At 41.4% G+C, this 115343-nt stretch carries 110 protein-coding genes, 1 tRNA gene, 3 pseudogenes and 1 riboswitch (2 of these 115 cut by a window edge); of the genes and pseudogenes, 43 read left to right on the top strand and 71 right to left on the bottom strand.

Translation table 11 applies throughout. The features are described 5' to 3' along the window. Positions 1-847, top strand: the 3' portion of a protein-coding gene (locus tag ACXAEO_RS08535) for an aldo/keto reductase (RefSeq protein ID WP_474880039.1). It extends 56 nt beyond the left edge of the window; only the last 847 of its 903 coding nucleotides appear in the window; its start codon lies beyond the left edge, outside the window; the stop codon is at positions 845-847. A 32-nt stretch (positions 848-879) separates the two neighbouring features. Here ACXAEO_RS08535 and ACXAEO_RS08530 read toward each other — a convergent pair. After that, positions 880-1188, bottom strand: a pseudogene (locus ACXAEO_RS08530) (methyl-accepting chemotaxis protein); the annotation flags it as partial. 126 nt (positions 1189-1314) lie between these two features. Beyond that, positions 1315-1620 (bottom strand): annotated as a pseudogene (locus tag ACXAEO_RS08525) (PAS domain-containing protein); the annotation flags it as partial. Positions 1621-1872: 252 nt separating this feature from the next. On the opposite strand from ACXAEO_RS08525, the gene ACXAEO_RS08520 reads away from it, so the two are divergent. Together ACXAEO_RS08520 and ACXAEO_RS08515 are read left to right on the top strand one after the other, a co-directional pair. Next, complete coding sequence (locus tag ACXAEO_RS08520) at positions 1873-2430, top strand: tyrosine-type recombinase/integrase (RefSeq protein ID WP_474880038.1); 558 nt, start codon at positions 1873-1875, stop codon at positions 2428-2430. A 16-nt stretch (positions 2431-2446) separates the two neighbouring features. Further along, a complete protein-coding gene (locus ACXAEO_RS08515; RefSeq protein WP_474880037.1) occupies positions 2447-3964 on the top strand; it encodes a potassium/proton antiporter in 1518 nt (505 codons plus the stop codon). 162 nt (positions 3965-4126) lie between these two features. Here the strand turns inward: ACXAEO_RS08515 and ACXAEO_RS08510 are convergent, their stop codons facing one another. From ACXAEO_RS08510 to ACXAEO_RS08500, 3 genes are read right to left on the bottom strand one after another with little or no spacing between them, the layout of a single operon-like run. Beyond that, positions 4127-6661: a cyanophycinase gene (locus ACXAEO_RS08510; protein ID WP_474880036.1), complete on the bottom strand. Its 2535-nt coding sequence runs from the start codon at positions 6659-6661 to the stop codon at positions 4127-4129. A 43-nt stretch (positions 6662-6704) separates the two neighbouring features. After that, positions 6705-7877, bottom strand: a complete 1173-nt coding sequence (gene iadA, locus ACXAEO_RS08505) for a beta-aspartyl-peptidase (protein ID WP_474880035.1) — start codon at positions 7875-7877, stop codon at positions 6705-6707. Positions 7878-7927: 50 nt separating this feature from the next. Continuing rightward, a complete protein-coding gene (locus ACXAEO_RS08500) occupies positions 7928-9352 on the bottom strand; it encodes a YfcC family protein (RefSeq protein WP_474880034.1) in 1425 nt (474 codons plus the stop codon). Positions 9353-9650: 298 nt separating this feature from the next. On the opposite strand from ACXAEO_RS08500, the gene ACXAEO_RS08495 reads away from it, so the two are divergent. The 6 genes from ACXAEO_RS08495 (at position 9651) to ACXAEO_RS08470 (ending at position 16068) form a co-directional block, all read left to right on the top strand. Next, complete coding sequence (locus ACXAEO_RS08495) at positions 9651-11672, top strand: sigma 54-interacting transcriptional regulator (RefSeq protein ID WP_474880033.1); 2022 nt, start codon at positions 9651-9653, stop codon at positions 11670-11672. A 112-nt stretch (positions 11673-11784) separates the two neighbouring features. Continuing rightward, the gene (locus ACXAEO_RS08490; protein ID WP_474880032.1) at positions 11785-12342 is read left to right on the top strand and encodes a DUF3231 family protein; all 558 of its coding nucleotides are present in this window, start codon (positions 11785-11787) and stop codon (positions 12340-12342) included. Between the two features lie 36 nt (positions 12343-12378). Next, positions 12379-12999, top strand: a complete 621-nt coding sequence (locus tag ACXAEO_RS08485; protein ID WP_474880031.1) for a DUF421 domain-containing protein — start codon at positions 12379-12381, stop codon at positions 12997-12999. Between the two features lie 227 nt (positions 13000-13226). Next, positions 13227-13661 (top strand): hypothetical protein, encoded by a 435-nt coding sequence (locus ACXAEO_RS08480; protein ID WP_474880030.1) that lies wholly within the window; start codon positions 13227-13229, stop codon positions 13659-13661. Between the two features lie 59 nt (positions 13662-13720). Continuing rightward, positions 13721-14578, top strand: a complete 858-nt coding sequence (locus ACXAEO_RS08475; RefSeq protein WP_474880029.1) for a TVP38/TMEM64 family protein — start codon at positions 13721-13723, stop codon at positions 14576-14578. Between the two features lie 122 nt (positions 14579-14700). Beyond that, positions 14701-16068: an S-layer homology domain-containing protein gene (locus tag ACXAEO_RS08470; RefSeq protein WP_474880028.1), complete on the top strand. Its 1368-nt coding sequence runs from the start codon at positions 14701-14703 to the stop codon at positions 16066-16068. A 61-nt stretch (positions 16069-16129) separates the two neighbouring features. Here ACXAEO_RS08470 and ACXAEO_RS08465 read toward each other — a convergent pair whose 3' ends face one another. From ACXAEO_RS08465 to folD, 7 genes and pseudogenes are all read right to left on the bottom strand, one after another. After that, positions 16130-17398, bottom strand: coding sequence for a dihydrolipoamide acetyltransferase family protein (locus ACXAEO_RS08465; protein WP_474880027.1), 1269 nt, complete (start codon positions 17396-17398; stop codon positions 16130-16132). Positions 17399-17410: 12 nt separating this feature from the next. Beyond that, positions 17411-18427, bottom strand: coding sequence for an alpha-ketoacid dehydrogenase subunit beta (locus tag ACXAEO_RS08460; protein ID WP_474880026.1), 1017 nt, complete (start codon positions 18425-18427; stop codon positions 17411-17413). Between the two features lie 5 nt (positions 18428-18432). Continuing rightward, entirely contained in the window at positions 18433-19500 is a 1068-nt protein-coding gene (gene pdhA / locus ACXAEO_RS08455; protein WP_474880025.1) for a pyruvate dehydrogenase (acetyl-transferring) E1 component subunit alpha, read from the bottom strand. 108 nt (positions 19501-19608) lie between these two features. Beyond that, the gene (locus ACXAEO_RS08450) at positions 19609-20748 is read right to left on the bottom strand and encodes a Leu/Phe/Val dehydrogenase (RefSeq protein WP_474880024.1); all 1140 of its coding nucleotides are present in this window, start codon (positions 20746-20748) and stop codon (positions 19609-19611) included. A 66-nt stretch (positions 20749-20814) separates the two neighbouring features. Continuing rightward, the gene (locus tag ACXAEO_RS08445; RefSeq protein ID WP_474880023.1) at positions 20815-21210 is read right to left on the bottom strand and encodes a thioesterase family protein; all 396 of its coding nucleotides are present in this window, start codon (positions 21208-21210) and stop codon (positions 20815-20817) included. 132 nt (positions 21211-21342) lie between these two features. Then, positions 21343-22719: a sodium-dependent transporter gene (locus tag ACXAEO_RS08440; protein ID WP_474880022.1), complete on the bottom strand. Its 1377-nt coding sequence runs from the start codon at positions 22717-22719 to the stop codon at positions 21343-21345. A gap of 310 nt (positions 22720-23029) precedes the next feature. Continuing rightward, positions 23030-23883 (bottom strand): annotated as a pseudogene (gene folD / locus ACXAEO_RS08435) (bifunctional methylenetetrahydrofolate dehydrogenase/methenyltetrahydrofolate cyclohydrolase FolD). Positions 23884-24176: 293 nt separating this feature from the next. On the opposite strand from folD, the gene safA reads away from it, so the two are divergent. Continuing rightward, positions 24177-24788, top strand: a complete 612-nt coding sequence (safA, locus tag ACXAEO_RS08430; RefSeq protein WP_474880021.1) for a SafA/ExsA family spore coat assembly protein — start codon at positions 24177-24179, stop codon at positions 24786-24788. Between the two features lie 25 nt (positions 24789-24813). On the opposite strand, the gene ACXAEO_RS08425 is transcribed toward safA, so the two are convergent. From ACXAEO_RS08425 to ACXAEO_RS08415, 3 genes are read right to left on the bottom strand one after another with little or no spacing between them, the layout of a single operon-like run. Then, entirely contained in the window at positions 24814-25998 is a 1185-nt protein-coding gene (locus ACXAEO_RS08425) for a Ger(x)C family spore germination protein (RefSeq protein WP_474880020.1), read from the bottom strand. Between the two features lie 6 nt (positions 25999-26004). After that, the gene (locus ACXAEO_RS08420; protein WP_474880019.1) at positions 26005-27522 is read right to left on the bottom strand and encodes a spore germination protein; all 1518 of its coding nucleotides are present in this window, start codon (positions 27520-27522) and stop codon (positions 26005-26007) included. Continuing rightward, the gene (locus tag ACXAEO_RS08415) at positions 27488-28597 is read right to left on the bottom strand and encodes a GerAB/ArcD/ProY family transporter (protein WP_474880018.1); all 1110 of its coding nucleotides are present in this window, start codon (positions 28595-28597) and stop codon (positions 27488-27490) included. Before ACXAEO_RS08415 ends, ACXAEO_RS08420 begins: the two co-directional genes overlap by 35 nt. A gap of 234 nt (positions 28598-28831) precedes the next feature. On the opposite strand from ACXAEO_RS08415, the gene ACXAEO_RS08410 reads away from it, so the two are divergent. Together ACXAEO_RS08410 and ACXAEO_RS08405 are read left to right on the top strand one after the other, a co-directional pair. After that, complete coding sequence (locus ACXAEO_RS08410; protein WP_474884048.1) at positions 28832-29347, top strand: DUF3231 family protein; 516 nt, start codon at positions 28832-28834, stop codon at positions 29345-29347. Between the two features lie 304 nt (positions 29348-29651). Further along, on the top strand, positions 29652-30551 hold the full coding sequence (locus tag ACXAEO_RS08405) for a YitT family protein (RefSeq protein ID WP_474880017.1): 900 nt from the start codon (positions 29652-29654) through the stop codon (positions 30549-30551). Positions 30552-30578: 27 nt separating this feature from the next. Here the strand turns inward: ACXAEO_RS08405 and pgmB are convergent, their stop codons facing one another. From pgmB to qoxA, 5 genes are all read right to left on the bottom strand, one after another. Next, on the bottom strand, positions 30579-31259 hold the full coding sequence (gene pgmB / locus ACXAEO_RS08400; protein ID WP_474880016.1) for a beta-phosphoglucomutase: 681 nt from the start codon (positions 31257-31259) through the stop codon (positions 30579-30581). A 720-nt stretch (positions 31260-31979) separates the two neighbouring features. Beyond that, the gene (gene qoxD / locus ACXAEO_RS08395; protein WP_474880015.1) at positions 31980-32279 is read right to left on the bottom strand and encodes a cytochrome aa3 quinol oxidase subunit IV; all 300 of its coding nucleotides are present in this window, start codon (positions 32277-32279) and stop codon (positions 31980-31982) included. Continuing rightward, on the bottom strand, positions 32280-32924 hold the full coding sequence (gene qoxC / locus ACXAEO_RS08390; RefSeq protein WP_474880014.1) for a cytochrome aa3 quinol oxidase subunit III: 645 nt from the start codon (positions 32922-32924) through the stop codon (positions 32280-32282). A gap of 3 nt (positions 32925-32927) precedes the next feature. Continuing rightward, positions 32928-34892 carry a cytochrome aa3 quinol oxidase subunit I gene (gene qoxB / locus ACXAEO_RS08385; protein WP_474880013.1) on the bottom strand — a complete coding sequence of 655 codons (1965 nt, stop codon included), beginning with the start codon at positions 34890-34892 and terminating at the stop codon, positions 32928-32930. 18 nt (positions 34893-34910) lie between these two features. Beyond that, positions 34911-35867 carry a cytochrome aa3 quinol oxidase subunit II gene (gene qoxA, locus ACXAEO_RS08380; protein WP_474880012.1) on the bottom strand — a complete coding sequence of 319 codons (957 nt, stop codon included), beginning with the start codon at positions 35865-35867 and terminating at the stop codon, positions 34911-34913. Between the two features lie 458 nt (positions 35868-36325). On the opposite strand from qoxA, the gene ACXAEO_RS08375 reads away from it, so the two are divergent. Next, positions 36326-36514 (top strand): hypothetical protein, encoded by a 189-nt coding sequence (locus ACXAEO_RS08375; protein WP_474880011.1) that lies wholly within the window; start codon positions 36326-36328, stop codon positions 36512-36514. Positions 36515-36573: 59 nt separating this feature from the next. Then, positions 36574-37218 (top strand): alpha/beta hydrolase, encoded by a 645-nt coding sequence (locus ACXAEO_RS08370; protein ID WP_474880010.1) that lies wholly within the window; start codon positions 36574-36576, stop codon positions 37216-37218. Between the two features lie 153 nt (positions 37219-37371). Here the strand turns inward: ACXAEO_RS08370 and ACXAEO_RS08365 are convergent, their stop codons facing one another. After that, a complete protein-coding gene (locus ACXAEO_RS08365; RefSeq protein WP_474880009.1) occupies positions 37372-37824 on the bottom strand; it encodes a DUF2269 family protein in 453 nt (150 codons plus the stop codon). Between the two features lie 229 nt (positions 37825-38053). Between ACXAEO_RS08365 and ACXAEO_RS08360 the strand changes: the two genes are divergently transcribed. Next, positions 38054-38353 (top strand): DUF6509 family protein, encoded by a 300-nt coding sequence (locus ACXAEO_RS08360; RefSeq protein WP_474880008.1) that lies wholly within the window; start codon positions 38054-38056, stop codon positions 38351-38353. Between the two features lie 85 nt (positions 38354-38438). Here the strand turns inward: ACXAEO_RS08360 and ACXAEO_RS08355 are convergent, their stop codons facing one another. Genes ACXAEO_RS08355 through ACXAEO_RS08345 form a run of 3 tightly spaced genes read right to left on the bottom strand, consistent with a single transcriptional unit; the run spans position 38439 to position 42149 of the window. Beyond that, on the bottom strand, positions 38439-39554 hold the full coding sequence (locus ACXAEO_RS08355; protein WP_474884046.1) for a Ger(x)C family spore germination protein: 1116 nt from the start codon (positions 39552-39554) through the stop codon (positions 38439-38441). 2 nt (positions 39555-39556) lie between these two features. Beyond that, positions 39557-40633 (bottom strand): GerAB/ArcD/ProY family transporter, encoded by a 1077-nt coding sequence (locus ACXAEO_RS08350; RefSeq protein WP_474880007.1) that lies wholly within the window; start codon positions 40631-40633, stop codon positions 39557-39559. A gap of 25 nt (positions 40634-40658) precedes the next feature. Beyond that, positions 40659-42149, bottom strand: coding sequence for a spore germination protein (locus tag ACXAEO_RS08345; RefSeq protein WP_474880006.1), 1491 nt, complete (start codon positions 42147-42149; stop codon positions 40659-40661). Between the two features lie 154 nt (positions 42150-42303). Here ACXAEO_RS08345 and ACXAEO_RS08340 point away from each other — a divergent pair, with 154 nt between their 5' ends. Beyond that, the gene (locus tag ACXAEO_RS08340; RefSeq protein WP_474880005.1) at positions 42304-42633 is read left to right on the top strand and encodes a hypothetical protein; all 330 of its coding nucleotides are present in this window, start codon (positions 42304-42306) and stop codon (positions 42631-42633) included. A gap of 836 nt (positions 42634-43469) precedes the next feature. Here ACXAEO_RS08340 and fdhD read toward each other — a convergent pair. After that, entirely contained in the window at positions 43470-44276 is an 807-nt protein-coding gene (gene fdhD, locus ACXAEO_RS08335) for a formate dehydrogenase accessory sulfurtransferase FdhD (RefSeq protein WP_474880004.1), read from the bottom strand. 310 nt (positions 44277-44586) lie between these two features. Here fdhD and fdhF point away from each other — a divergent pair, with 310 nt between their 5' ends. Next, positions 44587-47520, top strand: coding sequence for a formate dehydrogenase subunit alpha (gene fdhF / locus ACXAEO_RS08330; RefSeq protein WP_474880003.1), 2934 nt, complete (start codon positions 44587-44589; stop codon positions 47518-47520). Between the two features lie 20 nt (positions 47521-47540). After that, positions 47541-48017, top strand: a complete 477-nt coding sequence (locus tag ACXAEO_RS08325; protein WP_474880002.1) for a helical membrane plugin domain-containing protein — start codon at positions 47541-47543, stop codon at positions 48015-48017. Between the two features lie 71 nt (positions 48018-48088). Here ACXAEO_RS08325 and ACXAEO_RS08320 read toward each other — a convergent pair whose 3' ends face one another. The 6 genes from ACXAEO_RS08320 to ACXAEO_RS08295 form a co-directional block, all read right to left on the bottom strand. Next, complete coding sequence (locus ACXAEO_RS08320) at positions 48089-48499, bottom strand: GNAT family N-acetyltransferase (RefSeq protein ID WP_474880001.1); 411 nt, start codon at positions 48497-48499, stop codon at positions 48089-48091. A 44-nt stretch (positions 48500-48543) separates the two neighbouring features. Beyond that, positions 48544-49161 carry an HD-GYP domain-containing protein gene (locus ACXAEO_RS08315; protein ID WP_474880000.1) on the bottom strand — a complete coding sequence of 206 codons (618 nt, stop codon included), beginning with the start codon at positions 49159-49161 and terminating at the stop codon, positions 48544-48546. A gap of 92 nt (positions 49162-49253) precedes the next feature. Continuing rightward, positions 49254-50336 carry a Ger(x)C family spore germination protein gene (locus ACXAEO_RS08310; protein WP_474879999.1) on the bottom strand — a complete coding sequence of 361 codons (1083 nt, stop codon included), beginning with the start codon at positions 50334-50336 and terminating at the stop codon, positions 49254-49256. After that, the gene (locus ACXAEO_RS08305; protein ID WP_474879998.1) at positions 50323-51417 is read right to left on the bottom strand and encodes a GerAB/ArcD/ProY family transporter; all 1095 of its coding nucleotides are present in this window, start codon (positions 51415-51417) and stop codon (positions 50323-50325) included. The genes ACXAEO_RS08310 and ACXAEO_RS08305 overlap by 14 nt, the downstream gene beginning before the upstream one ends. A gap of 35 nt (positions 51418-51452) precedes the next feature. Beyond that, entirely contained in the window at positions 51453-52946 is a 1494-nt protein-coding gene (locus tag ACXAEO_RS08300; RefSeq protein ID WP_474879997.1) for a spore germination protein, read from the bottom strand. A 178-nt stretch (positions 52947-53124) separates the two neighbouring features. Beyond that, entirely contained in the window at positions 53125-53763 is a 639-nt protein-coding gene (locus ACXAEO_RS08295; protein ID WP_474879996.1) for a serine/threonine protein kinase, read from the bottom strand. 132 nt (positions 53764-53895) lie between these two features. Between ACXAEO_RS08295 and sda the strand changes: the two genes are divergently transcribed. Further along, the gene (sda, locus tag ACXAEO_RS08290) at positions 53896-54042 is read left to right on the top strand and encodes a sporulation histidine kinase inhibitor Sda (RefSeq protein ID WP_474879995.1); all 147 of its coding nucleotides are present in this window, start codon (positions 53896-53898) and stop codon (positions 54040-54042) included. A gap of 159 nt (positions 54043-54201) precedes the next feature. Here sda and ACXAEO_RS08285 read toward each other — a convergent pair whose 3' ends face one another. From ACXAEO_RS08285 to ACXAEO_RS08260, 6 genes are all read right to left on the bottom strand, one after another. Then, complete coding sequence (locus ACXAEO_RS08285) at positions 54202-54405, bottom strand: hypothetical protein (protein ID WP_474879994.1); 204 nt, start codon at positions 54403-54405, stop codon at positions 54202-54204. Positions 54406-54696: 291 nt separating this feature from the next. Further along, positions 54697-55320, bottom strand: a complete 624-nt coding sequence (locus tag ACXAEO_RS08280) for a DUF1541 domain-containing protein (RefSeq protein ID WP_474879993.1) — start codon at positions 55318-55320, stop codon at positions 54697-54699. A gap of 316 nt (positions 55321-55636) precedes the next feature. Then, entirely contained in the window at positions 55637-56317 is a 681-nt protein-coding gene (locus tag ACXAEO_RS08275; RefSeq protein ID WP_474879992.1) for a C40 family peptidase, read from the bottom strand. A 544-nt stretch (positions 56318-56861) separates the two neighbouring features. Continuing rightward, a complete protein-coding gene (locus ACXAEO_RS08270; protein WP_474879991.1) occupies positions 56862-57761 on the bottom strand; it encodes a plastocyanin/azurin family copper-binding protein in 900 nt (299 codons plus the stop codon). A 77-nt stretch (positions 57762-57838) separates the two neighbouring features. After that, a complete protein-coding gene (locus ACXAEO_RS08265) occupies positions 57839-58570 on the bottom strand; it encodes an urease accessory protein UreH domain-containing protein (protein WP_474879990.1) in 732 nt (243 codons plus the stop codon). Positions 58571-58608: 38 nt separating this feature from the next. Beyond that, complete coding sequence (locus ACXAEO_RS08260) at positions 58609-59544, bottom strand: F510_1955 family glycosylhydrolase (protein WP_474879989.1); 936 nt, start codon at positions 59542-59544, stop codon at positions 58609-58611. 451 nt (positions 59545-59995) lie between these two features. Between ACXAEO_RS08260 and asnB the strand changes: the two genes are divergently transcribed. Continuing rightward, a complete protein-coding gene (gene asnB, locus ACXAEO_RS08255; RefSeq protein ID WP_474879988.1) occupies positions 59996-61891 on the top strand; it encodes an asparagine synthase (glutamine-hydrolyzing) in 1896 nt (631 codons plus the stop codon). Positions 61892-61967: 76 nt separating this feature from the next. On the opposite strand, the gene ACXAEO_RS08250 is transcribed toward asnB, so the two are convergent. From ACXAEO_RS08250 to ACXAEO_RS08225, 6 genes are all read right to left on the bottom strand, one after another. Then, complete coding sequence (locus tag ACXAEO_RS08250) at positions 61968-62783, bottom strand: multicopper oxidase domain-containing protein (RefSeq protein ID WP_474879987.1); 816 nt, start codon at positions 62781-62783, stop codon at positions 61968-61970. 144 nt (positions 62784-62927) lie between these two features. After that, positions 62928-64352 (bottom strand): sensor histidine kinase, encoded by a 1425-nt coding sequence (locus ACXAEO_RS08245; protein WP_474879986.1) that lies wholly within the window; start codon positions 64350-64352, stop codon positions 62928-62930. Next, a complete protein-coding gene (locus ACXAEO_RS08240; RefSeq protein ID WP_474879985.1) occupies positions 64349-65053 on the bottom strand; it encodes a response regulator transcription factor in 705 nt (234 codons plus the stop codon). Before ACXAEO_RS08240 ends, ACXAEO_RS08245 begins: the two co-directional genes overlap by 4 nt. 67 nt (positions 65054-65120) lie before the next feature. Further along, positions 65121-65828, bottom strand: coding sequence for a YwmB family TATA-box binding protein (locus ACXAEO_RS08235; protein ID WP_474879984.1), 708 nt, complete (start codon positions 65826-65828; stop codon positions 65121-65123). 248 nt (positions 65829-66076) lie between these two features. Then, positions 66077-66754 (bottom strand): response regulator transcription factor, encoded by a 678-nt coding sequence (locus ACXAEO_RS08230; RefSeq protein ID WP_474879983.1) that lies wholly within the window; start codon positions 66752-66754, stop codon positions 66077-66079. Next, entirely contained in the window at positions 66747-68135 is a 1389-nt protein-coding gene (locus ACXAEO_RS08225) for a sensor histidine kinase (protein WP_474879982.1), read from the bottom strand. The genes ACXAEO_RS08230 and ACXAEO_RS08225 overlap by 8 nt, the downstream gene beginning before the upstream one ends. A 171-nt stretch (positions 68136-68306) precedes the next feature. Here ACXAEO_RS08225 and ACXAEO_RS08220 point away from each other — a divergent pair, with 171 nt between their 5' ends. After that, complete coding sequence (locus ACXAEO_RS08220) at positions 68307-69926, top strand: multicopper oxidase family protein (protein ID WP_474879981.1); 1620 nt, start codon at positions 68307-68309, stop codon at positions 69924-69926. Positions 69927-70131: 205 nt separating this feature from the next. On the opposite strand, the gene ACXAEO_RS08215 is transcribed toward ACXAEO_RS08220, so the two are convergent. Continuing rightward, a complete protein-coding gene (locus ACXAEO_RS08215; RefSeq protein WP_474879980.1) occupies positions 70132-70698 on the bottom strand; it encodes an undecaprenyl-diphosphatase in 567 nt (188 codons plus the stop codon). 143 nt (positions 70699-70841) lie between these two features. Between ACXAEO_RS08215 and ACXAEO_RS08210 the strand changes: the two genes are divergently transcribed. From ACXAEO_RS08210 to ACXAEO_RS08200, 3 genes are all read left to right on the top strand, one after another. Further along, positions 70842-71573 (top strand): ZIP family metal transporter, encoded by a 732-nt coding sequence (locus ACXAEO_RS08210; RefSeq protein ID WP_474879979.1) that lies wholly within the window; start codon positions 70842-70844, stop codon positions 71571-71573. A gap of 98 nt (positions 71574-71671) precedes the next feature. After that, positions 71672-72262, top strand: a complete 591-nt coding sequence (locus ACXAEO_RS08205) for an MOSC domain-containing protein (RefSeq protein WP_474879978.1) — start codon at positions 71672-71674, stop codon at positions 72260-72262. Between the two features lie 144 nt (positions 72263-72406). Continuing rightward, positions 72407-72541 (top strand): hypothetical protein, encoded by a 135-nt coding sequence (locus ACXAEO_RS08200; RefSeq protein ID WP_474879977.1) that lies wholly within the window; start codon positions 72407-72409, stop codon positions 72539-72541. A gap of 4 nt (positions 72542-72545) precedes the next feature. Here ACXAEO_RS08200 and ACXAEO_RS08195 read toward each other — a convergent pair whose 3' ends face one another. Further along, positions 72546-72788, bottom strand: a complete 243-nt coding sequence (locus tag ACXAEO_RS08195; protein ID WP_474879976.1) for an ATP-binding protein — start codon at positions 72786-72788, stop codon at positions 72546-72548. An 83-nt stretch (positions 72789-72871) separates the two neighbouring features. On the opposite strand from ACXAEO_RS08195, the gene ACXAEO_RS08190 reads away from it, so the two are divergent. After that, positions 72872-73456, top strand: coding sequence for a DNA-3-methyladenine glycosylase I (locus ACXAEO_RS08190; RefSeq protein ID WP_474879975.1), 585 nt, complete (start codon positions 72872-72874; stop codon positions 73454-73456). Positions 73457-73511: 55 nt separating this feature from the next. Here ACXAEO_RS08190 and ACXAEO_RS08185 read toward each other — a convergent pair whose 3' ends face one another. From ACXAEO_RS08185 to ACXAEO_RS08165, 5 genes are all read right to left on the bottom strand, one after another. Next, positions 73512-73916, bottom strand: a complete 405-nt coding sequence (locus ACXAEO_RS08185; protein ID WP_474879974.1) for a GNAT family N-acetyltransferase — start codon at positions 73914-73916, stop codon at positions 73512-73514. 13 nt (positions 73917-73929) lie between these two features. Beyond that, positions 73930-76680 carry a putative bifunctional diguanylate cyclase/phosphodiesterase gene (locus ACXAEO_RS08180; RefSeq protein ID WP_474879973.1) on the bottom strand — a complete coding sequence of 917 codons (2751 nt, stop codon included), beginning with the start codon at positions 76678-76680 and terminating at the stop codon, positions 73930-73932. A 305-nt stretch (positions 76681-76985) separates the two neighbouring features. Continuing rightward, positions 76986-77927 (bottom strand): hypothetical protein, encoded by a 942-nt coding sequence (locus tag ACXAEO_RS08175; protein WP_474879972.1) that lies wholly within the window; start codon positions 77925-77927, stop codon positions 76986-76988. Positions 77928-78119: 192 nt separating this feature from the next. Next, on the bottom strand, positions 78120-78347 hold the full coding sequence (locus tag ACXAEO_RS08170; RefSeq protein ID WP_474879971.1) for a hypothetical protein: 228 nt from the start codon (positions 78345-78347) through the stop codon (positions 78120-78122). 72 nt (positions 78348-78419) lie between these two features. Beyond that, complete coding sequence (locus tag ACXAEO_RS08165) at positions 78420-78557, bottom strand: hypothetical protein (protein WP_474879970.1); 138 nt, start codon at positions 78555-78557, stop codon at positions 78420-78422. Between the two features lie 151 nt (positions 78558-78708). On the opposite strand from ACXAEO_RS08165, the gene ACXAEO_RS08160 reads away from it, so the two are divergent. Further along, positions 78709-79314, top strand: a complete 606-nt coding sequence (locus tag ACXAEO_RS08160) for an exonuclease domain-containing protein (RefSeq protein ID WP_474879969.1) — start codon at positions 78709-78711, stop codon at positions 79312-79314. Between the two features lie 84 nt (positions 79315-79398). Here ACXAEO_RS08160 and ACXAEO_RS08155 read toward each other — a convergent pair whose 3' ends face one another. Next, positions 79399-80601: an iron-containing alcohol dehydrogenase gene (locus ACXAEO_RS08155; RefSeq protein ID WP_474879968.1), complete on the bottom strand. Its 1203-nt coding sequence runs from the start codon at positions 80599-80601 to the stop codon at positions 79399-79401. A 54-nt stretch (positions 80602-80655) separates the two neighbouring features. Then, entirely contained in the window at positions 80656-81408 is a 753-nt protein-coding gene (locus ACXAEO_RS08150; protein ID WP_474879967.1) for a Cof-type HAD-IIB family hydrolase, read from the bottom strand. Positions 81409-81655: 247 nt separating this feature from the next. Here ACXAEO_RS08150 and ACXAEO_RS08145 point away from each other — a divergent pair. Continuing rightward, positions 81656-81728 (top strand) — tRNA-Ala (locus ACXAEO_RS08145). A 67-nt stretch (positions 81729-81795) separates the two neighbouring features. On the opposite strand, the gene ACXAEO_RS08140 is transcribed toward ACXAEO_RS08145, so the two are convergent. Together ACXAEO_RS08140 and ACXAEO_RS08135 are read right to left on the bottom strand one after the other, a co-directional pair. Next, the gene (locus tag ACXAEO_RS08140; protein WP_474879966.1) at positions 81796-83760 is read right to left on the bottom strand and encodes a DUF2207 domain-containing protein; all 1965 of its coding nucleotides are present in this window, start codon (positions 83758-83760) and stop codon (positions 81796-81798) included. A 169-nt stretch (positions 83761-83929) separates the two neighbouring features. Beyond that, complete coding sequence (locus ACXAEO_RS08135; protein WP_474879965.1) at positions 83930-84283, bottom strand: hypothetical protein; 354 nt, start codon at positions 84281-84283, stop codon at positions 83930-83932. A gap of 132 nt (positions 84284-84415) precedes the next feature. On the opposite strand from ACXAEO_RS08135, the gene ACXAEO_RS08130 reads away from it, so the two are divergent. Next, positions 84416-84970 (top strand): YpiB family protein, encoded by a 555-nt coding sequence (locus ACXAEO_RS08130; protein ID WP_474879964.1) that lies wholly within the window; start codon positions 84416-84418, stop codon positions 84968-84970. A 152-nt stretch (positions 84971-85122) separates the two neighbouring features. Beyond that, a complete protein-coding gene (locus ACXAEO_RS08125; protein WP_474879963.1) occupies positions 85123-86151 on the top strand; it encodes an LLM class flavin-dependent oxidoreductase in 1029 nt (342 codons plus the stop codon). Between the two features lie 82 nt (positions 86152-86233). On the opposite strand, the gene ACXAEO_RS08120 is transcribed toward ACXAEO_RS08125, so the two are convergent. Continuing rightward, entirely contained in the window at positions 86234-86428 is a 195-nt protein-coding gene (locus tag ACXAEO_RS08120; protein WP_474879962.1) for a hypothetical protein, read from the bottom strand. A 214-nt stretch (positions 86429-86642) separates the two neighbouring features. On the opposite strand from ACXAEO_RS08120, the gene ACXAEO_RS08115 reads away from it, so the two are divergent. From ACXAEO_RS08115 to ACXAEO_RS08095, 5 genes are all read left to right on the top strand, one after another. After that, on the top strand, positions 86643-86798 hold the full coding sequence (locus ACXAEO_RS08115) for a hypothetical protein (protein ID WP_474879961.1): 156 nt from the start codon (positions 86643-86645) through the stop codon (positions 86796-86798). Positions 86799-86960: 162 nt separating this feature from the next. Next, complete coding sequence (locus tag ACXAEO_RS08110) at positions 86961-87134, top strand: hypothetical protein (RefSeq protein WP_474879960.1); 174 nt, start codon at positions 86961-86963, stop codon at positions 87132-87134. Positions 87135-87487: 353 nt separating this feature from the next. Continuing rightward, on the top strand, positions 87488-88033 hold the full coding sequence (locus ACXAEO_RS08105; RefSeq protein ID WP_474879959.1) for a glucosaminidase domain-containing protein: 546 nt from the start codon (positions 87488-87490) through the stop codon (positions 88031-88033). A 34-nt stretch (positions 88034-88067) separates the two neighbouring features. Beyond that, entirely contained in the window at positions 88068-88691 is a 624-nt protein-coding gene (locus ACXAEO_RS08100) for an S-layer homology domain-containing protein (protein ID WP_474879958.1), read from the top strand. 867 nt (positions 88692-89558) lie between these two features. Further along, the gene (locus tag ACXAEO_RS08095; RefSeq protein ID WP_474879957.1) at positions 89559-90824 is read left to right on the top strand and encodes a replication initiation protein; all 1266 of its coding nucleotides are present in this window, start codon (positions 89559-89561) and stop codon (positions 90822-90824) included. Positions 90825-90900: 76 nt separating this feature from the next. Here ACXAEO_RS08095 and ACXAEO_RS08090 read toward each other — a convergent pair whose 3' ends face one another. The 6 genes from ACXAEO_RS08090 to ACXAEO_RS08065 form a co-directional block, all read right to left on the bottom strand. Continuing rightward, positions 90901-91785 carry a LysR family transcriptional regulator gene (locus ACXAEO_RS08090; RefSeq protein ID WP_474879956.1) on the bottom strand — a complete coding sequence of 295 codons (885 nt, stop codon included), beginning with the start codon at positions 91783-91785 and terminating at the stop codon, positions 90901-90903. Positions 91786-91931: 146 nt separating this feature from the next. Next, positions 91932-92222 carry a putative quinol monooxygenase gene (locus ACXAEO_RS08085; protein ID WP_474879955.1) on the bottom strand — a complete coding sequence of 97 codons (291 nt, stop codon included), beginning with the start codon at positions 92220-92222 and terminating at the stop codon, positions 91932-91934. Positions 92223-92239: 17 nt separating this feature from the next. After that, positions 92240-93403 carry an iron-containing alcohol dehydrogenase gene (locus tag ACXAEO_RS08080; RefSeq protein ID WP_474879954.1) on the bottom strand — a complete coding sequence of 388 codons (1164 nt, stop codon included), beginning with the start codon at positions 93401-93403 and terminating at the stop codon, positions 92240-92242. Positions 93404-93480: 77 nt separating this feature from the next. Continuing rightward, positions 93481-94143: a type 1 glutamine amidotransferase domain-containing protein gene (locus ACXAEO_RS08075; protein WP_474879953.1), complete on the bottom strand. Its 663-nt coding sequence runs from the start codon at positions 94141-94143 to the stop codon at positions 93481-93483. Between the two features lie 177 nt (positions 94144-94320). Then, positions 94321-95559, bottom strand: a complete 1239-nt coding sequence (fabF, locus tag ACXAEO_RS08070) for a beta-ketoacyl-ACP synthase II (RefSeq protein WP_474879952.1) — start codon at positions 95557-95559, stop codon at positions 94321-94323. A 166-nt stretch (positions 95560-95725) separates the two neighbouring features. Continuing rightward, complete coding sequence (locus ACXAEO_RS08065; protein ID WP_474879951.1) at positions 95726-96547, bottom strand: squalene/phytoene synthase family protein; 822 nt, start codon at positions 96545-96547, stop codon at positions 95726-95728. Between the two features lie 207 nt (positions 96548-96754). Here ACXAEO_RS08065 and ACXAEO_RS08060 point away from each other — a divergent pair, with 207 nt between their 5' ends. Continuing rightward, the gene (locus tag ACXAEO_RS08060; RefSeq protein WP_474879950.1) at positions 96755-97180 is read left to right on the top strand and encodes a MarR family winged helix-turn-helix transcriptional regulator; all 426 of its coding nucleotides are present in this window, start codon (positions 96755-96757) and stop codon (positions 97178-97180) included. Positions 97181-97314: 134 nt separating this feature from the next. Continuing rightward, positions 97315-97941: an FMN-dependent NADH-azoreductase gene (locus ACXAEO_RS08055; protein ID WP_474879949.1), complete on the top strand. Its 627-nt coding sequence runs from the start codon at positions 97315-97317 to the stop codon at positions 97939-97941. Between the two features lie 57 nt (positions 97942-97998). Here ACXAEO_RS08055 and ACXAEO_RS08050 read toward each other — a convergent pair whose 3' ends face one another. The 3 genes from ACXAEO_RS08050 to proC all read right to left on the bottom strand — a co-directional run bounded on the left by ACXAEO_RS08050 (position 97999) and on the right by proC (position 101448). Beyond that, on the bottom strand, positions 97999-99255 hold the full coding sequence (locus ACXAEO_RS08050) for a glutamate-5-semialdehyde dehydrogenase (RefSeq protein ID WP_474884044.1): 1257 nt from the start codon (positions 99253-99255) through the stop codon (positions 97999-98001). Positions 99256-99316: 61 nt separating this feature from the next. Then, on the bottom strand, positions 99317-100441 hold the full coding sequence (proB, locus tag ACXAEO_RS08045; RefSeq protein ID WP_474879948.1) for a glutamate 5-kinase: 1125 nt from the start codon (positions 100439-100441) through the stop codon (positions 99317-99319). 164 nt (positions 100442-100605) lie between these two features. After that, complete coding sequence (proC, locus tag ACXAEO_RS08040) at positions 100606-101448, bottom strand: pyrroline-5-carboxylate reductase (RefSeq protein ID WP_474879947.1); 843 nt, start codon at positions 101446-101448, stop codon at positions 100606-100608. A 353-nt stretch (positions 101449-101801) separates the two neighbouring features. On the opposite strand from proC, the gene hxlR reads away from it, so the two are divergent. Next, positions 101802-102173: a transcriptional activator HxlR gene (gene hxlR / locus ACXAEO_RS08035; protein WP_474879946.1), complete on the top strand. Its 372-nt coding sequence runs from the start codon at positions 101802-101804 to the stop codon at positions 102171-102173. A 104-nt stretch (positions 102174-102277) separates the two neighbouring features. Here the strand turns inward: hxlR and hxlB are convergent, their stop codons facing one another. Together hxlB and hxlA are read right to left on the bottom strand one after the other, a co-directional pair. Beyond that, positions 102278-102835, bottom strand: coding sequence for a 6-phospho-3-hexuloisomerase (gene hxlB / locus ACXAEO_RS08030; RefSeq protein WP_474879945.1), 558 nt, complete (start codon positions 102833-102835; stop codon positions 102278-102280). Between the two features lie 5 nt (positions 102836-102840). Next, positions 102841-103473 (bottom strand): 3-hexulose-6-phosphate synthase, encoded by a 633-nt coding sequence (gene hxlA / locus ACXAEO_RS08025; protein WP_474879944.1) that lies wholly within the window; start codon positions 103471-103473, stop codon positions 102841-102843. 313 nt (positions 103474-103786) lie between these two features. Here hxlA and ACXAEO_RS08020 point away from each other — a divergent pair, with 313 nt between their 5' ends. The 4 genes from ACXAEO_RS08020 to ACXAEO_RS08005 all read left to right on the top strand — a co-directional run bounded on the left by ACXAEO_RS08020 (position 103787) and on the right by ACXAEO_RS08005 (position 106862). Next, positions 103787-104641, top strand: a complete 855-nt coding sequence (locus ACXAEO_RS08020) for a carbon-nitrogen hydrolase family protein (RefSeq protein ID WP_474879943.1) — start codon at positions 103787-103789, stop codon at positions 104639-104641. A gap of 23 nt (positions 104642-104664) precedes the next feature. Continuing rightward, complete coding sequence (locus ACXAEO_RS08015) at positions 104665-105333, top strand: GNAT family N-acetyltransferase (RefSeq protein ID WP_474879942.1); 669 nt, start codon at positions 104665-104667, stop codon at positions 105331-105333. A 46-nt stretch (positions 105334-105379) separates the two neighbouring features. Beyond that, complete coding sequence (locus ACXAEO_RS08010; RefSeq protein ID WP_474879941.1) at positions 105380-106051, top strand: GNAT family N-acetyltransferase; 672 nt, start codon at positions 105380-105382, stop codon at positions 106049-106051. 175 nt (positions 106052-106226) lie between these two features. Next, on the top strand, positions 106227-106862 hold the full coding sequence (locus ACXAEO_RS08005) for an FMN-dependent NADH-azoreductase (protein WP_474879940.1): 636 nt from the start codon (positions 106227-106229) through the stop codon (positions 106860-106862). A gap of 40 nt (positions 106863-106902) precedes the next feature. Here ACXAEO_RS08005 and ACXAEO_RS08000 read toward each other — a convergent pair whose 3' ends face one another. From ACXAEO_RS08000 to ACXAEO_RS07980, 5 genes are all read right to left on the bottom strand, one after another. Next, positions 106903-107670: an NRDE family protein gene (locus tag ACXAEO_RS08000; protein ID WP_474879939.1), complete on the bottom strand. Its 768-nt coding sequence runs from the start codon at positions 107668-107670 to the stop codon at positions 106903-106905. A gap of 116 nt (positions 107671-107786) precedes the next feature. Further along, the gene (locus tag ACXAEO_RS07995; RefSeq protein ID WP_474879938.1) at positions 107787-108860 is read right to left on the bottom strand and encodes a branched-chain amino acid aminotransferase; all 1074 of its coding nucleotides are present in this window, start codon (positions 108858-108860) and stop codon (positions 107787-107789) included. Positions 108861-109095: 235 nt separating this feature from the next. Further along, the gene (locus ACXAEO_RS07990; RefSeq protein WP_474879937.1) at positions 109096-109998 is read right to left on the bottom strand and encodes an amidase; all 903 of its coding nucleotides are present in this window, start codon (positions 109996-109998) and stop codon (positions 109096-109098) included. Between the two features lie 45 nt (positions 109999-110043). Beyond that, positions 110044-110129: riboswitch (cyclic di-GMP riboswitch) on the bottom strand. Between the two features lie 81 nt (positions 110130-110210). Further along, complete coding sequence (locus ACXAEO_RS07985) at positions 110211-112403, bottom strand: sensor domain-containing protein (protein WP_474884042.1); 2193 nt, start codon at positions 112401-112403, stop codon at positions 110211-110213. Positions 112404-112908: 505 nt separating this feature from the next. Continuing rightward, positions 112909-113196 (bottom strand): DUF3817 domain-containing protein, encoded by a 288-nt coding sequence (locus ACXAEO_RS07980; protein ID WP_474879936.1) that lies wholly within the window; start codon positions 113194-113196, stop codon positions 112909-112911. A 440-nt stretch (positions 113197-113636) separates the two neighbouring features. On the opposite strand from ACXAEO_RS07980, the gene ACXAEO_RS07975 reads away from it, so the two are divergent. Together ACXAEO_RS07975 and ACXAEO_RS07970 are read left to right on the top strand one after the other, a co-directional pair. After that, a complete protein-coding gene (locus tag ACXAEO_RS07975; RefSeq protein WP_474879935.1) occupies positions 113637-114326 on the top strand; it encodes a hypothetical protein in 690 nt (229 codons plus the stop codon). A 127-nt stretch (positions 114327-114453) separates the two neighbouring features. After that, positions 114454-115343, top strand: the 5' portion of a protein-coding gene (locus tag ACXAEO_RS07970) for a GerAB/ArcD/ProY family transporter (RefSeq protein ID WP_474879934.1). Its footprint extends 256 nt past the window's final position; the window shows 890 of its 1146 coding nt (coding positions 1-890); its start codon is at positions 114454-114456; its stop codon lies off the right edge, out of view.

Here is a 115343-nt window from a genome sequence, read left to right as displayed (position 1 = left end):
ATGGCGTTTATCTGATTGGAATCAAACAAAAGAGCAAACGCTTGCCTTAATTGAACATTGCTTAGAAAAAGGGATTACAACCTTTGACCATGCGGATATTTACGGTAGCTACACATGTGAAAAATTGTTCGGGGAAGCACTTGCATTAAAACCTGAGCTTCGCGAAAAAATGGAAATCGTTACAAAGTGCGGCATCGTGCTTAAATCGCCGAATCGCCCTGAACATCAATCCCATCACTACAACACAAGCAAAGAGCACATTTTAAAATCCGTTAACCAGTCACTAGAAAACTTGCAGACGGATTATATTGATGTGCTATTAATCCACCGTCCAGATCCGTTTATGGACCCTGCCCAAGTGGCGGAAGCGTTCACACAGTTAAAAGAAGAAGGAAAAGTACGCTACTTCGGTGTATCCAACTTCAAACAGCACCAATACAATATGCTGCAATCGTATTTGGACTTCCCGCTTGTGACGAACCAAATCGAGCTTTCTGCTTATCATTTAGAAAACTTCGAAGACGGTACGTTGAATTTATGCCTTGAAAAACGCATTGCTCCAATGGCTTGGTCTCCCCTTGCCGGCGGCGACATTTTCTCTGCTGACAACGAAAAAGCAGCTCGCCTTCGTACAACACTTGAAAAAGTAGCGGGTGAAATTGGCGCACCTGGCATTGACGCTGTTTTATATGCATGGCTGTTAAATCATCCAGCCAACATCATGCCCATCGTTGGTTCAGGTAAAACAGAACGCATCGACGCTGCCATTGATGCCTTGCAATATAAACTGTCGCTTGATCAATGGTTTGAAATTTTACAAAGCTCCATGGGTCACGACATTCCATAAGAAAAAGAGTCAGCTGCAGCTGACTCTTTTGTCTATTTGGCGGTGCGTTCAAGCTCCTGCATCGTTACATCAAATTTCGCTTGAGTATCCACGACAATGCTTTGCAGCGCCTCTGTTATACGGTTTACTCTTTCTACTTCTTCTGTAATATTTTCCACACTCACATTCACATTTTTAATTGCCTCATCTACACTTCCGGCTAATTTTCGCACTTCGTCCGCCACAACTTTGAAGCCTCGTCCTTGTTCGCCGACGCGGGCCGCTTCAATGGCTGCATTTAGTGCCAATACATTCGTTTGCGAAGAAATGTTGCGAATTGTTTTAGAAATATTCGTAATGATTTCCGTTTGTTTTTTTAACGATTCAACAGCTTCCATTTTTTCTTTCGAGTTCGCAAAAACTAAGTTGCCAAGTTCCACCGGCATTTCCTTCAATTTTGAAATGACCTCTGTTGTATGTGTTTCACGTTCTGTAATGTCTGTGGCAATTTTTAAGACGGACTGAACGTTTTTCTGTTCATCAAGAATCGGGATATAAGTCGCTTCAAGCAATAATAACTTCCCCATTTTATCAAGCCGTTGAATTTTCCCTTGAGATTGTTCTCCACTCCGAAGTTTTTCCCATAACTGCTCATACTCGCGACTATTTTTGAACTCTTCTGTGCAAAATTGTCTATGGATCATGTTTATCATTTCACTTGCGTCATATTTCAACGTACGGGCAAAATTCTCATTAACCCATATGACTCTCCCTGTCGTATCAAATTGGATCATCGCTAAATTGTAGTCGAGCGCAACTAAGATCGCTTTTTCATCTAATAAATGCTTTTGTTGAACAGTTGATGGCATTGTTCAGAAAACTCCCCTTTAATAGTCATGTCTACTTTTCTCTTTCTATTATATAGGATTTTTCTCCTAGCTGTGTATCTCTTTCTTCATTTTTCAAATTATTCAAGCATATCATTTCTAATGTGACATAACCATATGCTATAATCATTTTATGTTACATTAAAAGGAGTATGAATCATGAAAACTGTTGAAGCCATTAAAGACGAACAACAACTTTTGGCGATGAAAACCTTTTTACAGGCACGTTCACCGCGCGACTATTGTTTATTATTGCTTGGCATCAATACCGGCATCCGCGTCCATGATTTGCTGCATCTTCATGTTCAAGATGTGGCGGACGAATACGGGCAAATCCTCCACTACTTGCAATCCTCTACTTATACAGATCCACCCGTTTATTTAAATCATCCTGTTCGCGAATCGCTGCGCGCATGTATTGAAGAAGGAAAACTCAGTGGCAACGATTTTTTATTTAAATCTCGAAAAACAAAGGAACCGATTACGCGCCAGCAAGCATACCGCATTATTAATGAAGCGGCGAAGCAAGCCGGCATTAGCGAACCGATTGGTACTCATACGTTACGAAAAACATTCGGCTACCATGCATACGCAAAAGGAATTGCCATTTCCCTTATTCAAAAAAGGTTGCAGCACACGACCCCTTCGGAAACACGGCAATACATTGGGGCAGCCAATATAACATCGTCTCATATGAAGCTTGACGTACATTTATAGAAAGCGAGTTGATTACATGTTTACGAATATTTTGCACACAGATACATTTGTTTTACTAACAGCCATTTTGTTTATTGCGGGCGTATTAACAACGAAGTTTTCCGCCAGACTTGGCGTACCATCCCTCGTTCTGTTCATCATGGTCGGAATGGTCATGGGAAGCGATGTATTAGGGATTATTTATTTTGATAGTGCAAGCACGGCTCAAATGATTGGCGTATTCGCCCTTGTTGTCATTTTGTTTGAAGGTGGACTGCAAACGAAATGGAGTACACTGCGCCCAGTCATCCTTCCCTCCCTTTCACTTGCCACCATCGGGGTTTTATTTACATCCGGCATCGTCGCCATTGCCGCTAAGCTTATTCTCGATGTCGATTGGCTCACGGCCATGCTGTTTGGTGCGATTGTCGGCTCGACCGATGCGGCAGCTGTCTTTGCTGTATTAAAAGGGCAAAACATTCATGAACGCATTGGGACAACGCTCGAAGCTGAATCAGGGTCAAATGATCCGATGGCCGTCTTTTTGACGATTGCGATGATTGAACTCATTACGGTACCGAGTGCCAGCCTCGTAAAATTGATTGGGTCATTTTTCCTCCAAATGGGACTTGGACTGATTCTCGGGTTGCTTTTCGGGAAATTAGCCGTATGGGCATTGAACCGGATTAACCTTGACTCAAGTGGACTTTATCCAATTTTCGCCATCGCGTTTGCCCTTTTAACATACGGTTTGACGGCATTTATGCAAGGAAGCGGACTTCTTGCTGTATATGTGCTGGCTATCATTATCGGCAACGCAGAAATTGCTTATCGCCATTCGATTTTTCGCTTTTCCGAAGGATTTGCTTGGATGATGCAAATTTTAATGTTCGTCATTTTAGGTTTACTCGTTTTCCCATCCGACCTCTTTACGTGGGATGTTTTCTTGAAAGGCATTATTCTTTCTCTCATTTTAATATTCGTAGCCAGACCGGTAGCTGTGTATCTTTCAACGATTAAAACATGCTATACAAACAACGAAAAGCTGTTTCTTTCATGGGCTGGATTAAAAGGAGCTGTACCGATTGTCCTTGCTACCTTCCCGATGCTAGCAGGTATTGAAGACAGTCAGTTAATTTTTAATGTCGTCTTTTTCGTTGTCCTAACAAGCTGCCTTATTCAAGGGGCGACCATTACAAATTTAGCGGATAAACTCGGACTAACAGGACCTGTGAAAGCCGCTCCTATGCACTCGCTTGAGCTCGTTTCCCTCGGAAAAGCTCAAGCCGAAATGATTGAGTACGAAATGGAAGCAGACGCGGCTATTGTCGGACAGCCGCTGCTTCACATTCCATTTCCAGACGGTGCACTTGTGAATGCCATTATTCGAAACGACTCGCTCATCACACCAGATGGCAGTACCGTCATTGAACCAGGCGATTTTCTATACATTTTGACATCGAAGAAAAGCAAGCTGCAACTGACTCAACTATTAAAAGAGAAAAAAAGCACGATTGCACCAGAGATGAACGATTCGTCCTCTCAATCCGTTTAAAAAAGCGGCTAGTTAAAAAGGAGCCATTCCTCTTTAACTAGCCGCTTTTCACTATTTACTCACTTAGAAGAACTTTCTCGAAATCCATCATTGGACGACGCCCATTCAAGAAGCTGTAAAATCCCGGTAGAGTTATGACAACTCGTACCCGAATCTGACATGTTATTTAATGTGTACCGTAACAGGGGTAATATCTAAAAGAACTTTTTCCATTGAATAATCATCTTTTTGGCCATCTGTATACGCCCAGTAGCCATTCGTTTCAGCACCTTTGCGGAAAGTCAGCTCAAAGCCTTTTCCACTAGCGAAGCTGTAACTTTTCACCGCTTCTTCCCCGCTATTGTCCACCAAATCATACGCGATAAATTTGCTTAACAACCCGTGGGCATTCAACACACCCGCATGTGGGGCGACTTTTTGGTCACTGTATTCATAGCCCTTCGTCTCGATTTTTGCTTCAGCCACCGTCATTTCCTTCGTTGCCAAATCAACCGTATCACCAGGAGCCATCCATGAAAGGGCGATATTTCGATAGTTGCTGCTTGGTAGCTGCGGATCCGTTGACACATTCGACATGTCCACTAAAGTCACACCACCCCTTCCGACAACTTTAGCCGTCTGTTCGGCATTGTTCACAACAAGCGCCGTATCTTCATCGATACCGTAAGCAAGCTGTTGCTGATCACCTTTTTCATAAGCAGTGGCAATGAGGCGCCCCAATCTCGCTTTATTGTCAAAATGCTGATCAACGATGCCGTACCGGAAGAAGCCAAGTCCGCGCTCAAGGTAACCCGCTCCACCTTCTTGCTGGGTCATGCCGTCATACGTATCTGTAAAACCATTCAGCAGCGTGCCATAGCTGTCTCCGCCCGCAAGCATGACATCACTCATAATTGCCGCACCGGCACTTGTACCACCAATGACCGCACCATTTCTGTAAATGTTCCAAATGGCCTTCAACACACTTGAATTAGTCCCATCTTCGTTCAACAATGATCCTGTGATGAGCGTTTGATCACCTCCGACAAACCAAATGCCGGAAAGTTCTTCGACTTGTTGAACGATTTCTTCTTTGTTCATATTACCCTTCCATGCTGACTCATCTTCTTCCGTCTTTTTGAAATCATGATTGGAAATCGGCAAAATATGAATGTTTTCTTCTTTTACCCCATAGAAAGTCAAATCCTTCTTAAAACTTTCCGAAGAGGACAATCTTGAGCTAGCTGCCGGAATGATCCCGATTTTCGCGTTGTCTTTTCCACCGGCTGCTTCAATAAAGCTTTCGTAGACAGCACGGTTACTACTACCAAGGGCTCCTCCAACCATCACAAGACTTCCTTTAATCTCCTCGTTTCGGTCCACGTTCGGAAGTTCGAGCTTGGACGGTTCATATTCCGCAAACGGCTTAGATGCCTCCTTGAAAGAAACGGAAACAGGCTTAATGTCCATCACAACATGAACAACCGAATAGTCATCCTTTTGCCCATCCGCATATCCCCAATAGCCATTCGTTCGCTCCGTTTCACGGAAATTCAGTTCATATCCATCTCCGTTTTTGTCATACAAATAACTTGTTACTTCGTTGGTAGCTGCATTATCAACGAGCGAGTAGGCTAAATAATGCTTCAACCTGCCGTACGGTGTGAAAACCCCTGTTGCTGGAAGTGGTTGGAATTCGTAATATTCATAGCCTTTTGTCTCACTTTTCGTTGCTGGAAACTCAAAAGTACGCTCATCAAGATGAATGCGGTCCCCTGCTGATAAATAACTGATATCCACATTTTCTAAGTGAGTCTTCGGATTGGACTTCCGCTTCGTCTTGCTGACATCAACAACGGCTACACCGGAACGTCCGACCACTTCCGCTGTTTTTTCCTTATTATAAACAACGAGGGCAGTATCTTCATCGACTCCGTAAGCAAATCGCTCTTTTTTACGCTTCTCATATGCATGTGCCGTCAGTGCAAGCCTTCCTAATCTTCCTCTTTCATCAAAATGCTGATCGACGATGCCATATTCGAAAAAGCCGAGTCCTTTTTGAACATAAACAGGTGCATATTCTTTATCTGAATTAGACACGTCAGTAGGGGTGAACCCTTCTTTTAGCGCCCCTAAACTGTCCCCTCCTGTAATCATTACGTCGCTCATAATTGCCGCACCAGCACTTGTCCCGCCAACGACTGCTCCTTTTCGGTAAATGTCCCAAATAGCGTCAAGCACCTTTGAGTTCTTTCCTTTTTCCGTGCGAAGCGTGCTCGTAATACGAAGTTGGTCACCTCCGACAAACCAAATGGCCGTCAAGTCCTTCACTTTCTCCGCCATTTCGGGGTCGTTCACATTGTCTTTCCAGCTTGATTCATCCACTTGCTTCGTATCGGAAAAATCATGGTTGGACAATGGAAGGATCGTAATATCCGCTTCCTTCACTCCATACGCTACTAAATCACGTTTAAATTCTTCCGAAGATTTCAGTTTTCCGCTTGCAGCCGGAATAATCCCGATTTTGGCATTTGTTTTCCCTCCGGCAAGCTCAATAAACTTTTCATATACCTCTTTATTGCTGCTGCCGAGCGCTCCGCCGGCAATGACCAAGTTCCCCTCGATTTCTTCTTTCCCCTTTGCTTCGGTCACACTCGGATTGACCATCGCTGCCAGCATCGCCAAGCTGACAAACGATGAAACAATTTGCTTTTTCATCTACTCTCCCCTTCTTTCCCCTTTATTTTTCCAATCACTGCGCTTACTCGAATGTTCCTTTGACGACTGGAACCCCGTCATACATCATCAACACACCTTTTGCCAAGACACTCTGAATGTTCAGCATCTCCTTATCAAGCAGGACGACATCGGCATCTTTACCTGCCCCAATCATTCCTTTTTGGGTGAGTTTCAGCACTTGAGCCGGATTAGACGTAATGACACGGAGCGCCGTTTCCAATGGAATTCCTTCTTCCAACACCGCATCCTTCACTTCTTTATATAGAGACGATACTTTGCCAACTTGCAGTCCTGCATATTCTCCATCTTCATGAAAAAATGGCAAGCTCGCCTGGCCATCGGAGGAAAACGTGATGCTGCCAATGGCAACACCTCTGTCCAGCATCGTGCGCAATCCTTTGCTGCATTTCACTTCGCCTTCTTCTAAAAACTGCGGAATCGTACTTGTTGTAAGGTCTACATATCCTCCTTTCAAAGCATAGTGAATGCCTGCTTCAAATAGTTCTTCATTCCGATTAATATGAGTGGGATGAAAATGGCGAATCGGGATGTTCGTTTTTTCGGCAAGCTGTTCAAGCAAGGATAGCTTTTCCTTCCCGTCCCCAACATGAATTTCGAGAACGCCTGCCTTCCCTGATAAAATCCCCCCGTTTCGGGCAGCAGCCGCAATTTTCGCCATCTCCTCAAACGTCGGTTCAGAGGAACGGTGATCCGAAATGGCAATTTCCCCGACACCGATAATTTTATCAATCAAAATAATGTCATCTTCAATTTTCTCAAGCAGTGTTTTCACCGGTACTTGATAAGAGCCTGTATGGATGTAACATGTAATCCCTTCCTCCTCCAATGCACGGGCTTTGGCGAGTAAGCTTTCCATTCGTCTTGTTGTTCCATCTGTTCCAAGCAATCCGATTAGTGTAGTCACACCCGCTGTCGTCGCATCTGTCAGCATAAGTTCTGGTGTTCTCGTTTTAAAACCACCTTCACCTCCACCCCCAATGATATGGACATGGGAATCGATGAACCCAGGCACGACGAGCTGACCGGATGCATCTACCACATTTACAGGAACCGTATTGACAGGCAAATCGATTTCATCAGCGATATGAATAATTTTTCCCCCTGCAATTAAAATGTCTTTACGGCCCACATAGTTCGGGGTATACACTTCTCCATTTTTGATGACTGTCAGCATGGTTGTTTCCTCCTGTTTTTCCAAAGGTTGTATTTTTTGTTACCAAATTTTCAAAAAGGACCATAGCGAATCATATGCGCAATGACAACGGCAATCAATCCGATTAAATATTGGATAAATACGAGCGGGAAAATCCATTTCGCCCATTTCGTCCACGGAATGCCTGCAATTGCCAATCCTGCCATTAATGTTCCCGCCGTTGGGAAAATGATATTGCCAATGCCATCGGCGAAAGAAAAAGATAAAACGGCCGTTTGTCTTGTAATATCAAGCAAGTCCGCAAGCGGTGTCATAATTGGCATGGTAAGCATCGCATGGCCGCTTCCAGATGCTAAAATAAAGTGGATGAGCGCTTGAAAATTGTACATACCAATGACGCTTAAATATGAAGGAACATGCTTCAGCGCCTCTGACATTTCATGTAACATCGGGTCGACAATATGACCTTCATTTAAAACGACGAGCGTCGCACGAGACAAACCGATTACAAGTGCTCCCCCAATCAAGGCTGCAGAGCCGTCAGTGAACGATTTAACCGCTGCATCCACCGGAATTTTAGCAATAATGGCGATGACAATAGTCAAAATAATAAACAAAGCCGCGATTTCTGTAATGTACCATTGAAATTTAATAACGCCGAAAGCAAGGACAACATAGTTGATGAGAAACGCGCCAAGAATCCATTTATGCTTCTTCGTTAATGTCGCCGTTGAATTCAGTAAAGTATTCGCTTCCGCTTTGTCATATTTTCCGTAAAAGCCAATCGATGGATTTTTCTTTACTTTCATCGCATAGCGATAGACGAAAATGACAGACACTGCATACACGACAACAAATAATACGAGACGAAAACCCATGCCGGAAAACAACGGCAGTTCCGCAATTCCTTGTGCAATCCCCACCGTAAATGGGTTCATTACCGCTGTCGTAAAACCTGCCGAAGCACCAACAAGCACAATCGCTGTCCCTGTCAGCGCATCAAATCCTAACGCCATAGCAAGCGGAATAAGTAACGGAATATACGCAAGCGTTTCTTCTGCCATTCCCATTAGGGAGCCGCCAATGGCAAAAAACAGCATCATGATCGGAATTAATAATTTCTCCCGTTTTGCCAGCTTTTTAGCCATTGTGGTAATGAGTACATCGATTGTGCCAGTAGCACTTAAAACCCCAAAAAAGCCGCCAATAATGAGCACAAAGAAAATGATACCTGAAGCCTCTACCATTCCTGTATGAATAGCTTTCACCATATGAAACGGATCAACAGGCGAACGGTCAATCCATTGAAATGAATCCGGATCAACAACTGTTCGACCATCCACCTCTACTCGTTCATATTCCCCCGCAGGCATGATGTACGTCAACAACGTCGAAATCGCCAAAATACTTAAAAGCAGTGCAAACACATTTATTTTTTTCCCCTTTTTCGTTTCGTTTGGCTCTAAATACGAAACCTTCTTTTTTGCTTGATTCATCCAATCTCCTCCACCCACTATCATTTCGAAACGTTTCACTTTTCTATATTGCAAGATTTGTGCCAATCCATACTATCTAAATGGATCTAGAAAATTCGACATGACCAAAGAGTGATCATGTCGAATTTTCTAGACCTAAGCGGCTGTCACCCGCTTAAATGAACCACTTGTGAACGCCTTTTCATCAAATAAAGCGGGAACAATTTATGAAGTAGATATAGCTAGTCTTTTAATGGGTGAAAAAACATGGTAAATTGGGTGAATAGAAACCCTAAAATACCCAAAAAGGAGGCTATTTATGAAACGACCAAAGGAACTCATTTTGCTTGCGGGCACGAAACAAACAAGAAAAGCGCTAGCGGCCCAGCTTCACGAAATCTTGGGAACATTCATCAACATTCAGAGTTATTCGGTGGAAGAAGGACTTCCTTCTCTCATTGAAAATCGTTTAATCATTTTATCTTCCTATCTCATTAAAGAAGAGGTGCAGCATGTAATCGGCGAAAGATGTCAGTCCATCATCGCCAATCGAACGGTCAACTATGAATATATTGATCAGCTTTTCTTTATTGCCAAAGGCACAAAAGCGCTATATGTAAACGACGTTACACAAACCGCAGCAGATGCCGTTCACACACTGATCCGACTCGGCATTGACCATATCGACTATTATCCGTACTCACCAGGTGACCAGCTGCCGGCGATGACTAATATCGCCATTACCCCAGGGGAAGTGGCACTCGTTCCCCCAACTGTTTCCCGTACGGTAAACATCGGTGTTCGCCTCATCGACATTACTACCATCCATGACATATTGAACCGGCTGCACATGACAGAGCGCTTAGGAAAAACCGTTTCGGATCAATACATTCGTAAAATGATCGACTTAAGTCAAAAGCTTGCCCACACTAACCAAACGATGAACGAGCTGAACCATCATTTGAAAAAAGTCGTGGACGGAGTCAATGATGGGATTTTAGCTATCAATAAAGAAGGGAACGTATTCATTTTCAATGAAGTATTAGCGAATATGACCGGTATTTCTTCCCGCTACGCTATCGGGAAACATGTTCGGCATGTATTGAAGCACGAAGAAATCACTGCTTTTTTATTGAATGATACAGACACAAACGACCATGCCTTCACACTCGATGATACAGACGTGCTCATTCACCGTTTCCCTTTACGAAAAGAACAATCCATTGTGGCAACCTTTAAAAGTGTGAGCGACACGATGGCACTTGAAAAAGCAGCGAGAAGAGAACTGATGAAAAAAGGCTATATCGCCAAATACGCATTTGACGACATCATCGGTAAAAGTTCATCATTAGTGCAAACAAAAGAAATTGCCCGCAAGCTCGCCTCCTCTGATTTAGCTGTGCTCATTCAAGGAGAAAGCGGAACAGGAAAGGAATTGTTCGCAAGCGCCATGCACCGTACATCTCCGCGAAGCAACGGTCCTTTTTTAGCCGTCAATTTCAGCGCCCTTCCGGAAGATTTACTGGAAAGCGAGCTGTTCGGCTATGAAGAAGGTGCCTTTACCGGTGCACGGAAAGGCGGAAAAAAAGGAATTTTTGAACAAGCGGACGGCGGCACGATTTTCCTGGATGAAATTGGTGACATTAGCTCAAAGCTACAAGCACGACTTCTGCGTGTATTGCAAGAGAAAGAAATTCGGCGTGTAGGCGGTGCCAAAAACATTGCCATTGATGTGCGTGTCATCGCGGCGACCAATCGTGACTTACAGCACATGATTCAAGAAGGAACGTTTCGCCGCGACCTTTATCACCGATTAAAAGTATTATTTATAGCCCTTCCTCCCCTTCGTGAGCGCATTGGTGACATCCCGCTTTTGATAGAAGCCTTTATCGGGGAGCAAAACATTTTAGTCGATGCAGATGTCATAGAAAAACTCTCTCGCTATAAGTGGTACGGAAACGTAAGAGAGCTGAAAAACACGATTGAGTATATGCTCGCGGTTTGTGACGGCCAACGCCTGACATTGAGCGACATTCCACATGACCAATTTTTTGAAGAAAACGAGGAGAAGGATGTATTTACGAAAGAATACGAACTAGAGGATATGGAAGAGCAGCGACTTCTTCAATGGATTTATGATTTGCATGAACAAGGAATAACGGTGAGCCGCCAGCGTTTAACGAATCTTTCTGCCTCCAGTTCCCTTCGACTGACAGAGCAGCAAATTCGTACACGGCTTGACCGGCTTGCAAAAAAAGGGTATGTAACAAAAGGAAAAGGCCGCGGCGGCACAAGACTGACAGAGTTTGGATACGAGCAGGCGAAAAAGATCACACGATGAACCGACCTTCACTCTCCTTTTCACCCTTTGCTTATGGCACTTTTTCCCGTAAATACCTCCGTCTCCTTTGGAAACTATAATGGACAAAAGGCTAACGAAAGGAGGGTCCTTATTGACAAACGCATTTGAATCCATTGCCGCCCTCTTCAAAAACGTGATGGACCCCGAGCCAGAACCGCCTCTTCATGTCGGGGAGGTCATGAGCTTATGGACAGCTTTAACCGCCTTCCAAGAATCCCGGGCGTTATACCAAGCCGGGCTTAACACAACAACAGATCCTGAGTTAAAACACGCCTTAGAAAACGCTCTAGAATCGTCTACTAGAGATTACAACCGACTGAAGAAAATTTTGATTGATGAAGGGGTGCCGCTCCCCTCCATTAATGAAGACAAACCGAAATCCAATCCGGTCGATGTACCGGAAGGAGTGAAACTGACAGATGATGAAATCGCCAATTTAATCGGGGTAAAAGTTGCCGCCTCCATTACCTTTTGCGCCCAAGCCATGTCACAATCTGTTCGCACAGATGTCGGGCTTACTTTTTTCCAAATTCAAATTGAATTAATGAAATACGCGGCCGTTTTAAAAACGTTAATGAGAAAACGTGGATGGCTCAAATCTCCTCCTAACTATTTGCCGCCGGGCACGCCTCATAAGGGACGGGGATAGAACGGAGATGCAATACGAACAGCGAGGTGAATACATGTGGATTTAGATTGGATTTGGAAAGCCGTGTTAATTATCGGAGCAGGTGTGATGCTGTTACGAACGGCAGGGCGGCGTTCCATCTCACAAATGACGATTTCACAAACAGTCATTATGATTTCCATCGGAACGTTGCTCATTCAGCCAGTAAGCGGAAAAAATATTTGGATCACCCTCGCAACAGCTGCCTTGCTTATTTTAACCCTTCTTTTTTTGGAATACATCCAAATTAAATGGGATGTGGCTGAATCTTTTTTAACAGGACGAGCAAAAATTGTGATTGAAAATGGCGTCATTCACCAGCAAAATTTAAAAAAATTAAAGCTTTCCATCGATAAACTGGAAATGCGGTTGCGCCAAAGCGGCATTGAAAACATTCACGATGTGCGCTGGGCGACCATCGAGCCGAGCGGACAAATTGGCTATACATTAACAGAGTCAAAAAAGGCGGCGACAAAGGAAGATATCGAGCAATTAAGAAGAGCCATTCAAAGTATGGCGATGCAACTGAATCTTTCACTGCCTCCTTCTCCTCCAAAACAGCCGCCTGCAGGAACGAATCTCTTTTCTGAAGTACAGCAAGAACAAAATATTCCTACACCGCCAAACTATTTACAATGAAGGAAAATGCCTTGAGGGTGTCTGAAAAGAGGTGGTGTTTCTCTTTTCAGACACCCGACCATTTATTCACACATTTACAACTTCTCCTGCCTGCCAACCTCTTTCCTTCCCTTTCTTCACATATATCTACTATAATGGAACAATAAGACGGCTCTCACTCTATTCTTCCCCGTCCTCTTGACGGTTTTAGCATCGAATAGAGCCATCGGACTAAAGAAGGTGAAAACATGAAAGACATCATTTTATTTCTTGCAGAAGTAGTCAACAACATTCACGATGGACTGATCGCCGTCACCAACACATTGGGACTTGAACTGACCGATAAAGATTTGCATTTTTGGATTATCGGCATTGTGGGGATGTTGACGTTTTGGCCAGTTTATCTTCTCTTTAACCTATTATCAAAATGGCGTTGGAACATTACGGCCATGTCGTTTATCTACACCTTTACCGTAATGACCGTCTTAGTATTTGCCATCGAAATCCAACAAGCGATTACAGACAGAGGGCATATGGAATTTTCCGATGCAGTCATCGGACTGTGGGGTTTTCTTGTATTTTTCGCCGTCTATGCAGCTCTCGCTCTTGTGGCCATAGGCATACAGAAAGTATGGAAACGAAAAAAACAAAGCCGTGACGATGACCGTTACCGCTCCATGTAACCTCTCGACTTTAACGATGGTACATGAAATTACAGAGATTGAAAGGAAGACATCACTTCATGTACGGAAAACAGAAACTCACGTTTGATATATTGCTTCATCTACTGCTTGGAGGGGGGAGCACGTACTTGCTACTGACAGCTTTGCCGACTGTCCTCCCTGCTTATAAAATTGCCTATACATTAATCATTGCCGCTATTTTATTGTTTGATGGCTACTTAATTTGGTCGAAAAAAACAGAATATCTAAACATAACAAAAATGGTGTTGTTTTATTTATGCTTTTTTGTTTTTATTATTTTTTTCGTCTTTTATGCAACAAAATTTCTTGTATTAACAGATGTGTACGGAGTGGAACACATTTTGCTGGCCAATGAATCGGCAGCAAAATGGATCTTTTTTCTCATTTGCTTTGCTCAACCAATTGTCCTTCCCCTTCCTGAAGCCATCACGATTGCAGCTGGAAGCGCGGTATTCGGTCCTTTTACAGCGGCTGTTTTAGGGTTTCTCGGCACGATGTCAGGCATTTTGCTAATGTTTTTCATTACACGCTCAGGCGGGCAAAAATTTGTTTTAAAATTTGTGAAGAAAAAACATTTACAAAAATATCAGGCATATGTTGGTCAAAATGAAACAGCTATTCTTGCCCTTTTATTTATTATTCCGATTTTGCCTGATGAAATCATTTGTATCGGAGCGGGACTTGGAGGCGTGTCGTTCAAGCGATTTTTCATTATCGCTTCCATTTCTAAAGCGGTCACCTCCTCCCTTTTAGCGTATTCGGTTCAACTGGCGAAGCTGCTTCCTTTAACAAGCTCACAGCTCATCCTCGCTTGTTCAGCGACCGTAGTACTCGTTTGGATTGTGTCCTTATTCGTAAAAAAAGCACTACAAAAGAAAAAGAAACGGGCGGCTTAACTAATAAAGCTGCCCGTTTTTTCTTTTCCCACCCATTCCTCCTGTCCGCTTTTTTCCTGTATAACAAATCCCTATTTAACCAAACAATACAGATGTTAACTTGAAATAAGGGGGATGTGCCTATGCCACACTTTGTTCGTCATGAAGTAAAGCAATCTGGACATGACTGTACCATTTATTTATATATAAACAAATCAAATACCGAGTTTTCAGAAGAGTTGGGAACCAACAGCAAACAAAGTGAAGAACAGCTGAAAAAAAGCGCCTGCTCCTACGTATCCAAAAACTTTCCGCATTTAAAAAAAGGAACGATTAAAATTATGCTAGGGTCCATGCTTGTTGGTACAACCGCATTTGGCGCGAGCGGAGCGATGGCGAATACACCTGAAACGGAGACCACCAACCCAGATACAACGGTGCAAACGACTGAAGATACCGAAACGCCTCCAAACGAAACAACCGTGGACGATACGACGACAGACATAGGTGATGACACGACTGCCGGAACAGAGGAAGAGACTGTTCCCGATACGACCGAGGATGAGGTTGTGGTCAATCCAGAGGACGAAGCTGTGGCCGAAACCGAGGATGACACCGTTACTGACACGACAGATGAAGACGCTGTGGAAACCGAGGATGAGGCTGTTATGGATCCAGAAGATGAAGAGACTGACGATCTCGATGATGTTGTGACAGACGAGGACGAAGATGCTGTACCAGTGCTTGTCCCGAAAAATGTGGCAGATTTTAAAGACCTCGATGAAACTCATGAATTTTATCCATTTATTAAAAATTTGGCCGATCGCGGGATTATTAAAGGCATTGCCGAAGATCGCTTTGGGGTCAATAACACGATCACTCGTGCACAAGCGGCGAAAATTATCGCCTTAACAGCCGGGTTCGATGTGACAAACATCGCTGAAAATCCGCAATTTAAAGATGTCGTGAAAAACGGAACCGAAAAAGAATATGGCTGGGCTTACCCGTATGTCGCGGCATTAGAAAATGCAGGAGTCATTAAAGGCTATGAAAATGCGGATGGAACGAAAGAATTCCGTCCAAACGAACGAATTACACGTGAGCAAATGGCGAAAATGTTAGTCAATGCATTTGAACTAGCAGATATCACGGAAACGAATAATGCCGCTAATTGGTCAGATGGTTATATTCAAGTTTTAATTGACGAAGGTATTACAAGTAAAACCTCGATTGACACGTTCGGAAAAGCAAATAGCACAACGCGCGGTCATCTTGCGAAATTCGCTTATCAGTCCGAACAAGCAGCCTTAAATTTAGCAGAAGTCGATCCGACGGATACGGAAACCGTTCCGGCTGACGACACTACAACCGAGACCGAAACCGTTCCAGCTAATGAGACCACAACCGAGACTGAAACCGTTCCAGCTGACGAGACCACAACCGAGGCCGAAACCGTTCCAGCTAATGAGACGACAACTGATCCAGACGACGAAACAACTACAACTCCTTAAAACCGCTATAAGAAAAAGGTGCCCTCACCCATCCCGAGGACACCTTTTTCTATATAGACCGTTAAGCTAATTCAACTGGCCATAAATTTGGGTTTTCAATTAATTGTTTAAAGCGATTCGTAAACGCAACCGCTGTTGCCCCGTCTGCGACACGATGATCAAATGCCATAGAGATGTTCATCATTGAACGGATAACAATTTCATCTTCCTCTGTCACGACCGGCATTTTTTTCGTTTTATGAAACGCAATCAAGCCGGTTTCGGGGTGGTTAATAATCGGCGTTGCCCCGATGCTTCCTAGCGGCCCGACATTGCTAATGGTAAACGTTCCGCCTTTCATATCAGCTGGCGTGAGTTTACCTTCTTGCGCTTTTTTCGTCAACCCTTTCAATTTCTCATGAATGTCGCGCACCGATAGTTGATCGGCATGGTGAATAACCGGCACAATGAGACCCTCTTCCGTATCGGTCGCAATTCCGATGTTGTATTCTTTTTCAAGACGAATTACTTCATTCACTTCATCAAGTTTTGCATTAAATACTGGGAATTGCTTGAGTGAGGCGGTAATCGCCTTAATAAAGAAAGCGGCTACGGAAACATTCACACCCATTTCCTTTAAATCTTTTCGGTAAGCAAGCAAGTTCGTCATATCAATTTCTTCAAAATGCGTCACATGCGGAATCGTAAAAAGGGATTTCGTCATTTTATTCGCAATTTGTTTACGCCGGCCTCTGAATGGAAGAACGTCCGCCTCTCCTACCGGCTGAACCACTTCCCGTTTTGGAGCTTCTATTTCTTGTGACGCCCTCTGTGGAGAGCCTACTTTCGTCTCACTCGTTTCCTTCATTCCGTCACGCTGTTTTACAAATTTATAAATATCTTCAACTGTAATACGCCCCAACGTTCCTGTTCCAGTCACTTCATGAATATCGACTTGGAATTCACGGGCAATTTTGCGTGTATACGGGGCTGCGATGATGGCTTTCTTTTCTTTCGGACGTTCCATCGTTTGAACAGCGGCCGGCACAGACTCTGTCTTTACAGGTGCGGCCTCTGTTTTCGTTTCCACCGAACGTTCGATACGTTTGTTGCTGTTCCCTGCTTCTAGAACAAGAAGCGTAGTGCCAACCGACACCGTTGTTCCTCTATCAATGACGATGTCTTTTACCGTTCCAGCTGCCGGTGAAGGAAGTTCTGCTACCATCTTATCTGTTTGCACTTCCACAAGCGGCTGGTCGACTTTTACTGTATCCCCTACTTTGACGAAATAATGAATAATTTCTCCCTCGGTCATTCCTTCACCGATGTCATGAAGCTTTACTTCCACCACTTTCTTCCCCTCCTAGAAATGAATCACTTTTTCGATTGCTTTATAAACACGCTGCGGCGTTGGCAAATAATGCTCCTCCAGTGCAAACAGCGGAACTGGCACATCAAAGCCCGTTGCCCGCTCGATTGGCGATTTCAAATACAAAAAGGATGTATCATTAATGATCGATACGATGTCATTTCCAACTCCGCCTGTTTCATGTGCTTCATGAACAATGACGGCACGCCCTGTCTTTTGAACCGATTCGGCAATGATATCTTTATCAATTGGATATAATGTGCGCAAATCAATGACATCACATGTCACACCATTCTTCTCCGCTTGCTCCGCTGCCTTCATCGCAACAGGAACCATCGCTCCCCAAGCAATGATTGTCACATCATCTCCGTCTTTCAGCTTTTTCCCTTTTCCAATTTCAACTGTATATTTTCCTTCCGGCACTTCTTCACGATTCGCACGGTAAATGCGCATCGACTCTAAAAATAAGACCGGGTCTGGGTCTTCAATGGCCGCAATTAAAAGACCTTTCGCATCGTACGGCGAGGACGGACAAACGACTTTAATGCCAGGCATGTGCGTAAACAATGCTTCTACACTGTCAGAATGGACTTCCGGGGCACGAATGCCAGCCCCGTACGGCGCGCGAATGACCATCGGAACGGTAAAGTGCCCCATCGTGCGCATCCGAATTCGCGACACATGTGTCATAATTTGCTCATACGCTGGATAAATAAAGCCTAAAAACTGCATCTCAGCAATCGGCTTAAATCCATTGACGGCCATGCCAACAGAAGCCCCGATAATACCGGCTTCACTTAACGGTGTATCTATAACACGGTCTTCGCCGAATTGTTCCTGCAACCCGTCTGTCGCTCGGAACACTCCGCCGTTTTTCCCGATATCCTCTCCAAGCAGCAGCACCTTTTCATCTTCTTTTAGCATCGTTCGCAACCCGTCTGTCACCGCTTGTACAAGGGTTAGTTGATTCGTTCTCGTCTCTGTGCCTGTTTTCATTTGTTCTGCACTCATGACCATCACCCCTCACCTCCGATTAATTGAAGATAGTGCTCTTTTTGTTTCGCAATCGTCCATGTCGGCGTCTCAAACACATGGTCGAATAAATCATGAACATTCGGCTTCGGAAAGCTTTCCATATCACGAACGGCCTGTTCAACTTCTTTCAACGTTTCGTCCCTCACGCTTTCAGCCCACGCTTCGTCCCAAAAGCCGTTCAGCTTCATATAACGCTCGATGCGAAGAAGCGGATCGCGAATGCGGCGAATTTCATCACTGTCAGATTGGTCGCGATATTTCGTCGGATCGTCAGCCGTTGTATGGGCGCCGTATCGCCATGTTAGCGCCTCAATTAATGTCGGCCCTTCACCGCTTCGACCGCGCTCAAGCCCTTCTTTCGTTTGGAAATACACCGCAAACACATCATTGCCATCCACTCGAACACCTGGCATATCATAAGCCACCGATTTTTGGGCAATTGTTTCTGAATTCATTTGCTTTTCAATGGGAACAGAAATCGCAAAGCCATTATTTTGGTTAAAAAACACAACCGGTGCTTGAAACACACTCGCAAAGTTCAAGCCTTCATGAAAATCTCCTTCCGATGTCGCCCCGTCACCAAAATAGGCAATGGCTGCATTTTTCGTTCCTTTTCGTTTTTCCGCCATCGCCGCTCCCGCTGCATGCGGAATTTGAGTCGCAATCGGTACAGCCGGCGGGAAAATTTTCTTTCCGCCCTGCGGTACACAGCCTTCCACTCGTCCGTTCCAATATAAATATGTGCGAACCATATCAGCACCGAATGTTAATGTCGCCCCATGGTCGCGATATGTAGGAAATACCCAGTCGTCTTTCTCCAGTGCCAATGCACTCCCGACTTGGGAAGCTTCTTGACCTTCAAACGGCGCATATGTTCCAAGTCTTCCTTGGCGCTGCAGACTGATCGCTTTTCGGTCAAACGTCCGAATACGAACCATGTTGTAATAAAATGATTTCACTAAGTCTTCCGTAATTTTTTCTTTATACTCTTCTTTTATTAATTGTCCGTTCTCATCTACAATTTGAAAGATCGAAAAATCAGTTGTCATGTTCATCACCTCATCCAATAATGCCGCCTTATAAGACGGTTCATTCCTCAAGCAGCCAGCAAGATTTTGCTTATGGCTATTGTCAACATACGCCACGATTCGCTTTTTTTACTTCCTAATGTCCCATTTCGGGCGAGTCGTATGTGAGAAAAAGCTGTTGCGCTTTTGGCGGTCCTCCAGCCGTTTTTCGCAAAGGCGATTAGCCGCTTGAACCGTTGTGATGTCGTCTAAATCTGATTGTTCATACACTTCCAGCAAAGAGGTATAAATGGACTTTGTTTTCGTCAGCACACGCTCTTGATTGTAGCCGTAAAGCTCGTCGGCTACTTGAATGAGCCCGCCTCCGTTTACAATATAATCCGGTGCGTACACAATGCCTTTTTGTTTCACCCTTTCACCATGCTTTTCCGTTAGAAGCTGATTATTCGCTGAACCGACAATCGCTTTTACGTTCAAAAGCTCAAGGGTATCATCGTTAATAATTCCCCCAAATGCACATGGCACAAAGACATCCGCTTCTGTTGAATACACGTCATTTCCTTTCACTACCCGCACCATTCCGCCTAGTTGTCTCGCTCGTTCTTGAATGGAAGCAATGGCTTGTTCGTTAATGTCTGTGACATACAAATCGGCACCAGCCTCAAGCAGCTGTTCTGCTACTTTAAAGCCAACTTTCCCAAGACCTTGAATCGCATATGATTGACCTGCTAAGTCATCGGTCCCGAATACAACTTTGTTCGTCGCTTGAATGCCATATATGACACCTAATGCGGTCGGAACAGATGAATCTCCTCCACCTCCGTAAGCTTCTGGAATACCGACGATGCAATTCGTTTCTTTCGCTGCATGGATAAAATCATCCGTCGATGTTCCCATATCTGTTCCTGTGTAGAAACGTCCGCTTAATGAGTCGACGAATTGACCAAATGCTCTAAACATCGCCGGGGTTTTATCTTTTGCCGGGTCACCGATAATAACCGACTTTCCTCCGCCAAAATCCACATCCGCCGCTGCACACTTGTATGTCATACCTTTTGACAAACGAAGAACGTCTTCCAACGCCTCATCCATCGTGCGGTACGGGTGCATACGACAGCCCCCAAGAGCCGGGCCAAGCGTTGTATTATGAATGGCAATAATGGCTTTAAGCCCCGTTGCCGGATCATTACAAAAAACAATTTGCTCATGTTCGTGCATTTTATCTAAAACCGTTTCTTCTACTTGCGCTGATCGTTTCATCACATTCATCACTATACCCCCATTATGACGACATCCATGTTAGTAAACGCTTTCAAATCAGATAATAGTTAACGACTACTTTATGGACTGACTTATCTTTTGTTCAATTTCTTTTTTCGGTAAAATGACTTGTTTGACTTCCCCTATCCCTATCACTGTTTCTTCGTTCCACGCTTCTACTTTTGTTACAACCACATTGTTGGACAACGCTGTGACCGTCGCTGTGACTGTAACCGTAGAGCCTTCTGTTGTAGGGGCAATATGCTTTAAAGACACCGCTGCCCCCATCCCCTCTTCCTCATCCTCTAAATATGGCAAAATGATTTTTCGTGATGCCCACTCCATATGGTAAACCATCGCGACCGTTGAATAAACAGGATGAACAACTTCACCATCAAATTGAGCGAACATTTCTGGTATGACACGCGCTGTGACGGAAGCCGTATCTCCAATTTGTATGCCGTCTTTCATTTTCCTCCCCCTTTAGAAAATAAAATCGCAGCCACTTTAATATAACAATTATCAAACATTCCGATATTATAACGTTATATTATTACAATTCTCAAATACTGTCAACGAAATCACTAGATTTTCCCATTGTTGTTACTTTGTCGCAACGACTACTTGCTTAATCGCATCAAGCAAGCCAAGAACATCTAAAAACACAATGACGATGACAATTGGCGCGACATAGCGGATTAATAAAAACCAAGCAGCGAACAAACGCTGGCCGACGGAAGCACCGCGCATCATCTCTTCTTGCAGCTTCACTTTGGAAATTTTCATCGGAACAAAAATCGCAATCAGCAAAGAACCGAGCGGAAGCAAAATGTTGCTGACTAAAAAGTCTGCGGCATCAAAAATGGATTTATTAAAAAGGGTTACCTCGCCCCAAATCCCAAAAGAGAGTGCAGAAGGAATACCGACAACGAAAATAGCCGCTCCAACTAACCATGAATAATTTTTTCGTTTTATCGGATCGCCTTTCGCCACAACAGCGACTAAAATTTCCAGCATTGAAAATGCCGATGTAAGCGTCGCAAACAAAAACAAGATCAAAAATGCAATAAGGAAAAGTTGACCAAACGGCATTTGATCGAAAACCGTTGGCAAGACGTTAAAGAGCAACACAGGACCAGCATCCGGTTTTAAGCCGAACGCAAACACTGCCGGAAAAATAGCCAAACCAGCAAGCACTGTGACTAATAAGTTCATGCCGACAATGGAAAAAGCCGAGCGCGGCAAGCTTTCATCTTTCGGTAGATAAGAACTGTACGTTACCATGACAGAGACCCCAACACTTAAGGCAAAAAAAGACTGTCCCATCGCAAATAAAATCGTTTCAGACGTTACTTTGGAGAAATCCGGATTTAAAAAGAATTTAACCCCTTCCATCGCCCCATCCAATGTTAACGAACGGAAAATTAACGCGATAAAAATAATAAATAAGGCCGGCATCATAATTTGATTTGCCTTTTCGATTCCATTTTGTACCCCTTTGGCCACAACAAACACCGTTACAGTTAAAAAAACAAATTGAGCAAACACTGATAAAAATGGACTAGAAATCGTCGCCCCGAATACTTGTCCGTATTCTTCTTGGCTTAAGCCGCTCAGCCCGCCAGTAATCGCTTTAAATACATATAAAACAACCCAGCCGCCGACCACACTGTAGTAGGACAATAAAATGAAGCTTGTGAGCATCCCGATTCGACCCACCCAGTGCCACGTTGTATTCGGTGCTATTTCTTTATATGATTCAATCGCATCTTTTTGCGTGCTTCTTCCAATAACAAATTCAGCTAATAATAACGGCAGCCCAACAAGTAATGTAAACGCAAGGAAAATTAAAAAAAATACACCGCCGCCGCTCGTTCCGGCAACATAAGGAAACTTCCAGATCGCGCCAAGCCCAATAGCTGAACCTGCCGCCGCTAAAATAAAGCCTAATTTTGAAGACCATTGTTCCTGCTGTTTCATATGTTTTCCACCTCTACTCCTTTGTTTTTGATCCCGCTTTTTTCTCCCTTTTAAATTAGAAAGCGCTTACAAATTTTCAGAAAATTCCACCTCCTCGACTAACATATATATAACGGTTTACAAACGTAATTTTATCAATCTGTCATACTATTCGTCAATGCAATTATCAGAAATATAATTATTTTAAGAATAAAACACCATTTTAGTTTACCATAATTTAATTATGTAATACATTACATATTCCTTACTCTAAAAAAAGCCGGTTAGCATATTTAGAATGCTAACCGGCCAATCGCCCCTACATGATTTATTATTTTGAATGCAGTTGTTTTGCCGCTTCTACTGTATTATTCAACAGCATTGTAATCGTCATCGGTCCGACACCGCCTGGAACTGGTGTAATATAGCCCGCTACTTCTTTCGCCGCTTCATAATCTACGTCTCCGACGATTTTTCCGTTCTCATCTGCCCCGTTTCCAACATCGATCACGATAGCACCTGGCTTAATGTCTTCTGCTTTCAAGAAGCGAGGGTTCCCGACAGCTGATACTAAAATGTCCGCCTGTTTTGTTAATGAAGGCAAGTCTTGTGTGCGAGAATGAGCAATAGTAACTGTCGCATTTTCCTGTAGCAACAATAAAGCTACTGGTTTACCAACGATGTTGCTTCGCCCAATAACGACTGCATGCTTGCCAGCAATGTCCTCACCAGAACGTTTAATAAGTTCGATAATGCCATACGGGGTACAAGGAAGCAGACATTCGTCGCCAATCACTAAATTTCCGACACTTACAGGGTGGAAGCCGTCCACATCTTTCTGTACGGAAATCCGATTTAACACTTCTTTTTCATTAATATGTTTTGGAAGTGGAAGCTGAACGAGAATTCCGTGAACGTTCGGATTTTCATTCAAACGGTCGATTTCAGCAAGGACTCTTCTTCCGTAATCGATGCATCGCGCTTAATGACTTCAGAGACGATCCCAATTTCTTCACACGCTTTCGCTTTTGCTTTCACATACGATTGAGAAGCTGGATTATCCCCAATTAAAATAACTGAAAGCCCCGGAGAAATGCCTTTTTCTTTTAAAGATGCTACCTCTTCTTTTAATGCAGCCCGCATTTCAGCCGCTACTTCTTTTCCTTTAATAATAGTTGCACTCATGATAAATACCTCTCTTTCTACATCTAAAAAACGAACATTATTACCACTTTTATTATAAAGGTTCGGAAAAATAAAATAAACCATTAATTACGAAAATGATGATTTTTTTATTTTAACATACTGTGTGTGAATCCGCCTAGCAACAGGTGTGTCTCATACAAGAACAAATGGGATGGTCCTTCGCTTTTGAAAAAGAAAATAAAGGAAGATAAAGACCGACTTCATTAAAATCGAACAAGTCAGGGTAACATAACGGAGTAATGCTATTACACACTGCAAGGAGGGAACGTATCATGATAAAGAAAGGGCTTCTCTTATTATTTTTAGCACTGGCCATTCCCGCCAAGGGAGCGTGGGCTCAAGGAACGACGACACATACGGTCGCTCCTGGTGACACGATGTGGAAAATTGCGGTGAGATACCAAATTGGTGTCACCGAAATTATTGAGGCTAACCCGCAAATTAGCAACCCAAATCTCATTTACCCTGGACAGAAGCTACATGTTCCGCTCATGGATGCGGTTAAACATCTTGAACATGAAGTCATTCAGTTGACCAATCAAGAACGGGCGAAATACGGCTTACCTGCTTTAACTCCTCATTGGGAGCTATCACGGGTAGCACGCTATAAATCAAATGATATGAGAGACCGCAATTACTTCTCTCATACATCTCCGACATATGGTTCACCGTTTACGATGATGAAAAACTTCGGCATTTCTTATTCAACAGCCGCAGAAAACATTGCTGCTGGACAAAGAACACCGCGTGAAGTTGTGCAGTCATGGATGAATAGCGAAGGGCACCGTAAAAACATTTTAAGCCCAAATGTCACCCATATTGGTGTCGGCTATTCAAAAGGCGGATCATATGGTCATTACTGGACACAAATGTTTATTAAATAACATTTCATCAAAAACCGAAAGAGGGTTACTTTTCCTCTCTCGGTTTTTGGTCAATATGAAATTTGTATGTGTTTGTCGTACTCATATCAATGGAAACCTCCACCGACTTTAATGAATTTTCCTCTAAGTATGAATCAAGCGATGCCGTTTTCATAAACTTTTGGTAGTCCTGTTGATGATAGCGATACCACGGAATACCAAGCCTCAGCACGTCCACTTTCTTTTCAAGTCCATTGCGAAAGCTTTTTCTAATTTCTTCTTCAATTTCGGTTTTGATTTCCTTTTCAATAGTCGAATAAGATGTATCCCGTAATTCCTCCAATATCTCCACCTCTGCGGAAGCTTTTACTTCAAACGTTGGCTTCCCATCCTCATTGGTTTTAACCTTCACATCCATTTTAGACGCGATTACTCCAAGGACGGTATGGGGATTTTTTTCCCCACCTAACAAATACGTTCCTTGAATATCTTTTTCCTCAATCCATCTCATCGCTTCCACATCTTTCAGCTTAAAAAAACCTTTGTATGCTACATTTTGAAAAAAATAGCCGCCATCAATGTTCAACACCGGGTAATTCTCCTCCCCTGTTTTCCACGCTTTTTTGGCTATGTAGATTGAGGGAATAACCGCAGCGCCGACCGGTTCGTAATATTTTCCAACAAAATCTTTAATCCGCATCGGCTGAATCACATAATTATCACCGACCACATCAGCAGGTTTCATGAGTACCGAATACAACGGAGGATAATTGAAAAGCGCTTTTTGCTGAAAAATTTCCTCGATTGACTCGTTTGTTCCAAAAATGAAGATAGAATGCCGGACAGATCTGTTTCTCGGTAAATCTTTCATAATTTCCTTCAACTTATGCTTAATCGTCCCCTCTGAGAGCACTACCGTCTTCAAATGAGGAAAATATAGTGGTGGCTGACTTAATTCATATAGTTTAGAGACAGCGTGATTCAACGATTTTCCACTTGCTTTTGCCACCCAATTCGGGGCATCCGGCACCGAGCCAGTCCCTTCTTGTTTCGCAACATTCGTAAAATCAACCGCTTGCAAATGAACGATATATTCTTTTTCCTCGTCATCATAATCAATTCCGATGGCGACGACATACGTTAAATCTTCCATACTTTTTAAACCAAGACAGCCAGACAATAAACAAACGGCTACAATTATCATAACCATGAACCGCCAGCTCCGATTCATCCGCCATCACTCCTTTCGTGTATCGGAGTCTATCGGCTGATTGTTTGGATCGCGCTTCTTTCGATAAAAAAACGGAACTTTTAAAAATCCATTTATCCATTGACTAGCATTAAGAGAAACGATATTGCCCAAATACGGAATACCGAATGAAGTCATACCTGATAAATAGAGTACCGCCATTAAAAACCCGACAACGACCCCAAAGATTCCAAAAAACGTTGCTAAAAAAAGAATGACAAACCGCAAAATTGTAATACTGCTTGATAAAAGATGATTGACGAGCGTAAAGCCTGAAATGAACGTAATCGCCCCAATCACAAGCATCGACGGCGACGTCAAACCAGCCCGAATCGCCGCATCGCCGACAATTAATCCCCCAATCACCGCAATCGTTTGTCCCATTGCTTTTGGCAGACGGACGGCGGCTTCATTAAACAATTCAAATAAACCGAGCATAATAAACATTTCAAATGGCGTGGACAAAGGTAATCCTTTCCGCGAAACCGAAATTGTGGCAACGAGTAAAAAAGGAATTTGTTCAATGTTATTGGACGTCAGTGCCACCCATAATCCCGGAAGCAGCGTACTAATAAATAACGAACACATTCTGACGATTCGCTCAAAGGAAACGAAATAAAAGCTAAGCGTAGAGTCCTCTGGTGATTTTAAAAGAAGCGATAACGTCGACGGTGCGGCAGAGACCGTCGGATGCCCATCCAGCATTAACAGAAATCGGCCTTGATTTAAAGATTCAACCGCAAAATCCGGCCTCCCCGTATAATTATAAGTCGGAAACATCGACGTCGGCTGGTCCGCAAGCATCTCTTCTAATTGCTGCACGCTACTGACAATATCAATATCAAGCTTGGCAATACGAGCTTGCACTTCCTTTAAAATAGAAGGATTGATGACATCGTCTAAATATATAAGGACCATTTCTGTGTTGCTTCGCTTTCCAATCACATACTGCTCCACAATTAAAGTGGGCGTATTTAAGCGCTTTCGAATTAACCCTACGTTCGTACTTAAATCTTCCACAAATCCGTCGCGTGGTCCACGAACCGATGTTTCCGTTGCTGGTTCTTCTGGATTTCGCTGTGGCAGCTTTTGCAACTCAAACCCGAGCACATCCCCTGTATCGGTAAAAAACAGCATAAAACCGTTATATATGTAATAAGGCAGTTTTTCTTTCGGCTTCTCCGTAAAATCTTCTAAGCTTAAAATACTTGTCAACCGTTGCTTCATCGCACCAGATTCTTGCGACGAATCGTGCAGTCTTGCATATACCACCTCATCAATATAAGCGGTATCGACCACACTTTCACAATACACCAACACGAGCGGTGTTCCAGCAAATTCATGCTCCGCAATCATTATGTCGAAGTTTTTCTCCAATTTAGCAATCAAATAATCTAACTGTTCACCGTACTTCGATGGCAGTGTTTCCGTCGATGTTTCCTTTTCTTCAGCTTCTGAAACTGAAGCACGGTCAAGTACTAGCTTTTTGGGTCTCCTTGTTGTCATTTGGCCGGCTCCTTTTTTGATGAATCAAAGTTAAGAGAAATAAGGCAATAGTCATTACGACAATGAACAAAACAAAAAATGGAAAGAAAACGTCATATAACAGTATGTAAAATTGATTTGTATTAATTGGATACAAACTAAGAGCGAACAAAAGAAAATACAAAAGCGACAAACGCCATTTTTTATTGTCCCGGTTCACAAAATCATGAACAATAAACATGAACAAACTGACGCGGATAATAAACCCGCTCATCCATTGATACATCGCTAAAAAATCGATTTGCGAAATAAATTCGCCAATGCGAAGCAGTCGCCATTGCTCATAAGCAGGATAACGCAAATTCCCCGCTTCAACTGGGCCATACTCCATAATGGATGCCGTAAGAGGACCGCTCATTAAACCGATAAAAACAAAGCCAAGAAGTAGTACATGCCGATAGCGAATTTGATCGTGAACATGCTGTTGGATAAGCAAAATGACAAAAATCTCCACAAGTCCCGCTCCAGCATAAATCATTCCTTTCATAAACGGACGATAGCCATCGGAGAAGAGTGGAAAGAGCAGGTCTATATCTTTCTCTGCCGTATTGACAAGCATGATGAAAAAACCGAGCGCCACGACAATCGGTAAAATAACAGTCGTCATAACGGTCATCGCTTTAATTCCTTTTTTTGTCGTCCAAAAGCAAATGAGCGTAAGGACGAATGAAATCACAGACCCTGGCATATCGCTCAAAAAATAAGTAGAAAGCCACATGCTTGTATCTTTGAGCGATATGTAACTAATCGTAAACGCGATAAACACGAGTGGCACCATAATGAAAAGTGCCAAACCTTTGCCGAATGTGTTCAAGCACCAATCATATAAATTCTCTTGTCCGGTTTTTTTCACAATGAAAAAAACAATCGTCATATATAAAAAAAACAACGGTATAATGGCCACAATGCTAAACCAACTGTCGCGCCCGGCCGCTTGCAAAATTGTAGGAATAATCATGACATGGTTTAATAAGCCAGTCGAGAGGACGAGCATGAGAAACATTCGCTTCGTTTTAAGAATGGTCGGCTGAAGCATGGATATCACCTATTCTAATAATTAGCGAGGTTCAAATAGGCAATGCCCACTTTTAAACCATCGCATTGAGTTTATCATGCACTAAAATGTTAAAACTATGTACAATTGGAAAGAAAACAAAATGCGTCGCACACGGATAAAAAAGAGCGTTTGGCATACGATAAAACCGTTGTTTTGATTTACCTTTTTCAAAGGAGTACATGAATGAACATTTCTTCATTAGGGAGGATATTTATGGGCATTTTAAGCGGAAATCCACAACATGAACCGATGCATTATGGCGAAGTATCAAGCACATGGGCTTATTTAATGACGGCACAAGGAATGGTTGCCGGTTATCAAGTATTGATGAATCACACTGGAGATAGTGAATTAAAATCCTTTTTAGAAGATGTGATTAAAAATGGATTAAAACCGGAAGTACAAGCACTGCAAGAATTATTAAAAGCAAATGGGGTCGCACTGCCACCTGCGCCTCCGGAACGTCCGTCAGCAACCATTGAAAGCATCCCGCCAGGAGCTCGAATTAATGACCCTGAAGTAGCAGCTAAAGTATCTGCCGACATCGCTGCTGGACTTGTATCGTGCAGTACGATTATCGGTTCTTGCATTCGTGAAGATATCGCTACAATGTTTGGTCAATTTCATATGAAAAAAGCACAATTTGGAGCAACTTTACTACGGATGAATAAGGAAAAAGGCTGGCTCATTCCTCCACCGCTACACGTCCAGCAGTCCGAACAAGCCTAACACATTTCTCTAGTGTCTAAAGCAAGTGCCTGTACGGCTTGCTTTAGACCCCTTATCCCGCCTAAATAGGCAGAAACCCTCACATGCTTTTCAGTTATATGAAGTCCAATCAATAGACGAAAGCCCTCCCTTTTTGTATAATTATCCAAAAGACGTTTATTTATCACGATTCAACCTTTATGCCGATATTGTTCAATGGAACTGATTTTTGTGCAAATATCGAAAAGTTTGCGTGTTGAATTCCAAACATAAAGAGTGGATGCGCACCTTTTTAACAGATGGTTGATTATAAGAGAGCGGGGGAATGCGTTTGGAAGCGGTAGAACAACTACAGCAGCATCAAGTTGTCCATAAAAAATTATCTAAAAAACAAGTATTAAAACGTACATTGCTCATTACAATCGGAGCGGTACTAATGGCTATCGGACTGGAAATATTTTTAGTCCCGAATAACGTCATTGACGGCGGAGTTGTGGGCATTTCGATTATCCTCTCCCATTTAACAGGCTGGAAGCTCGGAGCCTTTATCTTCGTGTTAAACTTACCCTTCTTCTTTATCGGCTACAAGCAAATTGGTAAAACATTTGCCATCTCCACTTTATACGGCATTACGATTTTATCCATCGGAACGACCCTTCTTCATCCTGTACCTGAACTGACAGAAGACGTATTGTTGGCCACTGTCTTTGGCGGCATTGTTCTTGGCATTGGCGTAGGCATTGTCATTCGCTACGGCGGATCACTGGATGGAACAGAGATTTTAGCCATTTTAGTGAATAATAAAACTCCTTTTTCTGTCGGAGAAATTATTATGTTTTTTAATTTATTTATCTTAGGTAGTGCAGGGTTCGTCTTCGGCTGGGACCGGGCGATGTATTCGTTAATTGCCTATTTTATCGCCTTCAAAACGATTGATATTGTCATTGAAGGGGTTGAACAATCAAAATCAGCTTGGATTATTAGCGATAAACATACGCAAATCGGTGAAGCGATCCTTGCCCGCCTTGGTCGCGGAGTCACTTATTTTAATGGTGAAGGTGCCTACACAGGTGATGAGAAAAAAGTCATCTTTTGCGTCATTACTCGTCTGGAAGAAGCAAAGCTCAAATCCATCGTCGAAGAAATTGACCACGGAGCATTTCTTGCCGTTGCCGACATTGCTGAAGTACGTGGTGGAAGATTTAAAAAGAAAGGAATCCACTAACACAACAACAGAGCTGACCACCCACGGTCAGCTCTGTTGTTGTTCATACCACTCTTCATGTCGCTTTACAAGCTCTCGTAAGCGGAGCGATTCTGTCGACTGTATATGCCAGTCCGCTTTTTTCATCGCCTCATGTGGACCAACACCAACAGCAAACATCCCCGCTTTTTTAATTCCCATTAGCCCTGCTTCTCCGTCTTCAATTGCCGCGCACTGTTCATACGGAACACCAAGCTCAACCGCTGCTCTCATAAAAATTTCAGGGTCCGGTTTTCCCCGCTGAATCGTGTTCACATCAACAACAAAATCAAACAGCTCCGTCAGCTCCAGCTTGTTAAGTACAATCGCTGCATTCGAACTCGAAGAAGCGACAGCTGTTTGAACACGTTTCAACTTCAGCTCGTTCAACAGCTCACGAGTACCTGGCAGCACATCTTTCGGCGAAAGCTGCTGAATCAGCTGTTTATAATAATCATTTTTTTCCTCGGCTAGCTCGGCCAACGTTTCATCAGAAAACGAATGTGAACTTAGCTCTGCGATGCGTTGAACGGTTTTCAAACGACTAATCCCTTGAAGTTGCTGATTCAGCTCTCTCGTAAAAGGAGCCTCCAGCTTGTCTGCCACCTGTTTATTGGCCTGATAATAAAGCTCGACTGTGTCAGCCAGAACACCGTCCATATCAAAAATAACCGCTCGTAATTTCGACATATTCCCTTTCCTTTCTACATTTTGTTTTTCTATCAGATTGTTTCATGATAGAATAATAACGTATGTGATGGAGATTGCATATTGTATTAACAATACCCCTTTTCAATCATGTCATATGTTGTCAATCTAATTAGATAGAGAAAAAATTAAATTTATGGATGAAGGTGGTCATTTGGACAAACGAAAGCTTACTTCCTTTTTGATTGTATTGACTTTCGGCTACTCCGTACTTATGGGTCTCGCGGCCATTGGCAACTACATCAATTCGGAAAACACGATGTACTTTTATCTAGCTTGCTGTCTCATCTCCGGGTTTATCGGAATTACCAGCTTAGTAGAATACAAGAAAAATAATCATGAGAAGACTTAAACTCGCTTCCTATAGTTTAGGTCTTTTTTTATTAAATCGATCTAGAAAACTCGACATGACGAAAGAGTGGTCATGTCAAATTTTCTAGACTTTTGAAGGGTTATTCAGGAAGTTTAAAGGACCTTTTCTGAACACCTTTCCATTAGAGCGGTACCGAATAATTAAGTAATATAGAAAAGGGGGCTGACTAAAAAGGGTCAAAAAACAACCCTTTTTAGTCAGCCCCCTGAAAAGTCCCGACACGAAATCCTTGATTTTACTGGATTTACATGCCGGGACTTTTCAGTAAAAAATATTTTTTGTGATAAAAAAGAGACTTATTGGACAGCTCCCTTTTTAATTACACCGTTTTAGTGCATGTTTGCCATAACCCAAACCGTACCGTATACGATGACAATTCCGATAAAACCGGCAGATGCCATTTTACCAACTTGCCATGCACCTTCACCTTCTTTAATGTGCATGAACATAAATAACTGAATAATCGCTTGTAAAAATGCAAGACCGAAAATCAGAATAACAATGACTTGTAAAGATAGATTTGTATATAGAGCCAATCCAGCGGCTAACAGAGTTAGCGCGATGGAGAAAATTAACCCCATAATATGTCCCCACGGGAATCCATGATGAGTATTTGTTTTATTTGCCATTTATCCCACCATCCCTAATAGGTAAACACCAGTGTAAACGAAAATCCATACGAAGTCTAAGAAGTGCCAATATAAACTTGAAATAAACACTTTTTTAGCTGTATCTGGTGTTAAACCTCTTTTGAATACTTGGAAAAGAATTAAAATCATCCAACCGATACCAAGTGATACGTGAAGTCCATGCGTTCCAGTCAAGAAGTAGAAGGATGACCAGAAAGCGTTCGTTCCAAGAGTTGCCCCTTCATGAACAAGGTGAATGAACTCATTGATCTCAAGATAAAGGAAAGCTGCACCAAGCACTAACGTAATGACAAGCCATACGCTCATTGCTTTTACGTTTTGCTTTCTCATTTCATGAATGGCTAAACCACAAGTGAAACTACTTACTAAAAGGACAATTGTCATCACAAGCGTGTTGCCAAGCTCGAACAACTCACCAGGCATTGGAGCGCCATGACCAGCATGACCGGCATGACCTCCGCCCATCATTGCATTATAAATCGTAAAATATGTCGCAAAAATGGTAGCGAATAAAGCCACTTCCGCGCCCAAGAAAATCCAAAATCCAAAAATGTTCAGACGGCCTATTCCAGACTGATATTCTAAGGGCGTGTCAGGACTAATATGAGTATTTGTATCTGCCATAACTTACGCCTCCTTACGAAACGGTTGTTCCGTCTTAATGATTTCTTCTACGCTGACATAATAGCCTTCGTCTTCCTTATGTGAACGGAGAGAACGGAATACCATACATCCAAGTACACCTATACCGCCTAAAATAGCCATCCACCAGATTTTGAATACTAACGCAAACCCTACTACAAAGAAGAAAGCAGAAATAACGAACGGAGTGCCTGCATTGCTTGGCATATGAATCGGTTTGTATTCGATCTTCTCCGGTTTTTTCCCTTTTTGCTCTTCTTTCATTAACCAGAATGCGTCAATTCCTTTAACTTCAGGTACAACAGCGAAGTTGTAGTGAGGTGCAACAGCTGTTGTTGTCGCCCATTCAAGCGTACGGCCGTTGTTCCATACATCTCCTGTTGTTTCTCTTTCCGCATAACGGAAGCTGTAATACACGTTATATACAAGAACAAGGAATCCAATTCCCATTCCGATTGCTCCAATTGTAGACACAACGTTCAAACCAGTCCAACCAGATTCTGCACTGTACGTGTACACACGACGTGGCATACCGTCGAAACCTAAGAAGAACTGTGGCAAGAAGCAGACATTGAAACCGATCATGAATAACCAGAATGTCCATTTTCCAAGACGCTCGTTCATTTTATGTCCAAACATCTTCGGATACCAGAACACGAAACCTGCGAAACACGCAAATACTGTTCCAGCAATTAGCGTATAGTGGAAGTGAGCAACAAGGAAATAACCGTTATGGTATTGGAAATCGGCTGCTGCCATCCCTAACATAACACCTGTTACCCCACCAATTAAGAACGTTGGAATAAATCCAACAGACCAAAGCATTGGTACTGTAAATTCAATTTTCCCTTTATAAAGGGTAAGAAGCCAGTTAAAAATTTTCATTCCTGTTGGGATTGCGATGGCCATCGTTGTAATCGAGAACACCGAGTTAACCGCCGCACTTCCTCCCATTGTAAAGAAGTGATGCACCCAAACTAAGAAACTTAAGAATGAAATGGTTACGATTGAAATAACCATTGATTTGTAACCGAATAACGTTTTCTTAGCGAACGTTGAGATAATTTCAGAGAAAATACCGAACGCCGGTAAAATAACGATATATACTTCAGGATGTCCCCAAACCCAGAACAAGTTTGACCAAAGCATCGGCATCCCGCCATCAGCAAGCGTGAAGAAGTGAGTACCGAATAAACGGTCAAATGACATTAATGCAAGTGTAACTGTTAACACTGGGAACGCAAACACGATGATGAACGCCGTAATAAGCGATGTCCATGTGAACATTGGCATACGCATTAACGTCATACCAGGTGCACGCATTTTAATGATTGTAACGATAAAGTTGATACCTGTCATTAATGTCCCGATCCCTGAGATTTGCAGACCCCATAGATAGTAGTTAATTCCAGGGCCAGGGCTTCCCTCAATTGCTAGAGGAGCATAGTTCGTCCAACCTGCATCCGGTGATCCACCGAATACGAACGAGATGTTGAAAAGAATCGCTCCAAAGAAAAATGCCCAGAAGCTTAATGCATTCAAGTATGGGAACGCAACGTCTCTCGCTCCGATTTGAAGCGGAACCACCACGTTCATTAAACCCATAACAAACGGCATCGCCATAAAGATAATCATGACTGTACCGTGTGTTGTAAAGATTTCGTTATAGTGCTGTGATGTTAAAAAGTCATTATCTGGCACCGTAAGCTGTGCTCTCATCAAGAGCGCATCCACACCGCCACGGAAAAGCATTAAAATCGCAGCAATGATGTACATAACACCAATTTTTTTATGATCAACCGTTGTTAACCATTCTGTCCAAAGCCATTTCCACTTTTTGAAATAAGTAAGAACAAATACGATAGCAATCGTCGTTAATAAGATGGAAATGTTTGCTCCTAACAGTAATGGATCATTCAGGATCAAATTGTCCTTAATAAAATTAAACATTCAGGGTGCCTCCCTTCCTTAATGATGCGCGTGAGCATCGTCATGTGATTCTGACTCTGCCTCATGGCTATCTGATTCTAAGCCATGCGGATCAATTTTAACTCCATATTTTTCACGAATTTTCATCGCATACGTACCAGAATCTACTCCGTGATCCACAATGTCTAAATGAGTGTTTGAGAACGTCATTTCTTCTACTGTTTCAGGAAGCATTAATTTTTCATACGTTTCTTCCGTCAACTGTGGAGCTGTTTCTTGTGTTTCATTTACCCATGCGCTGTACTCTTCTTCCGTAACAGCAACAAAGTTAAATTCTTGGTGTGTCATGCCTCTACCAGTGAAGTTCGAGTTTCTTCCTTCATATTCACCTGGCTCATCTGCCTGAAGGTATAACTCATTCACCATACCAGGCATTCCGTACTCTTGACCACCAATTTGCGGTACCCAGAAAGAGCTCATGGAGTCCGCTGATGTAATTTTAAATAAAATTGGACGATCTTCCGGAACTTTTACGTAGTTTACTGTTTCAATGTTTTCTTCCGGATAGCTAAAAATCCATTTCCAGTCAGCTGAAGTCGCATGAATGACAACAGGCTCTTTATGCGCCGTCTCTTTCGGCGGCTCTTCCAATGCGTAAAGCACCTTAACCGTCGGAATGGACAAGGCGATAACGATGACTAAAGGAATAACGGTCCAAAGGATCTCCAGTTTTGTACTATGATGGAAACTTGGGTCATAGTCCTTCTCGTTAAAATCCTTGCGGTCGCGATATTTTACAATAACAAAGGTAAATAAGACATATACGACAACCATGATGAAAATCATGAAATAAATAGAATACATGATTAAATCACGCTGCGCTTCAGCCACAGGTCCTTTCGGATCTAAAATCGCAAGTTCACTGCACCCGCTTAGTAGAACCAAAAAAACAAGGCCTGCCATTAAACTCAAAAGTGGTTTAAACTTTTTCGTCACCTTTGTTCACCTTCCTTTCTGAATAACTGTTCATTAAGTAAGCTATTACTTTGTAAGATTAAGTGTTTATGTATCATATACTATCAAAAGCTGAAAAAAACGAAACACCTTCTCTGTGATTTTTGTCACATTTTGAACTTTTTTCGAAAAACCGACAAATTTTTTTCACATTTTCGTAACAAATTTGGAAATATTTTTATATATCGGGATAATAATAACTTTTTCTGTATCGATTCTAGGACAGCATTCATGACGAAGAACGGTCATGGATGATGTCCTAGCTCTAAGCATTTGGGCGATTATTCAAAATGAACTGATGGTGTATCAGATGGGCAGCTAGAAATATGTTCCCCTCACAAAATTTTTAAAACTAGGGATTTTTTTACTGTTTCTGTCCTAAGCCAAGTATAATAGAAGAAACAGCATTCACATCTATTAACTATATAGGGAATTAGTAAATGACAAAGCGTAAAGTGGAAAGACCAATTTGGCCATGGCTCGTGATCATTCCAGGGCTGCTACTTCCAATTATGCCGCTTTTTTTAGCTGACATCTCCACAAACTCCGGTACGACACCCCGTTATGTTCCAGCTCTTATAATTCAGGAGGTGTTAGAAACCTTTTATAAACACCCTTCCATTAACTAAATTAGAAAAAACTAGCCTAAATTATGATTCAAATACATGTACTCTAAGGAGAAGCAATTATGAAGGTAAATCGACGAACAATAGTTATTAATGAACAAGAAATTTCATACACACATATCGAAAATGATAATCCGTTTGTTTGTTTTATGCTTTCAGGGATGGGCTACACATACGAGAAGCCTTTATTTCATTATTCAACCATGACCATGCTTCAGAATCAGCATGATGTTGTTCACATTCATTACTCTTACGGAGCAGATATATTTCAGTTACCTCTAGAAGATATCACAACAATTATGTGCAACACGGTAAATCCCATCATTGCTGAGGTACTTCAAAATTACCACTATGAGAAAAAGGCTTTTTTAGGTAAATCACTCGGTACTATTCCTATTATCAATGGGTTTATGAAGAATCATATGTATACGAATTCTAAAATGATCTTGCTTACGCCATTATTAACATTTGATTCAATATTTGAGGCATTATTAACCAGCAATTATGCCACATTAATTGCTATTGGAGAGGCTGACACTCACTATGTCCCTAATAAAATTCAATTAATCGAAAATAAAACAAACATTAAAATTCAAAAAATCTCTAATGCGAATCATTCTTTAGATATAGAACCATTTGACACGTTAAAGTCAATTACCGCATTAGAAGCAGTAATGAAAAGATTAGATGAATTTTTAAATGAATAAGTCTTGCTGCTAGTAGACATTTTTATATTAAAGTTAATTACATTTTAAATATAAAAATAAAAATGACGTGCGAAAACTGATATCAGTTAGCACGTCATTTTTGCTTTTATTATTTAGTCACTTTGCGCCTTCCACTATTCATAGCGGTGCTTTTTACGGTTTCAAAATCATGAAGATAAATAAAACCGTTCCCATCCCTGTCGCCGCATATAACAGTCGGTTTATTTTCGTATAGTTCTCTTCTTGCTCGTGCGGTAAGGCTGTTACCATCACATTTTCCGGATTAAACAACCATGTGGTGAGCTTGGCGATTTGCGGATTGACGATTCCAATCATCACCACTTGGATGAATATGTATAATAGAAGCGACCCAATGAGCCATAGCTGGGTAAATGATCCGTAATCGCCGGCAAAATAAAGAATAAGACCACTAACGACCGCCAGCGTTCCCCCTACTTTCGGAAATATCTCCAGCTTTTTTCCAAGCAGCACCGCATATCGTAGTTCACTAATATCTTGATGCTTCCGAAACAGCACATGTAAAAAATACGTCGGACCGACTCCAATAATCGCTGATAATACATGTATCAGTATAAGGACTTTCATTAACTTCCCCCTTTTATCATCCACCTTCCTATCTATTCATTCATATGTCATCGCCTTCCCTTTTATCTCTGAAACTTCCCCCTCTTCACTCAAACGTCCTGCCAAAAGGAAAAAATGGCATGCATTCGACCTTAGATTATAGCGAGATGGAAAATTCTGTTTTTACATCCCACAAAATACGGCTATAATAGAACTTGTCGAAGCATGTAAGGAATGAAAGGATGAGCATATGTTAACCATTACAGGTCATACAGTCGAACTTTTGGAAGATCCATTCGGCATTTTATCGGGAGAACGTTACGAATTTATGCTGGAAGCTTCTGTTCCAGAAGATGATGAACTATATACAGAGCAAGGAATCGGCATTAAAGTCATTTACGTGGTAGAAGGCGAAGATGCTCGCATTAACCAATACCATGTTTTTGAAAAAGGCGAAAAAGGGGACATTAACGTCTTAGATATTTGGCTTGAAGAAGAAGAAGAAGCGCTCATTTCAGCATATTGCAAGGAAAACTTACCTGCATCTTAAATCGGAATAACAGGAGGATGGCGAAAAAGGGGAAACAGCCTTTTTTAGCCATCTTCTAAAATCGAAACATTTGTATCAAACATTCTCATTTAAAGTTATTAATAACTCCGAAATTATTAATCGTTACATTTGTTTTGATAGTTATTTCAGCTTGGGAGAATGCTTTCGGCCAAGCTTTTTCTATCTCTTTCCATTTTTCATATTCAAAGGCTCTTACATACTTGCCAAAACCAATTGGATCAAGTTCATTTTTTTGAAATTTTTTGACTAAATTTTCTATATTCTGATTCATTTCTTTTTCAATAAGCCTCTTTAGTTTTTTCGGATCTTCTCTTTTTTCATTTTTAGTATAAAATTCCTCTAAAGAAATATCCATGTCCATTTCTATTTTAAACGTTAGCTCATTATTATCATTGATAACGTCAAAATCATATTTCACCTTATCAATGTTCAATGAAGTTATATTTTTTGTTTCTGATTCATTAATTTCGAGCATAAAGGGAACTGGTTCATTCACTTGCTTTGTTAATAGCAATAATAATGCGCTATCATACTGATCTAAAGATGCAACATATTTTCCATCATTATCTAACAAAGCAATTCCTGATACTATTAATCCGTCTTTTTTCTTCTGGAGTTTTGCAATATATGGGGTGATGGTATTATCCCCTATTAACGTTTTAAAATTTAATAAAGAAGTGTTTGCGGTTGTTTCATTTTTAAAAGCGCTTTCCAATAAATTATTTAAAAATATTCCGAGCCTTGGCTTATCCTCTGTTTGTAATCGCATTAATTCATCTAAGGGTCCTTCATACATAGCGATTTTTGCATTTGAGCTACCTTTAGCATCTCGATAAAAAGAATCAATGATGGGCATTGGCGTTTCCTTCTCTAACATTTTTCTTGAAAATAAGATAACTTGAATTTTGCCAGTTACTACAGTGCCGTTACTCATTAAGTCAAAACCTTGCTTTGCTTCCCGAAAAGAATTCGCTTGAATCTCTAATATTTGATTTTTTTTCACTGCTTCAGCTGAAAAAACAGGGCTCGTTTGATAAAAGGTGTACTTCTTTTCTCCCTTACTTTCTTCAATTCCTACTACCACTGTTAAAGTAGTATCCTCGATCACTAACGTATCCCCACAACCATTTAAAAACGGAAAAAATAGGAACAAAAGAGAAATATAACATTTTTTCATCATCTTCACCTTTTCCAGCCCCTTCTTACATACATCAAAACCATTAATACCGGTGGAAAAATATATATTAACCCAAAACCTAAACCGGTCCATTTTTTTTCAATTGAAACCACTTCATAATAAGAAGGGCTAAAGAATATGGCCATGAAAATCAATAAGACAGCAAATATGTATAATATAATTCGATGATCTTTCCTTCCCAAAATGTTAGCAGCTCCGAATGTAGAAACGAATAAAAAAGGAATGGCTGTCGTTGAAATTTGAAACATATAGACCGATAAAAATATAATTTCCATTCTTTCTAAAAAAGGAAAAGAAATGGGTTTAAGCAGGCTAAGTGTAGGCCAAACCAACTGGCTTAAATCATTTATACTAAACACTAAAAAACTGGTCAGTGCTACTTGTAAAAGAACTATACAAGTGATGGTATTGGCTATAAAAGCTCCTAAGTAAGCACGTTCTTTATTTTTTAAAAAAGGATATAATATAAACGTAATTTCAAATCCTAAAAAAGAAAAAATAGTGGATTTAACACCATTAAAAATACCACTCCAATTATCTTGAACAATTGGTAGTAAGTTCAGCCATGAAGCATCTTTTAAAGGAATCAATAAAATGAATGGCATCCACAAAGTAATGAAAAAAACTAGCTGACAATACCTGCTAATTATTTTGATGCCATAACGAGTAATAAACACCCACGGAATCAGAATAAGCAGCACTAACAGGATATAAATGGTTTCAGGAAGTACCCAAACAAGTAAAATTTGAATCGTGTTAGTTAGGATAATAAAAAGCCCTATTGAAAAATAAATGACCCATATTAAAGAAATGGCCTTGCCTATCCATTTACCAAAATAACGAATTAAAATCTCAAAAATAGTATCCGTTGGATGTTTCTTCATAATGGAAATGATAACGAATGAACTAAAAATTGAAATTCCCCATCCTAAGAGGATAGAAATCCAGCCGGCTGTTCCTCCCGTGGAAGCAACGTTCCTTGGCAAAGTTAATATCCCTATTCCTACTTGAACACCATTTATAATAAGAATATATTGAAGAAGGGTAATCTGATTAAACACTAAGCGATTTATCCTGATCACCTACTTAATTTTTATTATTTTTCCTTACTATATGAGCAGCTGTTTTTGGCAAACGAAAAATAAAGTCCTTAAAGACATTAATCTTCGTTAAGTAAGTAGGGTTCCCATAAGGTTGTCCTAAAGATTCTAATGAAAGTAAATGTCCAAATAAAATCATCACACCGGCCATAACTCCAATCATTCCAAAGAATGAAGAGATCAGCATAAAAGGAAAGCGAAGAAGGCGTACTCCTGCTGCAAAATCTTGGTTTGGTAAAATAAAGGAAGAAATGGCAGTTAAGGCAACAACAATTACCATGATGTTACTTACTAATCCAGCTTCTACTGCCGCTTGTCCAATAACAATCCCCCCTACAATTCCCACTGTCTGTCCGATAGGTGCAGGGAGTCTAAGACCCGCTTCCCTTAATGTTTCTAATGTAATTTCCATGATCAGCGCTTCAAAAATTGGAGGTAAAGGCACCCTTTCTCTTGATTCAGCAACCGACAAATACAAATTAATAGGAATAACTTCATAATGAAATGACAATACAGCAATATAAACGGAGGGCAAGAGGAAAGAAAGAAAAAAAGCTCCATATCGTAATAGCCGAATGAATGATGCAATATTCCACCTGAGACTGTAGTCATCAATTGTATAAAAAAAGGAAGACAAATTCATAGGACCGACTAAAGCAGCTGAAGAATGATCGATCAATATAGCAACTCTCCCTTTTAATAAATGCAGGCCAACTGTATCAGGTCGTTCAGTTGTTAAAAATTGAGAAAAAAGTGAATAGGGATTATCCTCAATAAGTTCCTCAAGCCCGCCAAGGGTTAACAGTGTATCTACGTTGACTTTTTGCAGGCGATGTTCTAATTCTTTAATTACTTCTGGCTGAACAAGATCCTCTACATAAAGCATCGTCACAGTACATTTTTTTCTATGTCCGACTGTTGAGTCGCTAATTTTCAAACTAGGACCATCGACAAATTGCCGAATCATGGAAATGTTATCATTTCGAACTTCAATAAAACCTTGATGATTATTTTTCAACATAGATTCGGTATGTGGTTCTTCAATTGATCGTTTAAGAGCTACTGATGTATCAAATGAAAGTAATTTATTTATACCATTGATTAGTAACAGTGTATTGCCACTTAACAAAAGGTCATAAATTAAATCTGTGCTTATAACACTCATTTCATTTTGTGCATATAATTGTGCTAAAGGAGAAAATGATATTGAATTTCTCTTTTCTCCTTCACACATTAAAGGAGTCAAAATTTTGTCTTGAATTTGCAACTCATCTACTAGACCTTTAACATATAAAATTTCTGCCTCCACATTCTGTTGAATACTAAATCTTCTCTTCTCCATTAACGGTATTTTAAGGTTCTTTAGCAAAAACGAGAGATTATCATCTAATGAAAAAGTTAACTGAATAGGATTCATTTGTTGATTATTTTTTTGAAGGTGTAAATTAGGAGTTTTATTAAACCATTTTCTAAACATTTACAGTCCTCCCTCACTAACGACAACATATACTAATTATTTACAACCTGATTAATAATTATGAATTTAAATATATCGAATCATACTATCATAATCCCTACCTAACCAGTCTATATATAGTAGTAACAAGCAATTGTTTAGGAGGGAACACTGGATGATGCTGTATGATTTGCAAAACCGACTGTATTATAAAGTACTCAATACATCCGAACCAAAAATGGGAGGTTCCCATCAAGGGAGAACTTGGGGATACGTACAAAAACGACTAAACGGACAAGTTGTTAAATTTTGGCTTGATTATACATGGGGGCGCTACATGTATTTTCAATACGATAACAAATGGTACCGCGTTCAATATTTACAGTCCAACTATAAAAAAAGCAATCAGGATGTGTTTAACGGCGTGTTAATCAACCTCATCATCGACGGCCAAGATTTAAAGCTCATCCGCGGAAACCACGAAAAAAAGCGAATGCTTGCATAAATAGGAAAAGCGGAGGCGACTGGTTAGCTCGCGAAGGAAATAGGGATTGACCCATAAGGCGCTTTTTGCCTTATGAGGGCAAGCATCTTTTCCACAGCAAGCTAGGAGCCGGAGCTAGACAATAGGAAAAGCGGAGGCGACTGGTTAGCTCGCGAAGGAAATAGGGATTGACCCATAAGGCGCTTTTTGCCTTATGAGGGCAAGCATCTTTTCCACAGCAAGCTAGGAGCCGGAGCTAGACAATAGGAAAAGCGGAGGCGACTGGTTAGCTCGCGAAGGAAATAGGGATTGGCCCATAAGGCGCTTTTTGCCTTATGAGGGCAAGCATCTTTTCCACAGTGAGCTAGGAGGCGGAGTTAGACAATAAGAAAAGCGGAACAAGCCCGTTTAGCTCCATAGGGCATTGGAGCTCCTGACAAAGAAGCGTTCTTTGCTTCTGAAGGAAGGAGTGAAATGACCGTAGGAGCTGGCTTGTGAAGCTAGACAATGAAGGAACGAAGCCTAAGAGCGCAACGTCCTGTTGCAACGGCTTCATTTGCACATCCATGTACTTCAAGCGGCGGCGACTGTTGAACGGTTTGCACAAATATCACAAAAAAGCTGCGTAAAAAAACCAAAAATGGTATATACTATACTTGTCACCCTATCCTATCAATTCGCGATCGTTGCGGGACACTTAACCAGTACGGATTGGATGGGGTGGCACCTAAAAACATCGCAAATACATCTATCACTATTAAATCGAGACGTTCAAAACCGCTCTCTTACATAGAAAAACGCAGAGATTTTCATACTCTGCGTTTTTTTATCTTTTAGCAAATTCGTCTCGTTTTTCTCTATACATGCTCATGCAACGCCAAAATCCGCTCCGGTCGTGTATACACATTCAATGAGTCTCCACGAATAAATCCAACGGTCGTCATGCCTAACTGTTCGGCAAGCTCAAGAGCCAGTTCAGTCGGCGCTGATTTGGATAACACCATTTCACAGCCGATTTTTGCTACCTTTAATAAAATTTCCGACGACAGGCGGCCGCTGAATACTATTACTTTATCGTGAATGGAAATGTCATGCTTTACACAATGGCCATAAATTTTATCAAGCGCGTTATGACGACCAATATCCATTCGGCTCAGCACAATGCCCTCTTTATTACATAATGCCGCATTGTGCACCCCTCCTGTAGCCTGAAACGTCGCTGCCGCCTGCTGCATGTCATTCATAAGGCGAAAACAATCGTCCGGCGATAAGGTCACATGAATCGGTTCCATCGTTTTAACAGTCAGCGCATCATTCACAAATACAAAGCCTTGCCGGCTCATCCCGCAGCATGACGTAATGTAACGCTTGCTATGAAAATGGCGGTAATATGAATGATCGTTTTTCGTTTTTACATGAGCAAACCCGTTTTTATCGTCTATCCACAGTTCGTCAATCTGTTCATAATGGCGAATGATGCCTTCTGAGGCTAAAAAACCGATGACCATCTCTTCGATATATTCCGGTGTGCATATCATCGTCGCCAGCTCTTCCCCATTTAGTTTAATCGTTACTGGATATTCCGTGACAACAACATCTTCTACTACCCTCATGCATCCGCTTTCAAAACGATGCACCACTCTCTCTACTTTTACCGGCTTCATTCCCATCCCCCTCACATCATATTTACATGAAAACAGTCATCTCCATTTCTTGATAACTTCATGTTAAAGGAAAAAAACCAAAAAGAGTAGGAGAATTTTCCAGTCGCAACGAAAATAACGGATAAGCAGAGTTCATGTTGTACTACTTTCATGTAAGCGCTATAATAATAGATATATACTGAATGAATAGATAGGCAACACGCGCTAACGAACGATTCCACCATAAGAACAACAAGTCTTTCTACTGTTAGGTTTGTTTTTCTCATGGTGGTTTTTTTGTTACATATGGATTCAAAAGGAGGTTTCTCAATTGTCCTTCACATCTATTTATCTTAACGGCCAAGCCCTTACCGTAAAAAAAGGCGCTACCATTTTAGACGTGATTAACGAACAAACAATCCCTCATCCACAAGTGTGTTATGTCCCAGAGGTCGATCCACTTGAAACGTGTGACACATGCATAGTGGAAGTGGATGGAAAGCTCGTTCGGGCTTGTTCGACGAACGTACGAAACGGGATGAAAGTCGAATTGGCTTCTCCACGGGCAAAAGAAGCGCAAACAGAAGCGATGGACCGCCTTTTAGAAAATCACCTTTTGTACTGTACAGTCTGTGACAACAATAACGGAAACTGTACATTGCACAATACGGCAGACATGCTGAAGATTAAGCATCAAAAATATCCGTACAAGCCAAAAACGGCGGCAACCGACATCGACGCCTCCCACCCTTTCTACCGCTATGACCCAAACCAATGTATCACGTGCGGACAATGTGTGGAAGTGTGTCAAAACCTTCAAGTCAATGAAACGCTGTCGATTGACTGGGAGGCGGAGAGGCCGCGTGTAATATGGGATAACGGAGTAGCGATTAATGACTCCTCCTGTGTTGGTTGCGGACAATGTGTAACCGTCTGTCCGTGCAATGCTTTAATGGAAAAGTCCATGCTCGGGGAAGCCGGTTTTATGACGAGCTTAAAGCCGAACGTGCTTGAGCCTATGATTCAGTTTGTAAAAGAAGTCGAACCAGACTATGGCAGCATTTTCGCCCTTTCAGAAGTAGAAGCGGCTATGAGGGAAACGAGGACGAAAAAAACGAAAACCGTTTGTACCTTTTGCGGGGTTGGTTGTTCGTTTGAAGTATGGACAAAAGGCAGGCACATTTTAAAAGTACAGCCAACGTCGAAAGCCCCTGTCAATGCCATTTCCACTTGCATTAAAGGAAAATTTGGCTGGGATTTCGTCAACAGTGAAGAGCGACTAACAAAACCGTTAGTCCGTAAAGGGGATGCTTTTGTTGAAACATCATGGGAAGAGGCACTCCATTTGGTCGCAGAAAAGCTAGGCTCTATTCATAAACAATACGGAAAACATGCCGTCGGATTCATCTCTTCCTCTAAAATTACGAATGAAGAAAACTATGTAATTCAAAAACTGGCACGGCAAGTATTTAAAACGAATAACGTTGATAATTGCTCGCGCTACTGCCAATCACCGGCAACAGACGGCTTGTTCCGAACGGTCGGCATGGGCGGCGATGCCGGAACGATTCAAGATATCGCCAGCGCTGGCCTTGTTATAATTATTGGAGCAAATCCAACGGAAGGTCACCCCGTCTTGGCGACACGGGTGAAGCGCGCGCATAAGCTTCACGGCCAAAAACTCATTGTCGCAGATGTCCGCAAACATGAAATGGCGGAACGCGCCGACATTTTCATGAGCCCAAAACAAGGAACCGACCAAGTATGGCTCATGGCCGTGACGAAATATATGATTGACAAAGGATGGCACAATCAAGCGTTCATTGATGAAAATGTCCATTTCTTTGACGAATTTAAAGACGTTCTTGAAACATACACCCTTCAATATGCGGAAGAAACGACCGGCATTTCAAAAGAGACGCTTATCCGTACAGCGGAAATGATTCGTGATGCGGACGGCACGTGCATTCTTTGGGGCATGGGGGTAACGCAAAATACAGGTGGCTCTGATACGTCGGCGGCGATTTCGAACTTGCTGCTGGCGACTGGAAACTACCGACGTCCAGGAGCAGGTGCCTACCCCCTCCGCGGCCATAATAACGTACAAGGCGCTTGCGATATGGGCACACTGCCAGGCTGGCTTCCAGGCTATCAGCATGTGAGCGATGACAGCGCGCGTGCCAAATTCGAGCAAGCGTACGGCGTACCTATCGATGCTCAACCAGGGCTTGATCATATTGAAATGCTTCAAGCAATTGAAGACGGCACGATGAAGGCGATGTATCTCGTCGGCGAAGATATGGCACTTGTTGACGCAAACGCCAACCATGTACATGACGTATTATCCGCTCTCGATTTTTTCGTTGTTCAAGACATCTTTTTTTCGCGAACTGCTCAATATGCCGATGTCATTTTACCTGCCGCACCATCGCTTGAAAAAGAAGGAACCTTTACGAATACAGAGCGCCGCGTTCAACGCTTATATGAAGCATTGCCACCGCTCGGCGATTCCAAGCCCGATTGGTGGATTACGAAAGAAATCGCCAACCGTTTAGGAGCCGGCTGGGAGTATCAACATCCAAGCGACATTTTTGCCGAAATGACAAGCCTCTCCCCTTTATTTAAAGAAGCGAGTTATGATGAACTCAGCAATTGGAACAGCTTCTTTTGGGGCAGTTTGGACGGCGTGAGCACCCCGCTTCTTTATGCAGATGGTTTTAATTTTCCTGATAAAAAAGCTCGTTTTGCTTTATCACATTGGGTACGCCCAGTTGAATTTCCGGAACAATATGACCTGCACATGAATAATGGTCGAATGCTTGAACATTTTCACGAAGGAAACATGACCAATAAATCAAAAGGTCTACAAACGAAAGTACCGAACATTTTCGTTGAGGTATCACCAGAGCTCGCTAAAGCACGCGGTGTAAAAGATGGGTCGCTTGTCCGCCTCGTCTCTCCTTTCGGGGCTGTCAAATTGCCTGTGCTCATTACAGATCGCGTGAAAGCGAATGAGTTGTTCCTCCCGATGAATTCGACCGATAAAGAGTCTTCGATCAATTTTTTGACAGGTCCGGCGATGGATGACCGAACACATACACCTGCTTATAAGCAAACAAAAGTGTACATGCAAGTGCTAGAAACAGAGAACTGTGCCGTTCCACTTCCTGTCACAAATCCGCGGAACAAACAGCGGTACCCGCAAAACGGCGTTGAAGTCGAACGAAAATGGAACCGCCCTGGATACGTCCATTTGACCGATTAACTGTAAAAGGAGTTGAAAACATGGCAAAACCGATTTCTGCCATTCAAAAGCATGAACGGACAGAAGAGGAAGAGAAACAACGCAAATTAGACGAACTAACGTCTCTCCTCACCGACAATGATGCTGCTTTAAACGAAACACTCTCCATCGTTCGCGAGCTTCATGAAAGCGGAATGCTGGAAGCGGCAAGCTCAGCGTTGAAAGCAAGGGAGAAGATGACCGAGGTCGCTGTCGGTCAACTGTCTCGCGAACCTGTCACACAATTGATTAACCATGTAACAAGCACCGCCGAAGCTTTAGCCTCCATCGAGCCAGACACATCGAAAAAACTCGTTCACAGTATCATCGCTGGCTTGAATGAAGCGAATACACATGCTCAGCATGAAAAAAAGCTCAAGATGCTTGACCTCGTCAAAGCATTAAAAGACCCTGATATTAACCGTGCTGTTCAATTTGGATTACACGTTTTAAAAGGCATGGGAAAAGAGCTAAAATAGTAAAAAGAGGGGGGGGAAACAAACCATTGTCTGTTCACCCCCCTTCCACATATTCTTTTAGACCGTTTCTCTTAATACTTTCGATACATCCCAACAGACCGTGGTTCCGTATAGTCGAAGCCGAACTGTTTGTATAACTTATCTGCCGGAACGTCCGCGAGCAGACTGACATAGGCTCCCTCAAGGGTATGCTTCTCTAAATAAGCGGTCAATTCGGACATGATTATTTTCCCCAGTCCTTTCCCTTGATAAGCTGGGTTGACGGCAATATCCACAATTTGATAAAAACAGCCGCCGTCCCCGATAATTCTTCCCATTCCAATCAGTCTACCACCCTCTCGAAGCGTCACCGCAAAAAGCGAGTTTTTCAACCCTTTTTCAGCAGCCTCGAAACTTTTCGGACTCAGTCCCGCCTCTAGCCGCAGTTCAGCATACTCTTCTGCTGACGGTGCTATATAGACCATATCATACGATGATTCCATTTTTACGATTCTCCCTTCCATACAAAGAACCCTTACTTTTTCAATTAAATAGCCGCAATCCGTTCGTAAAGAAGACCCGCATTCGTTTCAATCGGGAGCTCATGTGTCCGCATCCATTGCAAAAACGCCGCTGCCAACTGGGGATCAAACTGGGTTCCAGCTGCTTTTTGGATTTCCTCATAGCCCTCTTCCCACGTAAGCGAAGAACGGTAAGGGCGAATTCCAGTCACCGCTTCTAATGTGTCCGCGAGTGCGAGCAAACGGCCGTTGAATGGGATGTCTTCTCCCTTCAAGCCAAGCGGATACCCCGCTCCGTCCCATCTTTCATGATGAAACAGCGCCATCTCTTTGACGACTTCTCCGAGCGCATAGTCTGCTAATACATCTGCTCCGTACAAAGGATGCTTTTTAATCTCCTCGTACTCTGCCTCTGAAAGCTTACTCGTTTTATTTAAAATGTCATCTGAAATTTGAATTTTTCCGATATCATGCAAAAGCCCTCCGAGTTCAATGAACTTGATTTGTTCTGGAGGGAGACGAAGAAACTTGGCAAACGAGACGGCAATTTCGGTTACACGATTCGAATGAAGAAAGGTGAGTTCATCCTTTAACCAAAGGTTCCGCATCAATAAACATAGCTCCATATTTATATGTATCGACATGTAGACACCTTCTATACCGATAATGATTTTCACTCTCATTAAATTATAAGCTCTTTCCTCCACTTCGTAAAGCCATTCATTCGAAAATGCCGCTATTCAATCACACCAGATTCCGTTACGTTCATTTTTATGTCCACCTTGATAGGAAGATCTGGGTACATTTCTTCCCACTTCTCTTTATCCCATTTTCTCGTGCGCGTTCGAATCTGTTCTCCGATACCGAGTGGGTCAATTTCGTGCTGCTGGAATTTTTGAATAATGTCATTCGCTGTTTTTTCTATCTTTTCTTTCATCGTATTTTCAATCGTTGTAATGACTTGTTTATTAACCCGATCACCAGAAAATTCTCGTAAAATGGCGTCAATTTCGACATGAATTAGAATATCCGGACGGGTGGATGCCTTGGAAATGTCGTACTTTCGTTTAGTGGAAATATTGTACACGGACGCATACTCTTTCTGATTTTGATTAAGACTCACATTAAAAGATGCCTCACTTGAATATTTTTCCAACATAGTCTTAAACACGAACGATTCGTTTTCTCCTAAATAATCAACATATTGATCCTGATCAAACAACGCAATACCTTTTATATTCACCTTTCCTTCTTTTTCTTCTAACAGCGGTAAAATAGGGTCTGCCCCTTCTGAATAATAAGCATGGAAAAACTCATGCAAATTCGTTTCTGGCAGCAATCCTTGTTGAATGTTTTGCTCAATCAAATTAGATAAATAAATACCATTATCTAAGTTTCCATATTGTTTTGTAAGCAATTGTTTCGTGCTTCCCTCTACTAACGCTAAATGAAGGTTAGAACCGATGGCAGGGTCGCGCTGTAATGTATCTAAAATGTCGACAAGTCCACGTTTAGCCAGCTCTTTGCTGTAGAGCGTTATTTCCAGCTTTCCGCTCACAAAAGGTTTGTTAGATTGGCGGTCGATTTTCTCCCTCACTTCTTTACTAAGCTCTGACACAGCCTGAAAGGTTTCATTTTTAACTGTTTTATCAGGCTGGTAGTTCGGGAAAACCACCGTCGCTTCAACAGCATTCTCGCCTATTGTATCATAGCCCATAGCTGTCGAAATTTGCACATCGTCCAATATTCTTTTTTCAGCATTCATACATCCTGTCAGCAACAAACTGAGCAGCACCCCAACGTACTTAACGATTTTCATGACGTTTCTTCCTTATCAAAGTTACTATACTCCATACAGCGTAAAGAAACGGGATATAAAAGAAGTTCAACATTAAACCAATTTTCCCCATCCCATCGGTTACAAAATTGACTTGATCTCTTCCTTCAATGATGACACAAATTGCGTAGGCAACAGCGAGAAGAACGATGAGCACCTTATTTTGTTTCACAGCCACTAAGCTTGTCACTCCTTTGGCAGCTGCCCAAATGAATAAGCAAATGTTCGGAAGAATGACCAGAATCCAGGATGTAATGCCAATATATTCGAATCGTTCCACAAACGGCATTTCAACAATTTTCCACATACCTAACGTTGCCCACACTTGCCTGCTTAGCTGATGCTCACTGTAATAAGCCGTTGTAATGATCATTAATAGTGTATAAAGCAGCACGGTAATCCAATGACCCGCTTGCGCCCATTTTTTCGACGTTCGCGGATGTTTAATAAACGGATAATACATGAGTAAAGTTGAAAAGCCTAAATAACTAAACATCATATCTCTAGAGGCAACTCCGATTTCTTTAACAGAGTGATTCCAAATGGGCAGCAAATTCCGAAATTCTGTATGCTCAAGCGGAAAGAAAAAGGTCAAAACCAAATAAAACGGGATGACAACACCAAGGAAGCAAATGCCCGCCACCACTCGAAAACCAGCCGATACGCCGTAATAGACGAGAAACAGAAAAATGAGACTAAAAACATAAACATTAATTTTTGGAAACATCCATACTTGAACGATTTCAATGTAGTTTCGTAAGACAACGGCTCCCATCACCGTCCAATACGTAATCCAAACGAAGCTCATCATCCCGCCCGCCCATTTGCCGAAGAGGTCTTGATGAATGCCCATTAAATCTTTTCCTGTACTATCTAGAAGGTGATACATCAACAAAATAATGAGACTAACCGCTATCCCCGCTGCTAAAGCGGCAATCCATCCATCGTTTCCCGCTGTTTTGGCGATAATACGCTGATACCCGAGCACCCCCACGCCAATTTGGATTGAATGAATTAAAAAGAACACGAGAAACGGAGAAATTTGGACATTTTTATTTTCCACTTCACGAACTCCTTTCTTCTATCCATCCTCGATGCTTATTTCTTATTATCATGCGTTTCTTTCGCTTTTTGTGCATCAAACCGCATCGTATCCTCTGTCTGAAGCTGAATGGGACGCTTTGACTGAAAGGAAATCGGCATTCTAATGATGGCATCCTTCAAATCGGTTAAACGCGGAGGATATAAAGGTTCTAAAAATGGCCGGCCTAATGATGTTAAACGTAATAAATGAATGAGCAGGAAGCTAAAACAGATGGCTACCCCTAATAATCCAATATAATGCGCCAACAGCAAAAACGGAAAGCGGATTAAACGAATCGTATTGCCCATTTGATAAACAGGTGTCGTAAAGGAGGCTAAAGCGGCAAGAGCGACGATGATAAGCAAAACATTACTTGTCAGTCCCGCTTCGACCGATGCCGTTCCAATTACAATTCCTCCTACAATCCCGATTGTTTGTCCGACCTTCGTTGGCAGCCTCGCCCCTGCTTCCCGCAGCAACTCAATCGCCAACTCCAGCACAAGCGCCTCCAAAATAGGCGGAAGCGGAATCGCACTTCGTGACGTAACAAGAGCACTTACCAAATCTTTCGGAATCAATTCATAATGATAAGTGAGAACCGCCACATAAATCGGCGTAATTAATATGGAAAACAAAACGGCAAAAAAACGGATAATCCGGAAAAAGGACGCCACAAGCCAATTTAAAAAATAGTCTTCAAATGCCGAGAAAAATTCAACAAGATTCGTAGGACCAATCAAACCGTGCGGGGCTCCGTCAACAAGCACCGCCACCTTCCCTTCCACTAATGCCGCCGCAATGCGGTCCGGCCTTTCCGTATCGATAAGTTGAGGAAAGGGAGAATTATGGTTATCTTGAACTAACTGGGTAATCGTAGAACTGTCATTCACTTGGTCAATCTCCAAATCTTTCAGCCTTTGGGTTAACGTATTGACGTTTTCCATGTTTGTAATGCCTTCGATATAGAGAATCGATACTTTCGTTTTAGAAAGCTTTCCTACTGTCACATCGTCCACCATTAATTCTGGAAGCGGAAGTCTTCGGCGAATGAGATTAATATTAATATCAATTGATTCCACAAAAGATTCTTTCGGTCCGACAACACTGAACTCCACTTCCGGAGGCGAAACTTGCCTCGTTCTTTCAACACCCGCTTTTAAAAGAAGCGTTTTCTCTTCATCTGGTTCGTTGAAAATGACAACCGAACCTGTCAATAGCTGATCTTGTATCGACACCGGATCATTCGTTATCATAACCTCCTCTAGAGGCAAAACAGATGGAAGCTCCGAAATCGTTTTGACATTGGCTCGATGAATGTATGGAAACACATCTCGATGTAAAATTTCAGTATCAATTAACGATGTATAGTAGCCAACAGAAAATTTTTTCTTGCCAGCCCACATATCAAATGTAATAAAATCGCTTGATTGTTTCAGCTGTGCCAACAGCTCACGAAACGTTTCCTCCTTCTCTACACGGGCACTCGCTGTTTTCTGCCGCTTTCTCATATGAAACCACCTTATGAAATAAAATCATACATGTTTCTTATTATGGACAGATAAAAAGGAACGCAAACCATCACCGACGGAAAACGTTGGTTTTTGTCGATTTTTGTTGTAATAAATAATTATAAACACACCAAAAAGGACATAAATCTCTTCATGTCCTAATCAGGCTCCTCGACTTCTATCGCTTGAACCTGCGGTAAAGTCTATACATATGTCTTGTTGCATCAAGAAGCCAATACGGAATTCGCACTTTATATTTATAGATGAACGGGATGTACACACGGTGATAGGCCTTCACTAAGTCGCTCCATTTCCGGTCTTTTCCTTTCTTATAAAAATCGGAAACATCGACAACATAGCCTCTCCCCTTCTCCATCATAATGTTTTTTCCATGTACGTCCATCGGATTCAGCCCTCGTTTTCGGGCGTAATCAAGTGCTCTATGAATATCTTTCATGACGCTTTCATGAATGGGCTCTCCTTTATGAACTGCTTCATATAACGTCATGCCTCGAAGTCGTTTTAAAATCAAATACGTCGAACCGCTCGCCAACAGCTCTGAATAGGCGGGATGACGACCAAGCTTTCGATACACGTCTACTTCCTTCTCTACACTTTCATAGTCATGAGCGTACACTTTCACGACCCATTCTTCATAATCCTCATGTATAAATACAGCCGCATAGTTCCCTCTCCCAATACATATCCACCCATCCGGGACATTTTCAACAACAACTGGATTATGCATCATGGGGGTATGCAGACGTACATGCGGCAATAATTGTTGTTCCACCAGCTGCATTAATCGTTCTCGCATGTGACCATCCTTACCATTGTGATGCTTTTAGTTTAATAGATAACGAGCCATTTGGTAAGCATTACTTTTATGTTTTACGACAGTGGGAGACGGGTATAGACTTTTAAAGAAGTTTCAAAGGAGAGCCTGTATATGCAGCACTTAACAGACAAAACATTAATTGAATCATACTATAGAGCATTGCAACTAGACTTGAACGAAGAATTTCTTCAAATCTTATTAAAAGAAATTCAAACTCGAAAACTCGATTACTCATACTTTCCCGCATCTATTCGCTAGTCATCGCATCATCTCTCCTTGAACAAAACCGCCTTCCAAAGGGCGGTTTTGTGGTTAGCAGTCTATGTGTACGCCTCATGCTTTTGCCGTTTTTCGACAAATTCACAAATCCTTATCATTACAGTCAACATCCCTTGGCAGCATTCCGGCACGAAAAAATTATATGTTAGCAAATTTTCTTAACGTATTCATTACCGCTTCATTTTCATTTGTACGATGAAACCCTTCCTGTCTTGTTCTTGTCGACATATCTTCAATGACAATCCGAAACCCATTTTTATAAATAATATCAACCATATATTTATTGCTTCCATATTCAATGTAGCGGCGCTCGACATTCCAATATGCAGGGTTTCTCTGCATCTTAACACCTCCTTTTGTCTTATTTCGACAAAAGGAGACTTTTTCCTTCTTTTTCAGAAAATTCTTTATTTAACTTTTGATAAAAAGCTGTTAATGACATCCCTATGGAGAGACAAACTAGCATTGAAATCCATAGAAGTTGTCCAATAAGTTGACAACTTCTATTAGCTACTGAAGACAAAAAGAAACATGAACTCATGTTACCAGTTCATGTTTCTTTTTGTCTAAGCACCATTTTTTTAAGATAATTGAAAAATCAAGTTTATTTTATTAGTAATGATTGTTCGAGTATTATTTAGGGGAAAGTTCACTTTCTGTTACCCATTTATGATTAGTCACTTTTTCCCCACCGGTTGTTGGAGTGTAGTCAACCATATAAACAGTCGTTGGCTCGGCTGATTCAATTTCAGCAGTTGCCCCCTCCATTCCCTTCATATGGTCTGCCTGTACGATAACTTCCTCCCCTGATTCATAAGTTTTGTCACCAGCATCTTTAATCTCTTCGTGAATGACCCATTTATGATTGGTCACTCTTTCTCCACCCATTGTTGGATTATACGAGATCACATATGCTGTTGTATCATAAGCACCCACAATCGTTGCCTCAGCCCCATTCATGCCTTCCATGTGGTCTGCTTTCAAAATCGTTTTATCTCCAACTTTGTATGTAGGATTCTCGGCTTCTTTTAAACCTTCAGGAACTTCACCTGAACCGGAATGATCCATGCCTTCATGGCTCATCTCTTCGTCGTCCATGTTTTCATGGTTCTCGTTGCTTTCATTGTTTCCTTGTTCTGTTTTTGCTTCTCCATTCATATTTGCCTGTTCGCTCTCCTGGCTATCATTGGAACACGCTCCCAAAAATAAAGCCGTAATCATCGTAAGCAGAAATAGAGCCATACGTTTCATTTTCATAACCTTCTCCTCCTATAAACTTCATTTCCTCTTAATGGTATAACAAAAATATGCAGAAATTATGCAGGACAATCGCGAGTGACAAAAACAACCGAAACATCACAGGGCAATATCCGGCATTTTTGATTAATTTCCCCACTTTTTTGTCGACTAACCTTCAATTTTTGTGTTATTTAATTGGACTGCCCGTTGGAGATAAAAATCAATCACATTCTTTAACAGAGCTTAGTTCACTAATAGAGTCAGCCAATCTTTTTCCATGCAGGAAAAAGATTAGAGAGGAAAAAAAGGAAAGGAGTTGGTCACTCCTTTCCTTTTATAGCATGTTTTTTGCCCCTATGTAACGCTTAGACCAATAGCTATTATTCATCGAACTGATAGCTACGCCTTGAGAAGAAGAGCTATGGATGAATTTCCCCTCACCTATGTAAATACCAGCATGTGAAGCTCCTGGTTGATACGTTTCGAAAAAGACAAGATCTCCTACAGCTGGTTTTGCTACTTTCTCGCCTTTTTTGTAGATACCCGATACCGTCCTAGGCAATTGAACATCCGCACTTTCCTTGAATACATAATTTAAAAAGCCACTACAGTCGAACCCACTTGGAGTCGAGCCGCCCCACACATATTTTACTCCCTGATATTTCTGGGCTGCTTTAACGAGTCCTGTCGGGTCGTAAGCACTAATCCCTTTCACTTGGGTACTTTGAGTCATGATTCCTAACGCCTTAAATGTGCCTGGACCTGCAATCCCGTCTGCTGTTAGTCCGTTCTTTTTCTGAAAATTCATCACCGCTTGTTTGGTGTAAGAACCAAAGTAAGTAGTGGTGGTATGAGAAGTGAAGTAACCTTTTTTCTTTAATACTTCCTGCAATTCTTTTACATCGCCATGATTCATTCCCGGCTTCAACGTTTGATTTCCGAGTGCTGCGTTACTTACAATGGGGCTGCTTAATAAGGCGCCTGCCATTGCAAAGGTTGCGACTAATTTTTTCATAAAATTGAAACCTCCAGTGATTATTTCCTTATCGCTATGGTTAATTTTATCACCTTTCGACAACATTTTTATTTAAGAGTACGTTACAAAAGTGTGGAGAAAATATGGAGATTTCAAATTTTTGTAAAAACGGATTTCCTTAAAACTTAATGTTGATTCTCTTTACTCCACTACCTTCAGAATCAACTTTTATAAGAAAATCTACATTACTAATTCTAATAACGATTTAAACTGGTTTAATTGTTGTATTTTTGCATCTATTTCTTTGTATTTTTCTATGGAAAATTCACTCATTTTTCCTACATTAGAAATAATTACTCTCCATTATACAGAGATAATAGCTGTTTAATTTCCCAAAAGTCCTCTATAAATTGTGTAACCGTTCCACTAAAATCCGCCATGCCACTGATGTAGCACCAAAGATAATGGAATAACTACGTTTGCCCATAGAAGTTGAACAAGAAAAGAAATGGACACAATGATTGAACAAAGGCGCATCAAAAAGAACAAACCGATGTAGTGGTTTGTTCCTCCAGTTCGCACATTAAGATGTAACAAAGATTTTCCCTTCCATCCCCAACTCCTGATGCTTCGGTAAAGTGCAAATAAAACGATATTCACCACTTTCCTCAAATATCAATGAAATGGCATTCTCGCTTCCCGGCATGGCATGTAAATGGATAGTCCCCTGCATAGAATGGTGGTGCATCTGTGCATTTTCCACCTTGACTCCTTCTTGATTTAGAAACTCTATGTCATGCTCTACTTGTCCCTTGTTCATTAATTGTATATTGACCGACTCTCCTTTTTTTACCACGATTTTTTCAGGAGTATAGCGGTATTCTTCCGCCGTAATAGTCAGCGTTTTAGAGCTTTGAGTAGAGTTTTCATCTGAATGGTGGAGAGAACCCTGTTGATCATTCACTTGCATGACAGGACCGAGCTGATGAAAAAAATAAAAGAATGAGAACAAGGTGACAAACGAAAGCATTGGGTTTTTAAAGAGTGGGATTCCTTCAATTTTGTGCTTCCATATATACATTAAGATGATCGTATTCATGACAATATAAAAGGTAAAGATGATTTTAATTAAGATATCGACCTGGAATCCTGTCACCATTACACCTAACATTGCTCCCATCATCCCGCCCATTACTGCTGCCATAACCCCTTCTAAAACGGCTAATGTTCCAAAAGGAAAAGCTACGAGATATCCAGCAAACAATGCGATCCCCATACTTAAAATAGTGGAAAGGAACAGGTTTTCTTGAAAATACACTCCTAACGCTATTCCAGACAAGAGACCGAATAGCATGGCTACGCTCATGGCGATGGTCATTCCAGCCATCTTGTTTAATTGTCCTCTACATACATAATTGGAGATAACGGTAAAAGCAAAAAAACCTGCCACTACCACGGTCATCACAAGAAGGGAAATGGTCAATGTATTCACTCCTAAAAAATAAGTTTGTACATCTATATGTGTACAAACTTATTTTTAGTCTCTACCGATATATGCCTTTAGAACCAATACGTGAAAGTATCAAACAGTCCAATAAGAAAGGTAATGCCTCCTGCTAATCGCTGCACCAATAATCCCATTTGCCGACCCTTTTTATAGATTTTCCCCGCTAATCCTAAATAAAATAAGAGAAAAACACCAATAAGAACAGGCATCGACGTTCCAAACGCAAAGACGGTCGGCAACACAACTCCATAAGAACTGCTTAAAACAATGGGCATTAATGAAATGAAAAACAGGACAAACATGGTGGGACAGAATGCCAAAGATGTACTTAATCCCAGAAAGAAAGAACCTATGAAAGGCTCGTCTTTCCATTTATCCGGAATTCGCACAATGGTCATAGTTCGACGCATCTTAATGACTCCCCATAAATATAAACCAATCAATACATACATGGGACCGATTAATTTACGTATGTACGGAAAGTACAATGTAAGGAACCGTTGAAACTCCTGTCCAAGCAGCCACACTAAAAAACCTAAAAAGGAAAAAGCAATGATTTTGCCTGCCAAGTAGAAGCTGACGTCCTTCCATACGTTTCGCCCCTTTAGCGTCTCATTCGTATAGATGGTTAGCGCACCAAGGTTACCTGTGAATTGACAAGGTGCCATCCCCCCTACAACGCCTAGAAAAAAGGCTGCTAAAAAAGGAATATTCTCCGTTTCATAAGCCAGATTTCGGAAAGGTTGTCCCAATAAATAACTGATTGGCACCAACAATTCGTACAATAACATCTCCCTCTCTATTTACCGTTACTCTTTTCTATCTATTTCTTCACGGTCTTACCTTTTTCTACAATAGAACCCCAGCTTTGTCCTCCATCCCGTGTTAAAAAGATATCATTATGAATCGTAACCATTGTTATCTCTTTTTCATTGTGTGGATTCACACTAACATACACGATAAAGTTATCCTCGCTTATATCCGGAATGTTTATATCCTGCGTCTCTTTATTATTCAGTTCTTGTCTTTTCAACCTCATCTTTTGTCCATCAGCGATGGTGTAAAGCATATAGTCCTTTTGAATAGACAAAGAAGTCACATTTTCTTTGTCAGAAATGAGATGAAACGTATTTCCATAATCCTTGGATAGATAAATTCCTTCAGGCGTTGCGATCCCCAATGTCTCCGGACTTGTTGGATGAGCCGTTATCTGATTGGCGGAGGATGCCCGCATGTTACGAAGCTGCGATTGTTTCCACGTTTCACCTTTGTCTAAAGAGTAATAGAGTCCTTGTTCCATTTCAGAGTTGGGATGTTCATTCACCACATATATAGCATCACTCTTATAACCGGCTGCAACATAGTGAAAGTCACTTTCTCTGTAAAACCCAAGCTTTTTGAGCGATTTACCCCCATCAGAACTTTGAACGAGCCCTAAAGGATTTTTCAAACCACTTCCTTCTTCAGGATGACCACTTGCATAGAATCCATCTTGAACCGCTTGAAATCCCATATAGTCATGATTATTCCTAGTGGTTTCATACCACTTTCCATTTCGGTAAATTTTCAACCCGGAGTGAGTGGCTAGGTATAACTCTTCACCATTTCCCGGATACCCCGCACCATGAATGTGCTCGATGGTTCCCTCTTCAATTTCTTTAAGGAATGCTTTATTTGGTGGCGTCTCCTTCTCTTTAGCAGAACACGCACTTAAAATGACGGTTGCCATCGTAATAATAGCCAGCATACGTTTCATCATATCTTGCTCCTTCCATTCCATAACTTGTCTTTTCTATTTTATGAAGAAAATGTGCAGTTTTTATCAAGAAATGAAAATAGCCGGGAAAATATGATAAATAAAAATAAGCCCTCTCACTATAAAGAAAGGACTCCTGTTACTGATTCAAAAGATAGTTTAATAAAAAAGCACCTACTACAATCAACAGCCAAATCGTCAGGTACATCATTCGACTTTTTTGACTGGTATGTTTATTTTTCTTACCTCCGTTGCAGCACCCCATTGTTTCTCTCCTTTCCCTGGTGATCTGTTCTCTCGTTTATACATTCTTCAACAAACTTTTTACAGATAAGTTTCAATATTTACACTTTTATTAACTCCATACATTTTACAAATTTAGCTGATATCTTTCAATCTAAGCTTGTATCGTTGCATTTCCGTCTTTGCAAAAATGAAGAAGTAGGTGGGAAAAATGTGTGGTTATGTTGGTTATATAAAAAATCCTTCAAAAAAACCGGCAAACAGTTTAGATATAAAAGAAATGAATTCCGTTATTTTTCATCGAGGACCTGATAGCGATGGCTATTATCAGGATGAACATGTTTCTCTTGCTTTTCGTCGTTTAAGCATCATCGATATCGAGCATGGACATCAACCTCTTTCGTATGATGATGAAAATTATTGGATGGTGTTTAATGGAGAAATCTACAATTATGTAGAGCTGAGAGAATTTCTTATTTCGAAAGGACACTCCTTTAAGAGCCATTCAGACACTGAGATATTACTCGCATTATATGTCGAAGAAAAAGAAAGAGCATTAACACGGCTAAGAGGAATGTTTTCCTTCATCATTTGGGATAAAAAAGAGCAAACGCTGTTTGGCGCCCGCGATTATTTCGGAATCAAGCCGCTTTACTATTTACAACAGAAAGATCAGACTCTTTTCGCTTCCGAAAAGAAAAGCCTGTTAGTAGCCCGAGAGGGAATTTCGTTGAATAAACAAGCATTACAGCATTATTTAAGCTATCAGTATGTTCCTGAACCAGAAACCATGGATCGGAATATCAAAAAACTGCCCCCCGGTCATTATTTCATAAAGAAACTAAATCAAAGTTTAAGAATCAAACCTTATTGGCAGCCAAGGTTCTCTTTAACTAGTAAAGCGGAAGAAGCATATGTTGACGAGATACGGAATGCCTTACGAGAGTCGGTCAACCTTCACATGAGAAGCGATGTTCCTGTCGGAGCCTTTCTGTCAGGTGGAATTGACTCTACTTTAATTACTTCCATTGCTAAAGAGGTTCACCCTAACCTCAAGACCTTTTCTGTAGGATTTGAAGCAGAAGGATACAGTGAATTAGACGTCGCAAAAGAAACAGCGGACAAACTGGGGATTGAAAACATTTCATATACAGTTAAAGCTGATGAATTTGTAGAGGAATTACCAAAGATTGTTTGGCATTTGGACGATCCTTTAGCGGATCCGGCAGCCATTCCTCTTTATTTCGTGGCACGTGAAGCAAGAAAACATGTGACCGTTGTGCTTTCAGGGGAAGGGGCAGACGAATTATTTGGCGGATACAATATCTATAGGGAACCCTCAGCTTTGCAGGTTTTTAATATTCTTCCTGAGCCCCTCCATACTGCATTAAGAAAAATAAGTTATCTGATTCCAAACGGAATAAAGGGCAAAAGCTTTATCGAGAGAGGAACTACTCCGCTACAACAACGCTATATTGGCAATGCAAGGATTTTTAATGAGAAAGAAAAGAAGCCTTTAATCCAATCTTATAAGGAATCCGTCAAATACACAGATATTACGGCTCCTTATTATAAGCAAGCTCAAGACTACGATCCAGTAAGCCAGATGCAGTTTATCGATATACACACATGGCTCCGAGGAGATATTTTACTGAAAGCAGATAAAATGACTATGGCGAATTCGTTAGAATTAAAGGTACCGTTTTTGGATAAAAAGGTGTTTGAAGTGGCATCCAGGATTCCTTCCGATATGAAAATCGCCAACAAAACAACGAAATATATTTTACGTAAAGCTGCTGAAGGAATCGTCCCGGATCATGTGCTTCAAAGAAGAAAGCTAGGCTTTCCTGTCCCTATTAGAAAATGGCTGAAGGACGAGCTTTATGACTGGGCATTAGATTTAATCCAGGACAGCAGTACAGATTATTTATTTCACAAACAAGAAATCTTAAACCTGCTTGAACAGCATGTGACAGGTAAAGTCGATAACAGCCGAAAAATTTGGACCGTATTAATGTTCTTACTATGGCATGAGGTGTTTATAGAAGAAGTATATGATTTGGCATCAGCATATTCCTCAGAAAATCGGAGGCTTGTATTGGTTTAACACTCCCTATTCTATAATAAACAATATTGTACTTACTCTGCCAATGTTAATCGATTCTTTAAAGAGCCGCCTTTTTTTAAAGGTGGCTCTTTCTCTTTTTATAAATAAGCCTAGTTACCATCCCTCCAGGAGTCTCCCCGTTATTCGTTTGATGAAAGGATTTTGTTCCATTTATCGGGAATGTCCCCGGATTATTCGCTATAAATTCAACAGAGATTCTTTTTCCAGATGCTATGTTCACGGTATCATCCATCAAACCATAACGTGGAAAACCATCAACCTCTACTATTTGAAAATCATGCCCGTGTATATGCATACTGTGAGATGAACTAGATTTATTAATAAAGCGGATTCTAACTCGTTCTCCATAACTTGTCTGAAGAGGTGATGTATGAGGAAAAGACTTTCCATTAATCGTAAAAAAATTAGGATGAATATCAAATTTATTGGGTTTAAAAATCCCTGGAGTAACCTCTCCCAGACTGGGCTGTTCTAACTGCCACTGCTGTAACACCAAAATATAATCTCGATGAGGCGGATTATAATAATTACTTGTCCCTTCATTAGGCAAAACAATGAACGCCCCTAATAACCCTTGCGCTACCTGGGAAGGGTTGGAAGAATGGTAAAAAAACGTTCCACTTTGCCATGCGGTAAAGCGATAAACATAGGATTGTCCTGGCTGTATTAAAGGGGTAGGTTCAATTTCAGGAATACCATCTTGGGTCACAGGCTTGGACAGTCCATGAACATGCAACGCGGTTGGGTCATCCAAACGGTTTTCTACTTCTAACTGAACAACCTCTCCCTGTTTAAACACAAGAGCCGGTCCAGGCGTTCCACCATTATATCGTAACGTTGGACAAAATATTATGTTTAATTGGCTCCGCAATTAATTTGTAATATCTTGTATTTTCCCCTCTTTTATAAGTGGCTATTTGTCCATCAGGCATTGATAAAACATTCTCCCACATAGTTATAGTTAATGCCTCCCTTGAAAATAAGTTCTGTCTATAAGTATTCAAAGAGAGTATATTTATTCTTCTACTTCCATTCCTAATGGTTGTCCTTCTTCTCCGACAGCAAAAGAAATGACAAAAGTTGTTCCTTTTCCAAGTTCGCTTTGCACAGATATATTCCCCTCTAACACTTTCACAATCTGTTGAACGATCGCCAGCCCTAAACCGGTTCCACCCATTTTTCTTGACCTTGATTTCTCCACTCGATGAAACCGATCAAAGATAAACGGCAACTCGTTCTCAGGTATCCCAAGTCCTGTATCTTCTACAGAAATAAAAATGCGACTCTTTTGTTCCCATGCCTTTATCTTGATGTGCCCTTCTTCAGTATAATGGATCGCATTTTCAATTAGATTAAATAATACCTGCTCCACCCTCGAGCCATCGGACCAGATTAATGGAAGGCTGTTCTCCGCTTTATATTCGAGCTTCAGCCCTTTTTGTTTCGCCTTCAATTTCCCTTTTTGAACGGCTTGTTCAATCATATCTTCCACATCAATCCATTGAGGAAATAGCTGTATTCTCCCTTCCTCCATCTTCGATAACTCAAACAAATCTTGAATTAATTTAGTAAGCCTGTTTCCCTCGCTTTCAATAATTCCTGAATACAGCTCAAGCTCCTTCCTATTCTGATATTGATGATTCTTTAACACCTGAGCATAACCAATCAAATAGGAGATAGGCGTTCGCAGTTCATGTGAAATGTTGGCTAAAAATTCACTTCGGTTTGTTCGATAATGATTCAGTTCGGATCTAAGGTCGTTAATCGCATTCGCTAACGATCCAATCTCATCTTTAGAGTTAATGGTTACTTTTGATTGTAAATTTCCTTTGGCAATCTCTCTTGTAGCCCTCTCCATCTGTAAGAGCGGTTTCGCCATTTTCTTGGCTACAAACCAAGTGAAGGCTAGCGCTAATAAGATAGAACTGCATACAGCCAATATAATTCCGTTTCGAACGTTATGAAGGGATTGGTGGATTTCATCAATCGAAGAAAATACCAAGACTCCTCCCTCGAATGTCTCTCCCGTTCTCAAAGGTCTCCCCACCATAAAGAAATATCGGCCTGTCCTCGAATCTAAATAATCTTGGTGAATGATTTGTCCTTTTTTTAGAGTCTGTACGATATCTGGCTCGATCGTATCTCCCTTTTGAAATTCCCGCAATCGACCTGGAGAAATGACCTTTCCTTTTTGATTAAAGAGAACAATTTCTTTTTCGGTCAAGTTCCCCAAATCATCCAAATGGATACCGTTCAAATGCTTTTCTTCCCATGTTTGTGCCAGTTTCAATGATAATTCATCTAAAGACTGTTGCACCTCATGGTAATAGACATTGGAAAAAATACGATCCACCGCAAACCCAAAGGGAAGCAGCACAATAAGAAACAGCGCCATGATGGTGGCGCCTAATTTAAGAACGATACTATTTAATCTCATCATTGGCTTTCCTGGTTATGAAATTTATAACCAATCCCCCATACTGTTTTAATGACATTCATATGACTGTCCAGTTTTTTTAATTTGGTTCGAATGTTTTTCACATGCGTATCAACAATCCTTAAATCCCGTGACGCATGAATATCCCAAATTTGGTCTAAAAGGATTTCCCTTGTAAACACACGATGGGGTTGAGAAGCTAACAACCAAATTAAATCAAACTCCTTGGCTGTAAAATCACCTTCACGCAGATTCACTCTAATTTGCCGACTTTCATTATCAATGGTCATCTTTCCTTTAAAATAGACAAGCACATGACTTGGCTGGGATAAACGACTTTTTAATGTATCGTATCTTCTTAACAGTGCCTTGATTCTTGCTTTCAGTTCATCAAACTCGAACGGTTTAACGAGATAGTCATCCGCTCCTATCTCTAACCCCTTAACGCGATCCTGCAGTTCACTTCGGGCTGTCAACATAATAATTGGTGTGTCGCTTTTCTCCCTAACCTTTTCGCAAATGGTCCAGCCATTCACATAAGGAAGCATGATATCTAAAATAATCAAGTCGAAATCCTGCTTCTGAATGACTTCCAATGCTGTTCCTCCATCTTTTATTTCCATAATCTCATATTCTGATGAAAGATGAATTCGCATCAAATTTAACATGTAATCTTCGTCTTCTATAATCAGTATTTTTCTCATTACTTCATTCCCCCGGATAACAATCATGGTCTTTATTTCTTAAACCCACTTTTTTAATACAAGCCCGTCAATATTCCGTAATAATAATGGGTGTCCCCACCGTTAAGGTCGTTTTATCCTGTGAACTACGAACTGCAATTTGCATGTTCATTTTACGTTTTTTTCCCATCGTAAGATCATTTTTAATTCTCTTTAAATAGGCGGAAACAGACATGAATTGCTCTTCTTCTAATCCTTCCAATTTCTTGGCTGAAAAACGTTCCATAACTTTGTTGGTTAAAGATTTTATTTGTTCATGACCATATCTTGCTTTTTTTGAAGCGGTGACAGTGTAAAAATTTTTGGAAATTTGTACACCGTTTAACGTTAACCAAGAATTGATTTCATAGTCTTTTTTACTGGTTCCTCTAATATCTTGATTCACTGAAATACTGATTTTACCGTTTTGATATATCCCTAAAATCGCAAGATTCATCCTCACTCCATCCCTCTCTAATCCGCCGGTGACTTTGTAGTGATGATTTTCTACTTCTTCAATTTGCCAGTCCTTGATGGGGACATTCTTTTCCAATTCTCGAATAAAATCATGAAACTCTTCCAAGCTATTCACTATTCCTGCGTTACCCTTGCGATAAACCTTCCATTCATCTATTTGAAAATGACTATTTTCAAATAACGCGAAAAAATCGGTTAATTCCTGATTGACGGTTGAAACAGCAAACATATTCGTATATAAAACAACGGACATGATCATGCCTGCAAAAAGTTTGCTCATCTTCCTTCCCTCCCACATCTCAATCTTTAACAATTTGAAAGATTTATATACACGTAGAGGAAAGGAATACTCTATGGATCTAGCAATCTAATTTTTTCGTCGAATAAACAAATAACGGGATTCCTTAATTAACAAGAACCTTCACGATAGGTAAGAAGCCCACTTTTTCTAATGACTGCCGCTCTATTTCTTAAGAATCAGGACCGGAATCAGAAGAGTGATGGATAACCTCAACAGTAAATCTCCCATCATTCTTCCACCCACTTATACCCTACACCCCAGACCGTCTGTAAATGATTCTCCACTGGAAATCCCTCTTTCCGTAATTTGTCCCTAAGATTACGCATATGTGAGTCAATAGTTCGATCTTCTATGTCTGCATCACTTCCCCACACCATAATAAGTAAATCTTCTCGAGTCAAAACGCGATTTACATTTTTTAAAAATAAACCAATCATTTCAAATTCTTTGCGTGTTAATGAGATGGTCCTATGATTATAGCTCAGAATGCGATGCTCACGGTTCCATGCTAATCCCTTATAACAAATTTCCGTTTTTTCCTCCTTCACCCTTCTAAGCACTGCTTGAATACGCGCCATCAACTCGACTTCGTTAAACGGTTTAATTACATAATCGTCAGCTCCTATATTCAACCCTTTAACGATATCTACAGGCTGATTGCGTGCAGTGAGCATGATAATCGGCAGATTAGAGAATTCACGAATTTCTTGACAGACTTCCCATCCATCTTTTTCAGGCATCATCAAGTCTAAAAGTATTAAGTCTGCCTTCTCTCCTCTTTGCAGATATTGAATGGCTTGTTCACCTGACTCGAATTTTAAGCATTGAAATCCATTCGGAACTAAATATAATTCAAGTAAATCTAACATTCTTATTTCATCGTCAATCAATATAATCTTAGGCATGCACACTCTCCTCTTTTAATACCACGGTAAATACAGTTCCCTTTCCAAGTTCACTCTCCACTTGAATGGTCCCACCATGAGTTTCTATAATTTCTTTCACAATAGCGAGCCCCAAACCGGTACCGCCACTTTTACGAGACCTTGATTTTTCCACTCGATATAATCGATCAAAGATAAACGGCAAATCTTTCGATGGAATCCCGATTCCTTCATCCATCACTTTGATTAAAATGTTGCCGCTATCTTTTTTTACTACTTCCAACCGTACCTTTGTATGTGGTTCAGAATAACTTAAGGCGTTATCTAATAAGTTCATGATTACCTGCTTAAACCTTATTGTATCGACCTTTATTACCAAATCTTTCGGACAAGAAAAGGTTAGCTGAATATGCTGTCGGTCAAACATAGGTTGTATCTGTTGAACGATACCTTCTAAAAACTCCCCCATACAAACAGACTGCTTTTTAATCAAAAAAGCATTTTGATCTAATTGTGCCAGTTCAAATAAATTTTGAACAAGAGAAAAAAGCCTTTCTGCTTCTTCTTGAATAATCCCTAAATACTTCTTACGGTCGGCAGCTTCAATGTTAGAACGTCCGGCAAAGTCCGTGTACCCCTTGATATAGGTCAACGGTGTTCGTAACTCATGAGAAATACTGGCTAAGAACTCGTTTCGTTCCCTCTTTAAATACTGAAGTTCTTCTGCCAAGGATTCAATAGCATTTCCTAACTGCCCAAGCTCATCATGGGAACGGACATCCAGCTTAACTGAAAAGTTCCCTTCACTTAATTTTTCTGTCGCTTTCTTCATTCGGACAAGTGGTCTCGTAATGATTTTAGACAGAAGGAAAATAGTGATAACCGAAAAGAGAACCGAAATGCCGCTCACTACATAAAAATGATGCTTCAACCTCGCAATCATAGACCGAATGGAATCCGTATGTTGAAACATGTACACCGTTCCAACCTCTTTATCATTAATATAAATGGGACTAGCAGTTGCAATATAATTTTGATGGCTCCAATCCCCTTGAATAATAACCCCTCTATAAGGATCTTTTTTTTGAACATGTTCTTGTATAAGTTGTCTCATTTCTTTCCAGATAGGATTAGAATGACTAATGATTTCTCCTTCTTGATTGACAATTACTACCTCTGTTTCAGCTTCTGATTCCATTAAGCTGACGTGATGCAAGGTAGTGACATCAAAATTTTTTTCCAAAACATCACGATGACTATTTCCTCGTAAACGTAAGCTTTCCAACTCTTCGGTGATTCGGCTGTTAGCCAATTCATGATACAGATACATGAATAGCCCCGCCTCTAGGACGAGGACGAAAATCAAAAAATACACACCTAATTTAATCGAAATTCGATTCACAGTTGTTCATCCTTTACGGTTGCTTTTTTTAATGTATCAAAAAAATTTGCAGATTTTATGCAGTTTTTTATAATCTTACTATCTTAAACACTTCAAAAATGTAACACTTTCTGCAAACTATCTGCACATTTTTATTTTAAATTAGATTTATAGCATGATGGAGGTGTTACGATGAAAAAGTTTTTAGCGGTTTCAGTCATTAGTTTACTCGCTGTCATTTCTACAGCTTGCTCCAATTCAAAAGATAGTATGAGTCAAGAAGACATGGTCAATATGGAGCATAATAATACACAACAAAAACACACCACTAGTTCAGCAACAACGTCCAATGATTCTTCCCTTCCCAGCACCATCAAGACTGAAGTGAAAAGTGGCAATGAGTTTACTATTACGGCAAAAGAAGCCATCCACCGATTTAATTCAAAGATCACTCTTCCCGTATGGACGTTTGATGGCTCCGTCCCCGGCTCTCACATTCGGGTAAAAGAAGGAGAGAAAGTAAAAGTCAATCTTAACAACGAGCTTTCAGAACCTGTTACGATTCACTGGCATGGTGTCCCCGTTCCTAACGATCAAGATGGAATTCCAGGTATCACGATGAATGCCGTTCAACCAGGAGAAACATTCACCTATGAGTTTGTAGCATCCGTCCCTGGAACCTACTGGTATCATTCCCATCAAGATAGTGTGAATCAAATTGATAAGGGATTATACGGAACCTTCATCGTAGAAGCAAAAGACGAAAAAGTCGATAGAGATTACACTTTGGTGTTGGATGAGTGGGTTTCCTCTTCTGAAGAATCAGAAGAAAAAACCGAAGGAACAATGGAAGGCATGGATCACAGTAACATGGACCATGGTGGTTCTGAAGCCAACAACATGAAGGATATGAATCACTCTAATATGAACAGGCAAGGGCATGATATGAGCATGTATGATTTGTATACGATAAATGGACAAAGCGGCGAATCGATTGAATCATTAAACGTTTCCAAAGGGGAGAAAGTAAAAATCCGCTTAGTGAACGCTGGATACATGTCCCACAAAATTCATTTACATGGTCATGACTTTACCATCACTTCGACAGACGGTCAGCCTCTCCAAAGCCCTACTGTAATGAAAGATCAGCTTGTGACAATTGCTCCAGGCGAACGTTACGATTTGGAATTTACAGCGGATAACCCGGGTACTTGGTTTATCGAATCACATGACGAAAATGAGGCAGCTGAGAATATGGTCGCCAACATTGTCTACGATGATAGCGAGAACAAAGACGATAAACAAAACTATCAGGCAACATTACCGGAAGTGGATATGACAACATACGGAAAAAATGGCGGAGGTGCTTTCTCCCTCAACCAAAAATATGACGTAGAATATACGATGGATTTAGGAACAGGGATGAACAACGAAGGAATGGTTTACACCATCAATGGAAAAGCGTTCCCTGATACGGAGCCCGTCAACGTTAAAAACGATGATTTAGTGAAAGTAACCTTGAAAAATACATCACCAATGGATGAGCATCCAATGCATTTGCACGGACACTTTTTCCAAGTCTTAAGCAAAAACGGTCAGCCTCTCCAAGGTTCGCCGTTAATGAAGGATACTCTGAACCTTAAACCAGGTGAAGAGTATGTGGTCGCCTTTAAAGCAGATAACCTAGGTAATTGGATGTTCCATTGCCATGATTTGCATCACGCAGCAGCTGGAATGGTAACGAAATTGAAATATACAGATTATAAGTCCAATTTCACTCCTGACCCTAATGCAAATAATATGGCGGAGTAAAAAGATCTTACATTTTTTCTTAGTATAATCGTGTATTCAGTGGCTAAGTAACGCATCCCTAGATGGAGTATGGTATAGAAACTTTGTTTCTATACCATATTTGCGTAGTTGTCTTTCTCCACCTTCATAACAATGGAAAGATTTCGAATAGAATTTACTCATTGTTAGATGTTGTTGGATAGTTTTTCCATGTTATCAGAATGACTTAATACGTATCCACCTTACTCTTTTTCAGCTTATCAGAAACAACGTCCACACAAAAAGATGAACACCTATTAAAAAGATGTTGATATTTCACGACGAAGATGCCAAAATTGCTGCCAAGAAAAGCACTGCCGAGAATGTCAGACGGGTAATGGTGCCCTGTCCAAATACGGGAAAATCCGGTTATAATAGCTATTCCCCATAATAAACCTCCAAAGGTCTGTTTGCACAGAAATAAAGGAGTCGACACAGCAAAAGCGAGCATCGTATGCTGACTCGGGAACGAAGAGTTCATTTTTGAAGGAATTAAAATACCGATACGCCGTTTCATAAATGGTCTCGGCTTGTAATAGACAAGCTTAATGAGACTATTCGCTACACAAGCCAGTCCCGCAGCCTGCATGGCATATATCACTGTTCGCCGAGATGAGCGGTTTTGAAATGCTAGCCATATTAGCACAAACAAATACAAATAGCGCGCTTTATTGGCAATCGCAATCATAAAAGCATCTGCCAAACTAGAACGCCCTGCGAGCCGATTAATTTTTTTAAACCATTGTTCATCCATCGCAACCGTCTCCTTATGTTGAGTTATCTTTACTATTTCCCCTTCCTTTTAAAACATGTACCTTGTCCAAAGTGTGTTCCATTGTTTTTTTCCTTCTAAAAAGGGAAATCTAGTCGTAAACGAAACGAAAGAAGGGAACATCGATGTGGAGTGCACTGCTATGGGGCGGGGTTTCAGGTTCAGCTGCCTTCATCGGGGCTGTCATGGCTCTTCTTTTTCCAATTCCGAAAAAAGTAGTTGCTTATATTATGTCTTTTGGAACCGGTGTACTAATCGGAGCTGCTGCGTATGAATTGCTCGGACATTCAGTTCAAGAAGCCGGCATTCAAGCTACTTCCATTGGGTTTATTGCAGGAGCTGGCCTTTTCACACTCTTTGATATTGTCATTTCTAAACAAGGGGGCGAGAAACGGAAACGGTCAGGAGAGCATTCCTCTCATCATGCCGGCTTAGCTATTTTTGCCGGAACGGTAATGGATGCGATTCCAGAGTCCATTATGATTGGGGCAAGTTTACTTGAAAAACAAGCGGTCAACTGGCTTCTTGTTATTGCGATTTTTATTAGCAATATCCCTGAAGGCATTTCAAGTACAATTGGACTAAAAAAAGGTGGCTATTCAACGAAGAAAGTGCTCATACTTTGGCTGTTCGTTTTGGCCATTTCTGCTTTCAGTTCATGGGGCGGCTTCACGTTTCTTGAACAAGCTTCCCCGAATACGACCGCCTTAATTGCTTCTTTTGCCGGCGGAGCGATTATTTCAATGGTGGCATCAACGATGATGCCTGAAGCGTTCCAAGAAGGCGGACCTGCTGTCGGGATTGTGACAGCGCTCGGCTTGCTTACTTCTTTAATTTTAGATTCCTTGTCAGGATGACGCGCGCCCTTTTTTTCTTCTCGATTGATACGGAAAGGAAGCGTTTGGTATAATTTTACTTACAAAAATGAACTTAACGATAAGGATGGGAAAAAATCATGTGGAAATCCTATAAAGCAAAGATGGAAAACATCTATATTGCTAGAGATCATCAAACGTTTGTCAAAGAGCCAATCGCAAAAGCGGACCTTGAATATGGGGGGATTCCAGGGGATTTACATTTTGGGCTGACAAAGCTTGCAGGTGAACGGGAACCGATGTACCCTCGCCATACAGAAATTTTCAATCGGCGGCAAATTACCATCGTTTCCATCGAAGAATGTGCGGAAATCGCCGAATTGCTTGGCATTGAAACGGTTCGCCCTGAATGGCTTGGTGCAAATATGGTCATCAGCGGTTTTTTAGGTTTAACAGCCTTATCAGAAGGAAGTCGGATTGTGTTTCCGAGCGGGGCAGGATTAGTATGTGAAGGTGAAAACTTGCCTTGTAGTCAGCCTGGAGAGGTCCTCCAATCGATGTATCCTTCTGAACAAAAGCTTGCTTCGAGATTTGTGAAAGCCGCTTACGGCCGGCGAGGAATTATTTGTACAGTGGAATGCCGAGGTTCCATTGTTGCCCATGACTCCATTGAAATCTTCGCATATGATCCTCCACAGCTAAAAGTTGATGTACCGCTCAATATTACGTAACCTCCCTCTTTGTAAAGAAAGCTCGAACGACTGCCACTTCGGGCTTTCCTATGCATGGTTTGCCAAAAATTTTGTTGGATACGCATATTTTCCTTTTCCCTGTACATACTAACGAAAACTAGACAGAGAATGGAAGATGTATGTATGCTTGCTTGGATGACGACTTATATGTTGCACCCTTCTTTTTTTATAAGTCTCGGGGTCTCTATTATCGTTATTGCGATGATGACAGTTATGTTTTACGCGTTAATGAAAGCAGGAGACGAAAATATAGACTAATTTCTTACAGCGGCAGGACAATTTTAAATGTCGTGCCTTCTCCTACTATGCTTTCTACTTCTATCTTCCCCGCATGCGCTTCAATAATTTTAGCACATATAGCCAGTCCAATGCCCGTTCCTGTTGCTTTTGTCGTAAAAAATGGGACGAACAATCTCGGAATGTCCTCGGCTTCAATGCCCTTTCCACGTTCCTCTTTCGATGCCTCAAAGTGCTTACATGCCGCACAACAGTGAAATGGATTCAATAGACTCTCTCCTTTTTATTTTATTGTACATATGAATCTATGATAACATAGTTAAATAGAAGCATTAGGACAGGAGGAAAAACATGAGCCGATGCGCATGGGTGAATGAAGATCCGCTTTATATAGATTATCATGATCATGAATGGGGTGTTCCGATTTATGACGATCAACGACTGTTTGAATGCCTGAATTTAGAAGGCGCCCAAGCAGGGCTTAGCTGGTACACCATTTTGAAAAAAAGAGAGCATTACCGCAAAGTATTTGATGACTTTAATCCCGCTGCCATTATCACCTACGATGAAACTAAAATAAATGAGTTGCTGGCGGACAAAGGCATCGTACGAAATCGATTAAAAATTCAAGCCGTTATTACAAATGCCCATATGTATTTCGACATTGTGGAGGAATTTGGTTCGTTCTCTTCCTACATATGGTCTTTCGTTGGGGGCCAACCGATTCAAAATCATTTTCAGGATATTCAAGACGTCCCCGCTTCGACAGACATTAGTGACCGATTAAGCAAAGACTTAAAAAAGCGCGGCTTCAAGTTTGTCGGGACGAAAATTTGCTATGCATTTATGCAAGCAGCAGGTCTTGTTAATGACCATGTAACGACATGCCGCTGCTATCCGCTTTTAGCAGAAAAACAACAAACCATCTCAGAGTAACAAACAAAAACTCAGAGTCATAAAAACTCTGAGTTCTTGAACGTGCTTATTCGATTTAAATAAGTTCGGACATAAACATTGGTGTTGTTCCATTCTCTGTCTTAAAGCCCATTTTCCCATAGAACTCGACTACATCTGGATAAGCGATGAGCACTTTCGTTTGGTAGTCTTTATAGCGCTCTAGCATCATATCCATCATCACTTTACCAATCCCTTTTCCTTGGTAATTCGGGTTAACTAGCATGTAGTGAAAATAAGCAGTGAATATACCATCAGATAAAGCATTGATTAATCCAATTAATTGTTCGCCATCCCATGCCGTAATAACAGAGTGTGAACCGTTTATGGCCTTTAATAGTTCACTGGGAAATTTCCCAGACTCCCATTCTACCGAAAAAAACAAGTTTTGAAGATTTTCCTCTGTAATCATTTCACTATTGGTTTTATACGAAATATTCATTAAAACTCCTCTTTTAAACACTATTTTTCAAAAGGTGGCTTATTTTCTCAGGCTCTAGCGGACGGCTGAAATAGTAGCCTTGAATTTCATCACATTCCATGTCGTGTAACATATCCCGCTCCGCTTTCGTTTCCACACCTTCGGCAATAACTTGCAAATTCAAGTTTTTCGCCATATCAATAATCGTTTTTACAATGGCTTTTCCAGCTTCATTCGTATTCATGTCCCGCACGAAGGAATGATCAATTTTCAAATGATTAATAGGAAAGTCCTTTAAATAGTGAAGAGACGAATAACCTGTCCCAAAATCGTCGATGGAAATATGCACCCCCATCCTTCTTAACTGCTGAAGCACTTCAAGTGTCCGAGAACTATCTTCCATCGATGTGCTTTCCGTAATTTCTAATGTTAAATAATCGGCATCCATTTCCGTTTCTTTCATGATTTCTTCAATATTTTTCATTAAATCCTCATGCTTAAACTGGCGAGGAGAAAGATTGACCGACATTCGGACAGAACCGATTCCTTCTTCCTTCCACTTTCCAAACTGAGTGCATGCCTCCCGAATGATCCAGTCTCCTAGCGAATCAATCAACCCTGACTCCTCGGCAATCGGGATAAATTCCGCCGGCGAGATTAATCCTTGTTGAGGATGATTCCAGCGCAGCAACGCTTCTACACCGACCACTTTATTTGTTTGAAGATGTAGTTGCGGCTGATACACTAAAAACAGCTGTCCACCCACTTGAAGGGCGTGACGAAGGTCTTTTTGCAACTCCATTTTCTTTAAGTTGTTTGTGTTCATAGAAGATTCATAAAAATGAAAACTATTTTTCCCCTTATGCTTAGACACATACATCGCCATATCCGCATTTTTCAATAATGTTTTTCCAACTAAGCCATCGTCTGGTGCAATGCTGATGCCAATACTTGCTGTTACTAGCATTTCTTGCCCTCTAATATAAAACGGCTGCTTTAGCTCTTCCAAAATACGGGTACATAGCTTGCTAATTTCGATACGGCAGCTGCAACGGGGAACTAAAATGGTAAATTCGTCCCCTCCCATCCGACCGAGCGTGTCTTTTGACTGGATACATGTTTTTAAAAGCTCTGTCACCTGCATAAGCAGTTCATCGCCCGCTTCATGGCCCAGCGTGTCATTTACTTGTTTAAAATTGTCCAAATCAATAAACAAGACCGCCGTTTCTCCATTTTTCTCCTGCCTCAAAGTCTGTTCCAATAATTCATTAAAATACATTCGGTTTGGAAGACCAGTTAAAGCATCATGAAGCGCTAAGTGACGAATTTGTTCATCTGCTTTTACCCGATCCGTAATATCGACAACGTAACCGGCCAATTCGAGCACCGCATCAGGCTCCTCCATATCCATTACTGCTTTAATAACATTGTGATATACACGGTCTTCGTAAGAGAATACATAATCAGCCTGACCTGTTTCATAGGCACGGTTTAACACTCGCAGCATCCGTTCCGCTTCATCCGGTAACAAAATGTCTGTAATACTCCGTCCTTGAACATGTTCAGTGGTTAAGTCTCGCTCCACCATAAGAGTACCTTCACTATATAAAGCTGTATATGTCCCGTTATTCTCCCGCTTGCATTTGTAAATAGCACTCGGTAAAATTTCGATTGTCTGTTTAAATTGTTCCGCAATCATCAGACGCTCTCGCTCCACCTTTAGCAGCTTCAGCGGTTTTTTCATCGCTGCCTTTGAAAAAATAAAAATGACGACGATGGTAATCATAAAAATAAAGAGAAACAACATCGACAGACGGTTCATGAACCATTCCTGACCGGTTTTATTCATGACGACAACGAGCGCTCGTTGATCTGGTAAGGAAATGTACGTTTTTTCGAGCCCCGTTTCCCCTTGTTGAAATTCAACTTTTTTCGTTTCAGGTTCATGTAATAGCTGTTGAAACATTTCGTTATCTTCTGCCAGTATGGTTTCATGAGCTCCGTACAATACTGGAGTATCTGTTACTAACTCGACTACTTTATTGTCCTCCCCCTTTAAATAAGCAGGTATATTAAGGACCGCAATTTCATTTATATTGGCATAGTTGGTCTTCATTTCTTCAATAAGCTGCGTTGGGCCGCTCGTTTGCATAAATTCATAAATGTAATCCGCTTCTATATATGGGTTAATCACAAATTCGGTTGTGCCATCATAATAGTAGGCATATTTATGATGCTTATTTTCTACCGCCGATAACGATAGTGGGCCAACCCAATAGTTCGGTTCGGCATATCCTTTCTCAACCGAAACCTCTTTCCCTTCTAACAATTGCTGAATGGCGGTATACCAATATCCCCAGCTCGCCGCATTCAGTCCGATTTCTTTCGGATCGGATGCTTGTTCGACAATGATATCTCCATTTTGCTTCGGAACTAAAAGAGAAATTCCTGACAGCTCCCATTTCTCCTTAAGCTGTTCCAATTCTTCCATACTCGTTTCCTCAATGGTTTTGCCTTCCAATTCAGACGCAATCGCTTTAGAAATTGAATAAAGTCGCAGATCAATCAGACGTTTAAGTTCCTCAGTCGAAGCATGTGTACTTTCAATCGACTGCTTAATCATTTCCGTAACAGAAACAACTTCCTCTTCCGCCCGTTTTGTCATTTCCTTTTTCGTCACCAAATACACGGAGACAAATGAAATAACAAGACATATAAAAAAAATAAAGCCCATTCGAAGTAACACTTGTAAAATAGTGGTTCTCTGCGTAAAAATTGTTTTCATGCTGCCTCCCTGCGTCTGTCATCAAACATACACGTCAAAATAAAACGAGCTAAAACTTATTATTAGTTTACTATTATCCATAAACAAACACCATAGACCGGAATCGGTTTTTTTCGACACTTCTATTGTGTTCCCTACTCTTTTTTCTAAAAATGGAATCTTTTACTTTTAAACTAGAACGAACCCTTCTAAATAAGTTTATCGGTGAATGGACACATATCTTTACTGTTTCTTGGACATACTGTTTGCTGAGGGCGTTACTCATCATGTTTGAACAGCTTTGCGTTATAGCGCTCTCCCCTCTTTTAAAAGGCGGGAATCGTTTTCTTATACTGTGACAGTTCTTCCATAAGCTTTCGTTTTTCTTCTTCAAAATTAGCCGAACTCTTCTCTTCTTCCTTCCCTTCGTTTCGATGAATAAGCCACTTTGGAACAAGATCTTTCTTTTTTGCTTTCGGACGACCGAATGTGTTCGTGCCAACAGTGCGACTACTGGCTGCTATGCGTTCCCGTTTTAAATAAGCTTTTCTGAATATATGTTCTTTCACGTACGAAAAAGACCGAATTCCATCACCGGCATACTTCGGTTGATAAGCATCAAACGCCTCATGCAGCCACTTAACCGCTTCTTCATACGACACCCCACTTTTCACCACCTCTTGAATACCTTGCAAATCATTTGCACTCGGATATAGACCTCGCCCTCTCCGTTGAATGAAAAGCTGTTCCAATGCATCCGCATACTGTTCTTGTTCGCTTCGTTCTTTTTTCGTTTCGGCTATTTGCTGACAAAGTGCGGGCTCTTCCTCCTTTTTTTTCTGTATCGTTTTCTCTGTTGTATTCTCTTGTATTGAATTGTTCAAGTTGGACATGCTGGCTGACCAAGTTGAACTCCCCATTTGTTCAGATTGGACAGTCATTCCAGACGAATGCTCCCATTTTGAATAATCAATCCGGTACCATTTTGTCTGATTGTTTTGGCTGCTGTTAAATTGAGCGGTATAAATATAGCCGCCCGCCTCTAATTTTCCAATAATTCGGCGAATCGTACTAATAGACCAAAACGGAAATTGCTCATGCCATTTCTCATATGTATTATAAATCCATCGATAACCGTCCCGCTCATGCTGGCTCCCTTGCAACCAGTAATGAAGCTGTTGCAAAAAAATCGCTTCGTTTAATCCAATTTCCGCCGCAAGCGACGGCAATACAATTAACGGTTTGTCTTCAATTAATAATCGGCTCATGTTTTTCACCTTTCCTTTTAGCAAAGTATTCCTACTTATTAAATAGAAGAAAAAAGGAGTTACGGGGAGTCAATTTATCAATCAAGCTAGAAAATTGGACATAACCAAAGCGATGTCGAATCATTAGGTGACTATACATAAAAACAAGCCGAGAGACATGTTTCTCTCGACTTGTTAATGGTTGAAAAGCTTTTATGCAGATGGGTAACAGCACTCATCGTGTTCATTTTGTATTTCTTCTGAAGCATGCAAGAAAGCTTCATAGGAGATGTCTCCAAGATTTTCTTTTTCCGAGCCGAACAAACGCTGAAACGTGCGTTCTTTTGCTTGTTCCGGTGAACAGTTCATTGCATTCATGAGAAGCTTCATATAAGAAACAAAGTAGGCTTTGCTTAATACCCCCGCATGGTTAATCGTCATCACAGCTTCCCCTTTCATATGATTAGTGTGTGCAGCACCCTTCTGCTTTTACTACAATATTCCATTTATCCATTAAAAATCTCCTCCTTGTACATGGTTATCATTATATAAATCAAAAAAAATTGATTTATATAATGCATCAAAACTTTCCAAACAGTAAGTCCATTGCTCTTCATTTTTTAAATCAAATTTTCTTGATATATTAATCATATACAACACCCCTCCAAGTTGCAACTAATAAATCAAAAAAAATTGATTAACTATAAAGAGAGGCATTCTCAATATTTGAGAGATGATGAATTTGAAGAAAGACGGTACAATAAATAAAAAGAAGCATTCAATAGAAAGAGAGGATTTTAACTTGCTTGAAAAAAAGAGACAACTAGCCGCCATCCTCGATGTGGAGACGACCGGTTTAAGTGCCCGCGACTGTGAAATTATTGAAGCAGTCGTTATTTTATTTTCATATGATGCCACTACAGGGGAACTATTGGAAATCGTGGAAGAATATGCAGGGTTTAATATGCCCTCCTCCCCCATTAACCCTTACATTACACGGTTAACGGGCATTACAAATAAAATGGTTCAACATGAAACGCTGAATGACCGAAAAATAATGGACATGCTAAACAAAGCCGACGGCATTATCGCTCATAACGCTTCTTTCGACCGAAGTTTTCTAATGGCCCGTTACCCAGAGCTCGCCGAAAAACGATGGCACTGCTCGATGCGCACTGTAAAATGGAAAGAGTACGGCTTTGTCAATAAAAAACTGGACACATTGCTCGACGGACACGGCATTCAGCGAGAAAATGCCCACCGCGCCATGGATGATGTGAAAGCAACCTTACAACTATTGCAATTGAAAAACCCTCATGGTGAGCATTACTTGCTTGAAGTCATGAAAAAAGCGATGAGTAAGCCGAAGAACATTGTAAGTTCACCCGTCAGAAAATCGTATATGTAGTTCACTAGCATAAGGCTTGGCTTGTTCGTACAACGTCTCTTTCTTTGTACAAACGAGCCAAGCTTTCTACTTGCCGCCCCTGCACTACATAGCATCTACACGTGTTTCGCCTGGTTCTCTTACGATTCCGTCAAAGGCAGACTGATAAATGATCCTTATGTCTTCTTCTAGTAATGGCAGGGGGCTTCTTGCGAGTATCCTTTTTTGTTGAATGCCATCTTTCGTTAAACTTTCCAACGCAGACTCCGGTATATGGAATTCAGCTAACGTTTGTGGAATCCCTACATCTTGAACGAGTCGCTTCAGCTCATCTATACATTTATAAGAAGCTTCTTCTTCTGATAAATAGTGAGAATTTCCTCCTAAAGCGTTCAAAATATCCGCTAATCGTTTCGGACAGCTTCTCCGAATGTACCCCATCACATACGGCAATAACACCGCATTCGACTCACCGTGCGAAAGATGGAACTGGCCACCTAGCGGATAAGCAAGGGCGTGAACACCCGCAACACCGGCATTGAAAAAAGCTAAACCAGCTAAATAACTTCCATAGCTCATATCAATGCGAGCTTGTTTGTCCTGGCCATTTTCCACTGCCGTTCGCAATGAACGAGCAATTAATCGAATCGCTTGAAGCGCTAATCCATCGGATGCTGGACTTGCATTTACTGAAATGTACGCTTCTACTGCGTGTGTTAGCGCATCAATTCCGGTTGCTGCTGTGACGCCCGGCGGTACAGAAACCGTCAATTCGGGGGCGACAATCGCGACATCTGCTAAAAGATAATCGTGAGTAATTACATCCTTCGTCGTTTCTAAAGAAAGGACCGAAATATTCGTCACCTCTGAACCCGTTCCTGAAGTAGTCGGAATTAAAATTTTCGGCAACCCTTTTTTCTCCACCTTTTTTGTTCCTGATAGATTCAAATAATCGGAGACAGTCCCTTCATGAACCGCTAAAACCGCCGCCAGCTTTGCTAAATCTAGCGCACTTCCTCCACCAATGCCAATCACCAATTCAAACTGTCCTTCACGCGTAAACGAAACGAGGTTTTCTCCTATTTCTAATGGCGGCTCCGGCACAACATCTGTATAGACCGTTACGTCATATCCTTGCTGTTGAAGCGGACGCGTGATCCGCTCTGCCATGCCTATTTGCTTTAAAAATGGATCTGTAATAACAAGAACTTTGGAAGGCGAGTACCGCTTCACTTCCGGAAGCAGCTGTTCTAACGCCCCCCATCCAGTATAGCTAAGCGGAGCAAACATTAACTTTGCGACACTCATGGCGTTTTCCTCCATTGAAGGTTGTTTTTGATTAAGGTATCATTCTTTTTTCTGTTATAGCACCCAATGACGAATCGCCTGTGCGACGCCGTCTTCCGCATTTGTTCCTGTCACCCAGTCAGCAGCCTCTTTCACAATTGGCTGGGCATTCCCCATCGCCACACCGCAACCTGCTTGTTCAATCATCGCAATGTCATTCAAGCTGTCGCCCATGGCCATGACTTCATCCATCGTAATGCCTAATTTATTGCAAATCGTCACAAGTCCTCGTGCTTTGTTAATCCCAATTGCATTTACCTCGATGTTTGTTGGGCTGGAATTGGTAATTTCAAGCATTCCACTTTTCGCAAGCTCTGTGAGAATCGTTTCTCTCACGTTATCTTCGTCTACATCAAATCCAAACTTCAGCCATTCGTGTGATAATACGTCCTCTGGAAATTCCTCTCGCCATATTTGCTCGCTCGTGACAGCCCAAAATCGGGTGTTATGCGTATTTTTCAGCTCCCACATTTTTTGGATATGCTCCGCATCCAGCACCGTTCTTTCAACTAAATTACCGGCGCTGTCCCATATCTCACTTCCGTTCACCGTAACAAGATAAGAAGATAGTTTCAACGATTCAGCAAACGGGCGGCAACTTATAATGGAACGTCCGGTACTAAGCACAACGTGAATCCCTTTTGCCTGTGCCTCTTCAATTGCTTGGCGATTTCCCTCTGACACTTCCCCTTTTTCATTCAAAAGCGTTCCATCCATATCCAATGCAATGAGCTTAAACTGCTTTTTCACTTGAGTTGAATCTGTCACGAAACTTCCTCTCCTTTAACCGTTTGTTTTTGTTTTCGTCTTCTCTTTTCTTTGTTCATGCTATAATGAAAACATTCTATCTTTTCTCCTTACTTGACAGGGATATTTTACCACATTCGCTTTATTGATTTAAACGAAAACGATTAAGTCCATGAGCTCCCAAATTTTTTAAAAATTAAGTATTGCCATCTCCTTATGAATATAGTATTATCTAATCAAGACGTTAACGAAAACAAACTTACATAATGGGGGCTTAGCTCAGCTGGGAGAGCGCTTGCATGGCATGCAAGAGGTCGTCGGTTCGATCCCGATAGTCTCCATCCGAAATTAAAAGAAACACCGTTGAAAATCAACGGTGTTTCTTTTATGCTTTTTTACAAATCCCCTTCAATCACCCCCGCCGCCGTCAGATCCACCTGAATCACCATCACTGCTAGAGCTCCAATCCCAGCCCCAGCCGCCGTCGCCATCCGAGCTTCCTTCTGATGATTGTTTCTTCTTTTCTTCTGGAATTTCTTTTAACGTATCCGTTGTGTAGTCAATGATGAATGCAGCATCCGGCGCAAACAGCGGCGATGGATGAAGCGGAACGCCTTCCGAAAATTTTTGACGAAAGTTCTCCGCAAACGATTTTCCTACACCAAGCAAAATGGCGTGATGTATCATGATGAGTAGTCTATTTGAGTCACCTTCTATAGAATATCCGCCCTTTTTCAATGTTCTCCGTCGGGCGCGAACGGCTTCACGATAGACGGTCGCCTCCATAGACAATGTTACTTTCGGCAACAATGCGACTAACAGAAGCGAGATCATAAGGCTATTCATATATGCATTTACAACCGTTTCATCTTGAATTTGGGCACCGATAAAAAAACAGGTCACGAAATATAAAACCGACCATTTTTTCTTTGTATGATGCCTCGCCGCTATAAAGACACCGCCTCCAAGAACAACAGCTGTTCCTGTCAAGGCTAGCCATGATTTCGCATCTGCAATGTATAAATACATAATGCAGAAAAAGTGAAGCAGCACTAAAGGAATTATGATATATGTCAACCATTTCCCTCTAATGAACCACTGTTCTCGGCCGTATTTCTTTTCAGCTTCTTCCCTCCATTCATGAAAACGCGCATGAAAATTCCCGACATGACGATGGTATTTTTTCATCGCTTTTTTTTGGCGCCGCTCAGACTTTAAAGGACCTGCCATAGAACTAAGGGAGAATGTCCGATTTCCGCTGCTCGTTTTACGAAACAACCAGTCAATGAACCGTTTTTCCACATTCGCTTCCTGCTTTCGATTCCCTGTATAAATGAAGGTAAATGTCTCATTCGGTGCCAGTTCTTCTTCTTGAAACCGCACGCTCGCCCGCCGGCGCTCAACGGTTACAGTCCCCGCTTGTTCAAGCGCAAACAGCCCTGCTACAAAATCTTGAACTTTCAATGAGCCTTTCCGATATAGCATAGAAAGCAAAACAGGATGAAGCTGTTCCATGTCTTTTAACGACAGGAGGCGGGCTTGCTGTTTCGCAAGCAATGTTTTAACTGGAAGGAGGATGATAAGAAGTAAAGCACTTAACATATACAAAACGACAGACAGAAGCTGTTCTCCAAAAGCAAGCCGGCTTTCTCGCTTCTCATAGCTTTGCTGGCGCTCTGTTTCTTGTTTTACTTTCTCCGTCTTGCTTACAAGCGTTCTCTCTATCTTCATTTCTCCTAAATGATCGGAGGGAAATAAATAGTGAAGCGCGAGCGTTTCATACTCGGATATAAAATCGCTTTTATACACAATGGATTGCTCTTTAATATCCGTGAATTTTCCGCTATTTCGGTTGTAAGCAAACATTGAAACATCTGTTTGTTCAAACACTCTCGGCCAAAATGTTTCAATTGTGACATTGTGCAAATCGCTGTTTTGAAATACAAAGAAGTTCCAATCGAATTCTCCTCTATCCTCGAAACGCGCTGCGACCTCTTCAAGGCGGTATCGGTAATAAACCCGCATTTTTTCATTATCGGCACCGATTGACGTAAAATATGCGCTGTGCTTTTTGCTGTACGTTACGTCAAGCCGTTTTGCCTCTTCATACGAAAACTCCCCAAGTACTTTTCCTTCTGGTGGAATGTACGCTTCAAAAAACGATACCCCCTCATGCCCAAGCAACTCAAGGCTTCGTTCCATTCCTCCGTATTCCCCTTGAATGTCATACGTAAAAAGCTCTTCGATATAAACATCCCCATCTGGAAATATGTATGCCCGCACATCCACTTGTTCAACGGTATACGACGAATGAGAACAGCCGGCAAGCCACACCGCAACACTCATGATTAAAATAAAAAATACGTGTCTCATCTCCCACCTCACTCATGTTCAAGCATGTTTTCCTACATAACGACGTATGCCAAAACCATGCTTGACCACACTCTCTACTCACCACATTCCAATATAAAGGATTTTATTTCCATCGAACAGAACCATTTTTCCTAAAAGGAAAGACTGCCTCATTCGGCAGCCTTTTTCGTTATTGCTTATAGCGAATATAGTGATAATTAGACGTTGGAATCGTTTTTGTGACGTTTCCGGCTTCATCTTTGTAGATTTCATATTCACGGTATGTTTCCACGACATATCCATCTACGTTTTCTTCATAAACGAGTCGCTCCTGTAATTCAAATTGCTTCGTTTGGATAAGAAACGGATCCGCTTCTTCCACTTCTGCCATAGCCGGTTCATCTTCTCCTTCTTCTGCTGCCATCACAAACGGATTCGTTTCATCAAGCAGCTCCCTTGAAGCAGCGTCCATATACAAGGCTACAGCCATTAGCGTAATAAGAAGAGCTGGCAGCATATACTTACGAAATGGTTTTATCATCATTTTCCCCTCTTGTCCTAATGGTTTTGTATCATTTTATGCAGAAACTGATCATTCATGTTTCATGGAAACTAATTCATCACAAGCTCGTCTCATGTTAAAATGGTAAAAAACTAAAGGAACGGGTGGGTGGATATGGGAAAATGGATATCAACATCGGAAAAACGAGGGTTTTTAACATGGTTTTTGCAGCATCATCGGCTTAAGCGAACAGATGCCAGGAAAGTGCTTGAAACCCTTTTAAATAATCCCCATATTTTAGAGAAGGTGTCGTTTACAGAGAAAATTAAACTAAACGAAAAAACAATTGTCGTCTCAAGCGTCAACTCTGACGAACCCGGATTTGAATTTTATTATAATAAACGAAAAACGTCAGACCCGGCTCGTGCCATCGGCGAATTGGCAGGAGACCCGTCCGGCAACGTTAACATCATTCTTCACTTTTACGGAAAAATGCTGAACCACCGCTATTTACAGCTCATCGAAACAACTGTGGCGGATAACATTAAACAATATGAACGATATGAACGTCAGTCGAAAGCAGCAGACGCGGTCATTGAAAAACTAACGAAGGAAAAAGAACGGGAGCTTCTCAAAAAACAAATCGATGAGGCGTTGGACCAAAAGGATGAACAATTATTTAAACAGCTTGCTACAAAGCTTGGAGAATTAGAGCGCGCCCTAAGCTAAGGAATGCTTGAAAGCGGAGAAAACGAATTTCCCCCTCCGTTTTCAAGCATTATATTTTTAATCATCAAAAAAAATTGATAAAATACGGTACATGGCACATTATAAAACTGCCGTTATTTTGATGATTCCTTTTAAAGAAAGAAGATGAATATATGTCAAACAATCGTAACGGAAAACAGCTGAAGGATATTCGCTTTTCAGTATTGGATCTTGCCCCTGTTATTGTCGGTGCAACACCGGCGGATGCTTTTCGCAACACCGTCGATTTAGCACAGCACGCAGAAAAATGGGGCTACCACCGCTATTGGCTTGCGGAGCACCATAACATGCCGGGAATTGCTAGTTCAGCAACTTCCATCGTCATCGGTCATGTGGCAGCAAGCACGTCAACCATTCGTGTCGGCTCAGGCGGGATTATGCTTCCAAACCATGCCCCGCTCATCATTGCTGAACAGTTCGGCACGCTCGAATCACTGTTCCCTGGCCGAATTGATCTTGGGCTTGGACGTGCACCTGGAACAGACCAAATAACCGCCCATGCATTGCGACGCGACCGTAGAAGCGATGGACATGACTTCCCAGACCAGCTTGCAGAGCTGCGTGCGTATTTAAACCCGCCTTCTGACTTAGGCAGTATGCCGGTTCGCGCGTTTCCAGGAGAAGGATTGGACATTCCGATTTGGCTTCTTGGCTCAAGCAACTTCAGTGCACAGCTTGCGGGGCAGCTTGGCTTACCGTTCGCGTTTGCGAGCCATTTTTCTCCTGAAAATACATTGCCAGCATTAAATGTGTACCGTCGCTATTTCCAACCTTCAGAAGTGCTTGATAAACCTTATGCTATGGTTGGACTAAACGTGGTGGCTGCTGATACAGATGAAGAAGCACAGCGACTCGCTACGTCCATGCAACAGCAATTTTTAAGTTTAATCCGCAACACACCAGGTCAGCTCAAGCCGCCAGTCGACAGCATGGAAGGACTCTGGACCGAATATGAAAAAGTCATTGTCGAACGTCAGTTAAGTTCTTCTATTGTTGGAAGTGCAAAAACGGTAAAAGAAAAGCTACAGCAATTTTTAGAGGAAACGGAAGCAGATGAAATGATGATTCATACGCAAGTTTATGACCATCAAGCACGCCTCCACTCTTTTGAAATTATTGCAGATATTACGTCACGCAGCTAACAGAAGCATGCTTTCGTTTTCAGAAGACTGAACTCTATAAAAAAGAGGCGATGCCAGTTCAAATACTAGCATCGCCTCTTTTTTACCAAACAGCAATCACATAGGAAACGAGCGCAATAAGTGAACCAAACAGAACAATGACATAAATAGCGGTTAAGTTGATCGTATTCCGCTTTGTTGATTTTCCGTAGTTCGCCTCCACATTTTTTGCTACCAATATTGTACCAAGAAGTGAAACGATGCCGATTGCAATAACGAACATAAGGGCTATTTTCATTTGTTTCCCCCTCCAAACAAACGCACTTTCAATTGCTTACTATTGCCATCCATTATAGCATAGCCCACTTAGTTATCCGCACAAAAAAAGAGGCTTTTCTTCCATGAATTCCTCATGAAAAGGTTTTTGACAACTATTTTTCCACCTCAACACCATTTTACATGTTAAACTGATAGGGATTTTTCCCTAAATAAACGTTGAAAGGAAGTGAACTATGAAAAAAGTCTTACAAAATCCACCTTATTATGACAGAAGTGGACAACTTTCTATAAAAAGCGAGATGAATGAAACAGCTGTACGAAGCGACGTAAACATTACGAAAGAAGTTCGAAAATGTTTAAAGAGTAACCCTTACGTCATTCAAACATGATAAAATGTTCCCGAGTTAGGAAAACCGGATAAAGTCGTAATATGCTTTTTCAACTCCATCCATTTATTGGATAAATATGGTTAGTTTAACCGTTGCATAAAAGGGGTATAATTGACTATAATGTTTTGTAGTTAATTCTACTTACTGCGAGGTGTTTCAACAATGTTAACTGAAGAAGAGATCGCGATTTTTATTAAAGAGCTCGGCTTCTTACTCGAAGAATACCGAGCATGCGAAGATGACGAAGTGAAAAAGGCGATTTATGAAGATATTGTATTACTAGGTTCTGTTATTTGTCCGGCCCCACCGAAAAATAAATCCGCTTTTGCAGTTTAACCATCTCTCGGCCTGCAACGTGGATTTTTTTCTTTTCCTCTCCCCGTATAATCTTTACCTTTTCTAACTCTTTCGTTCGATTACTCAAGTTATTTTTCAATTAATCATTTGCCCAGTTCTTTTAAACTACTTGAATAAACCTTCTTATTAGGCATGGCCGTTCTTTGGCCATGCCTAATTTTTTAGATTGATTTATATAGAGGAAAATATATGAAATTTGTAGAAAAAAAGAAAAATTTACTAAAAGTGTGCTATGATTCTATTTTGTGAGCCCCTATTTTAATAAATAAGGCATTTTACCGATTGATACATATATGAGTCTCAATCAAGAACGACAGAGAGGAGGTGCCTCATTGAAAAAAATAGGTTTCATATTGCTAGTTTCTTTCTTCGTTGGAAGTATTCTATTCCCAACCGAGGGGATGACTGCTGAAACAGTGAGTACTAATAAATCAATTATGGGTACGTCCAGTTTAACAGCTGAACAAATGGCTACTTTTGTACGAGAAAAAAATCCGCAAAGTATTCGACTGCAAGGAATTTCTGTTGATCGATTAGCAGAATTATATCTTCGAATTGGCGCAGAAGAAGGTGTGCGTGGCGATGTCGCATTTGCTCAAGCGATTAAGGAAACAGGTTATTTCAAATTCGGCGGAGATGTCCTCCCGGAACAACATAACTTTTCCGGTATCGGTGCGACAGGAGGCGGCGCAAGAGGAAATTACTTTGCGACAGCTGAAAAAGGCGTATATGCTCAAATTCAGCATTTAAAAGCATATGCGTCAACAGAACCGTTAAACACGCCTTTAGAGGACCCTCGTTTTAAGTATGTAACGAGAGGGGTTGCTCCGACATGGCCTGACTTACATAAGCGCTGGGCAATGCAGACCTACAGGTAATTACGGTGAAGAGATTTTATCTATTTATGAAGAAATGAGTCAGACACCCCTTTTCGTCTCTGCTCCATTAGAACAAGTAAAATCTTTTCCTGATTTGTATCCAGTTGATATAAAGACAGGTTATTGGGCAGAAAAAGAGATTTTAACATTTTTAGATTTAAAGATTATGAACGGTGTTCAAAACGAATTAGGACAAACGCTCGTTAAGCCGAATGATATGATTACACGTGCACAGTTTGTGAAAATGCTTGTGAATGCATTTGAACTGAAACAAAGTGGACAAGCCCCTTCTTTTACAGATGTTCAATCTTCTGACTGGTTTGCTCCTTATGTAGATATTGCAGCAAGCTTAGGGATTACAACAGGCAATAACGGTGCGTTTAAGCCAAATGCTTATATTAAGCGCGATCAAATGGCAGCGATGATTATTCGAACGTTTGCTTTGCAAAAGGATATAGAAGATGAGTTAGTCTCTACTAAATCATTTACAGATGTTCCTGCAACTTATTGGGCATACCCTTCGATTTCTAGCGCATCAGCTTATGGCATTATTTCTGGTTATGAAGACGGAACTTTTAAACCAAATGCATACGCGACACGCGCACAAGGTATTGTCATTATTTATCGGGCAATGCAGCAAGTAACAGAAGAAATGTAAGGATCTTTTAAAGCTAAGACAGGATATCGCTTCTGTTTTAGTTTTTTCTTTTGGTCTTAATACCTACTACTAACACTTTTAACATTATTAAGACTTGGTACTAGTACCTCTCCATTTTTCTTATGTTTTCCTCTTTTATCCCTTCTTTTGTGTGTTTTACATAATTGTTTTTATTGTTTTTCCTTGTTTTTATTGTTTTCGGTACTGTAGAAAGCTTGATAGTTATAGGTTTTAGAGGCTAAAAGATAACAAAATTGGTGTTAATTATAACGTTTTTGGTGTGAACGATAACAAAATTGGTGTTAATTATAACAGCTTTGGTGCGTTTAAAATAACAAAATTGGTGTGAAAAATAACGTTTTTGGTGCGAGATATAACAGTTTTGGTGCAAAATATAACGCTTTTGGTGTAGAAACGATAACGTTTTTGGTGTCAACTATAACAAAATTGGTGCTTCTATAACAAAATTGGTGTAAAATATAACATTTTTGGTGCCCAACCATAACAAAATTGGTGCGAATGATAACATTTTTGGTGTCTAACGATAACAAAAATGGTGCGAAAAATAACATTTTTGGTGCCTTAAAAGAGTGTTCATCATGTAAAAATAGGGAACTTACATTTAAAGAATAGTATAATTCCAAATGGCAAAGTTCTTGATACACATTTCGCTTAATCATTCGCCTTATTTTATTTCATGGAAGGACGTTCACCATCGATTCTTCAGACCACTTGAATTTGCCCTCAAATGTTCTAGGTTGATATATATTGTCGGACTAATTCGACTATTAATCTGTAACAACAAATTCCTTTCGCTATAGTTGGAATTTTGTCATAATAATGGTAGCCATTAAGGAGGAATTTTCGTTGTATAAGACAGAAATCGTAGAAGCAAATACGAATAACCTCGTCACGAAATCCAATCTATTGATTGAAGCCAATTACAAACTTGGGGTGACTGAGCAAAAAATTATTCTTTGCATTGCCAGTAAAATTCAGCCGGATGATTCGGACTTTAAGACATATACGTTACCGATTAAAGAATTCAATAAATTGCTTGGATTAAAAGGTACGCCGAAATATACGGAACTTCGAAAAATTACGAAAGATCTTATGCAAAAAGTATTCGAGGTACGAATCGAAAATAAAGTGATTCAAGTGGCTTGGCTCTCGTACGTTGCCTACAATGTAACCGAAGGAACAATTGATATTCGCTTTGATCCATTCCTTCGCCCTTACTTGCTGCAGCTAAAGAAAGAGTTTACGAGCTATAAGCTCGACAACGTCGTGAAATTAAAAAGCTCCTATGCGATTCGAATTTATGAGCTTTTAAAGCAATATGAGCGGGTTCAAGAGCGAACGTTTAGTTTGGAACATTTGCGCCGCTTGCTTGGTGTAGAAGATTTATATCCTGCTTACGGAAATTTTAAGCAGCGTGTCCTCCTTCCCGCTCAAAAAGAGCTGGAAAAAAAGACGGACATTACTTTTGAATTAGAAGAGATAAAAGTTGGACGCCGTGTTGATAAAGTGAAGTTTGTTATTCGCTCAAGAAGAAAAGCGGCGAAACAACTAAACCTTTTTGACGATACATTTGATGCGTCAAAACAGCCGGCTCCATCTTCTTCCTATGAAAAATTAAAGACCATTGCGCTCTCTCAAGGTGTCAACTTAACTATAGAGACGTATCAAAAGTGGGTGGAAGCATATGGCGAAGTTCGAGTTAGCCAAGTTATCGAGGAAACGATGAACAAGCCGAACGTAAAAAATCCGATTGGGTACATCACGTACATGCTTCGTGAGTCGGGAGATGGCACGCTGCAAGCAGCAGCCGGCGATGCGGATCATGCCGAACAAGACCTCCTTCTTTATTTAGTTTCACGGTATCGAAATGCGCGGGAGAAATTGCCTTATTGGCTCATTGAAGAAAAAGCGGTGCAAGATATTGCCGAAAAACTTGGAGCTACTTCGGATGATGCCCTGTACATTTTTACGAAAGTAAAAGAAAAGTTTTTTGAGGCGCTTGGTTTTAAAGCAGAAGACCGCCCTTCCCCTATGCAGGAGGAAGAGTTTTTAAAAATGAGAGATGAACTACAGCAACAGCTGAAGGAATATAAAGGGAATTTCCAAGAGTAGGATGTTCTTTCAAGGGACCGTTAATGCGGAATAAACACGAATTATAACATTTTTGGTTATAGAAAAGGGAGGGCTGTCAGCCGTCCCTTTTCTCATGTCTGCTTTGTTTCAAGGCGGTCACCACCGACTGAACGGCAGGGTTATCTTTATTTTCCACTTTGTATGCGGCATAAATGGTATTTTCCACAAACAGCTCAGGAAAGACGATATGGACACGCTGTAACGCAACAGAATCTTCAATTAAATACGTCGGTAAGATGCTAATGCCCATTCCTTGTTCAATAGCTTCTAAAATGGCCCGTAAATCTGGCATAATATGAAACGCTTGCATGCTCGGGCGCTTGCCGAAATGCTGCCGCCAATATCGGCGGACAATCGGCAATTCTGCTCCATAGCTTAACCATCGCTGTTCATTCAGCCATTCTTCCACTTCAGCCATCTCTTCTATTTGCGGATAGCAATCGACCGGAGCGGTCACAACAAACGTTTCATCTTCGATTTTCGTATAGTCAACCCCAGGGAGTGCTACCTTTTGCGTTGTAATAATTAAATCAACCGCATCTTTTTGCAGCTCGTCCATGACATCATCGGCTACACCGAAGTGAGCAGAAAATCGCACATCCATGTTTTTAAGCTTTTGTAAAGCATTTTTTGTAAAATATTCTCTCGGAGTGCCTATGCGAATGAGCGGAGCACTTGATGTAATATGGCGAATTTCTTGTGTCACGCTTTCTAAGTTTTCAATAAGGGGAACAATCTTCGTGTAAAGCTCTTTTCCCCGATCGGTCGGAATCATTTTACGGGGGGCTCGAATGAACAATGGCTCTCCAATTTCCGCTTCTAGTGCCGCTAAATGCTGGCTCATTGCCGGCTGTGTTAAAATCCTCGCCTTTGCCGCTGCGGATACGGAACGATGCTTATAAATACTAATGAAACTGCGGTACCATTCAAAATCAATCATATCAAACCGTTCCTTTCTTCAAACAACTACTATCATTATATAATGTTCGTCGTTTGAAGCGAAAAAAACGGCTTATTCGTTCATACGCAAAAACCCCCTTTCATCAATCCGGCTTGTAACGGGGATGTATGAAAGGGGGTGAATGATTAGTTCATTTTGCGCAAACGATGAACCTCTCTTTTCTCAATCAATGGAGCTGCTTTTTCACGATATGCTTGATAGTGCTCCGTTTCAAGGTGAGCATGAAGAGCTTCTTCATCTTTCCACGTTTCGTAAAAGACGAAAACACCGTTATCTTCAAGTGATTCATGCAGCGTGTAGATGAGACAACCAGCTTCTGCGCGGGAAGGCTCGACTACTTTTTCAAGTTCTTTGCGTAAAAACGGAGCTTGTCCCGGCTTTGCGGTTAAAATCGCTGTAATCGTAATGGCAGACATCGCTTTCCCTTCTTTCCTTATAAAGAGTTTTGTAAAATGACTTTTACATCTTCTTTCTTTAATGGAATGTAATTGCCGATTGTTTCAGCAACCATTGCTCGTTCAGCCATTAAGTCAAGTTTTTGATCATCAATGTCGTAGTCAGCCAGCGATGAAGGTGCTCCAATCGATGTCCAGAACTGTCTTAATGCTTCAATTGTTTGCGCCGCTAATTCAGCCTCTGTTTGCCCTTCAGGCTGAAGGTCGAATACGCGCACCCCTAATTGTGCAACACGCTCTGGTTTTTGCGCCGCGACATATTCCATCCAGCGCGGGAAAAGAATAGCCAACCCGCCGCCATGCGGGATATCGTACACGGCAGATACTGCGTGTTCAATCATATGTGTCGCCCAGTCTGATTTTACCCCCATCGATAATGTTCCGTTTAACGCAAATGTTCCGTTCAGCATCATCACTTCACGATACTCATAGTTCTCTAAATCGTTGATTAACTTCGGTGCCGTCTCAATCACTGTACGTAAAATAGACTCGCCGATGCGCTCTTGAAGTGGAGCGTTTGTAGATGCATGGAAATATTGCTCGAATACGTGTGACATAATATCAACAATGCCGTAAACAGTTTGGTCAAGCGGAACAGAAAACGTAAGCTCAGGGTCTAAAATGCTGAATTTCGGATACGTATGAATGGACCCGAACGAACGCTTATCATTTTCTTCCCAGTTCGTAATAACCGCACCGCCATTCATTTCAGAACCGGTTGCCGCTAGCGTCAGTACCGTACCGATTGGAACAGCAGATGTTGGTACGACTTTCTTTGTCACGATGTCCCACACGTTTCCATCATAATGAGCACCAGCCGCAATGGCTTTTGCACAGTCAATCACACTGCCGCCTCCGACTGCTAAAATAAGGTCAAGGTCGTGTTCCTTAATCAGGTTAATTCCTTTATTGACCGTTGACAAACGCGGATTTGGTTCTACTCCGCTCAACTCAACGACATGTGCTCCGATCTCTTGAAGCGATGCGGTAACGTGATCATACAGACCGTTTTTCTTAATGCTACCGCCTCCGTATAATAATAGAACACGCTTGCCGTACACAGGAATTTCAGTTTTCAGTGCTGCTAGCTGCCCTTTTCCGAAAATTAGTTTAGTTGGATTGTGAAATTGAAAGTTTTCCATGATGTTGTCTCCTCTCGTTCGTTAAAATAGAAGACCTGCAAGTAGCGGCAATAGTTGCATACTTGCAGGTAAATGTATTAACCTAACTGTTTAATAACTTCTTTCGCCGCGCTAATTGTTGATTGCGGGTTTTGGCCTGTAATTAAGTGACCGTCAACTTGAATGTGATCTGCCCAGTTTGCCGCTCCTTCAAATTGAGCACCAAGTTCGCGCAAACGTGTTTCTAATAAAAATGGCATGAAGCGATCAAGCGTTGTTTCTCGTTCTTCGTCATCTGTGAAAGCTGTAACCGTTTTGCCAGCTACTAATGGCGTGCCGTCAGATAATTTTACACCTACTAATCCAGCCGGACCGTGGCATACAGCCGCTACAACTTTGTTTGCTTCATATAAATCACGGATTATTGCTTGAAGTTTTTCATTGTCTGGTAAATCGAACATGGTCCCATGTCCACCAGGAAGGAAAATCGCATCGAACTTGGATGCGTCCGTGATTTCGTCAAGTTTCACTGTGTTTTCTAAATGTTTTGCTGTATCTAGCACTTCTTGAGGTGTTTCTCCTTGTAAGCTTCTTTCGTCAACTGGTGCTTTTCCACCAAGTGGACTTGCCACTGTAATGTCATAACCTTTTTCTGCGAACTCTACATATGCTTCCCCAAACTCTGAAAGCCATAATCCTGTTTCATGTTCTTCGTTCATTTTGTCAGCCGTTGTGACGACCATTAATATATGTTTTGTCATTGTTTTTTCCTCCTCATGTTTTCGTTCGAGATTACACTTTGAATCTTACTCTTGTCACCGCCATAATACAAATTAGAAAAAAGCAGCGAATCTATAAATATATTTATCCAAATGAAACGAAACAAAACGTCAATTAAAAAATCCCTCTGCTTGTTCGCAAAGGGACTTGTCCATCGATTATTCAAAACGTTTAAAAATAAGGGTCGCATTATGGCCGCCGAATCCGAGCGAGTTGCTTAATACGACATTGACTTTTTGAGCTCTTGCTTCGTTCGCTACATAGTCGAGGTCAAGCTCAGGGTCAGGAGTTTCATAATTGATGGTTGGCGGCACAATGTTGTCTCGAATCGCCATGAGAGAAAAAATCGCTTCAATCGCTCCGGCTGCTCCTAACAAATGGCCGGTCATTGATTTAGTGGATGAAACAGCCAATTTGTAGGCGTGATTGCCAAATACACCTTTAATGGCTTGTGTTTCATATAAATCATTGTAATGTGTACTTGTTCCGTGGGCATTAATATAATCCACATCCGTTGTTTGCAACCCTGCATCTTGCAAGGCGAGCATCATAGAACGCTGTCCACCCTCTCCGTTCGGAGCTGGTGTTGTAATATGATAAGCATCCCCTGTTGCGCCGTATCCGACAATCTCACCGTAAATAGTTGCTCCGCGCGCTAACGCGTGCTCCAGTTCTTCCAAAATGAGGACGCCTGCTCCTTCCCCAATAACAAAGCCGTCGCGATGTTGGTCAAACGGTCTTGAGGCGGTGTTTGGGTCCGGATTCGTTGAAAGAGCCGTCATGTTTTGGAAGCCCGCGACCGTCATCGGTGTAATGGAAGCTTCAGTTCCGCCTGTAATCATCACATCTGCTTCACCGCGCTGAATCACTTTAAACGCATCACCGATCGAGTTTGCTCCGCTCGCACAGGCGGTTACGGTACAGGAGTTGATTCCTTTTGCCCCTAGTTCAATTGATACACGTCCAGCTGCTAAATCAGGGATGAGCATTGGAATGATGAACGGGCTTACCCTTCTGACACCTTTATTTAAAAAGTTTTTGTGCTGTTCTTCAAATTCGCCAAGCCCGCCGATCCCAGAGCCAATCCACACGCCCACTCGGTGTGCATTGGAATCATCAATCACAAGATTGGCATGGTCGACAGCCATCTTACTGGCAGCGACAGCAAACTGCGTAAACCGACCCATTCTTCTTGCTTCTTTTGTATCCATATATTCTTCCGGCTTGAACTCTTTTACTTCTGCTCCAACTTTTACTTGATAGATGTTTGCATCAACTTGCGTGAGCGGACCAATTCCACTTTTTCCTGCCTTAATGCCTTCCCATGTGCTTTCAGCTGTTAAACCAAGCGGCGTAATGGCCCCTACTCCGGTAATCACCACTCGTTTGTTCATCATCTCTTGTCTCCCCTTTTTTTATATTTTGTTATCGTCCATATTTAGACACTGACTCATGTTAAAAAAATCTTATCATTGTGATGGAAATGTGTCCATCAAAAGTCCATGAAAACAGCCTCGGTTTAGTGAACCAAGGCTTGTCTCCTACTTTTTACATGGATGGAGATTATGATTCTGTCACGACTCGTCCAACTACTTTCAACACGTCGGTTCTGCTCATTTTTTCTTTTCCTTTCATGAGCGCCTCCAATGTTCCGTGGGCAAGGGCGAGCGGAATTTTACAAAAATGAAGAATCGGACCTGGCTTAATATCTTTCAAGTACGCATCAGCTAACGTTAAATTACGGCGAGCATATGCGAACATATCGTCAAGCTCCCAGCCGTCCGGAAAAAAGCTTACTCCGCGCTCCCGATCTTCGATGCGGTTTCGTAAAATATTAACCGACTGCAACCCGCGGCCAAACGCAATCGCAAGCGATTCATCTGGTTCTACTTGATCATGCCATTTCCAAATGTCTGTCAGCATGACGCCGACTAAACCAGCCACATAAAAGGTATAGTCATTCAAATCTTCTTCTGTCGTAATTTTCCATTCTTTTAACGTCCAGTCGCCCATTCCTTTCGCCATGATGGAGGTCGCGTCTAAAATGTTATCGACAATAGCTGGCGGACATACTTTAATCCAATCCGCCAAACGCAATGTTACCTCAGGCAAAAGAGAAGCATGCGGCTGTAAAATCTGGGCAATTTCCTCGTCCTTAAAAGGCGTCTTTAACAGTGCACTGATGGCATATAATAAATCCGCTTTCACTTTATTTGGGAGTTCAGGATGGTCTTCGATTTCATCAATGGCCCGCATGCATAAATACGCAGACATCACCGCTTCTTGCAGTCCCGGTGATAAATGGCTGATTGGAATGAAAAATGTGCGGCTAGTCGCCTTCAACATTGCTTTTGCTTCTTTATGTAAATTCATCATTTCACTCATTTCATCCGGTCCCCTTTTATTCACGTCTTGAAAATTCTTTATCTTTGAATTCTATCATTATCTTCGTAATTAATAAAGAGAACTTCTATCGGTAAAAGTTTGCTCTCATTCCTAACTTCCATTTTCCCGATTAGTTCAATGGTTGAAATTGACAATCGCTTATTTTTTCAATATAATGCGGACATCAACTATTGACGAGGTATTAAGATGAAATTATCTTTACAAGACTATATTAGCATTTTTATTCATCAGACAGACTTGACGTTAACAAATTACATTAAAACGAAGTTAGACCCCTTTAATATTGCACCCGAACAAAATTTAATTATGATGTTGCTTTGGGAAAAAGACGGCATGACACAAAATGAAATTGCTGAAAAGCTGTATAAAGATAAAACGAACATCGCCAGAATGGCTTCTAATCTTGAAAACAAAGGATTCATCCAACGAGTGCCAAATCAAGAAGATCGCCGTTCGTTAAAATTATATTTGACCGCTAAAGGAAAAGAGCTTGGTCAGAGTGTTATCCCGATGGCGGAAGAATTCAATCAACAAGTGTGCAAAGGGATTACCGACGATGAATTAAAAGAATTAAGAAGGATTTTGGGGAAAATGCGTGATAACATGCAATAAGTTTTTTGCATTATCACGATTTATAGTTGCTATAGCAACTATGTGTATGGTAAGATGAAGAAGATTTCATGATTTTATATACCAAAAAGGTTGCTATAGCAACATTTTTCATTAGAGAAAATGGGGGAATTCATATGGCAAATGTACTATTTATTAAAGCAAACTCGCGTCCAGTCGAACAAGCGGTGAGCGTCAAGCTTTATGAAGCGTTTCTTGACAGCTATAAACAATCGCATCCAGAAGACAACATTACGGAGCTTGATTTGTTTAAAGAAAACTTGCCTTATTACGATACAGATAAAATTAACGGCATGTTTAAATTAGCAAAAGGCATGGAGTTAACAGCAAGTGAAAAAGAAGCAACAGATTTAGTGAACCGCTATTTAAATCAATTTTTATCAGCGGATAAAGTCGTATTTGCGTTTCCACTTTGGAACTTGACCGTTCCAGCTGTGCTGCACACGTACTTAGACTATTTAGGTCAAGCAGGCAAAACATTCCGTTATACAGCAGAAGGCCCTGTTGGCTTGCTTCATGAGAAGAAAGTGGCGCTTTTAAATGCAAGAGGCGGCGTATACTCAGAAGGGCCTGCCCAATCTATGGAAATGGCCGTTCAATATGTCCAAACAATTTTAAACTTCTGGGGTGTCCAAGATGTGACAACCGTCATTGTAGAAGGACATAACCAGTTCCCAGATAAAGCAGAAGAAATCATTAACGAAGGATTGAAAAAAGCGGCTGAAACAGCTGTTGCCTTCTAATTGAAAAAGTGAGAAAGCCGACATTCCTCTTTCCGGGAATGTCGGCTTTTTCTTCTTTTAACGTATTTGTCCGTTTCCGCTCATCATATACTTCACCGTTGTTAAAGCAGGAAGTCCCATCGGCCCTCTTGCATGAAGCTTTTGAGTAGAAATGCCGATTTCAGCACCGAATCCGAGCGCCCCTCCGTCTGTAAATCTAGTCGACGCATTATGATAGAGTGCTGCAGCATCAACAAGATTCATAAACTTTCTGGCCGTTTCTTTATTTTCAGTGACAATCGCTTCAGAATGTTTCGTTCCGTATCGTTCAATATGTTCAATCGCTTCATCGACATGCTGAACGGTCTTAATGGCGATATCGAGACTTAAATATTCATCGGTCCAATCTTTTTCCCTTGCCGGTATAGCCTCTGGAATAAGCTTCACAATAGTTGTGTCGCCGTGTACCGTAATATCGTGTTCTGCTAAAGCTTGAATGAGGGCATCTTTATGCTCATGCAACCATTCTTCATGGACAAGCAATGTCTCCGTCGCATTGCAAACAGCTGGGCGGTCCGTTTTCGCATTCACGAGAATGTTAATTGCTTTTATAACATCTGCTTCACGGTCGATATACAGGTGACAGTTTCCTACCCCTGTTTCCAATACGGGTACGGTTGCATTGTTTACGACTGCGTTAATTAATGACGCGCCACCGCGCGGAATTAAAACATCAATATGCTCTTTCATCGTAAACAACTGGGTCGTTGTTTCCCTGTCCGTACTAGAGATAAACTGAACCGCTTCTTTCGGAATGTTCGTCTTTTCCAGGGCTTGATGCATTACGTCCACAATGGCTTGATTGGAGGAAACAGCGGAGGAGCCTCCCTTTAAAATAATGGCATTACCTGATTTTAACGCAAGACCTGTCGCATCGACGGTTACATTCGGCCGCGCTTCGTAAATCATGCCGATCAACCCGAGCGGCACTCTTACTTGTTCGACAAGAAGACCGTTATCGAGAGTCCACTGTGATAAAACGTCCCCAATCGGGTCATCTAGCTTGACTACTTGGCGCAGCCCTTCTGCAAATTCAGCAATCCGTTCTTGTGTTAATGAAAGACGGTCCATAAATGCATCGGTGAACCCTTCGTTTCGGCCGTTTTGCAAATCAACGCCGTTCGCTTGTAAAATCGTATCTGCCTCACGTTCAAGTGCATCCGCAACGATAAGCAGCGCTTCGTTTTTTTCTTCTGTCGTCAGAAGACTAAGCCCCTTCGCCGCTTTTTTCGCTTGAATCGCTTGTTCCTCAACAGTCAATGGAATGTGGTTCATTAAATTCATCAAAAGCCTCCTCTATTATGTTCGGTTTCTCTTACTTACATCACATCGTATGTTATAAGCCCACTGGAATAGGAATTTCAATGCGGCAAACAAGGCCTTCACTTTCCACAATGGGCGGTTCATCGGTTAATTTAGTAGAAGCCGTCAGCTTTTTCACTTCTTCTGACGAATGATTGACTTCACCAAGACCGACTTCTTTTTTCTCCATATCGACAATGCGCACAACGGCTCCTTCTTCAAAATAGCCACTCACGTGTTGAATATGAGATGGGAGCAATGGTTCTTTTCGTTCCACAATGGCTGTTTTCGCGTCGTCATCAACGGTAATTTCCCCTTTTGGTCCAGAGTTGAAGGCGATCCATTGTTTTTTCTGATTTAAGTTCACCTTATTATCTTTTGATTCAAAATACGTCCCTTTCGCTGTTTGATTGACAGCATCAATTAAAATATTAGGCACACCTGACTTTCCTAAAAAGGCTGGAATGCCTGAAGCCATCGCAATTTTCACAGCATCAATTTTTGATTTCATGCCCCCTGTGCCAACCGAGCTGCCAGCGTCCCCAGCCCCCTGTTCAATTTCACGGGTAATAGCATGCACGCGTTGGAGCAGTTTCGCATTTGGATTTGTTCTCGGATTTGAATCGTACAGACCGTCAATATCTGAAAGAATAATTAGCAAATCTGCTTCAACAAGTCCAGCCACTTTCGCTGAGAGAGTATCATTGTCGCCAAACTTCAGACGATCAATCGTTACTGTGTCGTTTTCGTTTACAATTGGAACAATTCCGCGCTCCAACAGGACATTAATTGTATTGCGGGCATTGTTGTAGCGGTTTCCGTCGGAAAAGTCGTCTCTTGTAATTAAAATTTGGGAAGCGACATAGCCGTGTGATAAAAACAATTCTGAATAAGCTTCCATCAATAACCCTTGCCCAATGGAAGCAGCGGCTTGCTTTTCCGGCAAGGAACTCGGACGCTCTAAACAGCCAAGCTTGCGATAGCCAGCTGCGACCGCTCCTGATGATACAAGCAGCACTTCAAACCCTTCATCTTTTAATTGAACGACCTCATCGACAAGGCGTTCCAGCTTTCGGCGGCTAATTTCACCATGCAGGCTCGTCAGGGAGCTGCTTCCAATTTTAATCACAATTCTTTTCTTCCCGTTGTCGGGACTCATGTAATCACTCCTGTTTGTTTCGTTTGTTTACGGTTGATCAACCTTTTTCCGTAGAAAAAGCATATTTGGGCTATTTTTATACAGAGAAACCGTTTGTCATTCCTCCGGTCTGACCGAATGTTCATCTAAAGGAAGATAGCAAAACGTGTCACTATACCTGAACGCTATACGGTCAGTGCTTTCTTGCGAAGTTGTTGGCTCAATTCGTTTGAGCGCTTTGAGGCACTTTGAATGGCCTGAATCATCGCCTCACCGCCGCCATGTTTATGCAAAGCAGCTAAGCCAGCTGCCGTCGTCCCATTTGGTGAAGTCACGTTTTTGCGCAGCTCCGCAGGTGTTTCGTCTTGTTCCATCATCATCTTTGCTGCTCCTAAAATCGTTTGAGCACCAATTTGACGGGCAACTTCTGAATCGAGTCCTTCTGCTTTTGCTGCTTCTTCAATGTGTTCCATTAAGTAATAGAAATAGGCTGGACCGCTCCCAGCAATTCCAGTGAAAATATCCATTTTCGCTTCATCAATCATGTAGACTTCGCCGATGCAAGCGAGCAACTGTTGGGCGATGGAAATATGTTCCTCGCTGGCGTAACGGCCTGGTGACAGCGCTGTTGCAGACTCTCTCATCATGCTTGATGTATTGGGCATCGCCCGAATAATTGGCTGATTTTTATGCAAATGTTCTTCCATGAAGGAAGTGGTCATTCCGGCAAGTACCGAAAGAATGGTTTGATTGGGGGTAATGTTGTGTTTAATCGAGGATAGCGCCTTCTCGGCATCTTTTGGTTTCATCGCTAAAATGATTAAATCAGCTTCGCGCAGTTGTAACGCCTCTTGGGTGACGGTTTTCACGCCATACTTTTTTCGCAGTTCCTCCAAACGCGCTTGATTGCTTCGGTTTGTCACTATGATTTGGCTAGCTGAAATCTTCCCTGCATCCACAATTCCAGAAATCATCGCCTCTGCCATGGATCCTGCTCCTAAAAAAACAATGGTCTTATTTTGTAACATCCAATTCCTCCCTGCTTGTTCGCATTTCTGTTCGTTTTTTATAACGTTATCTATCGTAACATGCTGGTTTTTTATGTCAAGGAAGGGCAAGCCGCTGTTTACGTGGTTCTTCTGGCATGGCATTAACGTTGAAAGCGCTTCCTGAATTTTTATAATTTAATTTTTTCTTTCGATTTTTACGTCAGGCATCTCCTTGAAAATAATGACACGCCCTTATTCTTCGTTTCTTTTGCTTTATACTCTTTTACAAACGTGAACATCCTATGTATAATACATTTTAAAATGTAAGTGTTTAAAAATGCCATAGTATCAAAAAGTATACTAAATACATTCAAAAGCTTGGAGGAACATTGATGGGAAGAATGAATGAGAAAGTGTTTAATTGTGAAAAAGAGCTCACTCTGTCGGTTATTGGAGGAAAATGGAAAATGCTCGTATTATGGCACCTTGGAAAAGGAGGAACGAAGCGATTCGGAGAATTGAAGGCGCTCATTCCCGGGATTACACAGCGCATGCTCGTGAACCAGCTGCGTGAGCTGGAAGAAGACCAAATTGTTCATAGAGAAGTGTATCCTGTTGTCCCCCCGAAAGTGGAATATTCGCTAACGGAACAAGGAAAAAGCTTAATGCCCATACTTGATTCCATGTATGAATGGGGCAAAAATTATATCGACAATGTCCTTCAAGATAAAGTCGAAATTAAAGAATCCATCTATGAAAATTAAAAAATGGATTGTTTGAAACAGAGGGCATTCTCTCATTTCAGACAAGCATAGCAAAATGGACCAGTTATAACAGTCATAACTGGTCCATTTTTGCATCCATTCTTTTATTCTAAGTTGGCATGGTTTCCGTACATGGAAGCGGAATCCATCCCCTTTTTCTCCATAAACCTTAAAATAACCGCATCAAAAAATAAGAGAAGTGTTTGTTCAAATAAAGAGCCCATCGGCTGAATGGTGTGATGGACGCCGTTCGATCGGTCCTTTGTCGCTCCCGGTAATGGCACGACAATATCTGCTTGTTGTCCAATGGTCGACTGTGGGGCAATTGTCACAAGCGCGACCGTTGCTCCTAAGCTTTTCGCTTTTTCAGCCATGGATACAAGGCTTTTCGTTTCACCTGAACCAGAGCCAATAATAAGCAAATCCCCTCTTCCGAGACTTGGCGTGACCGTTTCACCGACAACATACGCCTCTAACCCGATGTGCATCATCCGCATCGCGAAAGATTTTGCCATAAAACCAGAGCGGCCCGCCCCAGCAACGAAAATTTTCTTTGCTTCCAAAATGCCATGAACAAATGTTTCCGCTTCGTCATCAGATAGGAAATCAATCGAACGCTTTAACTCTTCCAGAATTTCGGTGAAGTAATGTGTCGTTTGCATGACGCTTACCCTTCTTTAATCATGTTTTGCATTTGAGCAGCCGCCGCTTTTTTATCTTCTTGACTAGCGATGCCTCCCCCAACGATGACAAGGTCAGGTTGAACTTTAATTACTTCTGGAAGTGTTTCTAATTTAATGCCGCCTGCGATCGCTGTTTTCGCATTTTTTACAACGCTCTTGATGGTTTGCAAATCTTCAAATGAATTTTTCCCCACTGCTTGAAGGTCATAGCCTGTATGAACACAAATGTAGTCAACGCCAAGCTCGTCTACTTCTTTCGCACGTCCAGCTAAATCTTTCACCGCAATCATATCAACAAGAATTTTTTTGCCGCTTTTTTTCGCTTCTTCTACCGCGCCTTTAATGGACATATCTTCTGCTGCGCCAAGAATCGTCACGATATCTGCACCCGCTTCAGAAGCTTTCATGACTTCATAGCCAGCTGCATCCATAATTTTTAAGTCTGCAAGTACTTGTAAATGAGGGAACGCTTCTTTCATTGCCTTAACAGCATGAAGGCCTTCGTTAATGATAACCGGCGTACCGATTTCCACTATATCAATGTGCTCCTCAACTTCTTTCACTAATTCAATCGCTTGTGGGATATTAACAAGATCTAATGCTAATTGTAATTCCATAAATGGGTCACTCCTTATAGTTTATAATGATGTGTACAAGCATTTCTTTTAGTGGCTTCTTCCTTACCGAAGCCGTCACATTTACGCTCTGTCACTTGTACAAGCATGAGTATACTAACTGTTTTCAAACTTTAAAAGTACGCACTTTATTTTTACATAGTGCTTTAAAAAGTAAATAGTACCAAAAATTATACTATGTGAAACAAAAGTGCGTACTTGTGAAAAACAGCGGTATTTTGAATAATGACTATAGTACTCATTCTTATAGGATATGAGAAAAAGATTTTGTTTACTGACGCAAAAGGAGGCACCCATGAAATTACGAGTATCAGCCGTTCAATACCATCTTCATACAATTCAATCTTTTGATGAATTTGCTCACCGAGTGGAGCATTATATAAAAACAGCCCAGGAATTTGATGCCGATTTTATTTTATTCCCTGAGTTCTTTACAACACAGCTTCTATCAATTGGCAATGAACAAGGTGAGCCACTTAGCATCCAGCAGCTGCCGGATTTTACAGAGCAGTACCGCGACTTATTTATAAAGCTCGCGAAACAAACGAATATGCACATTATTGGAGGAACACACGTTATTCGAAAAGAAGATAAATTATATAACGTGGCCCACTTATTCTATCCAGATGGACGCGTGGCTGAACAAGCGAAGCTGCATATGACACCGACTGAAGTAGAAGAATGGAATATGAATCCAGGCAATAGTTTAGAAGTATTCGAAACAGATAAAGGAACCATTGCGATGCTTACGTGCTACGACATTGAGTTTCCTGAAATTGTTCGAATGGCGAAAGCAAAAGGAGCCGATGTCATTTTCTGCCCTTCTTGCACAGATGACCGTCACGGATTTCATCGCGTTCGCTACACGAGCCATGCGAGAGCGGTTGAAAACCAAGTGTATGTGGTGGGCGCAGGCACAGTCGGTTCTCTCCCTACTGTTGACTTTATGCGGGGGAACTTCGGTCAGGCCGTTGTCATTACACCAAATGATGTTCCCTTTCCTCCAAAAGGGATTTTAGTGGAAGGCGAACTGAATCATGACATGATCGTAACGGCTGACTTGGATTTAGAACTGTTGTACAAAGTGCGCGAGAGCGGTTCAGTCACAACATGGCGCGACCGACGCACAGACCTGTATCCAGATTGGTAGGAATGGACAAAGGAGATGTGGCGATGTATCGAAAAGAATTTTACGTATTCGACGGAGACCGTCCTGTACCGGCAGTAATCCGAAATTATGACGAAAATGATTTTTCCGAGCTGATTCACATCCAACAGGAATGTTTCCCACCCCCCTTTCCACCTGATTTATGGTGGAATGAAAGGCAGCTGCGCAACCATATCACCTTGTTTCCACAAGGGGCGCTCTGCATCGAAGTAGATGGAAAACTTGCAGGCTCTATGACCGGTCTGCTTGTACTATTTGATCCAGCTCACCCTGACCATACGTGGGAAGAGATAACCGATAACGGGTATATTCGCAATCATAACCCGAACGGTGATACGCTGTATGTTGTCGACATTAGTGTGCGCCCTTCCTACCGAAAGTTAGGGCTAGGAAAATGGCTCATGACCGCCATGTATGATGTTGTCATTCAGCATGGATTGACACGCTTATTAGGCGGAGGGAGAATGCCTGGCTATTACAAAAAAGCAAATGAGCTAACGGCAGAGGAATATCTTGAAGCCGTCGTTAAAGGAGAAGGGAAAGATCCTGTTATCACCTTTTTATTGCGCTGCGGCCGTACACCGGTCAAAGTGGTTCCTGACTACCTAGAAGATGAAGAGTCATGCCATTACGGGGCATTAATGGAATGGAAAAATCCATTTATCCGGCATTAATGGGGATAAGCCCGATAAGAACATTGTAAAAAAGGAGAATGAAAAAATGGACTATCATCGTATTACAACGATCCAAGACCCTTTGTTTTTAAAAATGCATCAATTAATGCAAGACGTATTCCCACCTGAAGAAGTGCTTGAATTCGATCTTTGGAAAGAGCCGCTTGAAGATCCTGGTATTCACGTATACGTGGCGGTTCATCATGGCGAGGTTGTTGGTGCTACTGAATATCGTTACTATGAAGACTTTAATGTAGCGATGACGGATTTCACCATTATCGGCCAAGCGGGACTCGGCATTGGGCCGTTTTTAGCAGAAAAAAGAGTGGAAGATTTACAAGCACTTGCTGCTGCTAATGGCAAGGAGCTATACGGGATGTTTGCCGAAATTTACGACCCTTATCGAATTGAGTACCATGAATTTGGCGGTGTAAAGCCAATGGATCCATTTGTCCGCCGTGAAGTGTTGGCTCACCTTGGGTATAAACGCCTCGACTTCCCATATGTTCATCCATCATGGAACAATGATGCGGAGGCAGTAACAGGACTGGACCTTTGCTTCCTGCCAATGGCAGAAGGGGTCACGGAATTACAAAGCGAATTGATTGTCGCCTTTTTAAGACGATACTACGCTGTCTTACCAAACAAACCGGCTTCATGGCACACGATGGTAGAAGAATTAGAAACAAAAGAGACGGTCGCATTATTGCCGATTTAAATGGAATGTGACAAAAGGCAGAGCTGTGAGCTTCTGCCTTTTTTTCATGATAGCTAAAATGCCGTCTATGTCATTACCTCCGCTAACCATCGATTGCGATGCATAACCCGGAGAAAGAAATGCATGATAAGAACGTAGTTGAATCTGATAAGAAAAGAAAGGAAGGTTTTAACAGATGGCAACCGTTCTTTACATTACTGCCCATCCGCATGATACTACGCAATCGTACAGCATGGCAGTCGGAAAAGCGTTTACAGACGCGTATCGTGAAGCACATTCCGGTGATGAAGTCGTTCATCTCGACTTATATAAGATGGATATTCCTCATATTGATGCGGATGTGTTCAGCGGTTGGGGCAAACTCCGCTCTGGTACAGCGTTCGAGCAACTATCCGCTGAGGAAAAAGCGAAAGTGAGTCGTCTTGCTGAATTAACAGAGCAATTTGTCGCAGCTGATAAATATGTATTTGTGACACCGATGTGGAATTTCTCGTTCCCTCCTATTATGAAAGCATATATCGATTCCATTTGTACCGCTGGAAAGACGTTCAACTATACGGAACAAGGTCCTGTCGGTTTGCTGACCGATAAAAAGGCGCTGCACATTCAAGCGCGAGGCGGCATTTATTCAGAAGGCCCTGCTGCTGGCATGGAAATGGGACACCGCTATTTAAGTGTCGTGATGCAGTTTCTCGGTGTTCCTTCCTTTGAAGGACTGTTTGTGGAAGGACACAATCAATTTCCTGACAAAGCCGAGGACATTAAGCAAAAAGCCATTGCCAAGGCAGAAGAACTGGCAAAATCTTTTTAATTATTTTAGGGCAGAAAGAGCTTTCTCCTTCTGTCTTTTTTTACCGTTGAACGGAAAACAGAAACCGAGACTGTTTCCAGGTCTTTTCATTTGGCATAAGAGACTGTTCCGTAAACGAAATACCTCCATTATGTGCCATCGTTAAAATGGTTGAAGCCCTCGTGCCATAGTCCGCACTTTCAATGAATAACGGTGATAAGCGCTTTTCCCACTCCTTCCCTACTCCCGTGTTTGGCAGTTCTTCATCAGCTGCTTCAGACGAATCAGACAACATCGCCAGCAATTCGTCTTCATTAATAGTGTGTTGCGAAACAGCTTGTTTCAATTGTTCGGTCCCTTTCTTCACTTTCGGCCACGGTGTATTTAGCACCGCATTGCTTAATCCGTGAATGCCGGGAGGAACGCGCTCAATTTCGTTTAGCGCAGGGCTGTAATAATAGAGGGCATCCATGTCTCCAACTAATAAGTTAAAGCCATTATACTTTTCACGCTCCTGCTGCACAGCTTGAAGGTAGGCTGTCGGTTCGCTTGTCCCAGTTAAATAATCGCTGACGAGAAACCCGCGGGATTTCATATTCGCACGATTTTGACCAGGGGCCCGGTAGTTCGTTAAAGCTGCAAACCGGCCAGTACGGGTCACCCCCATCCATGTTCCTCCTTTTTCTAAATCACGCCCTGCCAGCACATGCGGCTCGTCTTCCCAAAATGCCGCAGGAGCTGTCGGGCGCTCGTAAAATTCATCGCGATTAGCCGCAATGACGAGCGGATAATCCGGGTGAACTCCATAAGCGAATAAAATCAGACACATGTTATCCCCTCCTGTTCCATCGAATGTGATGTTATCTATTTTCTACGTATCGGTATGAAATCATTCCATCGATTACCTGAAAAGAGCCGCAGTATACACTGCGGCCCCTTTCTTTCTTATTTCACTTCGACAACCCAATTAAACGGATCTTCTACTGTTCCATTTTGAATGCCTGTTAATGTATCATATAGCTTTTTCGCTAACGGACCTGTTTCGCCTTTATTAAGGACGATCTGCTCGTTCTGCCAGAAAAATTCACCGATTGGAGAAATAACAGCCGCTGTTCCTGTACCAAACGCCTCTTCTAGTAAACCGTCAGCATAAGCTTGGCGGATTTCTTCCATGGAAATCTTCCGTTCAGAAACTGGAATATCCCAATGTTTCAACAATTCAATGATGGAGTTACGTGTAACTCCTTCTAAAATGCTGCCACTTAAAGCTGGTGTATGAACTTCGCCGTTAATTTTGAAGAAAATGTTCATGCTGCCAACTTCTTCAATGTATTTCTTTTCAACACCATCAAGCCACAATACTTGAGAATAGCCTTTGCTGCTAGCTACTTCTTGTGCTTTTAAACTGGCTGCATAGTTGCCGCCTGTCTTTGCGGTCCCTGTTCCGCCGGATACCGCGCGGACAAACTCGTTTTCAACGGCGATTTTTATAGGGCTGATTCCTTCTTTATAATACGAGCCTACTGGCGATAAAATAATGATAAATTGATAATTCTTCGCAGGTGCTACTCCTAAAAATGGTTCTGTCGCAATGACGAACGGACGGATGTAAAGAGATGTACCTTCAGCACTTGGAATCCAATCTTTATCAATCGTAATTAATTGCTTTAATGCTTCAATCGCAAACTCTTCATCGATTGGCGGGATGCATATCCGCTGATTGGAGCGATTCAAACGTTTCATATTACGGTCCGGTCGGAATAAAAGCACCTTTTCCTCTTTCGTTAAATAAGCCTTTAATCCTTCAAACACGGTTTGCCCGTAATGAAATACCATACATGCAGGGTCTAAAGACAATGGTTGATACGGAACGATGCGCGGATCATGCCACCCCTGTCCTTCCGTGTAATCCATAATAAACATATGGTCGGTAAAAATCCGGCCAAAGCCAAGCTGGTCAGATTGCGGCTTTTGTTTTTTCTCTTTTGTAAGCGTAACATTGATTGTCTGGTCTTTCATGTTTGTTATCTCCTTGTCCGTTTTGGTTTCAAATCATTCTATTAGTCTATTGTATACCTACGTGGAATAATATAACAACTAATATTAACTAAAAATTCGAAATTTATCTATTTCACAAAAATAATAACAGAAAAAATGAATTTTGAAAATATGAAATATTTTTGGTTCAAGTCACCTTCAACAATTATGAAGTAAAAAATAAAAACCACGGCTTAGGAAACCGTGGTTGAAGACATTATGGTTTCATGTCCATCCACCCATGAATGGAATGAATGGCAAAGCCGTCGAAGCTAGAGAATGATTGATAATGAGATTGGACGATGTCTAATTGGTTGAACATGTACGAGCTGCCTTCTTCATAAAATGAAACGAAATTCGCTTCAAGCGATTGAAGCGTTTCAACACCAATCGTTACCTTTTTATGATGAATGGCTGCATAATTCATTTCGTTTTTGACAAGCTCAATGATGCCGTTTGCTCCTGCTGCTCCGTCACGGTACGCCATAATTGTGACAGAGTCTGTATTGGAAATGACCCAATCAGATAATTTTCCTTTTCCGTTTCGGTTATTGTACGATTTTTCATCAAACCAAAACGGAATATCTGCCGTCAGTGGCAAGTTAAGCGCTGCAGACGATGCTTTTGCATCCATCAGAAGCGTTTGGTACGCTAATACTGTTTTGGCATATTGGCTCGTCCAGCCTGCATATAAATAAGGCTCTACATCTAAGTGAATACCGGAAAATTTTTCTCCGCTAGCCGCTTGTGATTGATAAGTTGCGACCCAAGAAAAGAAGTTACGAGCGGATTTTTGCCCTTGAGTGGAAACCCAATTTGGGGCACCGTCAAGTGCGTACACGGCAATACCTTTTGTCCCCGCTTTTTGAATGAATGTGCGATACGCTTGGACGGGAATGTGTTTGCTTACTTGAAGGAAAACACTCGTTACGTTCTTTTGCTCCATAAATGTAAGCAAGCGGTCTGTCTGTTGAACGATGGCACTTGTATCCCAAAGCCATGTGGAATAGCCACTAGTTTGTTGTGCGGCCTCTGCTTGTTGCTGTGTTCCCGCTACCCCTGTACCTTGCAGTATGCAGGCAATGATCATCAGCATCAAAACCTTTTTCATTCGTTTCATATATACCTCTCCTTTTTGAATGAGCCACGCCCTTTCAAAAAGGAGAATGGCAACCTGGCAACCGTACAGTAAAACTGGTTAGGCCCATGGCTTTGCGTCCTTGCCTTTCGACAAGTTTGCCTTTTCATTTTTTATGATTCTTACTGTTTATATCGGCTCTTCACATAGATTGTGAAGAGGTTGTTTCTGTTTGGACAAAAAAATTAAAAATTTCACACATTTCCAGCAAATTTGCCTTCATTTAATTGCATGATGACCCGCTCCAGCTCTACTTGCGGAAGAGGTCTGCTAATGTAATAGCCTTGAATTTCATCACATTTCAGTTTCTTCAGCAGTTCCATAACATCTTTTGTTTCAATGCCTTCAGCGACGACTTTTAAATTTAATTCGTGAGCTAAATACGTAATGGCTTTGACAATCGCTGTATCTTCCGTATACTCCGCTACTTCTTGAATGAAAGCTCGATCGATTTTCAGCGAGTTGATGGGAAACTTCCGTAAATAATTAAGGGACGAAAAACCTTTTCCAAAATCATCAATTGCAACAGACACATTCATTTCCCGCAGTCTTTTTAAACAGGCGATACATTCTTCTGTATTATCAATGAAGCTGTTTTCCGTAATTTCAATTTCCAGTAAGCTTGGATCGAGCTTTGTTTTCTTTAAAATTCGGTCAACGACATTTGAAAAGTTGGGGAGACGAAAATGAAGCGGTGAGATATTAACCGCCATTTTAATTGGAGAAGCAAAAGAATGACGATTCCATTCTTTATTTTGCTGACAGGCTTTTTCCAACACCCATTCATCCAGTTCAATAATGAGACCCGTATCTTCTGCAATTGGAATAAATTTAGCTGGCGAGACATTTCCTAATCGTGGACTATTCCACCGCAGCAACGCTTCGACACCATTCACTTGCTCTGTTCGTAAGTCTAATTTCGGCTGAAAATGAAGCTCCAACTCATTATTTTGAATGGCTTTTCGTAAGTGTTGTTCAATTAGCAGCGTTTCTTCATGGTGTTCATTCATCTTTCGCTCATATATGGCAAAAGTATTCCGTCCTTGTGCTTTTGCGACATACATCGCGGTATCCGCATTTTTTAACAATGTATCATAATTATCGCCATGGTCAGGGAAAATGCTGATGCCAATGCTCGGAGTCGTATGAATCTCTAATCCGTTATCCAATAAAAACGGTTTTTCATAGATAGCAAGAAGGTCTTTGGCGTACTGGGATACCGCCTTCTCTCCTTCGATGTTTGGGTACACAATAATAAATTCATCGCCTGCAAACCGGTAAATCGAGCCTTTCGCTGCGACAGCCACGTTCAATCGTTCTGCCACCTTTTGAATTAAATCATCGCCTACCGTATGTCCGAGTGAATCATTTACTTGTTTGAAACGGTCCAGGTCGAGAAAAAAGACGGCAAAGCGGTCTGAATGCTTCGAGGATGAAAGGTCGGCCATATCTTCATTAAACTTTCTGCGATTTGGTAAATTCGTCACAACATCATGGAAAGCCATAAAGTTTACTTCTTGTTGGGCATGATACAGCTCGGTAATATCGTTCACGCATCCAATCACCTCTTCAACTTTTTCATGGCGATAAATAGGAGACAGATAGGTTAAGAGATGCTTTCCTTTAAAGGAATACGTGTAATTAACCGCTTCTCCCGCAAACGCTCGTTCATAATGCTGTTCAAACATTTCCGCGAGCTCCAATGGGAACACTTCTTTTGGGGTCTTGCCGCCCATGTTTTCCCGCTGTAATCCTAACGTCGCTGCCAACTTTCCTTTATTCAACGTATAGACAAACTCGCCGCGTTCATCTTTTTCCGCTTTAAAAATGAGATTATTCATAGAATTGACAACGAACCGGAAATCGTTTTGTAAAGCCTCCACAAGCTGTTCCTGTGCAAATTTGCCTTCGGTAATATCTGTTCGAATTGCCATGTATGTAAGGGGAACTCCTGCTGAATCGTTAATGGGGACAATCGTTGTCTTAACCCAATAGAAAGTACCGTCTTTCGCTTTATTCTTAATTTCGCCTTCCCACACACGACCTTCCGTAATGGTGTTCCACATTTCGCGAAAAAACGCTTTGTCATGATAACCAGAATTAAGCAGTCGATGAGTGTTGCCGATTAGTTCCTCGCGGCTATATTTTGATATTTCACAAAATTTATCGTTAGCGTACAGTATGCGGCCGGCTGAGTCCGTAGCAGCTATAATGATGGAAGCATCCATCGCATGTTTCAAGTGTGAAAAGTATTCCAAGTTCTTCGTAATTTGGTGCGTATATATTTCCGTTTTCTGATAGCTGTCATCGTTCATCAGTTCTTTCAACAGCTGTTCAAACGTATGTACAAGTTGTTCTAAATTGTATGTTTTAAACATCTCATCCATTGCTCTCAATTGTGTAATATCTCCTCACTGTGCATAATGACATAATGTAAAGGACAAAGAGTTTGCCCAACTGGTAGTGAACGCCCTTTCACTAAATCAAGCGGTGTCCAATAATTAAGTGAAATGTATGGAAAATGGTGTCCAATTATAAAGTAGAATAACGGTTTAAGAGCTTTTTCGTTAAACAGAGATGTCAAGTTAATATCCGGAGTAGACGAAAATGCATCTATTCTCACGTAATATAGTTCTTTTTTATCATAATCTGTCAAGTAACACAATATACCGTATACTTTACATCATCAACAAGTTGTTATATGAATCAATCTAGAACATTGAGGGGGAACTCCAGTTGTCTGGATCAACCATTGTGATGCTTCTCACCCTATCAACATTTAAGGTTAACAGAGCGAAAAATAAAAAACGGCCGGACTTTTCATACCGAGTGTCCGACCGTTTTTTCATACTTTTAGAGGAGCTAAAGCCCTTCCAAAAGATTGTTCCATAATTATTCTCTTCGTAAGCGGGCATCGAGTACAAACGTACCAAAAGGCAGCAATGATGCAAGAAATGCGCCTGCAACGCGGAAAAAGGACCAGCGATGCTTAAACCATACGATGAGCAGGATTGCAATAAATAGAACAAATAACACACCGTGGGCCATGCCAAAAATCTGAACAAAAACAGGCATATCCGCAAAATATTTGAGCGGCATGGCAATAAAAAGCAAAATTAAATACGAAATTCCTTCAATAACACCAATTTTTCTCAGCAACCCAATAGCTGATGTCCCCATCTTGAAACCCTCTTTCTTGAAAGCACGTTCTATTCTATCTATTTTACATTCTATCCAACTATCTTTCAAACCCTATATGAATGGACGCTAGAAAGCCAGCCAGGACCGTTTTTCGGTCCTGGCTGGCTTTCTGGATCTACAGAAAAAGCTCCCGGTTGGGGTGAACCGGGAGTGAAGATGAAAAAGCTCTATTTTAAAGGGGAGCAGCTATGTATATGTTCTTCCCCGGGTTAGAACAAGGTAAACCTTTTTCGGCAAAAAGTTTGAAAAATATTTGTGGGGGGGGTGTGTTAACTGACTAGTTTTATTCGAAAGGATGTTTATTTTGTTTGATTTTCCCCTTTACTTTTTTGTACATATTTTGTATGATGTGATTAACAGAACAAACGTTCGTAATGTGTATTTTTAGAGAGAAAACTGGATTTAAGGGGTGTTTTGGAATGACAACAAGAAAAAGAAAGGCAAAATCGTCTGTGACGATTTCTAATACAGGATTTATCGGTGCGGCCTTTGCCGATCAGGCTGAGTGGATGAAATATGAATATTATTTTTCGCGAAAAAGCATGCAAATGACTCATCATGTACTTGAAGGACTGCTCCAAGATGTGAATGACGTATTTGCCGAGCATCATGTCCCTGCCTATCTTTCTTGTGTGTACCTTCCGAAGTATAAAAAGCTCGGTCTTGTACTCTCCTCCTGCTCCTTTAGGAAACGTGAAGGAATTGGCTATTTCATTAATTACTTAAAAGAAATCGGACAAATTGATCGAGATGAAAAAACGAAAGAGTATGAAATTCATAATACGGGCTTCATCGGTGTCGTTTTTGCTGATCTTGAAAAAATTGAACGCTATACATATGAAGAAGAACAGAAAATTTTGACCCAATTTGTTAAACAACTTGTGATTCCAGCTAAAGAGCTGTTTTTACAGCATCATGTGAAAGCATACATATCGGGAGTCGAATGCACAGACCAACAGAAAGTAGGATTCGTTCTGTCTGTGAAACCGTATGATGAGCGAAAAGAAGCTGAACTATATTTCAGAGAATATTTAAGAGAACAAGATGTCTACAAAGAAGAGGAAGAAGAATCCATTCCGATTCATACGAAATGGAGTTTATTCGCTTAATCCCCTTCGTCATAATGTGAACAGTTGGTTCACTTTGCGGGGCTGTTTGAAAAGAGGAAAATAATCTCTTTTCGGACAGCCCTGTTCTCTTTTCTCTTCCCTTTTACATGATTATTTAGGGGAAAAGATGGAAACGATAAGAAAAGAGTTTTCAATAGATGAAGGAGCGTTTTTTGTAGTGAAAACTGAAAAAATATCCCTGCAGCAGTTTGGGATTTTAACGTTTTTATATACGATTGGCAGCACGATTTTGCTTTCTCCTAGCGCGCTGGTAGCTTCCGCCAAACAAGACGGATGGTTGGCAGCCATTTTAGGCATTGGCATGGGCACTATTTTTATTTTTCTTTACAGTACGTTAAATCGCCTTTTTCCTGGCATGACCTTTGTCCAATATAGTGAAAAGATTGTTGGGAAATGGCTTGGGAAACTTCTCTCGTTGCTGTTTGTCTCTTTTGTTTTCACTGGTGCGTTCACTTTACTGTTTCATACAGGAAATTTCATCGTCACTCAAGTGATGCCGGAGACACCGATTCAAGCCATCAACTTTTCCTTTATGCTCGTCATTATTTTCGGGGCCCAGCTTGGAATTGAAGTATTTGCCCGCACCGCAGAAACCTTTCTTCCATGGGTCCTTTTTTTATTTTTATTTTTAATTTTGTCCGTCGCTCCGCAAATTGACTTTACCCATTTGCTGCCGGTGGCAGAAAACGGAGTAAAACCGATGTTGATGGCAAGTTTGCCTTTAATTAGCATTGCTTCTTTGCCGTGCATCGTATTTACAATGATTTTCCCGAATGTGGACAAACAGGAACACATTCGGCTCGTTTTTATATTGGCATCATGGGCGGGGGGATTGTTCATTGTCCTGATTACCTTTTCAGCGATTTCTGTTTTAGGTGTACATTTGACAGCAACAAGCACATTTCCAAGTTACGTATTGGCGAAAAAAATTAACATCGGTAATTTTTTGACGAGGATTGAAGTCATTGTTGCGATTCTGTGGCTTGTGACCATTTA

The sequence above is a fragment of the Bacillus sp. ABA4_010 genome (assembly GCF_056159105.1).
Note: the sequence above shows the minus strand (reverse complement) of the source record. Positions and strands in the feature narration are given on the sequence as shown.

What these genes read in the sequence shown, in the direction of transcription:
- ACXAEO_RS08230 (WP_474879983.1), bottom strand. Translation starts at nt 66,754, where the DNA reads ATGCCTAAGATTATATTGATTGACGATGAAATAAGAATGTTAGATTTA.
- ACXAEO_RS08155 (WP_474879968.1), bottom strand. Translation starts at nt 80,601, where the DNA reads ATGAGTGTCGCAAAGTTAATGTTTGCTCCGCTTAGCTATACTGGATGG.
- ACXAEO_RS08415 (WP_474880018.1), bottom strand. Translation starts at nt 28,597, where the DNA reads ATGCTTCAGCCGACCATTCTTAAAACGAAGCGAATGTTTCTCATGCTC.
- ACXAEO_RS08240 (WP_474879985.1), bottom strand. Translation starts at nt 65,053, where the DNA reads ATGAGAAAAATACTGATTATAGAAGACGAAGATTACATGTTAAATTTG.
- hxlB (WP_474879945.1), bottom strand. Translation starts at nt 102,835, where the DNA reads ATGCAAACGACACATTACTTCACCGAAATTCTGGAAGAGTTAAAGCGT.
- ACXAEO_RS08170 (WP_474879971.1), bottom strand. Translation starts at nt 78,347, where the DNA reads ATGACGATTAACCATGCGGGGGTATTAAGCAAAGCCTACTTTGTTTCT.
- ACXAEO_RS08515 (WP_474880037.1), top strand. Translation starts at nt 2,447, where the DNA reads ATGTTTACGAATATTTTGCACACAGATACATTTGTTTTACTAACAGCC.
- ACXAEO_RS08100 (WP_474879958.1), top strand. Translation starts at nt 88,068, where the DNA reads ATGAGTCAGACACCCCTTTTCGTCTCTGCTCCATTAGAACAAGTAAAA.
- ACXAEO_RS08375 (WP_474880011.1), top strand. Translation starts at nt 36,326, where the DNA reads ATGACAAAGCGTAAAGTGGAAAGACCAATTTGGCCATGGCTCGTGATC.
- ACXAEO_RS08460 (WP_474880026.1), bottom strand. Translation starts at nt 18,427, where the DNA reads ATGAGTGCAGAACAAATGAAAACAGGCACAGAGACGAGAACGAATCAA.
- ACXAEO_RS08065 (WP_474879951.1), bottom strand. Translation starts at nt 96,547, where the DNA reads ATGAGTGAAATGATGAATTTACATAAAGAAGCAAAAGCAATGTTGAAG.
- ACXAEO_RS07990 (WP_474879937.1), bottom strand. Translation starts at nt 109,998, where the DNA reads ATGAAACGAATGAAAAAGGTTTTGATGCTGATGATCATTGCCTGCATA.
- ACXAEO_RS08470 (WP_474880028.1), top strand. Translation starts at nt 14,701, where the DNA reads ATGCCACACTTTGTTCGTCATGAAGTAAAGCAATCTGGACATGACTGT.
- ACXAEO_RS08320 (WP_474880001.1), bottom strand. Translation starts at nt 48,499, where the DNA reads ATGGAATCATCGTATGATATGGTCTATATAGCACCGTCAGCAGAAGAG.
- ACXAEO_RS08015 (WP_474879942.1), top strand. Translation starts at nt 104,665, where the DNA reads ATGTATCGAAAAGAATTTTACGTATTCGACGGAGACCGTCCTGTACCG.
- pgmB (WP_474880016.1), bottom strand. Translation starts at nt 31,259, where the DNA reads ATGTCGAAATTACGAGCGGTTATTTTTGATATGGACGGTGTTCTGGCT.
- ACXAEO_RS08295 (WP_474879996.1), bottom strand. Translation starts at nt 53,763, where the DNA reads ATGCGAGAACGATTAATGCAGCTGGTGGAACAACAATTATTGCCGCAT.
- ACXAEO_RS08365 (WP_474880009.1), bottom strand. Translation starts at nt 37,824, where the DNA reads ATGAAAGTCCTTATACTGATACATGTATTATCAGCGATTATTGGAGTC.
- ACXAEO_RS08325 (WP_474880002.1), top strand. Translation starts at nt 47,541, where the DNA reads ATGGCAAAACCGATTTCTGCCATTCAAAAGCATGAACGGACAGAAGAG.
- ACXAEO_RS08260 (WP_474879989.1), bottom strand. Translation starts at nt 59,544, where the DNA reads ATGATGAAACGTATGCTGGCTATTATTACGATGGCAACCGTCATTTTA.
- pdhA (WP_474880025.1), bottom strand. Translation starts at nt 19,500, where the DNA reads ATGACAACTGATTTTTCGATCTTTCAAATTGTAGATGAGAACGGACAA.
- ACXAEO_RS08220 (WP_474879981.1), top strand. Translation starts at nt 68,307, where the DNA reads ATGAAAAAGTTTTTAGCGGTTTCAGTCATTAGTTTACTCGCTGTCATT.
- ACXAEO_RS08445 (WP_474880023.1), bottom strand. Translation starts at nt 21,210, where the DNA reads ATGAAAGACGGCATACAAATTGGAGATACGGCTTCCGTCACAGCGCGT.
- ACXAEO_RS08085 (WP_474879955.1), bottom strand. Translation starts at nt 92,222, where the DNA reads ATGTCTGCCATTACGATTACAGCGATTTTAACCGCAAAGCCGGGACAA.
- ACXAEO_RS08500 (WP_474880034.1), bottom strand. Translation starts at nt 9,352, where the DNA reads ATGAATCAAGCAAAAAAGAAGGTTTCGTATTTAGAGCCAAACGAAACG.
- ACXAEO_RS08115 (WP_474879961.1), top strand. Translation starts at nt 86,643, where the DNA reads ATGAAAAAAGTCTTACAAAATCCACCTTATTATGACAGAAGTGGACAA.
- ACXAEO_RS08345 (WP_474880006.1), bottom strand. Translation starts at nt 42,149, where the DNA reads ATGTTTAGAAAATGGTTTAATAAAACTCCTAATTTACACCTTCAAAAA.
- ACXAEO_RS08010 (WP_474879941.1), top strand. Translation starts at nt 105,380, where the DNA reads ATGGACTATCATCGTATTACAACGATCCAAGACCCTTTGTTTTTAAAA.
- sda (WP_474879995.1), top strand. Translation starts at nt 53,896, where the DNA reads ATGCAGCACTTAACAGACAAAACATTAATTGAATCATACTATAGAGCA.
- ACXAEO_RS08370 (WP_474880010.1), top strand. Translation starts at nt 36,574, where the DNA reads ATGAAGGTAAATCGACGAACAATAGTTATTAATGAACAAGAAATTTCA.
- qoxD (WP_474880015.1), bottom strand. Translation starts at nt 32,279, where the DNA reads ATGGCAAATAAAACAAATACTCATCATGGATTCCCGTGGGGACATATT.
- ACXAEO_RS08355 (WP_474884046.1), bottom strand. Translation starts at nt 39,554, where the DNA reads ATGATGAAAAAATGTTATATTTCTCTTTTGTTCCTATTTTTTCCGTTT.
- ACXAEO_RS08190 (WP_474879975.1), top strand. Translation starts at nt 72,872, where the DNA reads ATGAGCCGATGCGCATGGGTGAATGAAGATCCGCTTTATATAGATTAT.
- ACXAEO_RS08060 (WP_474879950.1), top strand. Translation starts at nt 96,755, where the DNA reads ATGAAATTATCTTTACAAGACTATATTAGCATTTTTATTCATCAGACA.
- ACXAEO_RS08410 (WP_474884048.1), top strand. Translation starts at nt 28,832, where the DNA reads ATGGGCATTTTAAGCGGAAATCCACAACATGAACCGATGCATTATGGC.
- ACXAEO_RS08315 (WP_474880000.1), bottom strand. Translation starts at nt 49,161, where the DNA reads ATGTCGATACATATAAATATGGAGCTATGTTTATTGATGCGGAACCTT.
- hxlR (WP_474879946.1), top strand. Translation starts at nt 101,802, where the DNA reads ATGGGAAGAATGAATGAGAAAGTGTTTAATTGTGAAAAAGAGCTCACT.
- fdhD (WP_474880004.1), bottom strand. Translation starts at nt 44,276, where the DNA reads ATGAAGCCGGTAAAAGTAGAGAGAGTGGTGCATCGTTTTGAAAGCGGA.
- ACXAEO_RS07985 (WP_474884042.1), bottom strand. Translation starts at nt 112,403, where the DNA reads ATGGATGAGATGTTTAAAACATACAATTTAGAACAACTTGTACATACG.
- ACXAEO_RS08360 (WP_474880008.1), top strand. Translation starts at nt 38,054, where the DNA reads ATGTTAACCATTACAGGTCATACAGTCGAACTTTTGGAAGATCCATTC.
- ACXAEO_RS08245 (WP_474879986.1), bottom strand. Translation starts at nt 64,352, where the DNA reads ATGATGAGATTAAATAGTATCGTTCTTAAATTAGGCGCCACCATCATG.
- ACXAEO_RS08425 (WP_474880020.1), bottom strand. Translation starts at nt 25,998, where the DNA reads ATGAATCGGAGCTGGCGGTTCATGGTTATGATAATTGTAGCCGTTTGT.
- ACXAEO_RS08280 (WP_474879993.1), bottom strand. Translation starts at nt 55,320, where the DNA reads ATGAAAATGAAACGTATGGCTCTATTTCTGCTTACGATGATTACGGCT.
- ACXAEO_RS08055 (WP_474879949.1), top strand. Translation starts at nt 97,315, where the DNA reads ATGGCAAATGTACTATTTATTAAAGCAAACTCGCGTCCAGTCGAACAA.
- ACXAEO_RS08205 (WP_474879978.1), top strand. Translation starts at nt 71,672, where the DNA reads ATGTGGAAATCCTATAAAGCAAAGATGGAAAACATCTATATTGCTAGA.
- ACXAEO_RS08405 (WP_474880017.1), top strand. Translation starts at nt 29,652, where the DNA reads ATGCGTTTGGAAGCGGTAGAACAACTACAGCAGCATCAAGTTGTCCAT.
- ACXAEO_RS08310 (WP_474879999.1), bottom strand. Translation starts at nt 50,336, where the DNA reads ATGAAAATCGTTAAGTACGTTGGGGTGCTGCTCAGTTTGTTGCTGACA.
- ACXAEO_RS08210 (WP_474879979.1), top strand. Translation starts at nt 70,842, where the DNA reads ATGTGGAGTGCACTGCTATGGGGCGGGGTTTCAGGTTCAGCTGCCTTC.
- ACXAEO_RS08080 (WP_474879954.1), bottom strand. Translation starts at nt 93,403, where the DNA reads ATGGAAAACTTTCAATTTCACAATCCAACTAAACTAATTTTCGGAAAA.
- safA (WP_474880021.1), top strand. Translation starts at nt 24,177, where the DNA reads ATGATAAAGAAAGGGCTTCTCTTATTATTTTTAGCACTGGCCATTCCC.
- ACXAEO_RS08020 (WP_474879943.1), top strand. Translation starts at nt 103,787, where the DNA reads ATGAAATTACGAGTATCAGCCGTTCAATACCATCTTCATACAATTCAA.
- ACXAEO_RS08440 (WP_474880022.1), bottom strand. Translation starts at nt 22,719, where the DNA reads ATGAAACAGCAGGAACAATGGTCTTCAAAATTAGGCTTTATTTTAGCG.
- ACXAEO_RS08110 (WP_474879960.1), top strand. Translation starts at nt 86,961, where the DNA reads ATGTTAACTGAAGAAGAGATCGCGATTTTTATTAAAGAGCTCGGCTTC.
- qoxB (WP_474880013.1), bottom strand. Translation starts at nt 34,892, where the DNA reads ATGTTTAATTTTATTAAGGACAATTTGATCCTGAATGATCCATTACTG.
- ACXAEO_RS08125 (WP_474879963.1), top strand. Translation starts at nt 85,123, where the DNA reads ATGTCAAACAATCGTAACGGAAAACAGCTGAAGGATATTCGCTTTTCA.
- ACXAEO_RS08075 (WP_474879953.1), bottom strand. Translation starts at nt 94,143, where the DNA reads ATGACAAAACATATATTAATGGTCGTCACAACGGCTGACAAAATGAAC.
- ACXAEO_RS08090 (WP_474879956.1), bottom strand. Translation starts at nt 91,785, where the DNA reads ATGATTGATTTTGAATGGTACCGCAGTTTCATTAGTATTTATAAGCAT.
- ACXAEO_RS08450 (WP_474880024.1), bottom strand. Translation starts at nt 20,748, where the DNA reads ATGAATGTGATGAAACGATCAGCGCAAGTAGAAGAAACGGTTTTAGAT.
- ACXAEO_RS08420 (WP_474880019.1), bottom strand. Translation starts at nt 27,522, where the DNA reads ATGACAACAAGGAGACCCAAAAAGCTAGTACTTGACCGTGCTTCAGTT.
- fabF (WP_474879952.1), bottom strand. Translation starts at nt 95,559, where the DNA reads ATGATGAACAAACGAGTGGTGATTACCGGAGTAGGGGCCATTACGCCG.
- ACXAEO_RS07975 (WP_474879935.1), top strand. Translation starts at nt 113,637, where the DNA reads ATGACAACAAGAAAAAGAAAGGCAAAATCGTCTGTGACGATTTCTAAT.
- ACXAEO_RS08480 (WP_474880030.1), top strand. Translation starts at nt 13,227, where the DNA reads ATGAAAGACATCATTTTATTTCTTGCAGAAGTAGTCAACAACATTCAC.
- iadA (WP_474880035.1), bottom strand. Translation starts at nt 7,877, where the DNA reads ATGCTGACAGTCATCAAAAATGGAGAAGTGTATACCCCGAACTATGTG.
- ACXAEO_RS08475 (WP_474880029.1), top strand. Translation starts at nt 13,721, where the DNA reads ATGTACGGAAAACAGAAACTCACGTTTGATATATTGCTTCATCTACTG.
- ACXAEO_RS08120 (WP_474879962.1), bottom strand. Translation starts at nt 86,428, where the DNA reads ATGAAAATAGCCCTTATGTTCGTTATTGCAATCGGCATCGTTTCACTT.
- ACXAEO_RS08005 (WP_474879940.1), top strand. Translation starts at nt 106,227, where the DNA reads ATGGCAACCGTTCTTTACATTACTGCCCATCCGCATGATACTACGCAA.
- ACXAEO_RS08140 (WP_474879966.1), bottom strand. Translation starts at nt 83,760, where the DNA reads ATGAGACACGTATTTTTTATTTTAATCATGAGTGTTGCGGTGTGGCTT.
- ACXAEO_RS08165 (WP_474879970.1), bottom strand. Translation starts at nt 78,557, where the DNA reads ATGATTAATATATCAAGAAAATTTGATTTAAAAAATGAAGAGCAATGG.
- ACXAEO_RS08235 (WP_474879984.1), bottom strand. Translation starts at nt 65,828, where the DNA reads ATGAGCAAACTTTTTGCAGGCATGATCATGTCCGTTGTTTTATATACG.
- ACXAEO_RS08495 (WP_474880033.1), top strand. Translation starts at nt 9,651, where the DNA reads ATGAAACGACCAAAGGAACTCATTTTGCTTGCGGGCACGAAACAAACA.
- ACXAEO_RS08285 (WP_474879994.1), bottom strand. Translation starts at nt 54,405, where the DNA reads ATGCAGAGAAACCCTGCATATTGGAATGTCGAGCGCCGCTACATTGAA.
- ACXAEO_RS08510 (WP_474880036.1), bottom strand. Translation starts at nt 6,661, where the DNA reads ATGAAAAAGCAAATTGTTTCATCGTTTGTCAGCTTGGCGATGCTGGCA.
- ACXAEO_RS08130 (WP_474879964.1), top strand. Translation starts at nt 84,416, where the DNA reads ATGGGAAAATGGATATCAACATCGGAAAAACGAGGGTTTTTAACATGG.
- ACXAEO_RS08175 (WP_474879972.1), bottom strand. Translation starts at nt 77,927, where the DNA reads ATGAGCCGATTATTAATTGAAGACAAACCGTTAATTGTATTGCCGTCG.
- ACXAEO_RS08300 (WP_474879997.1), bottom strand. Translation starts at nt 52,946, where the DNA reads ATGAGAAAGCGGCAGAAAACAGCGAGTGCCCGTGTAGAGAAGGAGGAA.
- ACXAEO_RS08520 (WP_474880038.1), top strand. Translation starts at nt 1,873, where the DNA reads ATGAAAACTGTTGAAGCCATTAAAGACGAACAACAACTTTTGGCGATG.
- ACXAEO_RS07995 (WP_474879938.1), bottom strand. Translation starts at nt 108,860, where the DNA reads ATGAAAGACCAGACAATCAATGTTACGCTTACAAAAGAGAAAAAACAA.
- ACXAEO_RS07980 (WP_474879936.1), bottom strand. Translation starts at nt 113,196, where the DNA reads ATGGGGACATCAGCTATTGGGTTGCTGAGAAAAATTGGTGTTATTGAA.
- ACXAEO_RS08000 (WP_474879939.1), bottom strand. Translation starts at nt 107,670, where the DNA reads ATGTGTCTGATTTTATTCGCTTATGGAGTTCACCCGGATTATCCGCTC.
- hxlA (WP_474879944.1), bottom strand. Translation starts at nt 103,473, where the DNA reads ATGGAATTACAATTAGCATTAGATCTTGTTAATATCCCACAAGCGATT.
- ACXAEO_RS08340 (WP_474880005.1), top strand. Translation starts at nt 42,304, where the DNA reads ATGATGCTGTATGATTTGCAAAACCGACTGTATTATAAAGTACTCAAT.
- ACXAEO_RS08200 (WP_474879977.1), top strand. Translation starts at nt 72,407, where the DNA reads ATGCTTGCTTGGATGACGACTTATATGTTGCACCCTTCTTTTTTTATA.
- ACXAEO_RS08180 (WP_474879973.1), bottom strand. Translation starts at nt 76,680, where the DNA reads ATGAAAACAATTTTTACGCAGAGAACCACTATTTTACAAGTGTTACTT.
- asnB (WP_474879988.1), top strand. Translation starts at nt 59,996, where the DNA reads ATGTGTGGTTATGTTGGTTATATAAAAAATCCTTCAAAAAAACCGGCA.
- proC (WP_474879947.1), bottom strand. Translation starts at nt 101,448, where the DNA reads ATGTTACAAAATAAGACCATTGTTTTTTTAGGAGCAGGATCCATGGCA.
- ACXAEO_RS08215 (WP_474879980.1), bottom strand. Translation starts at nt 70,698, where the DNA reads ATGGATGAACAATGGTTTAAAAAAATTAATCGGCTCGCAGGGCGTTCT.
- ACXAEO_RS08135 (WP_474879965.1), bottom strand. Translation starts at nt 84,283, where the DNA reads ATGATGATAAAACCATTTCGTAAGTATATGCTGCCAGCTCTTCTTATT.
- proB (WP_474879948.1), bottom strand. Translation starts at nt 100,441, where the DNA reads ATGAGTCCCGACAACGGGAAGAAAAGAATTGTGATTAAAATTGGAAGC.
- ACXAEO_RS08050 (WP_474884044.1), bottom strand. Translation starts at nt 99,255, where the DNA reads ATGAACCACATTCCATTGACTGTTGAGGAACAAGCGATTCAAGCGAAA.
- qoxC (WP_474880014.1), bottom strand. Translation starts at nt 32,924, where the DNA reads ATGGCAGATACAAATACTCATATTAGTCCTGACACGCCCTTAGAATAT.
- ACXAEO_RS08275 (WP_474879992.1), bottom strand. Translation starts at nt 56,317, where the DNA reads ATGAAAAAATTAGTCGCAACCTTTGCAATGGCAGGCGCCTTATTAAGC.
- ACXAEO_RS08185 (WP_474879974.1), bottom strand. Translation starts at nt 73,916, where the DNA reads ATGAATATTTCGTATAAAACCAATAGTGAAATGATTACAGAGGAAAAT.